This window comes from Streptomyces sp. NRRL WC-3742 (assembly GCF_000720635.1).
Lineage (GTDB): Bacteria > Actinomycetota > Actinomycetes > Streptomycetales > Streptomycetaceae > Kitasatospora.
Genome location: NZ_JOCF01000021.1, coordinates 1 through 91,579 on the forward strand (window position 1 = coordinate 1; position 91,579 = coordinate 91,579).

A 91,579-nucleotide genomic window follows, 5' to 3' on the forward strand; every position below is an offset into this window, starting at 1 on the left:
CCACCACACCCCAGCCCCCGGCCGACACCACCCCCGAGGACGTCGAACTCGCCACCGGCACCGGCTGACCCCGCCCACAGCCCGCCGAGGGGAGACCGTGCATCCGGCGCGGTCTCCCCTCGGGGGTTCATCCGGGCGCGGAGCACGGTGTGGGGCTGGCTACCCTTGTGGGGTGAGCGATCAGAGCCTTGTTCCCGCGACCGACGACCTTCCCGAGCAGATGCGCGTCCGGCGCGAGAAGCTCGACCGACTCCGGGCGGCCGGTGTCGACCCGTACCCGGTCGGTTTCCCCCGCACCAGCACCATCGCGGACCTCCGCGCCAAGCACCCGGACCTCGAGCCCGACACCGCCACCGGCGAGCGGGCCGGGATCACCGGCCGGGTGATCCTCTCCCGTACGGGCGGCAAGCTGTGCTTCGCCACCCTGCGCGACGGCAGCGGCGACCTCCAGGTGATGCTCTCCCTGGACAAGCTGGGCGCCGAGCGGCTGGCGGCGTGGAAGACCGACATCGACCTGGGCGACCAGGTGGGCGTCGAGGGCGAGGTCATCACCTCCAAGCGCGGCGAGCTGTCCGTGATGGTGGACCGCTGGGAGCTCACCGCCAAGTGCCTGCGGCCGCTGCCGGACAAGCACAAGGGCCTGACCGACCCGGAGGCCCGGGTCCGCCAGCGCTACGTCGACCTGATCGTGAACCCCGAGGCGCGCGAGATCCTCCACCTGCGCAGCAAGGTCGTCCGCTCGATCCGCCGCACCTACGAGGACCGCGGCTACATCGAGGTCGAGACCCCGATGCTGCAGCCGGTGCACGGCGGCGCCAACGCCCGCCCGTTCAGGACGCACATCAACGCGTACGACATCGACCTCTACCTGCGCATCGCCCCCGAGCTGTACCTCAAGCGGCTCGTGGTCGGCGGCGCGGAGAAGGTCTTCGAGATCAACCGCAACTTCCGCAACGAGGGCGCGGACTCCACGCACAACCCGGAGTTCACCTCGCTGGAGTCGTACGAGGCGTACGGCGACTACGACACCCAGGCCGAGCTGATCCGGGCGACGATCGTCAACGCGGCCCGGGACGCCCTGGGCACCACCGTGATCACGGGCGTGGACGCGCACGGCGTGGAGCACGAGATCGACCTGGCCGAGCCGTGGGAGGAGGTCTCCGTCTACCCGGGCATCTCCGCCCACCTGGGCGTCGAGGTCACCCCGGACACGACGGTCGAGGAGCTGCGCAAGCTCGCCACCGCCCACGGCATCCCCTTCGAGAAGGAGTGGGGCCACGGGCAGATCGTGCTGGAGATGGTCGAGCGCCTGCTGGAGGAGAACGCCGTCCGGCCGACCTTCATCAAGGACTACCCGACCGAGGTCTCCCCGCTGACCCGCCAGCACCGCTCGGTCCCGGGCGTGGCCGAGAAGTGGGACCTGGTCATCTTCGGCACCGAGATCGGCACCGCCTACTCGGAGCTGGTCGACCCGGTCGAGCAGCGCGCCCGCCTCACCGCGCAGTCCCTGCTGGCGGCCGGCGGCGACGTCGAGGCGATGCAGGTGGACGAGGACTTCCTGCGCGCCCTGGAGTACGCGATGCCCCCGACCGGTGGCCTGGGCCTCGGCGTGGACCGCCTGATCATGCTGCTGACCGGCAAGAACATCCGGGAGACCGTGCTCTTCCCGCTGGTGAAGCCGGAGCCGAAGGCTTCCGCCGCGTCGGCGGAGAAGACCGAGGAGGAGTGACCTGATGGACTACGTCAGCGCGATCGTGCCGCCGCTGGTCATGGCGATCGGCTTCGGATTCCTGGTGCGGGCCATCATCCGCAGCCAGGGTGGGGCCCAGAAGGCCAAGGAAGACGTCGACTGATCCGACTGACGTCCGTCAGCCGCTCCCGTACGACCCCCGCGCCGCCATTCCCGATTACCGGGGGTGGCGGCGCGCCGGTTTGGCGCACTTCACAAGATTTGCCCCATTCACTCCCTATCCTGGCCGCACTATGGTCCGGCAACTCGGCGAACTTGAGAACGCCATCATGACCCGGGTGTGGCGGTGGAACCGACCGGTGACGGTTCGCGAGGTTCTCCTGGATCTGCAGTCGGAACGCGAAATCGCGTACACGACGGTGATGACCGTCCTGGACAAGCTCCACAGAAAGGGCTGGCTCCGGCGCGAGCGGGTCGGCCGGGCCTATCGATATGAACCCGTCTCGTCAAGAGAGTCCTACACGGCGGCCCTGATGAACGACGCCTGGGCCACCAGTGACAATCCGGCGGCGGCCCTGGTGCACTTCTTCGGCCTGATGTCGCCCGAGCAGCGTGAGGCCCTGCGCGACGCCTTGCGGGTGGCCGCTCTGGATACCGGGGAGACCGAGCCGGGCGCGACGCGATAACGTCCCGCCCATGGAGGTCACCATCCGCCGTGCGCGGACCACCGACGTACGGGCCGTGCGCAGCCTCATCGACACCTATGCCCGCGGCGGCATTCTGCTGGACAAGCCCACAGTCACACTGTTCGAATCCGTTCAGGAGTTCTGGGTCGCGGAACGCGACGACGACGGAACCGTGGTGGCCTGTGGAGCACTCCATGTGATGTGGGAGGACCTCGCGGAGGTCCGCACGCTCGCGGTCGATCCGTCCTGCCGCGGAACGGGCGTCGGGCACCTGTTGCTGGAGAAGCTGTTGCAGACGGCGCGCTGGCTCGGTGTCCGTCGGATTTTCTGCTTGACGTTCGAGGTGTCCTTCTTCGCGAAACACGGTTTCGTCGAGATCGGCGAGCTTCACGAAGCGGAAGAGACTACCGCTGACCCGGCGGCCATCGCTACGGACGTCTATGAAGAACTTCTCCGCTCGTACGATGAAGGTGTCGCCGAGTTCCTGGACCTGGAGCGGGTGAAGCCCAACACGTTGGGCAACTCGCGCATGCTGCTGCACCTCTGAGGGGCTCCGCGCCGGTCAAGGGTTTGTGTTTTCCGGAGAAAGGCGCTTTCCTTTCCTTAGGCAATGCGTCGTTTAGCGGAAAGGGAAGCCCGTGGCACAGAGGGTGCAGGTCATTCTTGAAGACGATCTCGACGGCGGCTCGGCGGACGAGACGGTCACGTTCGCGCTCGACGGCGTTGCCTACGAGATCGATCTGAAGAGCGCCAACGCGGACAAGCTCCGCGGTCTGCTGGCGCCGTACGTGGAGAAGGGCCGCAAGCAGAGCGGTCGGCTGGCCGGCGCCCGCCGTCCGGGCCGCAACGCCGTGCAGCGCCCCGCCGCGGGCAGCGCGCCGGACACCGCGAAGGTGCGCGCGTGGGCCAAGGAGCAGGGCATGGAGGTCAACGACCGCGGCCGTGTGCCGAGTCTGGTGCGCGAGGCTTACGACAAGGCCAACGCGTCCTGACCCCGGCGCCGCGGGCCGGCCGGAGCGGGTGCGGGGCTCCGGAGGCCGTGAGCGGCGCCCATGACAGACGTGCGGGGCGCGGAGGGACCTCCTCCGCGCCCTGCGGCGTGCGCGGGCCCGGGCGCTGGGGCGAAGCCGGTCGCGGGCACCGTCCCGGGGGCGGTCACGAGGCCGGTCCCGGGGGCGGTCCCGGAGCCGGTCTCGGGCGGCGGAACAATCACGAGCTGTGCAACGCTGTAGGGGCGAAGCGGTAACGCGGGCACCCCCGGGATGGCGTACGGACCGTTCCGGAGAGGTTGAACGGCCGTGATCGCGGCCCGACTTCTCGCCAGGCGAACACCGCCACCCCGGAAACTGCGCGAGAACCGCCCCGATACCGGGTATGAATGCAGGTGGACGGGTTCTCGGAGCCGTCCAGGGGCAGTATGGGCGACCGGCCGCGGCCGGACCGGCTCCGCCCCGGCGGCTCTTGTTCGCCGATGGCGTAGCGGATTCCGGTGCATCCGGCCCACCTGTGGGAACACCGATTCCCAGCATCAGGTTGGGATTGGTGTCGGCTGGTCGCGCAGCATCTCGCTCCTCTACCGGGGAGTGAATCCGTGGGCCGCGCCGCTGAGCGGGACTAGCATGCGGAAGGACAGGGCGGGGACGGACCCCGAACTGCCCGACCGCTCTGAGGAGCGATAAACGATGTTCGAGAGGTTCACCGACCGCGCGCGGCGGGTTGTCGTCCTGGCTCAGGAAGAAGCCCGGATGCTCAACCACAACTACATCGGCACCGAGCACATCCTCCTGGGTCTGATCCACGAGGGCGAGGGCGTCGCCGCCAAGGCCCTGGAGAGCCTCGGGATTTCCCTTGAGGCCGTGCGCCAGCAGGTCGAGGAGATCATCGGCCAGGGCCAGCAGGCCCCGTCCGGTCACATTCCCTTCACCCCCCGGGCGAAGAAGGTCCTGGAGCTCTCGCTCCGGGAGGCCCTGCAGCTCGGCCACAACTACATCGGCACCGAGCACATCCTGCTCGGCCTGATCCGCGAGGGCGAGGGCGTCGCCGCCCAGGTCCTGGTGAAGCTGGGCGCCGACCTCAACCGGGTGCGCCAGCAGGTCATCCAGCTGCTCTCCGGTTACCAGACCAGCGGCGGCAAGGAGTCGGCCACGGCCGGCGGGCCCGCCGAGGGCACCCCGTCGACCTCGCTGGTCCTGGACCAGTTCGGCCGCAACCTCACCCAGGCCGCCCGCGAGGCCAAGCTCGACCCGGTGATCGGGCGCGAGAAGGAGATCGAGCGGGTCATGCAGGTGCTGTCCCGCCGCACCAAGAACAACCCGGTGCTGATCGGTGAGCCCGGCGTCGGCAAGACCGCCGTGGTCGAGGGCCTGGCCCAGGCGATCGTCAAGGGCGAGGTCCCGGAGACGCTCAAGGACAAGCAGCTCTACACGCTGGACCTGGGCGCCCTGGTGGCCGGCTCGCGCTACCGCGGTGACTTCGAGGAGCGCCTGAAGAAGGTCCTCAAGGAGATCCGCACCCGCGGCGACATCATCCTGTTCATCGACGAGCTGCACACCCTGGTCGGCGCGGGCGCCGCCGAGGGCGCCATCGACGCCGCCAGCATCCTCAAGCCGATGCTGGCCCGCGGCGAGCTGCAGACCATCGGTGCCACCACGCTGGACGAGTACCGCAAGCACCTGGAGAAGGACGCCGCGCTGGAGCGCCGCTTCCAGCCGATCCAGGTCGCCGAGCCCTCGCTGCCGCACACCATCGAGATCCTCAAGGGTCTGCGCGACCGCTACGAGGCCCACCACCGGGTCTCCATCACGGACGCCGCCCTGGTCGCCGCCGCGACGCTGGCCGACCGGTACATCTCGGACCGCTTCCTGCCGGACAAGGCGATCGACCTGATCGACGAGGCCGGTTCGCGAATGCGCATCCGCCGGATGACCGCGCCGCCGGACCTGCGCGAGTTCGACGAGAAGATCGCCGACGTGCGCCGCGAGAAGGAGAGCGCGATCGACGCGCAGGACTTCGAGAAGGCCGCGTCCCTGCGCGACGACGAGAAGCAGCTCCTGCAGGCCAAGGCCAAGCGCGAGAAGGAGTGGAAGGCCGGCGACATGGACGTCGTCGCGGAGGTCAACGAGGAGCTCATCGCCGAGGTCCTGGCCACCGCCACCGGCATCCCGGTCTTCAAGCTGACCGAGGAGGAGACGTCCCGTCTCCTGCGCATGGAGGACGAGCTGCACAAGCGCGTCATCGGCCAGAAGGACGCCATCAAGGCGCTCTCCCAGGCCATCCGGCGCACCCGTGCGGGCCTCAAGGACCCGAAGCGCCCCGGCGGTTCGTTCATCTTCGCCGGCCCGTCCGGCGTCGGTAAGACCGAACTGTCCAAGACGCTGGCGGAGTTCCTCTTCGGCGACGAGGACGCGCTGATCGCGCTCGACATGTCCGAGTTCTCCGAGAAGCACACCGTCTCCCGGCTGTTCGGCTCCCCGCCCGGATACGTGGGCTACGAGGAGGGCGGCCAGCTGACCGAGAAGGTCCGCCGCAAGCCGTTCTCCGTCGTCCTCTTCGACGAGGTCGAGAAGGCCCACCCGGACATCTTCAACTCGCTGCTGCAGATCCTGGAGGACGGTCGACTGACCGACTCCCAGGGCCGCGTGGTCGACTTCAAGAACACCGTCATCATCATGACGACCAACCTCGGCACCCGGGACATCTCCAAGGGCTTCAACCTGGGCTTCGCGGCCACGGGTGACACCCAGAGCGGGTACGAGCGGATGAAGGCGAAGGTCGGCGAGGAGCTCAAGCAGCACTTCCGCCCCGAGTTCCTGAACCGCGTCGACGACATCGTGGTGTTCCACCAGCTGTCCGAGGAAGACATCATCAAGATCGTCGACCTGATGATCGACAAGGTGGACGAGCGGCTCAAGGACAAGGACATGGGCCTGGAGCTCAGCGTCGAGGCCAAGAAGCTGCTGGCCAAGCGCGGCTACGACCCGCTGCTGGGTGCCCGTCCGCTGCGCCGCACCATCCAGCGCGAGATCGAGGACCACCTCTCCGAGAAGATCCTCTTCGGCGAGCTGCGGGCCGGCCACATCGTCGTCGTGGACGTCGAGGGCGAGGGCAAGGAAGCCAAGTTCACCTTCCGCGGCGAGGAGAAGTCGGCCGTCGCGGACACCCCCGCCGAGGTCGCCTCGTCAGGTCCGGACCTGACGAAGTAGACCAACTTTTAACAGACAACTTCACAAACACCGAGCCCCCGGCCTGAACGCCGGGGGCTCGGTGTTTTCCGTGCCCGGACCGCGAGGAACGTCGCGTGCCCGACCGGGTGCCGCCAGGGGCAGTTGGTACGGATGCGTCCCATTTCTCAGACAGCTTTTAGGTCTATACGGTTGACACTTGGTCAGATGATGGGAAGTCGGGGAGGATAGCGCTGTGACCATGTCACGGTCAAGATCTATCTTTTCCCTGCACGCTTGGATCAAATGACGTCCACCTGTCTTTCATTTTGGTTTGCCGGGCTTTGGCCAAGAGCTGGCCCCGGTCGGGGAGGACGTCACAACGTTGAACAACACCAGGAGAACCGCTGCGATCGCCACGGCGGCAGCGGTCATAGTCACGCTCGGCGCGGGGCTCTTCCCGAGCAGCGCCGTCGCCTCCGGCTCGGCCCCGGTGCCGAACGACCCGGCTGACGCCGTTCAGGCCGTCAACACCGAGCACAACATCCCGGGCCCGCTGACCGCGAAGGTGGAGGCCGAGCAGAAGGCCGCCACCGAGAAGCTGCTCGACGGGTCCGCGCAGGTCGAGGAGCACAACGGCTCGACCAGCGTGAAGCTCGGCAAGGACAAGTACGTCGAGCTCAAGCGCGAGCGCACCGACAAGATCTTCACGATCCTCGTCGACTTCGGCGACCAGGTGGACAACACCACCAAGACGCCCGACGGCAAGGTCAAGTACGGCGGCGAGGCCGGTCCGAAGCACAACGAGATCGCGCAGCCGGACCGCGCGACCAACAACTCGACCGCCTGGCAGGCCGACTACAACCAGGCGCACTACCAGGACCTGTACTTCGCCAAGGACAAGCCCTCGCTGAAGACCTACTACGAGAAGCAGTCCTCGGGCCGCTACTCGGTCGACGGCGTGGTCTCGGACTGGGTGCGGGTTCCGTGGAACGAGGCCCGGTACGGCTCGGACTACTGCGGTTCCAACGTCTGCCCCAGCGCGCAGGACCTGATCCGCGACGCCGTCGACATCTGGTACAAGGACCAGCAGGCGAAGGGTCAGACCGACGCCCAGATCAAGGCGACCCTGGCGCAGTACGACCAGTGGGACCGCTACGGTTCGCACCACGACGGCAACTTCAACCAGCCCGACGGGTACATCGACCACTTCCAGATCGTGCACGCCGGCGAGGACAAGTCGGCCGGTGGCGGCAAGCAGGGCAACAAGGCCCTGTGGGCGCACCGTTCGTACGTCTACGGCAACCTGACGGGCCAGGCCGGTCCCGAGGGCAACAAGCTGGGCGGCGTCCAGGTCGGCAACTCCGGCCTCTGGATCGGCGACTACACGATGCAGCCGGAGAACGGCGGCCTCGGCGTCTTCGCCCACGAGTACGGCCACGACCTCGGTCTGCCGGACCTCTACGACACCGCCGGCAAGGGCATCGACAACTCGGTCGGCTTCTGGTCCATCATGTCCTCCGGCTCCTGGCTCGGTGAGGGCAAGGACAGCATCGGCGACATGCCGAACGACTTCGACGCCTGGAGCAAGTTCAAGCTCGGGTGGCTGAACGCCGACCACGCCAAGGCCGGCACCGAGTCGACGCACCACATCGGCCCGGCGGAGTACAACTCCAAGCTCCCGCAGGCGCTGATCGTCGACCTGCCGAAGAAGAGCATCACCACCGAGATCAACAAGCCGTTCGGCGGCAGCAACGAGTGGTGGAGCGGCAGCGCCGACAACCTCAACGTCTCGCTGACCCGTGACGTCGACCTGACCGGCAAGACCAAGGCCAGCGTCAACGCCAAGGCTTGGTACGAGCTGGAGCCGGACTTCGACTACGCCTTCGGCGAGGTCTCCACCGACGGTGGCAAGACCTGGACCGTCGTGGACGGCACCTGGAACGGCGCCGCGCTGCCCAAGGAGAACGGCCGTCCGGCCCTCAGCGGCCTGACCGCCGCCTGGGGTGACCTGTCGTTCAACCTGGACGCGTACGCCGGCAAGGCCGTCAAGTTCCGCTACCACAACACCACCGACGGGGGCCTGCACTACCGCGGCCTCGCGCTCGACAACATCTCGGTCGTCGCCGACGGTGCCACCGTCTTCAGTGACGACGTCGAGAACGGCGACAACGGCTGGGCGGCCGACGGCTTCAAGCGCTTCGGCGGCTCGTACACCAAGGACTACGCGCAGTACTACATCGCGGAGAACCGGCAGTACGTGTCCTTCGACCAGACGCTGAAGACCGGCCCGTACAACTTCGGCTTCGGCACCGCCAAGGCGAACTGGGTCGAGCACTACGCCTACCAGCCCGGTCTGCTGATCTGGCTCTGGGACGAGTCCCAGACCGACAACAACGTCAGCGCCCACCCGGGCCAGGGCCTGATCCTTCCGGTCGACTCGCACCCGACCCCGATCAAGTGGTCGGACGGCACCCTGATGCGTCCGCGCATGCAGGGCTTCGACTCGACCTTCGGCTCGCGCCGCGTCGGCCCGCTGACGCTGCACAAGAACGGTGTCGAGACGATCGTCCCGAAGGCCAAGGGCGTCGACGAGTTCAACGACCTCAAGTCCTGGTGGACGAAGGACAACCCGTACTCGGGTGTCGACGTGCCGAAGACCGGCACCAGCATCGAGGTCGAGAACGAGTCCTCGAACTACCTGGAGACCTGGATCCGCGTCCGTCCGGTCGACAACTACTGATCGGACCGCACTCCGGTGACCCTGTGGTGACCGGGTGCCGCTGATCACCTTCCGTCCGGCCCGTCCCCGCACTCGCGGGGGCGGGCCGGACGTCTTTCCGCGCCCCGAAACCCCGGCGACGGGTGGCACTGGTCACAGCGGCGGGGCCGGGTACGAGGGGCGGTAGTAGTGGGCCCCGGGGGCCGCCGGACGGCCCAGGCCCGTGCCGACGATCGGATTTCATGATCGTTACTCCGTCGGCTTGAATCTCCGGCTCCCCGCTGACTACACGCCGTAGTAGGTCACAGCGTTTGGGAGTCCGCTCGGTGACGGTTACACCTGAGTGGTCCCCCGCTCGCTCAGCACGTGCCCCGAACGGGCCCTTCGTGCTGCCCTCGTACGACCCGTGAGGTACGGCCCATGTCCACTGTCCCGCCCGTGGGGCCGCCCCTGCGCCGCCTCGCCGCCGCGCTGCGCGCGCTCACCGCGCCGCAGCGGCACGCCCTGCTCCCGGACGGCCCGCAGCGGGCCGAGCGGGACCACACGGCGGCCTCCGCGGGGGCGGCGGCGGTGCTGCTCGCCGGCGCCCTGCTGGTGGCCTCGCCCGGCAGTGCTTCCGCGCAGACGGTGAGGCCGACCACGCCCGGCAGTTCGGCCTTCACCCTGCCCCGGGCGGCGGTGCCCAGCCCCGGGCTGGTCCAGGTCGCCGGGCCGAGCCCGTACAGGATGCCGGACGACGTGGACTCGGCGCAGCAGTTCGTGGCGGTGGCCGCCAACCTGCTGCCGGTGGAACCCGCGGCCGCTGCGGCACCGGCGCCGCAACCCGAGGCCCCGGCGGAACCCGCGCCCGCACCGGCGCCCGAGTGGTCGGCCCCGGCGCCGGACGCGCCCACCAGCAATCCGTACGGGGTGGCCAACTCCGAGTACGCGGCGGGCTATCACACCGGGGTGGACTTCGCCGTCGCCCCGGGCACGCCGCTGATGGCCGTCGGCGGGGCGACCGTGGTGTCGGCCGGCTGGGACGGCGCGTACGGCAAGGAGGTCGTGCTGCGGCTGGAGGACGGGCACTACGCGCAGTACGCGCACCTGTCCTCCGTCGCCGTGTCGGCCGGGCAGCGGGTCTCGGCGGGCGAGCGGATCGGGTACTCGGGCAGCACCGGCAACTCGACCGGGCCGCACCTGCACTTCGAGATCCGCACCAGCAACCGCTACGGCGCGGTGGTCGACCCGATCGCGTACCTGTCCGCGCACGGCGTCACGGCGTTCTGACCCGCCGTCGGGTTCAGCTGCCGGCCCGGGAGGCCGACTCGCCGATCCGGCTGCCGATCTCCATGGACACCGTCCGCGCGATGGCGACGGCCTCCTCCAGGGAGTCGACCGTGCGCGGCGGCTCGCCCCAGACGTTCTCGACCGGCTCCTCGCCGCCGTACCCCTTGCCGTCCTGCTGGAGCAGGAACAGCGAGGTGTGGATGGTGAACAGCGAGATCGCGGCCCGCAGCCGGTCGTGGAAGTCGGCGTCCGGGCCGTGCACCAGCTGCATCATGGTGATGATCCGGCTGCGGAACGCCTGGCCGGCCGGGGAGTCCCGCATCGCGGGCTGGTTCTCGTGGAAGAAGCGCAGCAGCGGCGCCCGCTCCGCCATGCCGTCCGCGAAGCGGCTGATCAGCTCGTCGCGCACCTCGGGGCTCCAGGTCTGCTCCCTGCCCCACGCGATGGTCTCGTCGATCGGCACGGACATCCGCTCGACGATGCCGAGGACGATGTCGTCCTTGGTCTTGAAGTGGTAGTAGAGCGCGGCCTTGGTGACACCCAACCGGTCGGCGATCTCCCGCAGCGAGGTCTGCTCGTAGCCCTGGTCCGAGAAGAGCTCCAGGGCGACCTCGATGATGCGCGCCCGGGTGTCGCTTCGGGGGCTGTGCGGAGTGCCCATGGCCTGCCTCTGGCTGCGTCGGTGACTGCTGCGGACTCCAGGTGGCGTCCGCCCCGGGTTCATTCTCCCTGCCCGGGAGCCCGGACGGGAAACTAACTTGACGCCCGGCTAGTAAAGAACCTACCGTACCGACGATCGATAAACTAGCCGGGCGACAAGTAAGTGAGCCGCAGCCGCGACGCTCGTCCGCCACACCTCCGGGAGACCCACCGCATGTCACAGTCCAAGACCGCCGGCACGGTTCCGGAGGACAAGGCGACCGAGGAGGAGCAGCCGCGGTCACCCCGCGAGATCCGCCTCGTGATGATCGGCCTGGTCGTCACCATGCTGCTGGCCATGCTCGACAACCTGATCGTCGGCACGGCCATGCCGACCATCGTCCACGACCTCGGCGGCGCCGAGCACCTCTCCTGGGTGGTCACCGCCTACACCCTGGCCATGGCGGCCTCCACCCCGATCTGGGGCAAGCTCGGCGACCTGTACGGCCGCAAGGGCACCTTCCTCACCTCGATCGTGATCTTCCTGGTGGGCTCGGCGCTGTCCGGCCTGTCGCAGACCATGAACGAGCTGATCGGCTTCCGCGCCCTCCAGGGCCTGGGCGCCGGCGGTCTGATGGTCGGCGTCATGTCGATCATGGGTGCGCTCGTGCCGCCGCGTGAGCGCGGCAAGTACCAGGGCCTGTTCGCCGCGGTGATGGCCCTGGCCACCATCGGCGGCCCGCTGGTCGGCGGCTTCCTCACCGACCACCTGAGCTGGCACTGGACCTTCTACATCAACCTGCCGCTCGGCGTGATCGCGCTCGCCGTCGTCGTCGTCACCCTGAAGCTGCCGAAGGTCCGCAGCACCGCCCGGATCGACTACCTGGGCGCCATCCTGCTCACCACCGGCATCACCTCGCTCGTACTGCTGACCACCTGGGGCGGCCAGCAGTACGCCTGGGGCTCCAAGCACATCATCGGCCTGGGCGTGCTCGCCGCCGCCTCGCTGATCGCCTTCTGCTACGTGGAGCAGCGGGTCGAGGAGCCGATGCTGCCGCTGAGCCTGTTCAAGAACCTGAACTTCACGATGGTCTCGATCATCGGCTTCGTCGTCGGCTTCGTGATGTTCGGCTCGACCGTCTTCCTGCCGCTCTACCAGCAGACGGTCCAGGGCGCCTCGGCGACCAACTCCGGTCTACTGCTGATGCCGATGATGCTCGGCATGCTGGTCATCTCCCTGGTGGTCGGCCAGGTCGTCACCAAGACCGGCAAGTACCGGATCTTCCCGATCATCGGCACCATCGTGATGACCGGGGGCATGTACCTGCTCTCCACCATGGGCATCGGAACCAGCAGCCTCACCTCGGCCTGCTGGATGGTCGTGCTCGGCGCCGGCATGGGCTTCCTGATGCAGATCACCATGCTGCTCGCGCAGAACAGCGTGGAGCTCAAGGACATGGGTGTGGCCAGCTCCACCGCCACCCTCTTCCGCACCATCGGCGGTTCCTTCGGTGTCGCGCTGTTCGGCGCCCTGTTCAACAACCGGGTGACGGACACCATGAAGGAGATGCTGGCCGGGAAGCCGATCCCGCAGGGCGGGTTCAAGGACCCGAGCCAGATGAGCATGGCCGACCTGCGGACGCAGCCCGAGTACCTTCAGGACGCCTACAACCACGCTGTGTCCAACGGCACCCACACCGTCTTCCTGTGGGGTGCGGGCGTGGCGATCATCGCGCTGGCCGCCGCGGTGTTCATCCGCCAGGTGCCGCTGCGCGGCTCGGCCCCCGGCGAGAAGCCGGCCGAAGCCTCGCTGGAGGCCGCGGCCGTCTGACGGCCCCCGCGTACGACGGCGCCCCCGGGAGGGACCTCCCGGGGGCGCCGTCGTACGTCAGGAAGGCAGCCGGTAGACGCCCTGTTCGACGGGCTCGACCAGGCCGTCCGCGACCAGGCCGTCCAGGGCGCGGGCCCGCTGGACGGCGTCCGGCCAGACGACGTCCAGCCTGGCCTGCGGGACGCTGCCGTGCGCCTCGCGCAGGACGGCGAGCAGCTTGCCCCGCACCTGGCGGTCCGTGCCCTCGTACGTCTGGCCGCGGCGGGCCGGGCCCTCGTACGGCGGGCGGCCGGCGCGCTGCCAGGCGCAGTGCTCGAACAGCGGGCAGTCGCCGCACTCCGGGCTCCGGGCGGTGCAGACCAGGGCGCCCAGCTCCATCACGCCCACCGCCCAGGTGGCGGCCGTCCCGGCGTCCTCGGGCAGCAGGGCGGCCGCGGTGCGGCGCTCGGCGGCGGTGGTGGCCTGGGCGGGGTACTCGACGCCCGTCACCGCGCGGGCGAAGACCCGGCGGACGTTGGTGTCCAGCACCACGTGCCGCTGGCGGAAGGCGAAGGAGGCGACGGCGGCCGCCGTGTACTCCCCCACCCCGGGCAGGGAGAGCAGGGTGGCGTGGTCGTCCGGGACCGCGCCGTCGTGTTCCTCGGTGATCGCCACGGCGGCGGCGTGCAGCCGCAGGGCGCGGCGGGGGTAGCCGAGCCGGCCCCACATCCGTACGGCCTCGCCGGAGGGTTCGGCGGCGAGGTCGGCCGGGGTGGGCCAGCGGGTCATCCACGCCTGCCAGGCGGGCAGCACCCGCTTGACGGGGGTCTGCTGGAGCATGAACTCGCTCACCATGACGGCCCAGGGCGTGGCGTCGGGCGTCCGCCAGGGGAGGTCGCGCTTGCTCGCCTCGTACCAGTCGAGGACGGTGGCGTGCAGCGCGGGCAGGGGCATGGTCAGCCCGGGGACGGCGGCGGGGGCGGTGGTGATGGCAGTCATGGCCCTTCGATCCTCCCACGGCCGCGGGGGTCGTCGGGGTGCCGCCGGAGGACCGCTGAAGTGGAATGACGAATTCCGGATGATCCTCGGAATTCACCGGAGTCCACCGTCGAAGACCTCGCTCGAACGGCTCAAATGGCGGATCATGTGAAGGAAGGAGCGACTGTGCGGTGTTGGTGAGTCAGGAGACACACACAGTCTCGTAGAGTTCGGGTGTGCCCTCTCTGCGTCAACCCGTGGGACCACTGCCGGCCTCGATCTACTGGCGCCGGCGCGTCGTCGTGCTCGCCGCCGTCGTGGCGGTCGTCGCCCTGATCGCCTGGCTGATGACCGACCAGGGCGGAGGCGGTGACGGCGCTTCACAGAAGGCCGCCCAGGCCGCGCCGACCCAGTCCCAGAACCAGACCCCCGCCCAGGCCATCACGCCCGGCGCGCCCTCCTCCGGCCCCGCGGCCCCTCCCGGGGGCGGTTCGACCGGCGGTGGCTCGACCGGCGGCGCGGGCGGCTCCGGCGGCAGTGGCGGATCGTCCGGCTCCGGCGGCGAGGTGAGCCTCAACGGCGGTGCCACGGGCGGCGGCTCCGGCGGCTCCGGGGGCGGGACCGGCTCGGCCGGCGCCTCCTCGGGCGGCGGCGCGGGCGGGACGGGCGGCGGCGCCCCGCCGGTGAACACGGCCGAGGTGATGAAGCTCCCGGTCTGCACCGCCTCGCAGGTGGCCCTGGAGCTGACGCCCACCCAGAACCCGTACCAGGCCAAGGACAAGCCGCAGCTCGTCCTCACGGTCAAGAACTCCTCCGGCACGGCCTGCCGCGTCAACCTCGGGCGGACGGCCTCGGCGATCACCGTGAGCTCGACCAGCAACGAGCGGATCTGGAGCTCCGGCGACTGCCCGGCCGACAAGAGCGACCAGTGGGTGCAGATCGCGGCCAACAGCAGCCAGGGCGAGACCTTCACCTGGGACCGGCTGCGCAGCAAGCAGGCGTGCGCCACCCCCGACCCGGCGCCGGCGGCCACCGGCACCTACCAGGTGCTCGCCGAGCTCAGCGGGGTCACGGGCGACAAGGTCGTGGCCCGGGCGTCGATCCGCCTGGACGGCTGACGGCGCACCACGGACGTACGGAGCCCCCGACCGCTGCGGCGGTCGGGGGCTCCGGTGTCTGCGGCGCCCGTCCGGTCGGACGGACAGGCGGTCGGACGGTCAAACGGTCAGACGTAGCGCTCCAGGATGGACGATTCGGCGAGGCGGGACAGGCCCTCGCGGACCGAGCGGGCCCGGGTCTCGCCGACGCCCTCGACCGTCTGCAGGTCGTCGATGCTCGCGGCGAGCAGCTTCTGCAGGCCCCCGAAGTGCTCGACCAGGCGCTCTATCACCGTGTTGGGCAGGCGCGGGATCTTCGCCAGCAGCCGGTAGCCGCGCGGCGAGACCGCGGAGTCCAGGGACTCCGGGGTGCCCGAGTAGCCGAGCGCCTTGGCGACGGTCTGGAGGTCCAGCAGCTCGGCGTGGGTCAGCGCCTCCAGGTCGCCCAGCACCTCGTTGACCGTCCGGCCCTTCTTGGCGGCCCGCTCGGGGAAGTAGTCCCGGGCGACCAGTTCGCGCTCCGGCTCCACGCCCGCGATCAGCTCGTCCAGCTGGAGCGAGAGCAGGCGGCCGTCGATGCCGAGTTCCAGCACGTAGCCGGCGATCTCGGTGGCGATCAGCCGGACCATCTCCAGCCGCTGGGCGACGGCGGTGACGTCCCGGACCGTCACCAGGTCCTCGATCTCCAGGGCGGAGAGCGTGCCGGCCACCTCGTCCAGGCGCAGCTTGTAGCGCTCCAGGGTGGCCAGCGCCTGGTTGGCGCGGGACAGGACGGTGGTCGAGTCCTCCAGCACCCGGCGGGTGCCGTTGACGTACATGGCGATCAGCCGCATCGAGTGCGAGACCGCGACCACCGGGTAGCCGGTCTGACGGTTGACCCGCTCGGCGGTGCGGTGGCGGGTGCCCGTCTCGTCGGTGGGGATGGTGGAGTCCGGCATCAGGTGGACCCCGGCCCGGACGATCTTGGTGATGTCCTTGTCGAGCACCACCGCGCCGTCGAGCTTGCACAGCTCGCGCAGGCGGGTGGCGGTGAACTCGACGTCCAGGACGAAGCCGCCGGTGCAGATCGGCTCGACGGTCTTGTCGAAGCCCAGCACGATCAGGCCGCCGGTGTTGGCCCGCAGGACCCGTTCCAGGCCGTCACGCAGGGCGGTGCCGGGCGCGATGGCGGTAAGGGAGGCCCGCAGCAGGGCCTCCTCGCGGGAAGCCTTGTCCGCCCCCCGGTCGCTGGCTGCCACGTGATTCCTCCGGTCGACCCCGTGCCGCGCGCCTCGCGCCGTGCGCCGGTCCGCGGTCTGTTGCTCTGTCGCTCAGTACCGCTCGGTACTGCCTTCTGGCCAATGAGACTGGGGAAAGTCTAACTGCGTGCGGCTTCGGCAGGGCTTGGGTCAGCGCAGTTCGTCGGAGTCGAGCGGCTCCCAGCCGTCCATCAGCTCCTCGGCGTAGGCCGCGACCCGGGGCTCGCGGGGCGCCGGCGGGGCCGACGCGGCCTCACCCCGCCCCTCACCGCGCGGCTTGGCAGCCGCGCGGCGGCGGCCCGGGATCGCCCGCAGCGCCTCGCCGATGTCCGACACCTCGACCACCTTCATACCCTGCGGGACCTTGCCCGGGTCCGGCGGGACGAGGGCGTGGGTGAAGCCCAGCCGGTGCGCCTCGGCGAGGCGGCGCTGCACACCCGTCACCCGCCGCACCTCGCCCGCCAGACCGACCTCGCCGATCGCCACCAGGTTGTTGGGCAGCGGGGTGTCGGTGGAGGAGGAGGCCACGGCGAGCGCCACCGCGAGGTCCGCGGACGGCTCCGTCAGCTTCACCCCGCCGACCGTCGCGGTGTAGATGTCCTGCTTGCCGAGCTTCACCCCGCCGTGGCGCTCGACCACGGCCAGGATCATCGCGATCCTGGGGGACTCCAGGCCCGAGGTGGTGCGGCGCGGGGAGGGGATCTGCGAATCCACCATCAGCGCCTGCACCTCGGCCACCAGCGGGCGCTTGCCCTCCAGGGTGACGGTGAGGCAGGTGCCGGGGACGGGCTTGTCACGCCTGGTCAGGAAGAGGCCGGACGGGTCGGCCAGGCCCACGATGCCCTCGTCGTGCAGCTCGAAGCAGCCCACCTCGTCGGTGGCGCCGTAGCGGTTCTTGACCCCCCGGATCAGGCGCAGCCGGGCGTGGCGGTCCCCCTCGAAGCTCAGGACCACGTCCACCAGGTGCTCCAGCAGGCGCGGGCCGGCGATCTGGCCGTCCTTGGTGACGTGGCCGACCAGCAGGGTGGCCATGCCGCGGTCCTTGGAGGCGCGGATCAGCGCGCCCGCCACCTCGCGCACCTGGGCCGGGCCGCCGGGGGCGCCGTCCAGTTCGGCGGAGGCGATGGTCTGCACCGAGTCCAGGATCAGGAGGCCGGGGTTGACGGCCTCGATGTGGCCGAGGACGGCGCCGAGGTCCTGCTCGGCGGCGAGGTAGAGGTGTTCGGAGAGGGCGTCGATCCGGTCGGCGCGCAGCCGGACCTGGCTCGCGGACTCCTCGCCGGTGACGTAGAGGGTGCGGTGCTGCGCGGTGGCCGCCTTGGCGGCGACGTCCAGCAGCAGGGTGGACTTCCCGACGCCGGGCTCGCCGGCCAGCAGCACCACCGCGCCGGGGACCAGGCCGCCGCCGAGCACGCGGTCCAGCTCCGGCACGCCCGTGGAGCGGGCCGTCGCGACCTGGCCGTCCACCTGGCCGATCGGACGGGCGGGCGCGCTGACGGGGCCCGCGGCGGTGGTGCGGATCGGGACCGCGCCGTACTCCTCGACCGTGCCCCAGGCGTTGCACTCCGGGCAGCGGCCGACCCACTTGGGCAGCTGGTTGCCGCACTCGGTGCAGCGGTAGGCCGGGCGCGGCTTGGCGGTGGTCTTGGAACGCGGTGGCATGCGGCCCACGGTAGCGCCTGGGTCCGACAGCGGCGGGGCGCCGGCGGACGCGCAGGGGGCCCGCGGTCGTCCGCGGTCATCCACACAGATGGGCGATGTTGTTACCCGAAAGAAGTACATACGCGGCGAATGGCGGGGACGAGGGGCTCGGGGTGCCTACCTTCGGACGGGTGACAACGCGTATCGAAGGGACGCCGGGGGTCGTCGCCGGGACTGCCGATCGTCCGGGCGCAGTGCGGGCCGGACACGAGGGCCGCGGCGCGGCGGTGTCGGCCGCCTACGAGCGGCAGGCGGACGGGCTGTTCACGTACTGCCTGTCGGTGCTGTGCGAGCACGACGCGGCGGCGGACGCCCTGCGGGAGGTGCGGGAGCTGGCGCGGCGGCACGGGGGGCGGCTGGCGGAGGCCGGGCTGGTGCGGGCCTGGCTGTTCGCGGTGGCCCGGTACTGCTGCCTGCGGCGGCTGGCGGACGGGGCGGCCGAGGGACACTCGGAGGCTCCGGAGGTCTCGGAGCTGGAGGCGGCCCGACGGCGGCGGGAGCTGGCCTCGCTGGCATGGCCGGAGGCGGCCGGGACCGATCCGGAGCAGCGGGAGGCGCTGGAGCTGTCGGTGCGGCACCGGCTGACGCCGCTGGAGGTCGCGGCGGTGCTGGGGCTGCCGTTCGACCGGACGCGGGCGCTGCTGGGCGGTGCGGAGGCGGAGGTGGCGCGGACGCGGGCGGCGCTGCTGGTGCTCGGCGTCGGCAGCTGCCCGGAGCTGGACCGGCTCGGCGGGGCCGGGGCGGAGTCCTGGCGGGACTGGGTGCTCGGCCCGGCGCTGCGGCGGGAGCTGGTGCAGCACGTGGTGGACTGCCCGACCTGCCGGGGGACGGCCGAGCGGGTGGCGGCCGACCAGGCGGGGGCGGAGGGGGTGTCGGGGCTGCCGCTGTTGAGCGCGCCGGTTCCGGACGCTCCGGACGCGGAGGAGGGCGCGGCCTCGTTCCTGCCGGTGGCGGGGGCGGCGCGGGTGGTGGAGCCGGGGCTGCGGTTCGACCAGGGCGGGTTCCCCCGGCACCGGGCCCCCGACGCGGGGCGCGGGCTGGCGGTGCGGCGGCGGGTGGTGACCACCGGGGTGCTCGCGGCGGTGCTGGCCGCTCCGGTGGTCGCGCTGTGGGCCGGGCACCGGGGTGGCGGCGGGGCGGGGTCGGCGGCCTCGGTCTCGGCGGTGCGGGTGGACGAGGCGGGGCAGCGGTCGGCCGGGGGCTCCCGGGACGGCGCTGCGGCCGGGGGCGCGGGGACGGCCGGGGCTTCGGTGGGGGCGGTCGCGGCGGGGGTGCCGGGGCTGGAGCTGACGGGGGTGGCCGGGCACGGTGCAGAAACGTTGCTGCCGCGTTTTCCGCGGCTGAGCTTCCAGGGGCCGCTGGTCCCCGTGCCCGGTCGGGGGGCGACGCCGATCGGCAACCCCGCGCTGGTCGCCTCCCCGGTGCCCGCCGCCCAGTCGGCCTCGGCGTCCGGGGACGGCGCGGCGGGCGGGCTGCTCACCGTCGAGGCCGGGGAGTACGGCAGCCGTACGGTCCTCACGCTCACCAACTCCGGTGGCACGGAGATCCGTTGGCGGGCCGTGACGGACGCCGGATGGCTGCGGCTCAGCCGCGACTCCGGGACGCTCGCGCCCGGGCAGCGGATCACGGTGATCGTCACGGTGGACGAGGAGCTGGCGCCCGCCGGGCACTGGACGGCGCGGATCGCGCTGCCGCCCTCGCAGGCGGTGGTCACGCTGGAGGGCGGGCCGCACAACCGGGGCGGGGAGCCGTCCTCGCCCGCCACCCCGACCACCCCGACCGCCTCGGGCTCCCCGGCGGGGCCCACGGCTGGGACTACGGCGACGCCCACGGCCGGGCCGTCCGCGAGCGCCACGGCCTCGCCGACGCCCTCGGGGACACCGTCCGGCACGCCGTCCCCGACGCACTCGCCGTCGGCGACGGCCTCGCCCTCGGGGGCGGCGACCGGCGGGACGGGCGCCGCGCGCCCGAGCGCGACGGCCACGCCGTAGGGCCGGTCAGGTGCGGCGGATCGGGGGCACCTGGTAGGTGCCGTCGAGGGCCGGGGGCTCGGGTTGGTAGAGGCGGATGATGGGGCGGAACTCGCCGGGCGGGGTGGGGAGCCAGTTGGCGGCGGCGGCCGGGTCCTCGGGGGGCTCGTGCTGGAGGGTCAGGGTGAGGGAGCCGTCCTCGGCGTGGACCAGGCCGGGGGTGCGGTCGCCGATCGAGTAGCGGTCGATCGGGTTCTCGACCAGGTGGTAGTCCGGCAGCGAGTACATGGTGACGGACCAGAACGCCCCGGCGGGCGGCGGCTGGTCGAAGCGCAGGGTGTAGGAGTTGGCGCCGCTGAGCGGGCGGCCGTCCGAGTCGTCGTAGGTCATCGCGTACGTGGCCTCGTAGGCGTGGTTGCCCCACAGGCCCGCGCGGGCGGCGGCGGCCCGGCTGAGGTAGGCGGCGCGGCGGTCGGGGATGCGCCACTCGGGGTCGTCCAGGGTGCCGGGGCCCAGGTGGTCGACGTTGTAGTCGAAGAGGTGGACGGCCGTGCGCCACTCGCCGAGCGGCTGGTCCTCGCCCGGGCGGGTGGCGTCCTCGACGCGCTCGCGGCCGGCGGCCAGGCCCTTGGCGAGGGCGAGGGTCCACTCCTCGGCGGCGGCGCGGTACGGGGAGGGGCCCTCGTCGAGCAGGCCGAGCGGGGCGAAGCGGCGCTCGTACTCGATGTCCGGGGTGGCGGGCGGGAAGGCGCGCATCCAGACCCGGAGGCGTTCGAAGAAGGCGAGGCGCTCGGGCACCTCGGGGTCGGGCTCGGGCAGGCCCGCGACCAGGCCGCCGGGCTCCAGCGGGCTGAGGGTCAGCTCGGCCTGGAGGGCGCGGACGCGGGGCAGGTCGTCCGGGCCGGTGCAGGCGAAGCGGCCGACGATCGTGCCGGTCGTGGTCGGCAGCTCGATCACCCTCCCCCGGCCTCCGGCCGGGGGGACCCCCATCGGGTCGGGCGGGGTGCCGTGCCAGGCGGGCGGGACGACCAGCCAGGTCTGCGCGCCGGTGCCGGTGGCGCGGCGGCCGAGGTAGGCGACGTTGTCCGTCCAGGCGTCGATGAACTGCAGCACGTAGTAGGCGCCGGCGGTGTCCGGGACGTGGAGCACCTGGGGGCCCTCGGAGAGGTCGAGCTGGGCGATCGAGTAGACGGTGTCGTTGTTGACGGAGACGAAGTGGTCGCCGGGCCCGGCCAGGCGGGTGGCGTGGCTGAACCGGTTGAACGGCGCCGCCGGGATGGTGCCCAGGCCGCCCCTGGTGAAGCGCTCGACCATGGTCAGGCCGGCGACGAGCGGGTAGCCGTAGACGTACGCGTCGGCGGCCAGGGCCTCCAGCTCGGGCTGGGTCATCGGGGGTCCTTCGGTCCGGGCGGATCGCCCCGGGCGGGCAGGTCGGCTGATATCCGTACGGGCTGATATCCGTACAGATCGGATGCTTCGGATGCTAGGGGGGAGCGAGAGCGGCGGCATGTCGGGCCGGGCGCTCTGCTGAGGGCGAAGTCGAGGGTGCGTACGCGGAGGGGAGGAGAGGCTGGGCGGTATGAAGATCCTCTTGCTCGGGGGCTCGTCCTTCCTCGGACGGGCCTACGCCGCCCAGGCCCTCGCCCGCGGCCACCAGGTCACCACCTTCAACCGGGGCCGCAGCGTCGGCGACCTGTCCGGCGTCGAGGTCGTCCGGGGCGACCGCGACAGCGCCGAGGACATCGCCCGGCTGGTCGAGGGCCGCAGCTGGGACGCCGTCGTCGACACCTCCGCCCAGCAGCCCGCCCAGGCCGCGCTCAGCGCCCGGCTGCTGCGCGGACGGGCCGGCCACTACACCTTCGTCTCCTCCGTGCACGCCTACGCCGACTTCGGCCCGCAGGTGATCACCGAGGACTCCGAGCTCCTCCCCTGCCCCGCCGACACCCCGCCCGGCCAGCCGTTCGGCCGGGAACTGAAGGCCGGCTGCGAGAGGGCCGTGCTGGAGGAGTTCGGGGCCGAGCGCACGCTGATCCTCAACAGCGGGCTGCTCATCGGACCGCACGAGTTCGGCGGGCGGCTGCCCTGGTGGCTGGAGCGGATGGCACGCGGCGGGCGGGTGCTCGCCCCGGGCGACCCGGACCGGACCATGCAGGTGATCGACGTCCGGGACTTCGCCGCCTTCGGGCTCGACCTGCTGACGGACGGCACCCCCGGCCGGTTCCTCACCACGACTCCGCCCGGGCAGCTCACCTTCCGGCAGTGGCTGGAGACCTGCCGGGAGCTTGCGGGCCCGGCGGGCACCGAACTGGTCTGGGTCGAGGACGGGCCGCTGCTCGCCGAAGGGCCGGACCAGGTCGCGCCCTGGACCGAACTCCCCCTCTGGGCACCGGATCTGCCGGACTGGGCGGGGATCTGGCGGGTCGACAGCAGCCGCGCCGAGGCAGCCGGGCTGCGCTGCCGCCCGTTCGCCGAGACGGCGCGGGACACCTGGGAGTGGCTGCGCACCCGCGAGCCCGTGGACGACACGGACGCCGAGGGGCGCAAGGGGCGGCCCGAGGCGGCGTTCCGGCAGGGCATCGAACCGGCCAAGGAGCAGCGGCTGCTGGCTACTTGGGGATAGATGGGCGCGGCGGGAGGAACGGGGGACCTCCCGCCGCGTCGCCTTCGCTCAGTGGCTGCGGCGGGTCACCAGTTCGGCGAGGGCGAGCAGTTCGTCGGCCGAGGAGGGCTCCGGGACGGCGACGGCCAGTTGCGCCATCGCCGCGGCCATCCGCTCGCAGGACTCGCCCTGCGCCCAACCGCGTCCGCCGGCGCCCTCGACGTCCGCCGCGCACTGCGCCAACTCCTCGGGGGTGAGGGGGCGTTCGAGGACGTAAAGCTCCGAGAGCCGGCGGCCCTCCGGGGTGTCGGAACCGAGCGCGGCGACCACCGGCAGGGACTTCTTGCGGGCGACCAGGTCCGCGCCGACCGGCTTGCCCGTCACGGCGGGATCGCCCCAGATGCCGATCAGGTCGTCGATCAGCTGGAACGCCAGGCCGATCTCGCGGCCGAAGCCGTCCATCGCCTGCGCCGCTTCCCCGGAGCCGCCGCCGTACAGGGCGCCCATCGCGCAGGCGGCACCGAGCAGTGCGCCGGTCTTGGCCTCGGCCATCGCCAGGCACTCGGCGAGCGAGACGTCGTTGCGCTGCTCGAAGGCGCAGTCGATCTGCTGGCCCTCGCAGAGCTCGACCACGCAGTCGGTGAGCCGGCGGATCGATTCGCGGGCGGCCGGGTGCGCGTCCTCGGCGAGCAGGCGCAGGGCCAGGGAGTGCATGGCGTCGCCGGCGAGGATGGCCTCGGTGGTGCCGAACACCCGCCAGGCGGTGAGGCGGTGGCGGCGGGTCTCGTCGCGATCGATGACGTCGTCGTGGAGCAGGGTGAAGTTGTGCACCAGCTCCACCGCCGCGGCGGCCGCCGTGGCCTCGGCCGGGGAGCCGCCGAGCGCCTGGGTGGCGGCGAGGACCATGGCCGGGCGGATCGCCTTGCCGGAGGGGGCCGTCGAGGGCGAGCCGTCCGCCTCCCACCAGCCGAAGTGGTAGCCGGCGACCTTGCGCATCGCGCCGGGCAACGAGTCGACGGCCTCGCGCAGGACCGGGTCGACGAGCGTGCGGGCGCGCTCGATGACGTTCGCGGCCTCGGCCCCCTCCCGGTGCTCGGGCCGCTCCTCGTGCGCTCGTTCCAGCGTGGGACTCGTCATGGGTCTTCTCTCCCCCTGTGGACGCCTGTCGGGTCGGCGTCTGGGGCCAGACGCCGTGTGGTGGGCGGCCGTGAGCCGGCCGGAACGTGCTCGATCCGGCCGGCTCACGGTTTTCTCGGCTCAGCGGTTTCCGGTTTTTCAGCGCTGCGCGACGTCCACGTTCTCCAGCACGCCGACCGCGTCCGGAACCAGGATCGCGGCGGAGTAGTACAGGCTGACCAGGTAGGAGATGATCGCCTTGTCGTCGATCCCCATGAAACGCACGGAGAGGCTCGGCTGGTACTCGTCCGGAATTCCGGCCTGGTGCAGGCCGATGACGCCCTGGTTGTCCTCGCCGATACGCATCCCGATGATCGAGGTGGTGTGCCCGCCGACGACCGGGATCTTGTTGCACGGGTAGATCGGCACCCCGCGCCAGGCGCTGATGTGCTTGCCGTCCACCTCGACCGTGCCCGGGTAGAGCCCGCGCTTGTTGCACTCGCGGCCGAAGGCGGCGATGGCCTTGGGGTGGGCGAGGAACATCCTGGTGCCGCGGCGGCGGCTGAGCAGCTCGTCCATGTCGTCCGGGGTGGGCGGGCCGGAGTGGGTCTGGATGCGCTGGTCGTACTCCGCGTTCTCCAGCAGGCCGAACTCGGGGTTGTTGATCAGCTCGTACTCCTGGCGCTCGCGCAGCGCCTCAATGGTCAGGCGGAGCTGGTGCTCGGTCTGGTTCATCGGCTGGTTGTAGAGGTCGGCGACGCGGCTGTGGACCTTGAGGATGGTCTGCGCGACGCTCAGCTCGTACTCGCGGGGCTTGAGCTCGTAGTCGACGAAGGCGCCGGGCAGCTCGTACTCGCCCGCGTGGCCGGCCGAGAGGTCGATCGCGGCCTCGCCGTGCTTGTTCTGCGCCTGCTGGAAGCCGTTCAGGTACTCCATGACCTGCAGCTGCAGCGCGTCGGAGCGGTCGTGCAGCTCCTGGAAGGACGGCCAGGAGAGCACCATCACCGTGCCGGAGGTCGCGGCGCGGACGGTGTACGGCCAGGTGCCCTCCTCCTGCTGGAGCGCCTCGTCGCCGAGGTGGTCGCCGTCCGCGAGGGTGCCGACGACCGTCTCCTCGCCGTACTTGCCGGTGCCGAGGCGGTCGAGCTTGCCGTGCGCGATGAGGAAGACCTCGCTGATCGGCGTACCGGCGGAGACCAGTACGTCGCCCGGGCCGAACTCGCGCTGGGTGAAGCGGCTCGCCAGCTCCTCCAGCACCCCCTCGTCCTCGAACCCGCGCAGCACCGGCACCTCGGCCAGCGTCTGGGGGACGATGCGCACCTCGGAACCGGTCTTGAAGAAGCTCACCCGGCCGCGGCCCACCGAGTGGCGGAGCCGGCGGTTGACCCGGTAGGTGCCGCCGGACACCTGCACCCAGGGCAGCTTCCTGAGCAGCCAACGCGGGCTGATGCCCTGCATCTGGGGCGCGGACTTGGTAGTGGTGGCGAGGGTCCGCGCGCCCGCCGTGCTCAGGGACTGCTGCTGCCGGATCTCGGCTTGCGCGTCAGGCGCGGGAATACCGGCATTGGTTTCGGTCGACATGAGGGGAGCCCTTCGCATACCCGATGAAGCGTCGCCAGGACATTCATGGTGCAGCCTCAATCGTGGGCCCGTTCGGGGGTGCCCCGCAATCACTCATTCGAGTGGTTCGGAATAACCGAACAATTAGTACGACTAGTTCACCTGACCGATATCAGTTCGATTGATCATTCGGACATATGGTCTGCAATCCGTCTGTAATCCACAGCTGCAGAAGCAATCCACAACCACAGAAGCCCTACAGCGGGCCGTTCCAGTCGAGGGTCGGCTCCAGTACCCCTTCCAGGGTGAGCAGCCAGCGCTTCACCTCGATGCCGACCCGGCCCCCGCCGAAGCCGCCGATCCCGTCCGCCGCCACCACCCGGTGGCAGGGCACCAGCAGGGGGACGGGGTTGGCGGCCATCATCTGCCCGACCGTGCGGGCCGCCAGCCCGGGCTCGGTCACGTCCTCGAACACCCCGCTGCGGGCGGCCAGTTCGCCGTAGGTGATGGTGTGGCCGAACGGCACCTCGCGCCAGAGCGTCTGCAGGACGGCGCGGTGCGGGCCGGAGCTGAGGCCCCAGTCGATCGGCAGGCCCAACTCGCGGCTGCGGCCCGCCAGATAGGCGCCGATGCGGTCGGTGACGGCGGCGGCCTTCCGCTCGTCCGTGCACGGGGGCGCCTCGCCGTCCCGCACGCTGTAGCCGGCCGCCGCCACGCCCGTCGGGGTCACCGCGATGTGCATCGGGCCGCTGGGCAGCGGGGTGTCCACCGTCAGCCAGGACATCGACCAGGACTGCGGCACGTTCGGACCCCCACCCTCAGCCGGTCCGGCCGCCCGCTGCGGCCATCCGCCCGGCGCCCGGCGGGCGTTCGTACGGTGATCGCCCCGCGCGCCATCGTACGTGGGGGCGCCGCCGTCGGGTCGGGCCATGCCTCCGGCCGTACCTCTCAGAGCCGTCCGCGCAGGTCCGAGGAGAGGGCGCGGGCCCAGCCGGACAGCTCGGCGCGGTCCGGGGCGCGGCCCTCGCAGAGGACGGCCACCTGGGCGTCGCCGATCCGGTCCGGGCCCGGGACCTCCAGGAGGTACGCCAGGTCGGCGAGGACGGTGGCGAGCCGGGCGGCGTCGGCGTGGCCCATGACCACCGCGGACTCGTGGTGGCCGATGGTGAGCGAACCGGGCATGGCGGACCTCCTCCGTGAGCCCCCGTACCTCCACCGTACGACCGGGCGGGCAGGGCCGCCCGGTCAGGCTTCGTCGGGCTCGTTCCAGGTGCGGTCCCGGACGGCGGGCAGGGCCAACACCACGGCCGTCGCGGCGACTTGCCACAGGGCGCCCGCCGAGAGGACCCGGTCGGCGCCCAGGCGGTCCGCCACCGGGCCGGCCACGGCGAGGCCCAGCGGGCCGAGGGCGAAGGCGCCGAGCGAGCCGTAGGCCGTCATCCGGCCGAGCAGCTCCTGCGGGACCCACTCCTGGGTCGTCGTGCTGAACAGCGTCCCGCAGACCGCCGAGCCGACGCCCGCCACCAGCGCGCCGGCCGCCACCCACGGCAGCGCCAGCCCGGCCCCGAAGGCCGCCGAGGGCAGCGCCCAGCCGAGCGCGGCCAGCGTCGCCACCGCGAGCGGACGGCCCGGGCGGCGGCCGAGCATCAGCAGGCCGCCCAGCACCGCGCCCGCGCCGTACACGCCCATCACCAGACCCCAGGCGCGGGCGCCGCCCAGCTCCCGCTGCGAGGTGAGCGGGCCGAGGACAAGGAACGGCGCCCAGACCAGCAGGTTGAACAGGCCCATCTGCGCGGTGGTGATCCAGAACCAGGGGCGGGCGGTGAACTCCGCCCAGCCCTCGCGCAGTTCGCGAACCATGGAGGTGCCGGGCCCGGCGCCCGGGGCCTTCCGCTCCGGCAGGCGCAGGCGGGCCAGGGCGAGGGCCCCTACGCCGTACGTCAGCGCGTCGACCAGCAGCACCGCCGCCGGACCGCGGGCCGCCGTGACCACGCCCGCCAGCGCCGGACCGGCCACCGTGGAGACCGAACGTGCCAGCCCCAGCAGGGTGTTGGCGTCCCCGAGGAGCTCCTTGCGGCGCACCAGGTCCGGGACGATCGCGCCGAACGCGGGCATGAACAGCGCCTCGCCCACGCCCCAGACCGCCACCAGCACCACCATCGCCCACACCGGCGCGTGCCCGGCGGCCAGCAAGGCCGCGAACACCGCCTGCACCAGGCCGCGCGACGCCTCCGAGCCCAGCATCACCCGTCGGCCGCCCAGCCGGTCGGCGATCACCCCGCCGGCCAGCAGCATCAGCACCACGGGGAGGATGCGCGCCGCCATCACCCACCCGAGGGCGGTGCCGCCACCGCCGCCGTCGAGCACCGCGAAGGCCACGGCGACCGGGGCCATCGAGGAGCCGAGGAGGGAGGTCGCGTATCCGACGAAGAACAACCTGAAGTCGCGCTCGCGCAGCACGGCGAGCCGGTCTCCCAGCCGCCGGGGGCGGGCCGGAATCCGTTCTGTTTCCACTGCCATGGGCAGTCAGTCTGCGTTCGGGAGGGAGCGGGGTTCAAGGGGTTCCGGGGGAAAAGTTGAGTGTTTCGGCATCAATTTTCGCGAGCTGGGGAGTTGCCGCAGTAAACAGGAGCATCTGGGGCTCTTCACCTGCGGTTTACTGCGATTCACGGATAGGCTGGGAGTGCTTGGGAAAAGCGATTTACTGCGGAAAGGTGATTCATCGTGGGGGAAGTCGAGCCGGTCGAGTACGGCGTCGCTGTCGAGCGCTACCTCGGCGATTCCGGGCTCTCCGAGGGCTCCCGGCGGATCTACCGGATCGCCCTGAACACCTGGGCCTGGGCACTCGCCGACCGCCCCGCGCCCACCGGGCCCGAGCGGCGGCGCGCCCGGCCGCCCGTCCTGCCGCTCGCGCTGCTCGACCACCCGGACGCCGCCGGGCGACTGCGCGCCGCACTCGACCGCCGCGCCGCCGGCACCGACCCGCGCACCCTCAACCGCGAACTCTCCACCCTGCGGGCGGCAGTGGCCTGGTGGCGCACCCGCGGCTGGATCGACACCGACCCGGCCGCCGACCTGCGGCCCACGGCTCAACCCGCCACCGCCGCAGAGCCGTTGGACCCCGACCAGCTGCGCGCCCTCTTCGCCCTCCGCGCCCCGCTGCGCGAACAGGCCCTGTGGCACCTGCTGCACGAGTCGAACGCCGCCATCGAGACCGTCCTCGCCCTCGACACCGACGACCTCGACCCGACGCTGCGCCACACCCGGCCGCATCCCCAACGCCCCACGCTCCGCTGGCAGTCGGGCACGGCGCGGCTGCTGCTCATGCTCACCGCCGGCCGCCCCAGCGGCCCCCTCTTCCTCACCGACCGCCGCGCCCCCGCGGGCACCCCCGCCGCCGACCGCTGCCCGCACACCGGCCGTGCCCGCCTCTCGTACCGCCGCGCCGCCGAACTCTTCACCGACCGCACCCGCCCGCTCGGCGAGGGCTGGACCCTCCGCAGACTGCGGCAGGGAGGGTGACGGGAGGTCCGTTACAGAGTCGACGGGTGGCCGTGACACGACCGGCCGGTGGCCGCGACACGGCGCTCCTACCGTCACTGTCGACGCCGCGGGCCGCACCGGGCAATACAGGCCGGTACGGGCCGCAGGGCGTCCGCGATCGCGTGTGACACGACCCGTTGACGCTGCACCCACGAGGAGAACCACCGCATGAGCACGAGCAGGAGCCGTACCGACCGCTCCCCCGCCCGCCGCGTCCTGGCGGTCTGCGCCCTGACCGGGGCCGCACTGCTGACCACCCTCACCGGCGGACAGGCGTGGGCCGACGGCGCCCCGGCGCCCACCGCCACCGCCCCCTCGGCCGCCCCCTCGGCCGCCCCGTCGGCCGGCGTCGTCCCCGCCCCCGCCGCCCCGTCGGCCGGCCCCGTGAGGACCGCCACCCCCACGCCGCCGGCCCCGGGCAAGCCGCAGGTGCGCGAGGTGCCCAAGGGCGCCGCGGCGGCCGGTGACGGCTCCACCGCCTCCGACGGCACCTCCGGCGTGATGCTGGTGGGCGGCGGCGCCGTCGCCGCCGTCGGCGCCGGCGCGCTGGGCTTCGCCGTCCTGCGCCGCCGCTCCGGTGCGCGAGGCTGACACCGGTCCCGAGCCCGCCGGGCACCCCGGCGCCCTTCCCCCGTACCCGGCCGGTGGGGGAAGCGGCGCCGGGGCCCCGCCGGCGGCAGGGACCACGAGACGGCGCGGCGCCGGGCGGCGCCGCGCCGCGCGGCCCGGCCCGGGCGCCGCACGCCGTACAGCCTTCGGTGCGGCGGGCCTCCTCTGCCTGGTGCTGGGCGCCTCGCTGGCGCTGTCCGGCCACGAGAGCCCGGTGGTCCGCATCGAGACCTCCGGACACGACGGCACGGGCGGCACGGGCGCGGGCGCGGGCGCGGGCAACACGGATGGCACCCCTCCCCCGGCCCGGACCACCGCGTCGAAGCCCGGCACGCCCTCGCCGCCGACCCGGCTGCTGATCCCCGCACTCGGGGTGGACGCGCCGGTGACGGGCCTCGGCCTGAACGCCGACCTGACGGTCGAGGTGCCCTCCGCCGACCACGGCGACGAGGTCGGCTGGTACCGCAACGGCCCCACCCCCGGCGAGACCGGCCCGGCCGTCCTCATCGGGCACTACGACACCGTGCACGGCCCGGCGGTCTTCAAGAACCTGCCGAGGCTCAAGCCCGGCGACCTGATCAGGATCCGGCGCACGGACGGCGGCACCGTGGACTTCAAGGTCCGCACGCTCGTCCAGGCGGCCAAGGACGCCTTCCCCACCGACCAGGTGTACGGCGACACGCCCGGGCCCGCGCTGCGCCTGATCACCTGCGGCGGGCGGATCGGCAAGAACGGCCACTGGACTGACAACATCATCGTCCTGGCGGACCCGGCCTGACCCGCGCCCGCCCGTCCGCGCCGGAACCGCCGACCGCCCCCCGCGCGACGTACCACCAGGAGAGGCGGAACCCGCAGACCAGGAGGAACGAGCACTGACCGTGGCAGCAGAACCCCGCCCCCGCCGCAGGCCGGGCACCGCACTCGTGACCGCCGCGGCCACCCTGACCGGCCTCGTGGCCCTCGCCGCCGTGCTCCTGGGCCGGGAGGCCCCCGGCGGCCTGCGGGACGACGGCCCCGCCACGGCCGTCGCCCCGCCCGCCGTGGAGAAACCGCTCTGGCCCCAGCTGGCGACCGCCCCGCCGCCGACCCCCGCCGCCGTGTCCGCGTCCCAGGCGCCGCCTCAGCCGATCCCCGGCCTCACCGTTCCGGGGCGCGACCTCACCGCCGTCGACGTCCGCGCCCTCCTCGGCAAGGACCCGGCCCTGAGCCCCGAGGAACGGGCGGCACTCGACTCCTGCCCCGGGTGCGGGGTCCGCAGCCCGGAGTTCCGCGACCTCACCGGGGACGGCCGGCCGGAGCTGATCACCGCCGTCACCCCCACCGTCGGGCTGGTCGTCCTGCACGTCTACGCTCTCGACGGCGAACACGTCCTGCCCGTTCTGCGGGTACAGGTCCTGAGCGGTTTCAGCGCCGCCACCGTCGACTCCGACCTGGTCCTGCGCGAGCCGACCAGCACCACCTCCCAGACCACCAGCCGCTACCACTGGGACGGCGCCAGGCTCGTCCCGGTGGAGCAGCGGGTGGAAGGGATCGGCCTGCTCCCGCACGCCGGCCCGTCCGACGAGCCCTCGGGCGGCGCCGTCCCCGTCCCCACGGCCGTACCCGCCCCCGGGCGGCCCGGCGTCGCCACGGTGCCCGCACGCCCCAGCCGCCCGCCCGCCGCCACCGCCCCGCCACCCGCCGCCACCTCGACCCCGGAAGCCCGACGATGACCGCCACCCCCACCCCGCACATCCTCCTGGTCGAGGACGACGAGGTCATCCGCGAGGCGACCCGCATGGCCCTGGAGCGCTACGGCTTCCCGGTCACCACGGCCGCGGACGGCCTGGAGGGCCTGGAAGCCTTCCACGCCGTCAACCCCGACCTGCTCCTGCTGGACGTCATGCTGCCGCTGCTCGACGGGGTCGGCCTCTGCCGCCGCATCCGCGAGGAGAGCCAGCTGCCGATCCTGATGATGTCGGCGCGCACCGACCCGGTGGACGTGGTCTCCGGCCTCGAGGCCGGGGCGGACGACTACGTCGTCAAGCCCTTCGAGAGCGCCGTCCTCGTCGCCCGCATCCGTACGGTGCTGCGCCGGATCCGCGTCGTTCCGTCGGCCCCCGCTTCCGCCGCCGCCCCCGCTGCCGCCGTTTCCGCCGCCGTTTCCGCCGCCGAGGCCGTGGGGACCGCCCCCGCCGTCGCGCCCTCCACCGTCCGCAGCTTCGACGGACTGGAGGTGGACACCGACAGCATGGAGGTGCGGGTTCACGGCCGCCTCGTCCCGCTCACCCCCACCGAGCTGCGCCTGCTGCTCGAACTCACCGCCTCCCCCGGCATCGTGCTGGAGCGCACCACCCTGCTCGAGCGCGTCTGGGACTACGAGTGGGGCGCCGACACCCGCGTCGTGGACGTCCACGTGCAGCGGCTGCGCGCCAAGATCGGCTCCGACCGGATCGAGACCGTCCGCGGGTTCGGCTACAAGCTGCGGCGCCCGGCATGACCCTGCGCCGCCAGATCGCCACCGCCGTCGCCGCCATCTCCGTACTGGTCGCGGTGGCCGTGGGCCTGCTGGTCCACCGGGCGATGATCCGTCAGCACGTCGACCAGGCGCGGACCGCCTCCCTCACCGCCCTCGACTCCGCCTCGGCCGCCTACAGCCGCGGCGAGGAGCCCGCCAGGACGGGCGGCGGCGTCAACGACCCGGCCCTGCCCGGACGGCTGCGCACCCTCGCCGCCTCCGGCCACCGGGGCAGCCTGCTGGCCGCGGACGGGCCGGGCGAGTCGATGTGGGCGGCCGGCCCCGTCCGCGACGGCGTGCTCTCCGTCCGGGTGGACTTCACCCAGGACCGCCGGGCCATCGCCGACCTGGACCGGATCATCCTGATCACCGTGGTCGCCGCGGTCTTCACCACCGTGCTCGCCGGCGTCCTCGTCGCCGACCGGATCAGCCGCCGGCTGCGCACCGCCGCCACCGCCGCCCGGAGCATCGCCGCCGGGGGGACGGACACCGGGATCGGCGAACTCGTCGACGGCAAGGACGAGGTGGCCGACCTCGCCGCCGCCGTCGACCTGATGTCCCGCACCCTGCACCGGCGCCTCGCCGACGAGCAGCGCTTCACCGCCGACGTCGCCCACGAGCTGCGCACCCCGCTCACCGGACTGGTCACCGCCGCCGAACTCCTGCCGCCAGGACGCCCCACCGAGCTCGTCCGCAACCGGGTCCAGGCCCTGCGCGGCCTGGTCGAGGACCTGCTGGAGGTCTCCCGCCTGGACGCCGACGTCGAGTCCCCCGACCTCTCCGCCGTCCCCCTGGAACGCGCCGTGCGCCGCACCGTCGCCCTCACCGGACTGGACGTCACCGTCGAGGTGGCCGACGACCGGGAGGTCCGCACCGACCTGCGCCGCCTCGACCGCATCCTCGGCAACCTGCTCGTCAACGCCCACCGCCACGGCGCCGCCCCCGTGCTGCTCCGCGTCGACGGCCACCGCATCACCGTCCGCGACCACGGCCCCGGCTACCCCGGTGACCTCCTCGACCACGGCCCCCAGCGCTTCCGCACCAACGCCCCCGAACGCGGCCGCGGCCACGGCCTCGGCCTCACCATCGCCACCGGCCACACCCGCGTCATCGGCGCCACCCTCGCCTTCGCCAACCACCCCGCCGGCGGCGCCCTCGCCACCCTCACCCTCCCCGCGCACACGCGGGACGCACAGGACGGGCCGGACACGCAGGAAGGGCCGGCCCGATGACGACCGGGCCGACCCTTCCGAATCCGCGGAGCCCCCTGTCGGGTTCGAACCGACGACCCCCGCTTTACAAGAGCGGTGCTCTGGCCAGCTGAGCTAAGGAGGCACGGTGGCCGTCCGCGAACGGATCACGGCGGCACCGGGGGTGAGTCTACCGGGCCGGGGTGGCGGGTTGGGGGGATATCCGGGGGGCGAGGGTGTGATGGAACCGTTGTGGCCCGGGGGCTGACAGGGGGCGGGGGTGCGGGTAGCGTCGCCGGTAGCCGGGCCTGGCAAGTGGTTCAGACCAATTGCGGGGCCGGCACAAGTGAACAGGGAAGAACCCCTTTACTCGGATCGTCCGGCACGTTCCTGCCGGTGAAGGAGAGAACCACCATGGCTTCTGTCACGTACGACAAGGCGACCCGCGTCTACCCCGGCGCCGACAAGCCCTCGGTCGACCAGCTGGAGCTGGAGATCGCCGACGGCGAGTTCCTCGTCCTGGTCGGCCCGTCCGGCTGCGGCAAGTCGACCAGCCTGCGCATGCTGGCCGGCCTGGAGGACGTCAACTCGGGTGCGATCCGCATCGGCGACCGCGACGTCACGCACCTGCCGCCGAAGGACCGGGACATCGCGATGGTGTTCCAGAACTACGCGCTGTACCCCCACATGACCGTCGCCGAGAACATGGGCTTCGCGCTCAAGATCGCCGGCGTGAACAAGGCCGAGATCCGCACCAAGGTCGAGGAGGCCGCGAAGATCCTCGACCTCACCGAGTACCTGGACCGCAAGCCGAAGGCGCTCTCCGGCGGTCAGCGCCAGCGCGTGGCGATGGGCCGCGCGATCGTGCGCCAGCCGCAGGTCTTCCTGATGGACGAGCCGCTGTCGAACCTGGACGCCAAGCTCCGCGTCTCGACCCGTACGCAGATCGCGGGCCTGCAGCGCCGCCTGGGCATCACCACGGTGTACGTCACCCACGACCAGACCGAGGCGCTCACCATGGGCGACCGCGTCGCGGTGCTCAAGGACGGTCTGCTGCAGCAGGTCGACACCCCGCGCACCATGTACGACAAGCCCGCCAACCTGTTCGTGGCCGGCTTCATCGGCTCCCCGGCGATGAACCTGGTCGACGTTCCGCTGGTGGACGGCGGGGTGAAGTTCGGCGGCTCGGTGGTCAACATCTCCCGCGAGGACCTGAACGGCGCCGGCACGGACAAGTCGGTGACCGTCGGCATCCGCCCCGAGCACTTCCAGATCGTCCCGGCGGGCGGCATCGAGGGCGTCGCGGTGACGGTGAACGTGGTCGAGGAGCTCGGCTCGGACGGCTTCGTCTACGGCACCGCGCAGATCGGCGGCATGGACAAGGACCTGGTCGTGCGCGTGCCCGGCCGCCAGATCCCGGCCCGCGGCGAGACGGTCCACGTCGTGCCGACCTCCGACGAGACCCACGTCTTCTCGACCAGCAGCGGCGAGCGCCTCAGCCGCTGACGGCGCGCCCGGCAAGCAGCCACGCGGAGCCCGTCCGGCCGTTCCCGGTCGGACGGGCTCCGTCCGTACACCCCCACGTCAACACGACGTGGGGATAAACCCGGACATGCATCACTCGATGGTGTGACGGAGGGCGATCCTGGCGCTACCCACCGCTACTCTCCTGAGGGTGAAGCAGCTAGTGCGCCGTATCGGCCAGACCGTCGCCCTGACCCTGCCGGTCGTCCTGGTGACCACCGGCACCCTCGCCGTGACCCGGGTCCCGTGGGCCCCGCCGACCGGCCTCGACCAGCAGGTCGTGGCCGCGTCCAGCGGGGACGGCGCCGGGATCGGACGTTCCTCCACCGCCGCCTCGACCAGTGCGGCCAAGCCGCAGGACGGCCTCGCCCCGCAGGAGTCGCTGCGGGTGGCGCTGCTCGACGAGCTGCGCGCCAAGAACCCCTCCGCCGCGCTGGACCTGCTGGAGCGCTCGATGCGCGAACAGCCGTCCCTGACGCCGTACTGCACCTCGCTGGCCACGGAGCTGGGCAAGGCGGCGGTGCGCAAGTACCAGGGCGACGTCCAGCGGGCCCGCTCCTTCGCCCGCCCGGTCTGCGACGGGGCGTTCGCGGCCGGCGTCGTCGGCTGAGGCCACACGCCCGACAACTCGGGCCCGCCGACGCGCGGTTGAGCCCTCCGCGGCGGCGGGCGCGCCTATTGTTCAGGCATGAGCCCTGACTCCGGCCCCGCCGCCGTCCACGAGCCCCGCGAGCCCCGCCAGCCCCACGAGCCCCGGCCGACCAGCACACCGGTCACCCAAGCGGTGATCCTGGCCGGCGGCCAGGGCTCCCGGCTGCGGCCCTACACCGACGACCGCCCCAAGCCGCTCGTCGAGATCCCGGGGACGGGCAAGCCGATCCTCGGCCACCAGCTGGCCTGGCTGGCCGAGGAGGGCGTCACCGACGTGGTGGTGTCCTGCGGCCACCTCGCCGAGGTGCTGGAGGAGTGGCTCGACAAGGCGGACCTGCCGCTGCGGGTGCGCACGGTGATCGAGGCCGAACCGCTCGGGCGCGGCGGCGGGCTCAAGTACGCGGCGAAGGCGCTGCCCCGCCCGGACGAGCCCTGGTACGCCACCAACGGCGACATCTGGACCAGGTTCAGCCTCCGCGACATGGCCTCCTTCCACCACGAGCGCGGCGCCGTCGCGACGCTCGCCCTGGCCCGGCCCCGGATCCCCTGGGGCGCCGTGGAGACCGACCAGTTCGGCAACGTGCTGGACTTCATCGAGGCGCCGCCCTCCCCGTTCCTGATCAACGCGGGCCTGTACGTCTTCAGCCCGGAGTTCGCCGAGCTGCTGCCGGACGTGGGCGACCACGAGCGCACCACCTTCCCCCAACTCGCCCGCGGCAAGCGCCTGGCCGGCTACCAGCTGCCGCAGGGCGTCTACTGGCGCGCCATCGACACCGCCAAGGACCTCACGGAGGCGGCCAAGGAGCTCGCCTCCGGCGCGGGCCGCAGGCCCAGCTAGAACCGCCCGGGAGGACACGACGATCGGCCGGGTGCTCCCCCACGGAGCACCCGGCCGATCGTCGTCCAGGGGAAGCCTCAGGTCGCGGTGGCCTCCGGACGGGAGGAGCGGGCGCCGCCCGACAGATCGGCCAGCGGGCCGCTGCCGAGCACCCCGCCGAGCAGGCCCGGGCCGTTGGACGGGCTCTGCTTGGGCGCCGTCCCCGAGCCGCTGCCGGGGGCCGGGGTGCCCCGCTGCGCGGGGGCCGAGCCGGGGGTGACGGCGGCCGGGCTCTGGCCCGTGCCGGTGCCCTCCCCGGGCTTGCCGGAGTGCTTGCCGCTGGGCGTGGCGGTCGCCTTGCCGGAGGGGGCGCTGGGCGACGGCGCCGGGGTGGTCGGGTGCGGGGCGGCGGGCGAGGGCGAGGTGGACGGGCCCTGACCGCCGGGGGTGCCGGACGGGGTGCCGTTCGGCCAGACCGGGTTGCCGTAGTCGTCGGCCGGGCGGGGCGGCGCCTGGTGCGTCAGGGCACCGGTGCGGACGGCGGCGCCGAGCATCGAGCCGAGCAGCAGGGTCAGGCCGACGACGACGGTGGTGACCACCGCGCCCCGGCGCAGGACCCGCCGCCGCAGCGCCCCGGGCGCGCCGGAGCCGATGCGCCGCCACGCCTCCAGGCTGAGCCGCCCGTCCAGCGAGGCGAACGGCGCTCCGGCGATCAGCAGCGGGCTCCAGGCCGCCAGGAAGATCAGGTCGGGCGTGTCGTAGACCGGCACGGCCCGCCAGCTGACGGTGAACAGCAGGGCGGCGGAGAGCAGCATCGCCGCGCCGGCCGCGAGCCGCTGCCACAGGCCCAGGAGGGTCAGCACGCCGACGACGATCTGGGTGAAGGAGACGACCAGGCCCGCGCCCACCGGGTGCGCCATGGCGAAGGCCAGCAGCGGTTCGGCGACCTTCCACGGGTGCAGCGAGGAGAGCCAGCGCATCATCGAGCCGCGCTCGCCGCCGTCGAAGTACACCGGGTCGCAGAGCTTGCTGAACCCGGCGTAGACGGCGAGCGAGCCGAGGACGGCGCGCAGCGGCAGCAGCACCAGGCCCAGGTCGACGCGGCGGCCGGGGTACCAGGGCTGCTTCCCGTCGGCGTCGGCGGCGGAGACCTCGGGCAGTTCGCCGCTGGGCGTCCAGCCGTGGGGCTCGCCGATCGGGCCGACGCCCGCGTCGGTGGCGGTGCCGGAGCCCTCGCGGGGCTGGCGGGGGACGGTGCGGGCACCGGCGAGGGAGGGGATCACCTCGGTGTCCGCCTCGGAGCCGGAGCCCCGTCCGCCGAAGGACTGGACGGCTTCCAGCAGCTGCGTGGCCGCGAGGTCCCCGGGGGCCGCCTGGCCGGTCCAGGTGACGGCGGTGACCCGGCCCTTGCGGCGCGGGGCGCCGCCGGCCGTGACCCCGGCCCCGGCGAGCGCCGGGACGGCGGAGGCGGGCACGACGACCTGCGGGGTGACCAGCGGACGGCGGATCAGGCCCTGGCTCGCGTACGGGTCGCCGAAGGCGGCGCCGGTGGACAGCAGTCCGGCCGGTGCCTCGATCAGCGGAGCCACGTGGGCGCCGAGCCGGAGCTTGAAGCTCGCCTGGGTGCTGCTGATGCGCCCGGGGTCGGAGTCCACCTTGACGGTGTTGAGGCCGAGGCCCGCGTCTATCCCGGTGCTGCCGCCGCCGAACAGGGGGCGCCGAGGTGTTCTGGTGTCCACGCCCGTCTAACCGGGTGACGGCCGCTTTGGACACTCTCCCGGGTGGATGTGCGGCGCACACTTGAAGTGATCATGAAAAAAACGATCGGGCCCTGTCGGACCCGATCGTTTTCCACGCGGATTGCGGGCAATTCGGAAAACCGCCTGCGCCGCCTACCGGAGCTGTGCTCAGCGCTTGGAGCGCAGCCGCGCGGCCTCGTACAGCACGATGCCCGCCGCGACACCGGCGTTCAGCGACTCCGTCAGCCCGGACATCGGAATCCGCACCCGCATGTCGCAGGTCTCCGAGACCAGCCGGGACAGGCCCTTGCCCTCACTGCCCGCGACGACCACCACGGGGCCGGTCAGCAGCTCCAGGTCGCTCAGCTCGGCCTCGCCGTCCGCCGCCAGGCCGACGACCATCAGACCGGCCTTCTGGTACGCCTCCAGCGTGCGGGTCATGTTGGTGGCCCGGGCGACGGGCAGCCGGGCGGCGGCGCCGGAGGAGGTCTTCCAGGCACCGGCGGTCATGCCGGCCGCGCGGCGCTCGGGGATGACCACGCCGTGCGCGCCGAAGGCGGCGGCCGAGCGGACCACGGCGCCCAGGTTGCGCGAGTCGGTGACGCCGTCCAGCGCGACGATCAGCGCGTCCTGGCCGGCGTCGGAGGCCGCCTCCAGGAGCTCGTCGGGGTGCGCGTACTCGTACGGCGGCACCTGGAGGACCATGCCCTGGTGGTTCATCCCGCCGGTCATCTGGTCCAGCTGGGGGCGCGGGGCCTCCATCAGCGGGATGCCGCGGTCGTTGGCGGCCTGGAAGGCGTCGCGCACGCGGTCGTCGGTGTCGATGAACTGCTGGACGTACAGCGCGGTGGCCGGGACGCCGCCCTGCAGGGCCTCGACCACGGAGTTGCGGCCGAAGACCAGCTCGGCGCTGCCCGCGCCGCCGCGGCCACCGCGGCCGCCGGCCCCGGCGCGGCGCATGCCGGCGCGGGCCTTGGCGTCGCGCTCACGCTTGATCGCCGCGTTGGCGGCGCGCTGCTTGGGGTGGCCCTTGCGCTCCGCGCCGGGCGGCGTCGGGCCCTTGCCCTCCAGCGCCCTCCGGCTGTGCCCGCCGGTACCGACAGACGCACCCTTCTTGGATCCGGGGTTGCGGCGGTTCCTGCGCTGGCTGTTGCCGGCCATGGCTGTACTTCCTGTCTGTCCGGCATGCCCGGCCTCCCCCGCTCGCTGCGGCGGACGCCTGCGACATGCGCTACGTCATGAGGGAGGGCCGCACCGGTGCGGTACGGCCCACCCATCACCCCGATCGTCAGATGGGGTTACTGGCTGTTGATCGTCCAGCGCGGGCCGGACGGGGTGTCCTCGATCACCAGCCCGGCCAGGCCGAGCTGGTCGCGGATGGCGTCCGCGGTGGCGAAGTCCTTGCGCTGGCGCGCCGCCTGCCGCTGGTCCAGGACCAGGCGGACCAGCGAATCGACCACGCCGTGGAGGTCCTCGCCGCGCTCCGCACCGGCCCAGTGCGGGTCGAGCGGGTCGAGGCCCAGTACACCGAGCATCGCACGGACCTCGGCCAGTCGCGCCACCACGCTCTCCTTGTCGTCCGCGTTCAGGGCGCTGTTGCCCTGGCGGACGGCGGTGTGCACGACGGCCAGCGCCTGCGGCACGCCCAGGTCGTCGTCCATCGCCTCGGCGAACGCCGGCGGCACCTCGGGCGCCGCGTCGACCTTGCCGCAGCGCTCGACGGCCCGCTGGATGAAGCCCTCGATCCGGCCGAAACCGGCCTCGGCCTCGCGCAGCGCGTCCTCGCTGTACTCGATCATCGAGCGGTAGTGCGCGGCGCCCAGGTAGTAGCGGAGCACGATCGGACGCCAGACGCGGACCATCTCGGAGACCAGCACCGAGTTGCCGAGCGACTTGCTCATCTTCTCGCCGGCCATGGTGACCCAGGCGTTGTGCGCCCAGAAGGTGGCGAAGTCGTCCCCGTACGCCTTGGACTGGGCGATCTCGTTCTCGTGGTGCGGGAAGATCAGGTCGAGCCCGCCGCCGTGGATGTCGAAGGCCGGGCCCAGGTACTTGTGGGCCATCGCCGAGCACTCCAGGTGCCAGCCGGGCCGGCCGCGGCCCCACGGGGTCTCCCAGCTGGGCTCGCCCGGCTTGGCGGCCTTCCACATCGCGAAGTCGCGGGAGTCGCGCTTGCCGGTCTCCCCCTCGCTCTCGGGCTGGAGCAGGTTCTCGAGCTTCTGGTTGGAAAGCGCGAGGTAGTCCGGGTAGGACTTCACGTCGAAGTAGACGTTGCCCTCGGCCTCGTACGCGTGGCCCTTGGCGATGAGCCCCTGCATCATCTCGATCATCTCGGGGATGTGCCCGGTGGCCCTGGGCTCGACAGTGGGCGGCAGGCAACCGAGCGCGGTGTAGCCGTCGTTGAACGCGCGCTCGTTCTCGTAGGCGATCTGCCACCACGGCACGCCCTGCTCGCGCTCCTTGGCGATCACCTTGTCGTCGATGTCGGTGACGTTGCGGGCGAAGGTCACCTGGTAGCCGCGGTAGGCGAACCACCGCTGCATGATGTCGAAGTTGAGGCCGGACCGGATGTGCCCGATGTGAGGCGCCGACTGGACGGTAGCGCCGCACAGGTAGATCGAGACACAACCCGGTACGAGCGGGACGAAGTCGCGTACCTGTCGGGTGCTGGTGTCGTACAGACGAATGCTCACAGCGTCAAGCGTAGTGGGCGGCGGAGGGTGCCCCGCCACATTCCCGGGGAATGGCGGTCCCCGCCACACCCGGGAACGGCGCGCGCCCGGCGGTCAGATGCCCCCGACCACCTTGCGCGGGGTGAGGCGCACGACCACCCGCACGGCCTCCGGGGTGTCCCAGGTGTAGGAGTCCACGCCCCGGTACTTGGCGGCCAGCTCGTCGATCAGCTCCCGCCCGCCCTCGGTGGTCATCGTCACCGAACCGCGCACCTCCAGGTACTCGTACGGGCTCTCCGGCGGGTTGACGAGCAGCGAGACGCGCGGGTCGCGGGCCAGGTTGAGGTGCTTGCGGCGGCCCTCCACGGTGGAGAACAGGATGTCCTCGCCGTCCCGGCGGACCCAGACCACCGAGGACTGCGGGCTGCCGTCCGGCTGGATCGTGGAGACCACGGCGAAGCACTTGCCGTCGATCAACGCCTTGGCCCGGTCGGAGAGTTGGACGTCGCTCATCGGAGAAACCCTTCACGTCGGCGGTGGTGTCCGGGCCCACGGGCGGAGACCGGCGAGGGGCCCGCGCCGAACACTACCGACGCGGGCCCCTCGAGGACCGTCGACTTCCCGACGTTCCCACCGACTTCACCGGTGAACACTCAACGCCGTTCGTACACCAGGGCGGTGGCGATCGCGGCCAGCCCCTCGGCACGGCCGGTCAGCCCCAGCCCGTCCGTGGTGGTGCCGGAGACGGACACCGGGGCGCCGACAGCCTCCGACAGCGCGGCCTGTGCCTCGGCGCGGCGCTTGCCGACCTTCGGCCGCACGCCGATCACCTGCACGGAGACGTTGCCGATCTCGAAGCCCGCCTCGCGGACCAGCCGGGCGGCCTCCCCGAGCAGCTTCACCCCGGAGGCGCCGGCCCACTCGGGCCGGTCGGTGCCGAAGTGGGCGCCCAGGTCGCCGATCCCGGCGGCCGAGAACAGCGCGTCGCAGGCGGCGTGCGCGGCCACGTCGGCGTCCGAGTGCCCGGAGAGCCCGAACTCGGCGTCCGGCCACTCCAGTCCGGCGACCCACAGCGGGCGGCCGGCCTCGAAGGCGTGCACGTCGGTGCCGATCCCCACGCGGGGAAGGACGGGAATCGAGGCGTCAGTAGGCATCGGCGGCCCTCCGGCGGGCGAGTACGGCCTCGGCGAGCACGAGGTCCAGGGGACGGGTGACCTTGAACGCCTCCTCGTGGCCGGGCACCACGACGACCTGGCCGCCGTAGCGCTCCACCAGGCCCGCGTCGTCGGTGACGGGCGGCGCGTCGGCGGTGCCGGACGCCTCCTCGGCCAGCGCCTTGGTGTGCACCTCGACGAGGACGGCCCGGTCGAAGCCCTGCGGGGTCTGCACCGCGCGCAGGGTGGACCGGTCGGGCGTGTCGACGACCGGCTCGGGACGGCCCGGGTTCGGCTCGACCCGCTTCACGGTGTCGGCCAGCGGCACCGCCGGCACCACCGCGACGGCCCCGGCCCGGACGGCGGCCGCGACGGCGTCCACCACCTCGACCGGCACCAGCGGGCGGGCCGCGTCGTGCACCAGGACGATCGGGACGTCCTCCGGGATCGCCGCCAGGCCCAGCCGGACGGACTCCTGGCGGGTCGAGCCGCCGGCCACCACCCGGACGTCCTTGCCGTCCAGCCCGTGGCTGTCCAGCAGGGCGACCACCTCGGCCACCCCGTCCGCGGGCGCGGCGACCACGACCAGGCCCACGGCCCGGCTGCGCGCGAGCGCCCGTACGGCGTGGACCAGGAGCGGCACACCGCCCAGTTCCCGCAGGGCCTTCGGGGCCCCGGGGCCCAGTCGCTCACCGCGTCCGGCGGCGGGCACCACTGCTGCTGCGACTGCTGCTGAGGCGTTCAGGTTTCACTCCTTCGGCGAAGTGGGTATGGCCTTGGCGTGCCCGACGGGCTCCGGGCCCCTTCCGAAGAACCACGGTCCAACCGCCCGCCGCACAACCCGCAGAAACGGTCATGCAAGGCAGCACCGGCCCGGGCCGGAGGCGTCGTCCGGACACGCCTCAGCGCCCGGAGTGCCACTGCACCACTGCCGGACACTTCGTCCGAGCAGTGGCGCGCCGGCACCGGGCGCTGTGAGCGGTGGGCTGCTGCCCGACTGCACTACGGCTACGCGCGCACTACGAGGCGAGAACCTCGTCGAGCAGCGTCTCCGCCTTGTCCTCGTTGGTGTTCTCCGCCAGCGCGAGCTCGCTGACGAGGATCTGGCGTGCCTTCGCGAGCATCCGCTTCTCGCCGGCCGAGAGGCCGCGCTCGCGCTCGCGACGCCAGAGGTCGCGCACGACCTCGGCAACCTTGATGACATCGCCCGAGGCGAGCTTCTCCAGGTTCGCCTTGTAGCGACGGGACCAGTTGGTGGGCTCTTCGGTGTACGGCGCGCGCAGCACCTCGAAGACCCGGTCCAGACCCTCCTGGCCGACCACGTCGCGAACGCCGACGAACTCCGCGTTCTCGGCGGGCACGCGGAGCGTCAGGTCTCCCTGCTGCACCTTGAGCACCAGGTAGGTCTTGTCCACACCCTTGATCTGGCGAGTTTCGATGGCCTCGATCAATGCGGCCCCGTGATGGGGGTAGACCACCGTGTCGCCAACCTTGAACGTCATGTGACAGGACCCCTTCCGTGGCTTTCCAGAATAACACGCTTCGCGCCCCACCCGAAGGGCGTTTTCGCAGGTCAGGACCGGTCTCGGGGCTTGACAAGCGGCCCCCTGGCGTGCTGCGACCGATGTTCGAGAACGGCTTCCCGCAGGTCGGAGGCGGTACAGACCTCTGACGAAACCCTTGCGCAACACCCCCGGCGTCATGATTGGATCTTGAGTTTTCGTCGCGCTCCGGGCCGCGCCCGCATCGTTATTCGATCTTGGTCGAAGTGTATCCGGTCCGTGATGCTCCGCTGATGACCCCGCGACGGCCCGGACGCCCCGGGATGCGTCCGGACGGCCCCCCGGTGGACCCGGAAGTGCGACACGGGGACCTCCCCGTGAAGGCCGCATAAGTGAGGTCGATAATCTGAGACCTGACCTACCGACAAGTGACCAAGGAGAAGCCGCCGCCGTGAGCCGCAGCCTTCGACGCGGCAGCATCGCCGCCGTCGCCGCCATCGCCATCGCCTCGCTCTCGTCCTGTGCCGCCGGCAACGCACCGGACACCCTGCAGATCAAGCCGGACAACGCGGCAGCGACGATCGGCACGAACCTCCGCCTGAACAACATCGTGGTCGTGACCCCGGGCAAGGCCACCGGCGACTACACGGGCCCCGCCAGCGTCATCGTGAACATCGCGAACACCGGCACCGGTGCGGCTGAGCTCAAGACCGTCGTGCTCGGCGGCGGCAACGCCACCTTCACCGACGCCTCGGGCGCCTCCGTGCCCTCCATCGTCATCCCGGCCGGCGGCTCGGTGGCCATCGGCGGCAAGGGCAACCCGTCCGCCACGGTCTCCTCGGCCAACGTCAAGGTCGGTGGCTTCGCCAAGACCGCCTTCGGCATCCAGGAGGGCAAGGACGGCCAGATCCAGACCGTCACCGCCGAGGCCGGCGTGACCCCGGACTCGGACCTCAGGAACAAGGACATCTACTCGGGCTACGGCCCCAGCCCGAGCGCCTCCCCCGCCGCGGTGCCCACCAAGGCCGCCTCCCCGGCCGCGGGCGCCACCACCGGCACGCCGACCGCGGGCGCCACCACGGGCACGCAGACCGCCGGTGCCACCAGCGGTGCGGCCACCCCGGCGGCGGGCACCACGCCGACCGCCCACTGACGCGGGCGGGACAACGCGCGACGGGCCCCCTCCGGCAGCTGCCGGAGGGGGCCCGTCGCGTTCACCCGTACGGGCGGACCCGCCGCTCTCTTTACGGCTCGAACTTGTAGCCGAGGCCGCGGACGGTCACCAGGTAGCGCGGCGCGCCCGGGTCGGGCTCGATCTTGGCCCGCAGGCGCTTCACGTGGACGTCCAGGGTCTTGGTGTCGCCGACGTAGTCGGCGCCCCAGACCCGGTCGATCAGCTGCATGCGGGTGAGCACGCGGCCCGCGTTGCGCAGCAGCATCTCCAGCAGGTCGAACTCCTTGAGCGGCAGGTCGACCTTGGCGCCGTCCACGGTCACCACGTGCCGGTCGACGTCCATACGGACCGGGCCCGCCTCCAGGGCGCCCGGGCCGCCGCCGTTGTCGCCCGCGCCGCCGTCCTCGCCGCGGCGGCGCAGCACCGCGCGGATCCGGGCGACGAGCTCACGGGTGGAGTAGGGCTTGGTGACGTAGTCGTCGGCACCTATCTCCAGCCCGACGACCTTGTCGATCTCGCTGTCCTTGGCGGTCACCATGATCACGGGGACGTTGGAGCGCACCCGGAGCTGGCGGCAGACCTCGGTGCCCGGCAGGCCCGGCAGCATCAGGTCGAGCAGGACGAGGTCGGCGCCGTTGCGTTCGAACTGCTCCAGGGCGTCGGGGCCGGTGGCGGCCACGGCCACCTCGAAGCCCTCCTTGCGGAGCATGTACGAGAGGGCGTCGCTGAACGACTCCTCGTCCTCGACCACCAGTACTCGGGTCACGATCAAGCCTCCGGGGCAAGCTGGGGGGTTGTGCCTGACAGGGGGTGTTCCCGCTCCCCGGCGGGGAGCGAACGGGCCGTGCCGTCGGAACGGCCCGTGGTGAGGGTTCGGGGCGCCGGGGCGGCCTTGGCGGCCGAACCGGCGGTGCTCTGTGACGTACCCGGTTCGGCGCCGGATCCGTCCTCGTCCGCGTCCTGGGTGGGCGCCTGGCCGGCGGGCAGCCGGATGGTGAAGGTCGAGCCCTGGCCCTCCACGCTCCAGACCGAGACCGTGCCTCCGTGGGAGGCGGCGACGTGCTTGACGATGGACAGGCCCAGACCCGTGCCGCCGGTCTGGCGGGAGCGGGCCGGGTCGACCCGGTAGAAGCGCTCGAAGACCCGCTCGCGGTCCTTCTCCGAGATGCCGATGCCCTGGTCGGTGACCGAGATCTCGATCAGCTCGCCGTCCGCCTCGCCGAGCGCGGCGGCGCTGGAGATGCGGCGGGTGGCGATGGCCACCCGGGTGCGCGGCGGGCTGTAGTTGACCGCGTTCTCGACCAGGTTGCCCAGGGCCGCGGCGAGCTGGCCGCGGTTGCCGTGCAGGTAGAGGCCCGCGATGCCGCCGGCCGCGATGAGGATCTGTTTGGCGGCGGCCTGCTGGCGGCAGCGGTCGATCGCCTCGGCGATCAGCTCGTCCACCGCGACCGGCTCCGCGTCGACCATCAGGCGGTCGTCCTGGACCCGGGAGAGGTCGATGATCTCCTGGACCAGGCTGGCCAGGCGGGTCGCCTCGATCTGCATCCGGCCGGCGAAGCGCTGCACGGCCTCCGGGTCGTCGGCCGCGTCGGCGACGGCCTCGGAGAGCAGCGACAGGGCGCCGACCGGGGTCTTGAGCTCGTGGCTGACGTTGGCGACGAAGTCGCGGCGGACGGCCTCCACGCGGCGGCGCTCGGTCTGGTCCTCGACCAGCACCAGCACCAGGCGGGAGCCCAGCGGGGCGACCCGGACGGAGACGGCGAGCGGCTCGGCCGCGCGGGCCGCGCCGGGGCGCGGCACCTCCAGCTCGACCTGGCGGATCTCGCCGTCCCGGCGGGTGGCGCGGGCCAGTGCGAGCATCTGGTCCACGGCGACCGCGCCGCCGCGGACCAGGCCCATCGCGTACGCCGCGGAGCTGGCCTTCACCACCTCGTCGCCCTCGCCCAGCACGATCGCGCAGGAGCGCAGCACGGAGAGCACGGTGTCGACCCCGGGGGGCAACGGTGCTTCGGGGTGGCCGGCGCCCAGGGGCTGGTGCCGACCGTGATGCCTGCCGCCGGTGCCGTTGTACCTGCCCCGGGCCTGCTCGCGTTCGCTCCAGCGGAAGGCGATGGAGGCGGTGAGGCCGACGCCGAGCCCGGCTATGGCGCAGGCAGCGGCGGCGGCCACGTTCACGTCCATGTGGCCAGCGTAAGCGCACGGCGCGGCCGCTCCCCAAGGGCTGGATCAAGGCATCGGCCGCGCGTTGCCGAGAATTCACCTCCACGTGGCTGTCGATTCACTGAACTGGCTGTGCCAGGTCGCCGGAACGACTGAGAGTTGGCCGTGCAGCCCGTGTGGGTCGAACGGTGCGCCGAACCGCGGGCACCGTCTCGGGGGTGCGCGTACCATGCGCGCACACCAGCAGCGGCCACCCGACCGATCCGACGACGATCGGACGGGCTGACCGGTCGGCACCGCCACCGACACAGCCACTGAGGAGAGATCATGCGCGACGCGTACCACGAGGAACTCGATGCGATCGGCGACAGCCTGGTCGAGATGGCCCGGCTCGTCGGCTCGGCCCTCGGCAGGGCCACCACCGCGCTCCTCGACGCGGACCTGGCGCTGGCGGAGAGCGTGATCGCCGCCGACGAGAAGGTCAACGAGCTGCACCACGACCTCGAGAACCGGGCCATCGACCTGCTGGCCCGCCAGCAGCCGGTCGCCACCGACCTGCGGATCGTCGTCACCTCGCTGCGGATGAGCGCCGACCTGGAGCGGTGCGGCGACCTCGCCCGGCACGTCGCCAAGATCGCCCGGATGCGCTACCCGGAGACGGCCGTCCCCGGCGACCTGCAGTCGACCGTCCTGGAGATGGGCCAGCTCGCCCAGCGCCTCGTCGCCAAGGCCGGCCTGGTCATCGCGACCAAGGACGTCGACAAGGCCCTGGAGATGGAGCAGGACGACGACGCCATCGACTCGCTGCACCGGGAGCTGCTCTCCCACCTGATCGACGAGCGGTGGCACCACGGCATCGAGACCGCCGTGGACATCACCCTGGTCGGCCGCTACTACGAGCGCTTCGCGGACCACGCGGTCTCCGTCGCCAAGCGGGTCGTCTACCTGGTGACCGGCGAGCACGTGGCCGAGTTCGTGGCCGGGGCCGAGGCCGAGGCGGCGGCGCCCTCGGCGTGAGCCGGGCGGGCTGGGCTGGGCCTGGGCTGGGTGGGCCGGCTCGCACCTCGGAGGGTGAGTAAACCTGGGCCGGGGGGTGGTGCGGATGCACGGTGCCTCACGGGTTCCGCACCTGCGCGCCCGTTGACGCCCCTCCGATCGGCGGTTTCACTCGGAAAGCAGGCACCGAAGTGTGCCCGCCACGAGGAGGGAACAGTTCGATGAAGGCCCACCCCACCCGTCCTGCACCCGCCGCCGACCCCGTCGAGCCGCTCCCGCCGAAACTGCTCCCCGTCCTCGCCGCCGGTTGCGGCTGCGGCCCGGGCTGCGGCTGCGGCTGCCAGTCCGGCGCGCCCTGCCAGTGCGGCGGCGCCGACGGAGGCTGCTGCGGCGGCCACTGAGGAGTCCTGTGCCGGGTGCCCGGCCGTCCCTGCGGGCGGCCGGGCACCGGTGCGCGTGGCGGGAGGCGTGGACCGTCAGAACTGGACGTCGGAGCAGGAGTAGAAGGCGTTGGCGGTGTCGGAGATCGTCCAGACCGCGACGATCACCTGGTGGCCGGTCCGCCCGCTCGGGAGAGTCGCGGCGTGGCTGAGCGTGCTGGGCACCTGGACGCCGCCGTACGGCGCGATCAGGAACGGCGTCAGGTCCAGGTTGGCCCGGGTGATCGGCTGGCCGGCGTCGTAGCCGGGCTTGGTCATGTAGTAGCGGAAGTCCGTGGTGGCGTGCCGGGCGGTGAAGCGCCAGGTGAAGGTGACCTGCTGGCCCGCCGTCACCTGGGTGGTCGGCCAGGCGCCGTTGTGCGGGTCGTCCAGCTCGGCGAAGCGGGCGTTGCCCCCGGCGCAGATGGTGCCGTCCGAGGGGCCGAGGCTCGGGAAGCCCTTGGGGCCCTCGACGCTCTGCGGCTCCCACTGGATGTCACCGCAGTCCCAGGGGACGCCCTGGACGTGCTCGTCGCAGAGCGCGGCTCGGCTCGGCGGCGTGGTGATGTACCCGTGGGCCTGCGCCGGGAAGGCGAGGGCCAACGGGACCGCCAGGGCGGCGACGACCGCCCCGACGACATGACGCTTGCGCATGGTGCTCCTCCGTGGGGGTGGATGGAGTGTGCGCCGGGCGGCGTCCGCGCGCGTGGGGGTGCGCGACGGGAGGCGGCCCCGATCATTGGCATGCCTGTGCCAGCCCGGTGCCCCCAAGGTAGGAGTCCGGCCTTCCGCCGTCAATGGTCTGAACCATTTTGCGGAGCCCAACTCGCCTCCCCATCAGGGAAGTTGACGGCCCACGAACGGCCCGGAAACGAACAACGGCCCCCGATCCGCGCACCGGGCGCAGGTCGGGGGCCGTGTCGGCGAGCGGGTTACTTCTTGCCCTGGTTCTTGACCGCCTCGATGGCGGAGGCGGCGGCCTCCGGGTCGAGGTAGCGGCCGCCCGGGGTGAGGGGCTTGAAGTCGGCGTCCAGCTCGTAGACGAGGGGGATGCCGGTGGGGATGTTCAGGCCGGCGATGGCCTCGTCGGAGATGCCGTCGAGGTGCTTGACCAGGGCGCGCAGGCTGTTGCCGTGGGCGGTGACCAGGACGGTCCTGCCGGCGGCGAGGTCGGGGACGATGGCGTCGTACCAGTACGGGAGCATCCGCTCGACGACGTCCTTGAGGCACTCGGTGCGCGGGCGCATCTCGCTCGGGAGCTCGGCGTAGCGCGCGTCGTGGGCCTGGGAGAACTCGGAGTCGTCGCCCAGGACCGGCGGCGGGGTGTCGTAGGAGCGGCGCCACAGCTGGAACTGCTCCTCGCCGAACTCGGCCAGGGTCTGGGCCTTGTCCTTGCCCTGGAGGGCGCCGTAGTGGCGCTCGTTCAGGCGCCAGCTGCGGGAGACCGGGATCCAGTGGCGGTCGGCCTTGTCCAGGGCGATCTGCGAGGTGCGGATGGCGCGGCGCAGCAGGGAGGTGTGCAGCACGTCGGGAAGCAGGTTCTCGGCGGCGAGCAGCTCGCCGCCGCGGGCCGCCTCCTTCTCACCCTTCTCGTTGAGGTCGACGTCGACCCAACCGGTGAACAGGTTCTTCTGGTTCCACTGGCTCTCGCCGTGACGGAGCAGGATGAGTCGGTACGTCGTGTCAGCCATGGCGCCCAGCTTAGTGGAGGGCGAAAAAACACTGGTGGGCGTCTCACCTCGGCGAGTAATGTGTGCGCCGCGCCTCTGCCACTTACATTCTGGAGCCCCCACATGCTCGCCGCCCTCGCCTCCAATCCCCGTGTCCGAAGACTGGTCCGGGAGACGGTGGGCGGGCTGCCGCGCGAGTTCTGGTGGCTCTGGGTGAGCACGCTGGTGAACAAGCTCGGCGCGTTCGTGGTGACGTTCCTGGCGCTGTACCTGACCGTCGAGCGCGGGTACTCGGCCTCGTACGCGGGCCTGGTGGCCGCGCTGTTCGGGCTCGGCTCGGCGATCGCGGCGCTCGGCGCCGGCGTGCTGGCCGACCGGATCGGGCGCCGGCCCACGCTGGTCGCCGCCCAGCTCGGCACCGCGCTGTTCACGGTCGTGCTGGGCTTCACCGACGGTCAGGTGGCGATCGCCGCGGTGGCCTTCCTGGTGGGCCTGTGCAACAACGCGACCAGGCCGCCCACTTCGGCGATCATCGCCGACCTCGTCCCGGCCGAGGACCGCGTCCGGGCGTACTCGCTGAACTACTGGGCGATCAACATCGGCTTCGGCCTCTCCGCCGCCGTCGCCGGGCTGATCGCCACCCACGGCTACCTCACGCTCTTCGTGCTGGACGCGCTGACCACGCTGATCTGCGCGGTGGTGATCTTCATCCGCATCCCGGAGACCAGGCCGGAGCCCGTCCCCGGGGCGGAGCGGGACGGCCCGGCCGAGCCGAAGGTCAGCCTGCTCACCGTGTTCCGGGACGCGCCGTTCATGGCGGTCGTCGGGCTCAACCTGCTGCTCGCCCTGATCTACCAGCAGGGCAGCACCACCCTGGCCGTCGACATGGGCGCCTCGGGCATCACCTCGACCGAGTACGGGCTGGTCATCGGCCTGAACGGGCTGCTGATCGTGGTGCTGCAGATCCCGCTCACGCGGTGGATGGAGGGCCGCTCGCGCACCGCGCTCCTGATCGCCAGCTGCCTGGTCACCGGATGGGGCTTCGGGCTGGCGGCGCTGGCCGGCTCCTCGGCCTGGCTGTTCGCGCTCTCGGTGGCGGTCTGGACGGTCGGCGAGGTGCTGAACGCCCCGACCATGATGGGCCTGGTCTCCGAACTGGCGCCGACCCAGGCGCGCGGGCGCTACCAGGGCGTCTACTCGCTCTCCTGGTCGCTCGCCTCGTTCATCGGCCCGGCGGCCGGCGGGCTGGTGCTGGACCACGCCGGGCCGGGGGCGCTGTGGCTGGTGTGCGGGATCTGCGGCACCGTCGCGGCGCTCGGGCACGTGGCGCTGGGCCGCCGTACCAAGGCTGCGGCGGCGGCGCGGACCGGGTCGGTGACCGAGGTGGAGGCGACCGAGGTGGAGGCGACCGGGGTAGAGGCGACCGGGGTGGAGGCGCTCGAGGTGGAGGCGCCTGCGGCGGGGCCCGCGAAGGCCCGCGCCTGAGTCACTCCCCCGCGGGGGCGGCGAGGTGGGAGAAGGCGGCCAGGTTGCGGGTGGACTCCCCGCGCTTGGTGCGCCACTCCCACTCGCGGCGGATCGCGGTGGCGAAGCCCAGCTCCAGCAGGGTGTTGAACGGCTCGTCGGCGTTCTCCAGCACCGCCCCGAGCAGCCGGTCCACGGCGTCCGGGGCGAGCGCCTCCAGCGGCAGGCGGCCCGCCAGGTAGACGTCGCCGAGCGGGTCGATCGCGTACGCGACGCCGTACATCCGGGTGTTGCGCTCCAGCAGCCAGCGGTAGACGGCCTCGTGGTTCTCGTCCGGGCGGCGGATCACGAAGGCGTTCACCGAGAGGCTGTGGTCTCCGACCCTCAGGGCGCAGGCGGTGTTCAGCTTGCGGGTGCCCGGGAGGGTCGCCACCAGGGTGTACGGGTCGGCGGCGGCCGGCTCCCAGGCCACCCCGGCCTCGTCCAGGGCGGTGCGCAGGAGGGTCAGGGCCTCGTCCTTGGTGCGGATTGCCATGGGGGTGACGCTACTCGCCGGTACCGGCCCCGCGCACGGCGGCTCGGACGAGTCGGTGGCTGGGACGAGACGGCGGCTCAGACGAGTCGGCGGCGGGCGACGGCCAGGCGGCCCGCCGGGCGGGCCAGGCTGCCGGCGTACACCTCGGCGGTGGTCGCCGCGGCCGCCCCCCAGCCGAAGCCCGCCGCGTGCCGGGCCGCCGCCGCGCCGCGCCGGGCCACCAGCTCGGGGTCGGTGACGTACGGCTCCAGCGCGTACGACCAGGCGTGCGGGTCGTGGCCGCCCACCAGCGTGCCGGACTCGCCGTCGCGCACCGCGACCGGCAGGCCCCCGACCGCCGCCGCGACCACCGGGGTGCCGCACGCCTGCGCCTCCAGCGCCACCAGCCCGAAGGACTCGCTGTACGAGGGCATCACCAGGGCCGTCGCCGCGCGGTACCAGTCCGCGAGCCGGGTCTGGCCGACCGGCGGGTGGAAGCGCACCACGTCGCCGATGCCCAGCTGGGCGGCGAGCTTGTGCAGGCTCTCCGGCCGGGCCAGCCCCGTACCGGACGGGCCGCCCACCACCGGCACCACCAGGCGCTCGCGCAGCTCCGGGCGGCGCTCCAGCAGCGCCGCCACCGCGCGCAGCAGCACGTCCGGCGCCTTCAGCGGCTGGATGCGGCCGGCGAACAGCAGCACCGCGGCGTGCTGCGGCAGGCCCAGCCGGTCGCGGGCGGCGGCCCGGGCCTGCGGGCCACCGGGACGGAAGACGTCCAGGTTGACGCCCGGGTGCACGACGGCCAGCTGGTCCGGCCGGGCGGAGTAGTGCAGGGCCAGCTCGGCGGCCTCCTCGGTGGTGTTGGCGATCAGCCGGTCGGCCGCCTCCACCACCTGGGTCTCGCCGATCACCCGGGCCGCGGGCTCGGGCGTGTCCCCCTCGGCCAGGGCGGCGTTCTTGACCTTCGCCATGGTGTGCATGGTGTGCACCAGCGGCACGCCCCAGCGCTGGGCGGCCAGCCAGCCGACCTGCCCGGAGAGCCAGTAGTGGGAGTGCACCAGGTCGTAGTGGCCGGGACGGTGGCCGGCCTCGGTGCGCAGCACCCCGTGGGTGAAGGCGCACAGCTGGGCGGGGAGGTCCTCCTTGAGGAGGCCCTCGTACGGCCCGGCGGTGACGTGCCGCACCAGGACGCCGGGGGCCAGCTCGACGGTGGGGGCGTCATCGGAGCAGATCGAGCGGGTGAAGACCTCGACCTCGATGTTCAGCTCGGCGAGGCGCTTGGCCAGCTCGACGATGTAGACGTTCATCCCGCCCGCGTCCCCGGTGCCGGGCTGGTGCAGCGGCGAGGTGTGGACGCTCAGCATGGCTATGCGGCGCGGACGGCGGCGGCCCGGGACGAGCGACTGCAGCCGGGCACGGGCGGGCGTGCCGGGCGGCTGCGCGCGGCGTGCCGAACGGACGGGGTGCTGGATCACCTGGCTGAATCCTCCTCGGGTGCGGCCCGTCTCGGCGCCCCGCGGACGGGGCCGGTGTGCGCTGCCCGTCCGGGCACACATCACCACCAGTGTGCCAACCACGTGCACGGCGTCCGGAATTCCCGGGGCGGGGGAGGAACTGCCGGGGTGGGGGAGGAACTGCCGGGGAGTGCGCGGGGCGGCCGGCCGAGGGACACGCCGTAGGCTGCTGGTCATGGCCGCCACCTTCGATCCCGCTTCCGCCGTGCCCGCCCGGGGCCGGAGCGGGCGTCCGGTGGGGACGGTCACCAGGGGGACCACCAACACCAACCGGCTGCGGCGGATGGACCGCTGGATCGCGTACACCCTGGGCCGTACGCTGCGCGCCGCCGAGCGGCCGCCGGTGGCGGTGGACCTCGGGTACGGGGCCGCGCCCTGGACGGCCGTGGAGCTGGCCGCGCGGCTGCGGGCGGTGCGGCCGGACGTGCGGGTGGTCGGGATCGAGATCGAGCCGGAGCGGGTCGCGGCGGCGCTGCCGTACGCCGAGCCGCCGCTGCTGACGTTCCGGCGCGGCGGGTTCGAGGTGCCGCTGGACGGCGGGGCGCCGGCGCAGCTGATCCGGGCGGCCAACGTGCTGCGGCAGTACGAGGAGTCGGCGGTGGCCGGGGTGTGGGAGCGGCTCTGTTCCCGGCTCGCGCCCGGCGGGCTGCTGGTGGAGGGCACCTGCGACGAGATCGGGCGGCGGCACGTGTGGGTCGCGCTCGGGCCGGAGGGGCCCCGGACGGTGACCTTCGCGGCGCGGCTCGGCGGCCTGGTCCAGCCCTCCGACCTGGCCGAACGGCTGCCGAAGGCCCTGATCCACCACAACGTCCCGGGCCGCCCGGTACACGCCTTCCTGACGGACTTCGACCGGGCCTGGGCGGCGGCCGCGCCGTACGGGGCGTTCGGCGCCCGGCAGCGGTGGGTGGCTGCCTGCGTGGCGCTGGCGGGCAGCTGGCCGCTGGTGGACGCGCGGGGCCGGTGGCGCCAGGGCGAGGTCACCGTCCCCTGGTCGGCGCTGGCGCCGTAGCCCGGCGGCGCGTTTCACTCGAACGAGTTATCGAATATCTCTGGCGCGTTGACGCCCCGGCGCGCCACCATGGACGCCACCGGGCGCGGCACAACCGCCGCTCGACGCTCGCCCTGCCCAGCCGCCCCACCGGTCACAGCCGCCACACCCGTGCGCCCGCCGACACCGCCGGGCACCGGCGTGGCGATGACCACAACGGCGCGGTCGGCCAGAAGAATCCCCGGAGATCACGTTATGGTCGCGAGAAGTTCCCCGCCGCAGGGTGCCAGCCGGGCACTGCGGACGGACGCCGACCGTTACGCAGGCGGGGAAAGGGAGGAACCACCGATGCCCGCAACGGGAGACGGGCGGGCACCTGGTGCCACGGGCCTGCCGGGCGCCCACGACGGTGCCCGCAGCGGCCGTGCCCGCAACCACCCGATCGCGACCGGCCCGACGACGGCCTCACCGATACCTCATCCCCGCTCCCGGGCCTCCCGCCTCGGCGACGCCCCGGCGGCCCCGGCCGAGGCACCGCTCGAGGCCCCGCTCGAGGGCGGCGCCGCTCCGCTGCGGCTGCTGGTCATCGAGGACGACCTCTCCGACGCCCAGCTGATCAAGGCAGCCGCCGCCGACAGCGGCACCTCCATCGAGCTCCACTGGGCCCGGGGCCTCGACCAGGCCGCCGCCCTGCTCGCCGCGCCCGCCTCCGCCGCCAGGCGCGGCCGCGGCCGCGGCGCCGAGTTCGACTGCGTGCTGCTCGACCTCGCCTCCCCCGCCGACCTGGCGCACCCCTCCGACGCCTCGGACGGCCTCGAGGGCCTGCACGAACTGCTCCGCCGGGCCCCGCACACCCCCGTCGTGGTGCTCACCGACGCCGCCGGGGCCGAACTCGGCGCCGCCGCCGTCGCCGCCGGCGCCCAGGACTTCCTGATCAAGCACGAGACGGACGGCCCGCTGCTGGCCCGCGCCCTGCGCTACGCCGTCGAGCGCAAGCGCGCCGACGAGTCGCAGCGCCGGCTCGTCGAGGCCGAACTGCGCGGCCAGGAGAACGCCCGCCTCCAGCGCCACCTGCTGCCCACCCCGCTGCTCGACGGCGCCGGGCTCTCCTTCACCCGCCGCTACCGCCCCGGCCGCCGCCGCGCCCTGCTCGGCGGCGACTTCTACGACGCCGTGCGCACCGACGACGGCACCGTGCACGTGGTGATCGGCGACGTCTGCGGCCACGGCCCGGACGAGGCGGCCCTCGGCGTCGCGCTCCGGATAGCGTGGCGCACCCTCGTCTTCGCGGGCCTCACCGGCGAAACCCTGCTCACCACCCTCCAGCACGTGCTGGAGCACGAGCGGCGCAGCGACGAGATCTTCGCGACGCTCTGCATGCTGGTGATCGAACCCGGCGGCTCCGACGCCGGCCTCGACTCGCTCGGCGCCCGCGAATTCGCCCGGCTCTACCTCGCCGGGCACCCGGCGCCGCTGCTGCTCGGCCGCGACCACCGCCCGCTCACCCTGCCCGCCGACTTCGCCGGGCCCGCACTCGGGCTGCTGCCCTGCCACGACGGAGGGGCCGCCTGGCCCGCCCACGAGGTCGAACTCCAGCCCGGCTGGCGGCTGTTGCTCTACACCGACGGGCTGATCGAGGGCCGCGTCGGGGCCGGGTCCCGGCGCCTCGGGCAGGACGGCCTGGCGGACCTGATCGCCGACCACCAGACGGCGGGGCTGACCAGGGGCCGGCTCATCGACAGCGCCATCGCCGAGGTCGAGGAGCTCAACGGCGGCGCGCTCACGGACGACGTGGCGGTGCTGCTGCTGGAGCGCAACCCGGTGCAGCTGATCCTGGGCTGAGGCTTCCGACTTCCGGGCTTCCGAGGTTTCCGGGTTTCCGGCACAACACTGCGGCCCGGTCGGGGAGGGTTCCCCGACCGGGCCGCAGTGCTGTGTGCGCGTGGCCCCGCGCTCTACCAGGGGCCGTACGGGCCGGAGTTGCTCCGGCCGCCGCCCCCGCCCGTCAGCTGCCGGATCGCCGGGCGGACGTCCACCCAGTAGGCGATCGTCGCGGCCAGCCCGGCCAGGGTCAGGATGCTGTAGAGCGGGTTCACCCCGAACAGCAGGTCGAAGCCGAAGGCGAGGCCGAGGATGACCAGCCAGAACGTCTTGGTCTTCTTGTCCGCGGCGCGGTAGGCGTCCTCCCGGCGGCTCCCCGCGTCAACCAGTGCGACCAGCTTGAACCCCAGGATGGCCACGGCCACCCACCAGAAGGGGTTCAGGTAGTCCAGGGCGAGGACCTGGAAAACTCCGCCCATCGTGGCCTCCTCCGTCGTCTCGCCTAGCGGTCCGCGTTCTTCTTCGTGGCCCGGGCCGACGGCTTCCGGGGCGCCGGCTCGTCCTCGACCAGCTCGGCCTCGACGAGCTCGGGCTCCCCGACGGAATCGGCGGGCTCGGGCTCCACGCTGACCACCGTAACCGCCGGGGCGGCCGGACGGGCCTTCTCCACCGCGACCTTGCCGCGTTCGGCCAGATCGTCGTACGTCTCCTTGGCCTTCACGGCCAGCTCGACCGCGCGGCCCACCTGCTGGAGGGCGAAGCCCTGGGCCCGCTCCTGCAGCGCCTTGAGGTCGGTGGGCAGGGCGCTGACGGCCTCGGTGACCTTGGCGGGCGCCCCGACCAGCAGCTCCTGCGCCTCGTGCAGCCGGGCCGTGGCCTTCTCCTGCGCGCCCTTGCGGTCCGCCGCCAGCGCCTCGACCCGGCCCGGCACCTCGCGCAGCTTCTCGTAGGCGAGGTCCCCGGCGCCGGCGAGGGCATAGAGGGGGGTCGGGTCGGTGAGGGTCTTCTTGATGTCGTCGGTGATGGGCATGGTTACCGGTCCTCCCGGTGGATGTGCGGGGTGGCTGGGCCGTCGGTCGTCGAACCGTCCGAAGCAGGGTCCGGAACAGGGGCCGAAGCGGGGTCCGAGACGGCGTTCTCCTTGAGGAAGGCGTCGTAGACCGCGAGCAGCGCCTGCTTCTGCCGCTCGGTGATCAGCGGATCGGCCAGGATCGAGGCCCGCAGCTCGCGGCCCTCGCTCCGCCGCTCCTCCAGGATCCCGGCCTGGACGTACAGCGTCTCCGCCGAGATCCGCAGCGCCTTCGCGATCTGCTGCAGGATCTCCGCGCTCGGCTTGCGCAACCCTCGCTCGATCTGGCTGAGGTAGGGGTTGGACACGCCGGCGGCCTCCGCCAGTTGCCGCAACGAGTACTGCGCGTTGCGGCGCTGCTCGCGGATGTACTCGCCCAGCGAGCCGACGTTCAGTGAGGCCATGGGAACAGCGTGCATCAGACTGCTTGCAATTGCAAGCAGAGTGCTAGCCCGAGCAAACGCCCCCCCGCCCCTCGCCGCCCACCCGCCTCCCCGCCCCCACCGCGCGGCTTTCGGGGCGACCGGAGTTCGCTGGAAGGATGCTGGGAGTTCGGCCAACGGCGGGCCGGGTGGGGGGCAAGCGGGGCGCATGGTGCGGGCAATGCGCCCGGAATGCCCGGATTCCGCCGGTCAGGCAACTCTCAGCCGCCGTCCAGGACTCCGAAAGAGCCCCCCGGGAAGCTGTCCGCCATGAAGGTGCTACCACGGCGGCGAGGCGCCGTCCTCGTCAACTCCGCGCTCGGCGTGGCCCTGTTGGGCGGCGCCGCCCTGGCGTTCACGACGGTGAACGGAAGCGGCGGTAAAGCCGAGGCGCGGCCCACCGCCCGTACCGCGACGGTGGCCAAGGGCACGGTCCTGGCCACCGTGTCCGGAACCGGTTCGCTGGTCTCGCCGACCGACGCGGCCCAGGACTTCACCACCGGCGGGCGGCTCACCTCGGTGAAGGTCGCGGTGGGGGACGCCGTGAAGAAGGGGCAGGTGCTCGCCACCGTCGACACCACGGCGGCCCAGCAGCAGGTCGACTCCGCGCGGTCCGCGCTCGCCACCGCGAACGCCAACCTGACCAAGGCGCAGGCCGGGGTCACGACGACGACCGTCGTACCGGGGGCGAGCTCGGGCTCGGGGTCGGGCTCGAACTCGGGCTCGGGCTCGGGTAATACCGGCGGCACCGGTGGCACCGGCGGCACCGGTGGCGGACGGGGGTCGGGGGCGAGCAGCGCTCCCGAGCCGCAGGCCACCACGGTCACCACCACCAAGGTCGACGACGCCGCCGTCGCCCAGGCCGAACAGCAGGTGGCCACCGCGCAGACCAACCTCACCAACGCCCAGGCGGCGCTGGCCGGGACGACGCTCACCGCCTCGATGGACGGGACGGTGGCCTCGGTGGCCGGAAAGGTCGGCGACACGGTCGGCTCCACCTCGGGCGCCTCCAACGGATCCTCCTCGGGGGCCTCCGGCTCCTCGGCCAAGAGCGGTTCGTCGAGCGGGGGTTCGGGCGGCCTGAGCGGATTCGTCGTGCTGACCAACCCGACCGGGATGCAGGTCACCGCGAACTTCTCCGAACTGGACTCGCTCAAGCTGAAGAAGGGCGAGGCGGCCACCGTCACCCTGAACGCGCAGTCCGACACCAAGCTCAACGCGACCGTCCTGTCCGTCAGTTCGCTGCCGAGCACCGGCGGATCGGGCGGCGCGGCCGGCTCCTCCGCCGTGCAGTACGCGGCGACGCTCCAGCTCACCGGAGACACCAGCACCCTGCGCACCGGCCTGAGCGCCACCGTCCAGGTGATCACCGGCGAGGCGGACGGCGCGCTGTCGCTGCCCACCTCGGCGCTCTCCGGCACCGGCGCCGGCCGCACCGCCACCCTGGTCCACCCGGACGGCAGCACCGAGCGGGTGGACGTCACCGTCGGTGTGGAGGGCGACAGCACCGTGCAGGTGGCGTCCGGGCTCAAGGAGGGCGACAAGGTCGCGCTCCCCACCACCAGTGGCGGCAACGGCTTCCCGAACGCCTCCTTCCCCGGCCTGGGCGGCGGCAACGGCGGCGGTCGCGGCGGCAACGGCGGCAACGGCGGCACTGCGGGAATCCCCGCGACCGGTGCCGGTCGCGGCGGCAAGGGCTGAGTGGATGCGTCACGTCATCGACAAGCGACCCCCGGCGGCGCCCGTCCCGGTGATCCGGATCAGCCGGCTCACCAAGGCGTACGGGCACGGCGACGCCACCGTGCACGCGCTGCGCGGCCCCGTCGACCCGGCCACCGGCGCCCCGCTGGGCGTCAGCCTGGACATCGCCGAGGGCGACTACGTCGCCGTGATGGGCAGTTCGGGGTCCGGCAAGTCCACCCTGATGAACATCCTCGGCTGCCTCGACGTACCGACCGCCGGCCGCTACCTGCTGGACGGCATCGACGTCGGCCACCTGGACGAACGGCAGCTCTCGCTGGTGCGTAACCGCAAGATCGGCTTCGTTTTCCAGTCCTTCAACCTGGTGCCGCGCACCACCGCGCTCGCCCAGGTCGAGCTGCCGCTCGCCTACGCGGGCGTGCGCACCGCCGAGCGCCGTCGGCGGGCGCTGGCCGCGCTGGCGCTGGTCGGCCTCGCCGAGCGGGCCGGGCACAAGCCCAACGAGCTGTCCGGCGGGCAGCAGCAGCGCGTCGCGGTCGCCCGGGCGCTGGTCACCGCGCCGGCCATGCTGCTCGCGGACGAGCCCACCGGCAACCTCGACAGCCGTTCCACCGAGGAGGTGCTGGCCCTGATCGACGGCCTCAACGCCACCGGCCGCACCGTCGTGGTGATCACCCACGAGGACGAGGTGGCCCGGCACGCCAAGCGGGTGCTGCGGCTGGTCGACGGCGCGATCGTCGACGACGTCCGGCAGGCGCCCGTGGACGGGCCGCCGCCCGCGCTGGTGGAGGTGTCCGCGTGATCCTCTGGCAGACACTGCGGTTCGCGGTCGGCGGGCTGATGGCCAACAAGGTGCGCTCGGCCCTGACCATGCTGGGGGTGATGATCGGCGTCGCCTCGGTCATCCTGCTGCTGGCGGTCGGCAACGGCTCCTCGGTGGCGGTGAAGAACTCGATCACCTCGCTCGGCACCAACTCGCTGACGGTCAGCGCCGGTTCGGCGTACGGCGGGGCGCGGGGCGGAGCCTCGTCGGGAAAGCGGCTGACCGTCGCGGACGCCAAGGCGCTGGCCGGCGACGCGGACTCGTCGGCGATCCGGTCCGTCGCGCCCGTGGTCACGACCACCGGGACGGCGCTGTACGGCAACATCTCGTACAACCCGGGGTCGATCGTCGGGACGTACCCCTCGTACTTCGAGACCGCCAACCAGAAGGTGGCGCACGGCGACTACTTCACGGACGACGACGTGCTCGGCTCGCGGAAGGTCGCGGTGCTCGGGGCGACGACGGCCAAGCAGTTGTTCGACACCGAGGACGCGATCGGCAAGCGGATCGTGCTCGGCGGAACGCCGTTCACCGTGGTCGGGGTGCTCCAGGCCAAGGGCGGGACGGGCTTCACCGACCCGGACGACGTGGTGATCGCGCCGCTGCCGACCGTGCAGAACGCGTTCACCGGCTTCGGTCCGGTCAGCCAGATCCTGGTGCAGGCGTCCTCGGCGGACACCACGACGGCCGCGCAGTCCGAGATCACCCGGGTGCTGCTCGGGACGCACGCGATCGCCGACCCGAGCAAGCCCGACTTCCGGATCACCAACCAGGCGTCGCTGCTCACGGCGCGGGAGAGCACCACCAGGACGTTCACCGTGCTGCTGGGGGCGGTGGCCGCGATCTCGCTGCTGGTCGGCGGGATCGGGATCACCAACATCATGCTGGTCACGGTGACCGAGCGGACCAGGGAGATCGGCATCCGCAAGGCGCTGGGCGCTCCGCGCGCCGTGATCCTGGGGCAGTTCCTCACCGAGTCGACGCTGCTGTCCGTGATCGGGGCGGGGCTGGGGGTGCTGGCCGGGATGGTCGGGTCGCACTTCAGCATCGTCGGGATCGAACCGGTGGTGATCCCCGAGTCCGTGCTCGGCGCGTTCGGGATCGCCGTCGCGATCGGACTGTTCTTCGGCAGCTACCCCGCCAACCGGGCCGCCTCGCTGCGGCCGATCGACGCCCTTCGGCACGAGTAGGAGCGATGGTTCGTTGACATCCTCCCCGCGCTGGGGCGCGGGGATTCCGGCCGCGACTGCGGCACGGGGTCTGCGCCCTGTGCGGCCGGCGTTCCGGTGGGTTCCTGTTTCAACGGGCCGTGCCCGGCGTGGGATTGCCACTCCGGGTCCTACCGGCCCTCCGCAGGCGCTTAGCCTGTCCGCCCGTCCGGCGGCCAGGCTGTTCCGAGCAGCATTGAGGTCACGGTCATGGAGGACACCGCACGCCCCGCAGGTCCACTCGCGGAACGCGAGCGGCTTGGGTCCGTCGCGATGCCCGCACTGCGAGCAGAGCTGGGAGGACACCGAGGCCAGCCACGACCGGGCATCCGTCTTCTTCGCCTCCGTGATCACCGACCTGGCCAGGGCACCCGTCGGGATCCTCGACCTGTCCGCCTTCCACGCCGCCTTCCGCAGGGAAAGCGCATCGTTGTACACCACCCGCGCACACCCGAACGTACGGGCCAGCGCCTGCCGCTGACCCTCCGTCGGATAGAGGCGATAGGAGTATCTGAGATGCACCACATCAACGCACCGGCAGGCACTGACAATCGGACGCCGCCATCGGCACGGCGGTCCGCAGACAGTCCGCTTCCTTTCCCGGCCAAGGCCGGGGGTATCCACGGAGGTCCCCGATGAGTCAGGCCGAAGAGCGGCGGACGGAACAGGCCGAGCAGGCCGAGCGGTTGGAGCTGCTGGCGACGCCGCCGGACACGCGGGACGTGAGCGGGGAGCTGGCGGCCCCGCCGCGACGGAAGCTGCCCTGGCTGAGCCTGGTGCTGGCCGGCGGTGTGATCGCGACCTGCGCGTTCGCGGGCGGGGTCTGGTACCAGAAGGACCAGGCGCCCTCCTCGTCGTCGACGCCCCGCGCCGCCGCCGGTGGCGGCCAGACGGGCGGCGGCGGGTACGGCGGGTACGGCGCGCAGGGCGGCACCGGGCGCCGTAGCGGGCAGGGTCAGGGCCAAGGTCAGGGCCAGGGCCAGGGCCAGAGGCAGGGTGGTGGACAGGCGGGGTTCACCCGGGGGACGGTGAAGGCCGTCGACGGGAGCACCGTCTACCTGACGGACGCCGGCGGGAACACCGTGAAGGTGACCACGGGCGACTCGACGAAGATCCAGCTCAACAAGGAGGGCAAGGTCGCCGACCTCCTGCCCGGGCAGAGCGTGACGGTGGTCGGCACCCCCGACGCCAACGGCGGCTACGCGGCCTCCCAACTGGTCGAGGGCGCCGGCGGGTTCGCCGGTGGCGCGGGTGGCCCCGGCCGGGGTGGCACGACCGGCGGCTGATCACGCGTGGACCGCCGGCCGCAGGCCCCCGCCCGGACTCCCCGGGCGGGGGCCTGCGCCGTGTGGCCGGTCAGCCGGCGAGGCCCGGGGCGGGGAGGCGGACGGGCATGAGCAGGGAGAACGGGTCGGCGGGGTCGGCCGAGCGGATGGCGAGGGGGGAGATGGGGGTGTCGAGTTCCAGGAGGAGCTGACCGGGACGGGCGGCGGCGAGGGCGTCCACGGCGTCGAGGAGGAAGCCGCGGTTGACGGCCACCGTGAGGCCCTCCGGGGCCGGGTCGGCGGTGACGGTGAGGCGGCCGTCCGGGGTGAGCGCGAGCAGGGTGACCTCGCAGTCGGTGCCGTCCGGGCCCGAGGGGACGGTGCGGGTGGCGCCGGTCTCGACGGCGCTGCGCAGGTCGGCGGCGGGCAGGGCGATCCGGTGGCGCGGCTCCAGCCGGGTGAGGGTGCGGTGGTCGGGGTACTCGAGGGCCGGGGCGACGCCCTCGATCCGGTGGCCGCCGACCTCGGCGCGAACGCTCTCCCCGGCGAGGGTGAGCACGGCCTCGCCGTCGGACGGGCCCAGCAGGGCGCGCAGCGCGTCCACCAGCGGGGTGGGGACGACGGTGCCGGCCACCGGCTCCTCCGGCCCGCCGGTGACGGGCACCTCGGCGAGCGCCATCCGGTAGCGGTCGGTGGCGACCAGGCGCAGCAGCGGGCCGTCCGGTTCGAACAACACCCCGGCGAGGGAGGGGAGTTCGGGGTCACTGCCGACCGCGAAGCGGACCGCGTCGAGGGCGGCGGCCAGCTCGGCGGCGGGGAGGACGAGGCGGAGTTCGGCGGGGGTGGTGGTCATCGGATGCTCCCTCTGGTCGATCATCGCGCGGATCAGGGAGAGCTCGCGGCGGGCGTCGGCGAGGCCGTCCTCCAGGCGGCGCAGGTGGGTGTCGAGCACCCGTTGGGCGTCGCCGCTGCCGGGGGCGGCGGCGAGCACGTCGCGGACGGCCGCCAGCGGCAGGCCCACGCGGCGCAGCCGGGCCAGCAGGCGGGCGTCCGCGAGCTGGTCGGGGCGGTACCAGCGGTAGCCGGTCTGCGGGTCGACCCAGGCGGGGGTGAGCACCTCGGCGCCATCGTAGTAGCGCAGGGTGCCGACGCCCAGGCCGCTGGCGCGGGCCAGCTCGCCGATGCTGTGCAGCTCGCTCTCCATGCGGGGGACTCTGGGGGCTCGACCGGGTCGAGGGTCAAGGCCGACGGTCACGCGGGACCGGTGGGACCGGCGGGACCGGTGTGACCGGCGGGACCGACCAGGTGGGCGAGCTTCTCCGGGTTGCGGACGACGCGGATCGCGGAGATCCGGGCGAGGCCCTCCGACCCCTGCGCAGCCTCCGGCCCCTGCGGGCCCTCGGCCTCGTCCAGGTCGAGGACGACCACGGAGTCGAGCACGCCGTCGAGGGTGATCAGCAGGCCCGGCTGGCCGTTGACCAGGACCGGGCGGGCTGCGGCGTTCGCCGCGTAGCGGCTCATCAGGCCGAGGATGAAGCGGGCGGTCTTGTCGGCGCCGACGACCGGGCGCAGCGCGGCGCGGACGATCCCGCCGCCGTCGCTCCAGGTGGTGACCTCGGGGGCGAGCAGTTCGAGCACCCGGTTGAGGTCGCCGCCGACGCAGGCCGCGAGGAACTCGTCGGTGGCGCGGCGGCGCAGCTCCGGCGGGGCGTCGTAGCGGGGGCGGCGGGCGCGTACGTGCGCCTTGGCGCGGCTGCCGATCTGACGGCAGGCGGCCTCCGTGCGGTCGAGGGCCTCGGCGATCTCCTGGTAGGTGTAGCCGAACGCCTCCTTGAGCACGAACACCGCCCGCTCCAGCGGGGAGAGGCTCTCCATGACGACGAGCAGGGCCATGGAGACGGACTCGGCGCGTTCGACGCCCTCGGTGGCGTCGGGCTCGTCGACCAGCGGTTCGGGCAGCCAGGGGCCGACGTAGGACTCGCGGCGGGCGGTGGCCGAGGTCAGCTTGTTGAGGGCGAGGTTGGTGACCGTACGGGTGAGGTAGGCGCCGGGGCTGGCGACCGGGTCGGTGACGCCGTTCCAGCGCAGCCAGGTGTCCTGGACGAGGTCCTCGGCGTCGGCGACGCTGCCGAGCATGCGGTAGGCGATGCCGAAGACCGTCCGCCGGTTCCGCTCGAAGGCGGCGAGGTGGGGGTCGAGGATGTCGGTCACGGCGGCGACGCTACCTCAAGACCTCAGGACCTCAGGGCTTCGTAGGCCGGGAGGAGGAGGGTGGCGAGGTCGCGGCCGTGGACGGTGATGCCGGAGCGGCCGAGGCGGCGGGGGGCGGGGGTGTCGTCCTCCGTTTCCGACGGGGACTCGGCGGGGGTCAGGGTGAAGTCGCCGCGCCAGTAGGCGGCGACGTTGACCGTCTCCGGCCTGGGTTCCGTGCTCATGCGTCCTCCTCGGCGACGGCGTCCTCGCGGGTGAGGGCGACGAGTTCGCGCAGGTCGTCCACCGGCAGGTCGGTGAGCCAGCGCTCGCCCTCCCCCACCACGGTCTCGGCCAACGAGCGCTTGGCGGCGAGGAGTTCGTCGATCCGCTCCTCGACGGTGCCGACGCAGACCAGGCGGCGGACCTGGACGTCCCGGCGCTGGCCGATCCTGAACGCCCGGTCGGTGGCCTGCTGTTCGACGGCGGGGTTCCACCAGCGGTCCAGGTGGATCACCTGGTTGGCGGCGGTCAGGTTGAGGCCCGTGCCGCCTGCGCGCAGCGAGAGCAGGAACACCCGTGGCCCGTCCGGGGACTGGAAGCGATCGACCAGTTCCTCGCGCCGGGCGCGCGGGACGCCGCCGTGCAGGTACAGCACCTCCTCGCCGAGCCGGCGTTCCAGGTAGGGGCGCAGCATGGTGCCGAACTCGGCGTACTGGGTGAAGACCAGGGTGCGGTCGCCCTCGGCCAGCGCCTCCTCCAGCAGCTCGGCCAGCCGGGCGACCTTTCCCGAGCGCTCCCCCAACGCCGAGCCGTCGTGCAGGAGTTGGGCCGGGTGGTTGCAGACCTGCTTGAGCTTGCCGATGGCGGCCAGCACCGTGCCGCGCCGCTCCACGCCCTTGATGCCCTCGACCCGGCGCAGCAGGTCGGCCACCACCGCCTGGTAGAGGCCCGCCTGTTCGGCGGTGAGGTTGCAGAGGACGGTGATCTCCTGCTTGGAGGGCAGCTCGGCGGCCACCGCCGGGTCGGTCTTGAGCCTCCGGAGGACGAACGGGGCGGTGCGGCGCCGGAGTTCGGCGGTGCGGTCGGGACTGCGGTGCAGTTCGACCGGGATCGCGTAGCGCTCCTTGAAGCGTTCGGCCGGGCCGAGCAGGCCGGGGTTGGCGAAGTCCAGGACGGCGTGGAGTTCGGAGAGCCGGTTCTCCACCGGGGTGCCGGTCAGCGCGATGCGGTGCCGGGTGACGGGCAGGGCGCGGATCGCCCGGGACTGCGCGGTGCCGGAGTTCTTGATGTGCTGGGCCTCGTCGGCGACCACCCGGCGCCAGCGGATCGCACGCAGGGCGGCGAGGTCGCGCTGCACCAGGCCGTAGGTAGTGATGACCAGGTCCGACTCCCGTACGGTTTCGGCGAGTTGCTCGGCGTCGAGGCGGCCGGCGCCGTGGTGGACGTGGCGGCGCAGGGCGGGGGCGAAGCGCTCGGCCTCGCGCTGCCAGTTGCCGACCAGGGACATCGGGCAGACCAGCAGAGTGGGCCCGGTGGCGCCGTCCGCCTTCTCGGCGGCGAGCAGGGCGAGGGTCTGGACGGTCTTGCCGAGGCCCATGTCGTCGGCCAGCACGGCGCCGAGGCCGAGGCCGGACATCGCCTGCAGCCAGGCCAACCCCCGTTCCTGGTACGGGCGCAGGACGGCCCGGAAGTCCGCCGGGAGCGCGGCGGGGGCGGGCGGGGCGGCCCTGCGGCCCTCGAGGAGGTCGCCGAGCGGGCCGTCCGCCCGGACGGAGGTGACGGGCAGCCCGGCGACGCCGGCTTGTGGGTCGAAGGCGAGGCGCAGCAGGTCGGCGGTGGCGAGCACGCCCTCGCGGCGGTCGGCGAGGAAGGCGAGGGCGGCGGCGATCTGCGCCGGGTCGGCCTCCAGCCAGGTGCCGCGCACCCGGACCAACTCCTGCTTGGCAGCTGCAAGTTCGGCCAGTTCCTGGTCGGTGAGTGGTGGGGCGTCGGGGCCGAGGGATGCCTGCCAGCGGAAGGCGACCACGGCATCCCGGTCGACCTGGCTGGCGACCGCGAGCGTTCCCGGCGCGGGCGGGGTGGTGACCCGCAGGGCGAGGCCCAGCCGGGGGCGGCGGCGCCACCAGGCGGGCAGCAGCACGCCGAAGCCCGCCTCGGCCAGGGCGGGGCCGGCGGTGCGCAGGAAGTCCAGGGCGCCGGCCCGGTCGAGCGGCAGGGCGGAGGGGCGGGCGCGGTGGCGCAGCACGTCCAGGGCGGGCCAGCGATGGGCGGCGCGGGCGAGTTCGGCGACCAGGACGGCGTCGGGGTCGGGGCTCTTGCGGGCGAGGGTGGCGTGGGCGGCGCCGCCTTCGTGCAGGTCGACGGCGCGGACCAGCAGGGAGGGCTCGTCGACGGCCTGGAGCAGGAACTCCAGCCGCCAGGCGTCCTCGGAGGGGCGGCCCTCGGGGTCGTCGGCGGCGGGGCCGAGCGGTTCGACGAGGCGGAAGCAGAGGCGAAGGGCGGGGTCGGCGGGGGTCGCGGTGGCGTACCAGGCGTCGAGGCGGCGGCGCAGGTCGGTGAGATCGGTGAGGTCGGTGAGGTCGGTGAGGTCCTCGGTGCTCGGGAGGGTTCCGGAGGGGGTGGTGAGGGCGTGCAGCCAGCGTTCGGCGGCGGTCTCGCCCGGGGGGAAGGGAGTGTCGGCGAGGGCGGTGCGGACCTCGGCGTCGACGAGGGCTCCGAGGGCGGCGTCGAGCAGCTCGCGGCCGGTGGCGATGCCGGTGGGCCGCTCCCCCAGCAGGACGGGCGGGCACCCGGCGGCGAGGGCGGCCGCCTCGCGGAGCCCGTCCGGGGTGAGGTCGGGGCGCCAGCGGGCCTGGGAAGGGGTGCCCGGCAGGACGTGCGGGAGCACCCGACCCCGGCCGACCGCGCGCCAGGCGAGGTCGTGGACGCCGGTGAGCCAGCGCAGGGAGGGGCCGTGGACGACCTCGGTCCGCCCCGCGTCGGGCAGGTCGGTGACGGCGACGGACCAGTGGGGGTCGAAGACCTCGCCGAGCAGCTGGGCGGCTGCGCCCGCGTCGAAGAGGAGGGCGGGCACCCGCCAGGGGCTGAGGACGGCGCCGCCGCGCGGCGGGGAGACCGGCAGGTCGGGCGAGGGGGCGGGCAGGGCGCCGACGGTGGGCAGCAGCAGTCCGGCCCAGCGTTCGGGTGCCTGGCCCGCGAGCCAGCCGAGGCCCGGGCCGATGCCCGCGAGCACGGCGGCCAGGGCCTCGGCGGTGCAGGCGTAGGGGTGGGCGGCGCCCGTGGCCCCGGGAGTGCCGGGGGTACCGGGGTAGGCGCGGGCGTCCTCGGCCCAGAGCGCGAGGTGCCCGTCCGGCCGCCAGAGTGCGTGCAGGACGAACATCAGGGCCTCTCGGGGGTGCGCGGAACCGGTTTCCTCGCAGCGTAGCCGGGCGGTCCGACAGGCTCGCGTCATCCGTTCGGGGGTATTGGTTGAAACTTGAACCAGATGGGGTTATGGTGGAGCCATCAAGTTGAAGCCTAAACAAATGGCTTCGGACCCGAGGAGGAGCCATGGGCCTGTTCAACCGCAGCAAGACCACCACCGCCACCGTCACCGCCGTGCAGACCCCGGCGGGCCCCGACCTCGGGCACCTGACCGGTGACTGGGCCGTCGACACCACCCACAGTGAGGTCGGCTTCTCGGTGCGGCACGCGATGGTCACCAACGTGAAGGGCCGCTTCACCGAGTACGACGGCAAGCTGCACCTGGACGGCACCACGCCGGGCAACTCCTCGGCGGAGCTGGTGATCAAGGTCGCCAGCATCGACACCAACCAGGCCCAGCGCGACGAGCACCTGCGCACCGGCGACTTCTTCGCCGCCGACACCTACCCGGAGATCCGCTTCCGCAGCACCTCCACCGAGCGGGTGAACGACGACACGTACCGGATGCACGGCGACCTCACCATCAAGGACACCACCCGTCCCGTCGTCCTCGACCTCGAGTACACCGGCAGCGCCACCGACGCGTACGGCGCCGAGCGGGTCGGCTTCGAGGGCAAGGCCGTCGTCGACCGCACCGAGTTCGGGCTGACGTACAACGCCGCGCTGGAGACGGGCGGCGTGCTGATCGGCGAGAAGGTCAAGCTCAGCTTCGACATCTCCGCCGTGAAGGCCGCCTGACGCCTGGCCCTCGGCGCTCGGCACTTGGCGCTCGACGCCTGATGCCCGGCGCCCCATGAACCGCACCGCCCCTGCCGCTCCCCCCTCGGCAGGGGCGGTGCCATGTCCGGACTACGCCAGCAGCGCCGCGTCGGCCGCCGGGAGCCAGCTGCCCGGCGGGCGGTGCAGCCAGTGCTCGGCCGCGCCGAGGGCGGTGGCCGCCGAGGCGAGGGCGCGCAGGCCGGGGTGGCGGTCGCCGGGGCGGTGGACGAGGCTGACCAGGCTGAGCGGGACGGGCTCGACCAGCGGCAGGTTGACCGCGCCCGGGAAGTCCGGGCCGCCGACCGTGGTGAGCACCGGCTCGCCGTGGCGGAGCAGGTAGTGGGCCATCTCGTCCTCGCCCACCGGCGGCACGTGCGGCGCCGCAGCCGTCAGCCCGTGCTCGCGCAGCAGGCGCAGGCCCAGGTCCGTCCACTCCGTGGTGGCCGGGTTGCCCGCGCAGACGTCCACCGGGTGGCCGACGAGGTCGGCCGGGCGCAGGACCGTACGGTCGGCCAGCGGGTGGGCGGCCGCCACCATCACCGCCATCCGCTCCAACCGCACCGGCACCTGGGCGAGTTGGCCGCGCACCTCGGCCGGGAGCCCGGCGAAGCGGCCGAAGGCGGCGTCCAGCCGGTGGGCGAGCAGTTCGGCGACGGCCGCCGCGAGGCCCCCGTGGAAGCGGGCGAGCAGGTCGCCCTCCGGCCAGTCGGCGCGGGCCCGTTCGAGGACCCGGCCGGGGGTGACGTCCGGCCCGGTGACGTCGCTGTTGAGGTCCAGCAGCAGCGGCCGGCCCGCCGCCCCGGCGATGATCTCGTCGTGCAGGGCGAGCAGGCGGCGCGCCTGGGGCAGCAACCGCAGCCCGGCCGGGGTGAGTTCGACGCTGCGGGTGGTGCGGCTGAACAGCGCGTCGCCGAGCAGCGCCTCCAGCGCCCTGACGTCGCGGCTGAGCGCCTGTTGCGCGACGTGCAGCAGGCCCGCCGCCCGGCCGAAGTGCAGGGTCTCGGCGGTCGCGACGAAGCCGCGCAGCAGGCGGGGGTGCAGGTCACGGGGCATGGGCGGCAGACTAACAACGCGCTGTTGTGAATGCGGCGGATTAAGTGTTGGACCACGGAGCACCCCCGCCGCCAGGCTGTCGGGCGTCCCCGCCCACCTCCGGCCCAGGAGCCCCATGCCCCCGCGCGCCCTCCTCCCCTCCTACCGCCGCCTCTTCTCCGCGCCCGGCGCCACCGCCTTCACCCTGGCCGGGCTGCTCGGCCGGCTCGCCCTGTCGATGAGCGGCGTCTCGCTGGTGGTGCTGCTCACCGAGCGGCGCGGCTCGTACGCACTGGCGGGGACGGTCGCCGCCGCCGGGCTGGTCAGCGCCTCGATCGGCATCCCGCTGGTCGGGCGGCTGGTGGACCGGTACGGGCAGGCGCGGGTGACCGTACCGACGACGCTCTACCTGCTCGTGCCGCTCACCGCGCTGCTGCTGTGCGTACGGCTCGGGGCGCCCGACTGGACGCTGTACCTCTGCTGGGCCTCGGGCGCCGCCGGGCCCAACCTCGGCGGAATGGCCCGGGCCCGCTGGGCGCACCTGTACCGGGACGACCCGGGCGCCCGGCACCTCGCCAACTCGCTGGAACAGTCGCTGGACGAGCTCTGCTTCATGAGCGGCCCGGTGCTCGGGATGCTGCTGTGCACCACCTTCGCCCCGGAGGCCGGGCTGATCACCGCCGCCGTGCTCGGCAGCACCGGCGGCCTGCTGTTCGCCGCCCAGCGGCGCACCGAACCGCCGCTTCCCGAGGCGCCCTCGCGGGAGGAGCGGCGCTCGGGCTCCCCGCTGCGGGTGCCGGGGCTGCGGGTGCTGGTGCTGACCTTCCTGGCCACAGGGATGATCTTCGGCGCGACCGACATCACCACGGTCGCCTACGCCGAGGCCCTCGGGCACAAGCCCGCCGCCGGGCTGCTGCTGGGCCTGATCGCGGGCGGATCGTGCGTGGCGGGCCTGGCCTTCGGCCTGCTGACGCCGCGTCGGGCACCCTCCGTACGGTTCCTGACCGGGGCCGCCTCGATGGCGGCGGTGCTGCTGCTGCCGCTCGCCGCCGGGCTGGGCCGGGTCGGCCTGGTGCCGCTCGGGGCGGCCCTGTTCGCGGCCGGGACCGCCACCGCGCCGACCATGGTGACGGGCATGTCCCTCATTCAGGAGCTGGTGCCGCAGCGCCAGTTGAACGAGGCGATGGCCGTGGCCGTCTCCGGCATCGTGGTCGGCATCTCGGCCGGCGCCGCCCTCGCCGGCACCATCACCGAACACACCGCCCCGGGCACCGGCTACACCCTCCCCGCCTGCGCCGCCGCCCTCGCCCTCCTGGTCGCCCTCACCGGCCGCCGCCACCTGCGCACCCCCGGCCGGCGGGAAACACCCGAGCCGATTGTCAGTGCCTCGGTCTAGCGTTCGGTGCATGACGAACGGCATCACCTACATCAGGGGCCCGGCACCTCCGTTGGTGACGGCGCGGCTGGTGGGTCGGGGGGTGGTGGTGACGGTGTACGACTACGAGTGAGGGGGCCAGGTGTAGACGTACTCGGGGAGGGTGAAGCCGCCGGGGAAGACGCCCTGTTGGTGGGCGGTGCGGTGGCCGCCCTCGCGTTCGTAGAAGGCGATCGCGCGGGTGTTGGCGCAGAGGACTTCGAGGTAGAGCTCGGCCTCCGGGTGGTGCTCGGTGACGTGGCTGCGGGCGGCGGTCAGGAGGGTGTGGCCGATGCCGGCGCCGGTGTGGTGGGGGTGGACGTGGAGGTTGTCGAGCAGGACGCGGCCGTCCGGTTCGGGGACGAGGTAGGCGAATCCGACGGTCTCGCCGTCGTGTTCGGCGATCAGCAGTTCGGGGGTTGCAGCCGGCTCGCCGTAGTCGGCGGTCAGCCGCAGCTCCCAGATCGCGCCGCGTTCTTCGGCCAGTCCGTCGCCCAGGGCTTCCGCCGGGACGAAGTCCCGGTAGGCGGTGCGCCAGCTGAGCGCGTGCAGCTCGGCGACGCGGTGGGCGTCCGCCGCGTCGCCGTGGCGGACGGTGATCCGGGCGGGGTCGGAAGCATTCATGTGACGATCCTCCTACGGATTGAAGTTGAACACGTTCAGCTGTTCGCCCTAGAGTGCTCTCAGCGATCTTTTGAACGCGTTCGAAAGAACGGGGGGCGCGTTCTCCACCCCGGGGGGAGGTGGTCGCGGCACCGGATGCGGAGGGGGCTTCCGGTGCCGTGGCCACCGACAACGGCCGAAGGCCCGGCTCCGGTTAGGCTCGTCCCCGTGGACGACCTGGCAGCGACGAACAGTACGGGCGACGACCGCGCCGATGGGCAGCGCGGCGCGGACGGCGGCCTGATGGCCGGCGGCCGGGCACAGCCGAAGACCGACAAGAGCGAGGCGACCCGGGCGCTGATCCTGGAGACGGCCATGCGGCTGTTCCAGGAGCGGGGCTACGAGAAGACCACGATGCGCGCCATCGCCTCCGAGGCGGGCGTCTCCGTCGGCAACGCCTACTACTACTTCTCGGCGAAGGAATTCCTGATCCAGGGGTTCTACGACCGGATGACCCACGACCACGCGGCCGACGCCCGCCGCCGCATGGCGCACACCCGGGACTTCTCCGAGCGGCTGGAGATCGCGCTGACCTCCTGGCTCGACACGGCCGATCCGTACCACGAGTTCTCCGCGCAGTTCTTCCGCACCGCCGCCGACCCGACCAGCTCGCTGAGCCCGTTCTCGAACGAGTCGCACCCGGCGCGCGCCACCGCCGTCGAGCTGTTCCGGGACGTCCTGGTCGGCTCCGACCTGGCGCCGAAGCTGGACGCCGAACTGGTCGAGCTGCTGCCCGACGTGCTCTGGCTCTACCTGATGGTCGTGGTGCTGTACTGGGTCTTCGACCGCACCCCGGACACCGAGCGCACCAGGGAGTTCGTCCGCCGCTCGACGCCGATGACGTCCCGGGTGATCAACCTGTCGCGCTACCGGGTCTTCCGCCCGATCGTGCGCGACGCCAAGGGCCTCATCCAGGACTTCATCCTGCCGACCATCGGCAAGACGGTCGTCAAGTAACCGGAGAGTCACCGGACTTGGACAGCCCGGAGGCCGGACCGCCCGTACGGCGGTCCGGCCCCGGAAGGCGCGCGGGATCAGAAGACGTCCGGCGTCCACGCCGCCAGCGGGGCACGCAGCAGCAGGTCGGCGGCGGCCGCCGCGCCGGGGCGCAGCTCCTTCACCAGAGCGGCCGCGGCCAGACGCGACAGCGTCTCCGATCCGAGGTAGATCGAGCCCAACTCGCCGGCGCCCAGGGCGAGATCGGCCTCGTCGACCGTCCGGGCGCAGCGGCCGACGCCGCCCTCCCCCACCTCGATCGCCCAGCGGCCGGCGGCGTAGCCGAGATCGTCCTCGACCTCCAGCACGATCCGGCCCGGCGCCCCGTACGTCCGGGCGCTGAACGCCTTCTCGACGTCGAGCACCCGCAGCCAGGTGAAGTCGCAGTTGTCCTCGTGCGGGGTGGCGCCGCGCGGGTCCTTGAGCAGCAGCGGCAGCGGGTTGTCCGGGCTGAGGTTGTCCACGACGACCTTGCGGACCCAGTCGACGGAGAGGACCAGGCGCCACAGCGCGACGGCCGTGGGCAGGTCGAGGGCGAGGAAGCTGGCCAGGGTGAGGGTGCAGTTGGGGTAGCTGCCGTCCCAGTTGTCGTCGACCCGGTAGGCCACCAGGCCCGTGACCGCGCCCTCGCCGTCGCGGTGGACGGCGGCGAAGGGCTCCTTCCAGGCGCGGTCGGGGTACCTGACCACGCCGGTGGCGTGCTTCCACCACGACTCGCTGCGGGTGATCGCCCCGGGCTGGCCCACCCGCCAGCGGTCGTACAACTTCGGGCCGATCTCGCGCAGTTCGTCCATCGAGACGAAGTCGATCCGGCCGCCGGGGACGGTCGGCAGTCCGTCGCGCAGGCCGCCGACCCGGTTGAGGTCGATGTTCCAGCCGTGGCCGCGGGTGGCGGGCCCGAAGCCGTAGCGGCCGTAGATGCCGTACTCGGCGGCGATCAGGATCGCGACCTCGGTGCCGCGCTCCGCGGCCGCGGCCAGGTCGCGGCGCATCATCGTGCCGAGCAGGCCCCGGCGGCGGTGGGTGGACAGGACCGACACGTTGGTGATCGCGTCGGCCGTGACGGTGGAGCCGCCGGGCACCGTCAGCTCCACGTCGAAGCTGCGGAAGGTGGCGACCATCCGGTCGCCGTCGAAGCCTGCCGTCCAGCGGCCGGGCTTGAAGTCCGGGCGGCGGATGTCGGCCTGGCCGCCGGCGTGGGGGCGGAGGAAGCCCTGGACCAGTGCGTGGCACCAGGCTTCCACCTCGTCCTCGGCAATCGCCCGTACCTGGAGCCCGCTCACGGTGTCGACGGTCGCGTCATCGATGCTCTTGCCCATGAGGTCACCGTAGGCGCGGGCCCCGGGACACGGCATCCGATTTATTCGGACTGCTGCGTACACGATCCGGTGTGCTCGCCCGGCACGACCACCCAGTGGTTGGTGCGCAGCAGGCGGTCCGCGAAGGTCAGCTCCCGCTCGCCGCGCAGCCGGAAGCCCGTCGACCGGCAGATCCCGTTGGACGGACCGTTGGTCACCCCGGGATTGGCCTCCACCTCTCCCCAGCGGCCGTCCTCGGCGGCCTCGTCCAGCAGCTGCCGCACGGCCGCCTTGGCCAGGCCCTTGCCCTGGAACTCGGGGAGCACGGCCCAGCCGATCTCGGAGACGGTGACGCCGTCCTCCTCCATGGACCAGAGCATCACGCCGCCGGCCGTCTCGCCCTCGTCGGTGACGATCATCCGCGCCCAGATGTCGTCTCCCCCCTCGACGTCCTTGGCGTGCCTGGCCACCACCTTCTCGCGGGGCAGGGGGCCGCCCAGCTCGGCCATCATCCCGGGATCGCACCGCATCCGCACGTAGGTCTCGACGTCCCCCGCCTCGACAGCACGCAGCCGCATTTCGTCCTCCTCGTTCGGCATCCGAAGTGATCCACGCTAGCCGCGGCCTCTGACAACGGCGGCGCACCGGGCATACGAGCTGACGTTCTCGGCGCGGCCACCGTTCCCGCCGCCCGGCTTCGAGGGCGCATTAGCCTGTCGGCAGCCGACGAACCGGGGGGACGCACCAGGGAGGCCGGACGACCGTGCCGAAGTACGTGATCACCCCGGAGGTCGCCCTCCGTCTCGTCCGGGAGGGGAGCCCGCTCCCGGACGGGCGGCAGCTGCTGGCACCGACCCTGCTGCGCTCGCAGCTGCTGGCGCTGCTCTACGCGGCCGTCCGGCGGGGCGAGCTGACGGCGAAGGAGGCCGAGCGCGTGCTCGACGGGGTGCGGGGGCTGCGCATCCGGCTGCTCGGTGACCGGGTCCTGCAGTCCACGGCCTGGCGCATCGCCGAGCAGCTCGACCTTCCCGACACCCTGGCGGCCGAGTACCTCGCCCTCACCCGGCTGCAGGCCGACGCCCTGGTCACCCTCGATCCGGCGCTGGCGGCCGCCGCCCGGGGTGTGGTCCCGGTGGTCGGCTTCGGGGAGCTGGCATGATCTCCTACGGGCGGGCGTAGAAGTCCGGGGTCCCCATGATCCAGAGGCTGGCCTGCTTGATGGGCATGCCTGCTCGGGGGGCCTCGATCATCTGGTCGTCGCCGATGTAGAGGCCCACGTGGTGGATGTCGGCGGCGCGGCCGGTGTCCGTCCAGAAGACCAGGTCGCCGGGCCTCAGCTGGCGGTAGGTGACCGGGGTGCTCTGGGCGTACTGGTCGGCGGCGAAGTGGTTGAGCTGCCGGCCGCCGACGCGCCAGGCCATCATCGTCAGGCCGGAGCAGTCGTAGCCGGCCGGGCCCTCGCCGCCCCAGATGTAGGGCAGTCCGATCTTGGACCTGGCGAAGGCGACGGCCGCGGCCGCGCCCTCGGCGGACCAGGGGCGGGCGGCGGCGGGCGGGGGCGCGGAAGCCTTGGCGGCCTCGGCGGCCTCGGCCTCGCGGGCCGCCCGTTCGGCGGCCTCCCGCGCCGCGGCCTCCGCCTCCCGGGCGGCGATCGCCTCCAGGGCTTCGCGGCGGCGGCGCTCCAGCTCGACGGTGGTGTTGCGGGCGGCGGCGAGTTCGGCGAGGAGCTGCTCGCGGCGCCGGCCCGAGGCGGTGACCTCGCTCTGCTGGGCGGAGAGCCGCTGCTCCGCCCTGGCCCTGGCGGCGCCCACCTCGGTGGCGGCCCGCTCGGACGCCTCGGTGGCGGTGTGGGCGGCGGCGGAGGCGCGGGAAGCCTCGGCGGCGGTGGAGGTGGCGTTGTCGAGGATCTCCCGGGTGCGCCGGCTGGCGATGCCGACCACGGTGGCCCGGTCCCCGGCCTCGCGGGGGCCGCGGGCGGCGAGCAGGGCGTTGAGCGCGGAGAGTTCGGCGCCGGCGCCCTGGCGGTACGTTTCGGCCGCGAGCCGGGCGGCGTCCTCGACGGCGGCGGCGCGGGCGGCTTCGGCGGTGGTGGCGCGCCCGGCGGCGGCGCTCTCCTCGGCGCGGGCGCGGGTGAGGGCGAGCTGGGCGCCGTTGTACGCCTCGACGGCCTGTTCGGCGCTGCGGGCGGCCCGGTCGAGTTCGGCCCTGGACTCGGTGAGCGCCGCCTCCAGTGCGGTGACCGAGGACGCCTTGCCCTCGGCCTCGGCGCGGGCGTGGTCGATCTCCTCGGTGGTCGGGTACGGGCCCTCGCCCCGGGCCTGCCCGGCCGCCGGTCCCGGATCGGCCGGGGCCGCCTGGGCGGCGGGCAGCAGCCCGAGCAGGGCGGTGAGGGACAACAGGAGGGTCGGCAGGAGCCTGCGTGCCACGCGACATCCCTTCTGACGGGTCACGTGGATGCGGGGCCGGCACCGAGTGGGCGGGGGCGAATCGGGAGGACCCGACGAATCATCGCATCACGTGACAGAACGGTCACACGACGCTCATGTTCTCAACCCGGACGCGTTTCACACCTCGAACGCGCGCCGCCGGGCGGGTGACCATCGGATGATCCGATCGGGACTCGACCAGGGGCTCAACTCCGGCCGGGTGTACAGGGTATACGAACCAGTTCCTGACGCGGCACTAGCGGCGCATCCTGCGGGTCCGCGTCCGCAGGTGCGGGTGTCGCTCCGGGCGGCGCTCCAGGCCCGTCGGGCGGACGGCGTGGGTGCGGCTGCGCCCGGCCCGGACCGTACGGCGGGACTGCTGCGCCCGGCCGGTGCGGGCCGGGGCACCGCCGGAGCCGCCGTGCGCCGGGCCCCCGGCCGGGCCCGGGTGGGTGCCGGACCCGCCGGAGGTGGCCGCAGCGGCCGCGGCGGTGCGACGGTCGGCGAGACGGGCCTGACGGCGGGCCAGGGCCCGGGCGGCGTGGGCGTCGAGGTGGGCGGTGGCCCGGGCGGACATCCGCTCGGCGACCCGGTGGGCGGCCGGGTGGTTGGCGGAGACCTTGTCGGGGGCGCCGGCGATCAGGTCGAAGAGCCAGGTGCGGGCCCGGTCCGCACGCCGGTGCAGCAGGCGCTCGCGCCGGAGCGCACGCGCCCGGCGCCGGGGGCGGTCGGCGTAGCGCCAGCGGGCCCACGGGCTGCTCGGGCGGGCCAGCCGGACGGCGCCGATCCAGGAGAGGCCGGGGACCATGATGCCCAGCAGGCCCGTCCACACCTTGCCCTTGAGCAGGGTGATCACCGAGGCCAGCGAGTTCACCGAGATCACCGTGATCAGGCCCCACCTGGTCTCCTCGCCCGGCACCACGCCGAGCGGGACGTAGCCGACCAGCAGCAGGGCGGTGAACAGGATGCCGAAGATCACCGCGTCCACCGACTTGCGGCCCTGCTCGCTCCAGTACACGTCGTCCAGGTGCAGGATCAGCGCGAACTCGTCCAGCACCAGACCGCAGCCGATGCCGAAGACCAGGCCGAACACGTCGATCCACGGGTGCCCGCCGTAGGTGGCGAACACGCCGATGCCGCCGACCAGCAGGAAGCCCAGGCCGAACACCATGTGGTGGATGTGCAGCCCGCCGGGCGTCACGTTGCCCGGCCACCAGCGCACCTGGGCGCGGATCATCCGGACGCTGAAGCGGATGAAGACGAAGGAGACGATGAAGCCGACCAGCAGCAGGAACAGCGGCTGTTTGTGCGTGGCGACGATGTGCTCGCGGTAGCCGTCCAGCAGTGTGGTCATGCGTCTTACCTTCGTTCCTGGTCCTGCGTCCTGCCTGCGGCGACATGGCCCGGAGCCCAACTCGGGTCCAACACCGCTCGCGCCCCGTCGTCGTCGCCCCCGTTCCCGGGGTCAGAAGCCCCGGGTGCGCTTGGCCGCCCGGCGCGGCATCAGCGTCTGCAGCGACGGGCGCTCCACTCCGACCGGCAGCTTCATGAACAGCCGGGCGATCTCCCCACCGAGGTTCACCCCGATCGCCAGCGCCATCGCGATGGCCGCCGCGCGGGAGATCGAGACCAGGCCGGCGCTGGAGTGGCCCTGGGCGAAGGCCAGCATCCCGAGGTAGAGGGCCGAACCCGGCATCAGCGGACCGATCGCCGCCGTCACGTAGGGCAGCGCCGAGTCGTTGCGGTAGCGGGCCATCAGCTGGCCGAAGAGGCCGACCAGCCCGGCCGCCACCCCGGTGGCCACGATCGGGGACAGGCCCGCGTTGTACGCCAGCACGCCGTACGAGGCCCAGCCGATGCCGCTGTTCAGGGTGACCAGGGCGAGCGTGCGGCGGTCGGTCTGCAGCAGCGTCGCGAAGGCGAGGGTCAGCGCCATCGCCGCCACCATCTGCACCGGCGGGTAGCTGATGCCGACCAGGCTCTCGTCCGGCCGCAGCCTCGCCTCGAAGCCGACGCCGAGGTAGAGGATCAGCATCACGCCGATCACGATGCCCGCGACGAGGTAGATGACCTCCAGCAGACGGGCCGCCGCCGTGATGTAGAAGCCCGTCAGGCCGTCCTGGACGGCGGCGACCAGGGCCCGCCCGGGCAGCAGGGCGAACAGACCGCCGGTGATCACCACCGAGCCGCGCAGGCCCCAGTCGTTGAAGGAGAGCACGATGCCGGAGGCGGCGGCCGGCATCGCGGCCGCGACGAACTGGTAGAACTCCGGCAGCCGCCGGTGGGCCAGCGCCGAGGCCAGCCGGTCGCCGAGCACGGCCGCGACGAAGGCGCTGGCGAAGACCAGCCACGCCTTGTCGTCGAGCCGGCCGCCGACGAGGAAGGTGGCCGCGCCGGCCAGCAGACCGGTGGTGACCGCGAGCAGCCAGGTCGGGTACGGGTGCCGGTTGCGGCGGATCTCGGCGAGGCGGCGGTAGGCGTCGTTGACGGACACCCGCTCCGCGGTGATGTCGGCGACCAGCTCGTACACCGAGTTGAGGCGGGTGTAGTCGGAGGTGCGGCGGCGCACCACGCGGTCGGCGGTGATCGGCGGCTCGACCAGCGAGGGCTGGTGGGAGATGCCGATCAGGGTGAACGTCACCTGCGGCTCGCAGCGGTCCAGCCGGTAGGCGTGGGCGATGCCGAGCATCGCCGCCTCGACGTCCTCGGCGGCCTCGCCGCTGGCCAGCAGCAGTTCGCCGATGCGCAGCGTCAGGTCGAGGATGCGCGGGACGTTGCGGGTGACGGCGGCCGCCGGGTGCAGCTCACGGGCCGTCCGCTCGAAGGACGGGCGCTCGGACATCGGGGTGCGCAGCAGGGTGCGCATCCGGTCCGGCCAGGGGACCTCGCCGGGGGCGCCGCCGGTCAGATCGGGGATGGGGATGCCGGTGGGCGGGGTGTAGCCGGCGGCGCGCCACTCCTCGGGGGTGAGGGTGTCCTCGGCCACGGAGCGGCGGGGGGCCGGACGGGCGCCGACGGGCGTGGTGAGCTCGGGGTGGGGGCCGGGTCGCGCCTCGGGCCCGGGCTGCGCTTCGGGCCGCCACTCGGGCTCGGGCTCGGGCTGCCGCTCGGGCGCCGCTTCGGGCTCCGGGGCCAGGAGGCCCTTGGTCTCGAGGACGGGCGGGACCAGCGGGACGACGGTGACGGGATCGGCGGCCGGGGCCGGGTGGCCGAGCAGGCCCTCGGTGGGCGGCGCCTCGGCGGGGTGCAGCGGCTTCGGCGGCGCCTGCCGCGCCTGACGGGCCGCCCGGCCTCCCCTCGCCCGCTTGCCCGAACCCGGTCGGCCCCGCTTAGGCACGTCCACTCCTCGCCGCCCCTGGTGGCCGCCCGGGCCACCGCTCGATCTCTGATGACACCTTGCCCGATCGAGCAGCCGGGTGCACATGTCCGGATCGTCGGGTGGCCCCGGCGGCGGGTGCCTACCCGGCGCGATGGGCGTCGGCGGACGCCCTGCCGGGGCGTCGGGCCCGCAGCAGCTCGATCGCCACCGGGACCACCGAGACCAGCACGATGGCGATCAGGATGGCCTCGATGTTGTCCCGGACGAAGGCGATCTGCCCCAGGAAGTAGCCGAGCACGGTGACGCCGGCACCCCAGAGCACGCCGCCGACCAGGTTGAAGACCACGAAGAGGCGGTAGTTCATCCTGCTCACCCCGGCGACGATCGGGGTGAAGGTGCGCACGATCGGCACGAAGCGGGCCAGCACCATCGCCTTGGGGCCGTGGCGGTCGAAGAAGGCGGCGGCCTTCTCCACGTTCTCCTGCTTGAAGAGGCGGGAGTCCTCGCGGCGGAACAGGCTCGGGCCGACCTTGCGGCCGAACAGGTAGCCGACCTGGTCCCCGGCCACGGCGGCGGCCACGATCAGGGCGCAGACCAGCCAGAGCGGCTGGTGCAGGTAAGTGCCGCCGGCCACCAGCAGGCCCGTGGTGAAGAGCAGCGAGTCGCCCGGCAGGAAGAAGCCGATCAGTAGGCCGGACTCGGCGAAGACGATGGCCAGGATGCCGATCAGCCCGAAGGTGGAGATCAGGTGGGTGGGATCGAGCCAGGACGGGCCGAGGGCGAGGCTGGTCACGTGGGGCACTCCTGCGGTCGGGTCTCGGCAATGGAATGGTAAAGCATTGACCAAGACTCGGCTGGGGAGCGGAAGGTTCCCGTGCGCACGAGGAGGACGCGGGGAGGGCACGGGGAGGGCACGGGGAGGAAATCGGGGGAGGAGGCGCCGAAGCCCCGGCGGGCCGCCGGGGCTTCGGGTCGGTGCCGGGCTTGCTCGGGGTCAGAGGCCGTAGCGCTCGACGATGTCCTCGTGCCGGGCGAGGTCCGTGCCCGCGGCCCTGGCGAGGTCGAGCCAGGCGAGCGGGTGCGGCCAGTCGCCGGTGAGCCGGTGCAGCAGCGCGTCGGCCTCGACGGCGGAGACGGTGGGCGGGGCACCGACCGCCGCGTAGACGCCGGGCAGGGTGGCGTCCTCGTCGGCCGGGTCGGTGATCCGGTACTGGTCGCCGCTGTAGACCCAGACCGCGTGGCCGGCGGCGTTCAGCTCCTCGCGCAGGGTCGACCAGGTCTCGTCGCCGGGCCAGCCGCCGTCGATCCAGTAGGTGGTGTAGCCGGCCGGGTCGAGCAACGTCAGCAGCTCGAAGACCGGGCGCCAGCGCTCCTTCTCCTCCTCGGGAGCGTCCTCGGCCGGCGGACGCTCCAGCAGGGCCGGGGCGAAGACCACCGTGTCGCCGTGGTTGAACGCCAGGTCCTCGCCGAGCACCGGCAGCACGCGGGCCGTGGCCGGGCCGGTGCGCAGCGCGGGCAGGTCGGCGCGGGCGCCGTTCGTCCGGGTGGCCCGCAGGGTGATCAGCTGCCACTCCTCCTCGACGGGGCCCTCCGGTTCGTCGAACTCGATGCCTATCAGCGCGCCGGTGGAGCGGACGACCTCCCAGTCCCGGTTGGCGGTGGCCGCGGTGATCAGCTGCCAGAGGTCGGACTCCTGGACGACGCGGTGCTCCTCGCCCTCCGGGGCGCCCTCGGCGGGCAGGGCATGCTCCAGCAGTTCCAGGTAGAGCCGCTGGGCGGTGGCGTGGTCGCCGAGCCGGGTGGCGGCCGAGGCGGCCAGCCGGCGGGTGTTGATCCGCTCCGGCACCAGGACCAGGGCGGCCTCGCACTGCTCCAGCACCTCGGCCCAGCGGCCCTCGGCGGCGGCCCAGCGGGCGCGCGTCCAGTGCGCGTCGGGCGCGTTCCCGGCCTGCGCCAGCCGGTCGGCGAGGCGGCGCACGCCCTCGCCGTCCCCGGCCTCGATCAGGGTGCTGCCGAGCGCGAGGGCGAGGCGCTGGTTGCCCGGGTCGGCGTCCAGCTGCTGCCAGAGCCGGTCGGCGGCGGCCCGGGCGTGCCCGAGCGAGGAGAGCACGCCGGAGAGCGCCCGGACCAGTTCGGAGGCGCCGTCCGCCTCACCCCGGTACCGCTCCAGGGCGACGGAGAGCAGGTCGGCGCCGGTCTCGTAGGACGCCCCGGCCTCGGCCAGGTGCGCCAGCAGTTCGGCGGGAGGCACGGGCAGCTCGGGCTGCGGCAGCGCCTCGGCGGCGGCGCGCAGCGCGGCGACCTCCTCGGCCACGCCGGCGGTGCTCTGCAGCTGGCCGAGCTTGCGCTCCCCCGTCGCCGCGAGCGTCAGCGCGACCGTACGGGCGCCGCGGGCGAGGGCGAGCCGGCCGGCCGCCAGCAGCAGGTCGACGCAGGGGCGGTGCGAGCCGGTGCCGTCCAGGTACCCGACCCAGCGGGCCAGGGCGGCGCCCAGCTCGAGGTCGTTGTCCCAGGCGTCGGCCGCGACCAGCGCCTCGATCGTGTAGGTCCACGTCTGCCGCAGGTCGACGTGGCGCTCGGCCGCCTCCAGGGAGGGCAGCAGGGCGAGGGACTCCTCGGTGCGGCCCAGGGAGGCGAGGGCGCGGGCGCGCAGCAGGGCGCCCCAGCGCACGTCGCTCTCGTCCAGTTCGCGGCCCCGGGCGCGCTCGGCCCGCTCGGCGGTGTCGAGCACCTCCAGCACCTCCTGGTACCGGCCGAGCAGCTGGAGCGCGCTGGCCCGGCGGTGGTGGAAGTGCAGGGAGAGCCGCTCGCCGGCGGCCTGGATGCGGGCGGCGGCCGTGTCCAGGTGGGCGAGGGCCTCGGCCGGTCGGCCGCCGTCCTCGAGCGCGTCTGCGTACTCGCGGGAGAGGCAGTCGAAGCAGGCCCGGCCGGGCTCGATCCGGGCGAGCGTCTCGTCCAGCACCTCGAGCCGCTGCGGCACGAAGCCGGGGCCGTCGACCCGGGCGTAGCAGATGGCCAGGTCCTGCACCACGCAGACCGACTGCGGACAGCCGGCCGTCTCCTCGCGGTGGGCGAACTCCAGCAGGTCGACCGCCTCGGGCAGGGCCTGCTCGCCCTGGTGGCGGCGGTTCAGCAGGTTCTGCATCCGCCAGTGCCGCAGGTAGACCTCGACCCAGGGCAGGCCCAGCGCGCGGGAGGCGGCCAGGGCTTCGGGGAAGACGGCGTCCAGCTGGTCGTTGCGGCCCTCGTTGGCGTGGCCGGGCAGCTCGTAGACGGCCTCGGCCAGTCGGTGGTGGCCGGCCTCGGAGAGCTGTCGGTGTGCGTCGTGGACCCAGGCCCAGATGTCGGTGGTCATGTCGTCTCCCCCTGCGCGGTGCTGATGGATGGTCTACCAGGGACCACTGACAGTCCGTTCGTGTCCGGACGGGGCCCGGCTGCCGTCACAGCCCCTCCGGCAGACTGTCCGGGACCTCCGGCAGGCCCGGCGGGACGGCGGCGGTCAGCGCCGAGACCGCGGTGCCGACGCCGGCGAGCGCGGCGCCCAGGTCCCCCTCGGACGGGCCGGAGGAGGCGGCGGCCATGATCACCTTGAGCGAGCGCAGCAGCCCGGCGGCGGTGGCGCTGCCGGTGTGCCCGCTGCGGTAGGCGGCGAGCAGGTCGCGCACCGCCGGGCAGTCCAGGTTGAGGTAGAGCCGGGCCCTGACCTCGCCGTCGGTGCGGGCGGTGAAGGCCCGGGCCAGCCGCAGGGCGGCGGAGGGGATGCGGGCGTCGGCCTGGTCGTCCTCGATCCGGGCCTTGAGCTCGGCCTCGCGGTCGGGCACCAGCACCAGCGGCAGGCCCGGCGGGTCGAACCGGGCCGGGACGAGCTGCTCGCCCCGGTCGGTGAGGGCGGCGGACAGCCAGGCCGACTCCTCGGCGGCCAGCGGGCGTTCGGGGTCGCGGAACAGTTCGCGGTTGCCGTCCTCGCTGCCCAGCTCGACCAGCCGGCAGCCGCGCAGCTGCGCGTAGCGGCGCAGGAACGGCAGGACGGCGTAGCGGTCGCCGCGGGCGATCGGCACCCGCATCGCGCGGTAGAGCATCTCCTCGAAGCCGCCGCCGCTGCCGAGCGCCACGTGCACCGCTCCCCCGCCGGCCGCGCGCAGCGCGCCCGCCGTGAGGTCGCCCTGCGAGGTGGGCACGGGGACGTCGTCGGCGAGCAGGGTGAAGAGCCGGTCGTCGCAGAGCGCGGCGCCGAGCAGGTCCTGCCCGTGGCGGGTGAGGATGCGGCGCCAGGCGGCGGGGCGCAGCCGGGCGGTCTCGTACAGGCCGTCCACGATGGCGTCGGTGAGGACGCGCCGGAGCGCGCGGTAGTGGTCGTCGCGCTGGAGGTCCTCGCGGCTGGCCGTCGGGGTGAGGCGGTTGGACTCGACCACGCCGCCGATGAACCCGGCCCAGCTGGGCAGCAGGTCGCGGGCGTCCTCGGTGAGCAGCATGCCGCGCAGGTAGACGGCGAGGTCTCGGTTGTCGCTGCTGCCGTAGGTGCCGCCGTCCTGGACCCAGAGCAGCCCGACCGCGTCGGTGCTGCCCTCGACGGGGGCGACCGGGAAGGCGGCGAGCGGCTCGAAGCGGCGGCCGAAGGAGGTGGCGAAGCGCATCCTCGCCTCGTACGGATCGCCGGGGACCTGCCGGCGCCACGGGACCTGAACGCCGTTCACCGGCTGGACGTCGTCTCCGACGTGCACGGGGATCGGGAGCAGCACGCAGTAGCGTCCGAGCACCTCGCGCAGTGCCTGTTCGTCGGCGAGGTGGCCGTGCTCGGCCTTGAGGGACAGCTCGACGACGGTGCCGGGCTGCGGCCTCGCGGGCACCGGCTCGACCTGGTACTGCTCGCCGCCGCGGCTGCGGTAGCGGTGGCCGAGGTGCGGCTCGCGGTGCGAGGTGGTGGTGACGGTGACCTCGTCGGCCACGGAGAAGGCGGACAGGAAGCCGAGGCCGAAGGCGCCGATCAGCTCCTGGTTCCCGGTCAGCTCGCGCAGCATGCGGGTGTATCCGGTGCCGACGGTGGCCAGGTAGGCGTGGATCTCGGGCTCGGTGAGGCCCGCGCCGGTGTCCTCGACGGCGACCGTCCGCCGGGCGCCGTCCGCGCGCACCCGGATCAGGGGGCGGTGGCCGCCGTCCGGGTCCTCCAGGAAGCGGCGGGTGTGCGAGTCGTGGGCGTTCTGGACGAGTTCGCGCAGGGCGACCAGCGGGGTGGAGTAGAGGTGGCTGGCGAGGACGGTCACCAGGCCGCCGAGGTCGACCTCGGTCGTGCGCAGATCGTCGGTGGGCATGGGCTCGGACGGGGCACCATCAGACATGGGTCCCCAGTGTGCCAGTGCGACAATCCGGCGACCATTTCTTTACGGAGCACCGCGCCGCGCCTGCTCTCCCGCCGGTCGTTCCCCGCCCCCGACGGATCGTGGTCAATCCGGAATTGACCGATCCCCCACCATCGGGGGAATTGCCACCCGTTCGGTGGAGTTCGTCCGCAGCGCTGGTGAATGCTGGGCGTGCGACGTCAGACCCCCGGCGCTTCGGAGCGGCCACTCCGCAAGTCGCCATCCTCGCAACCCAGTTCAGGGAGACCATCGTGTCCCGTATCCGCGCAGCCGCCGTCACCGCCCTCGGGGCCTTCCTCCTGGTCGGCGTCGGCGCCGCCACCGCGCACGCCGACAACGGCGCCGGTGCCATCGACCACTCCAACAGCAGCGTCGTGAGCAACGTCGGCTCCGGCAACGTGCTGGGCACCGTCAACGGCAACGTGGTCAACACCCAGCAGACGGCCACCGGTTCGGGCGCCGGCAACCAGAACAACGGCCTGGCCGTCGCCGGAAACTCCGGCAACGTCGGCGCCCTGCAGGGCAACGGCAACTTCGACGCCCGGGTGTACCCGCACGCCCTCTCCTAGCCCTGTCCGACGCCCCCCCACGGCGTTGTCCTGCCAAGGGGCCGGGCGCCCACTCCCACGCCGGTGGGGCGGGCGTCCGGCCGTTCGGCGTTCGTGCCGACGGTTACGCCACCCCGAGGACGGCGCGCCCCAGGCGGAGCAGGCAGTCGCCGAGGTCGGGGCGGTCGCTGTGCGGGCGGTTGCGGACACCGTCGTTGACCAGGGCGAACAGCGCGTGCACCCGGATGCGGGCGGCCGCGGCGTCCTGCTCCGGGCGGACGCCGCGCAGCAACTCGACCCAGGTGCGCAGGAAGTCGCGGCGGAAGTCCACGGCCGCACGGCGGTCCGGAGGGGCGAGCCGCTCCGTCTCGCTGAGCATCGCGCCCAGGTAGTCGCCGTTGCGCAGCGCGAAGCCGACGTAGCCGCGCAGCCCGGCCGCCAGCGCCCGCTCGGGCCCCTCCGCGGCCGCGATCGCGCCGTCCACCTCGTGCCAGAGCCGTTCGCGGCTGCGCACCAGGGAGGCGGCCAGCAGGTGGGCCTTGCTGTCGAAGTGCCGGTACACGCTGGGGCCGGATATGCCGACGGCGGCGCCGAGCCGGTCGGTGCTGACGTTGTCGAAGCCGTGCCGGTGGAAGAGCCGGACGGCGGCCGCGAGGAGTTCCTCGCGGCGGGCCCGGGAGCGGGGCTCGGGCGGCTCGGGCAGGGCGTCGGGGGCCGTGCCGTCCAGCCGTACCGCGAGGACGGCCGCGACCAGTTCGCGCAGCAGGGCTTCGGCCCGCCGGGGCTGGGGCGCGGCCGACTGGTAGGAGAGGCCGGCGCAGGCGGAGAGCGCCGACCAGCAGAGCAACTGGGCGTCAGGCTCGTCGAGTTCGGGCCGCTCGGCGCGCAGGACGGCGGTCATCAGCGCGATGTCCGCCCGCAGTTCGCGGCGCAGCGCCGCCCGCCGGGCCGACGGCAGCAACCTCGCGTCGCGCTGCACCAGGGTGCCGAGCGGGCGGTGGGCGACCGCGACGGCGGCCAGCGCGGCGCCGACCTCGGCGGTGGAACGGGCTCCGCGCAGTCCGTCCGCGAGCGCGTCCAGGCCCAACCGGAGGGTGCGGTCCAGGAGTTCGGGCTTGCCGCGGAAGTGCCGGTAGAGGGCGGGCGCGGTGATGCCGACCCCGGCGGCGACCTCGGTCATGGAGACCTGGTGGTACCCGCTGCGGTGGAATCGGTCGGCGGCCACGGCGAGGATCTGGGCACGCCGCCCGGGCGGGCGTCGGACCACCATGGCGAGCCTCCCCTCCGCACGGTCGCACACGTCGCGGACGGAAGGCTAGCAAGGATTCACCCAGCGTGGCCGCCTACCGTGATCAAGGGGCTCCGACCGGTGGTTCGACCCTGGACAGCCGAAGCTACCCCGGATTAACTTGTGGGGCCATCACCAGGCCCGTTCCGCCCCGGCCGGCCCCCGCGGCCGGCCCAGCCGAAGGGAGCGCCGCCGTGCGCCGCACCGTGTTCAACGAGGACCACGAAGCCTTCCGGGAGACCATCCGGGACTTCATCGCGCACGAGGTCGTCCCCGTCTACGAGAGCTGGGAGGCGGACGGCCACCCGCCGCGCGACTTCTACCGGCAGCTCGGCGAGCTGGGCGTCTACGGCATCGAGGTGCCGGAGGAGTACGGCGGCGCGGGCGAGAGCGGGTTCAAGTACCAGGCGGTGATCGCCGAGGAGACCGCCCGGGCGGGCGTGAGCTTCGGCTCCTCCGGCGTGCACACGGGCCTGGTGCTGCCCTACCTGCTGGAGTACGCGAACGAGGAGCAGAAGCGGCGCTGGCTGCCCGGGTTCGTCTCCGGCGACATCATGACCGCCATCGCGATGACCGAGCCCGGCGCGGGCTCCGACCTGGCCGGCATCACCACCACCGCGAAGCTCTCCGAGGACGGCACCCACTACGTCCTCAACGGCGCCAAGACCTTCATCACCGGCGGCGTGCTCGCCGACCTCGTCCTGGTGGTCTGCCGCACCTCGCCGTACGACCCGGAGAACCGGCGCGCCGGGCTGTCCATCCTGTGCGTGGACACCACCTCCCCCGGCTACACCGTCGGCCGCAAGCTGCAGAAGATCGGCCTGCGGACCTCCGACACCGCCGAGTTGGCGTTCAGCGACGTCAAGGTGCCGGTGGAGGACCTGCTCGGCGAGGAGGGGAAGGCGTTCGGGTACCTGACCCACAACCTGGTGCAGGAGCGGCTGGCCATCGCGGTGGGCGCGTACGCGGCGGCCGCGGCGGCGGTGCGGTTCGCGGTGCAGTACGTGAAGGACCGCAAGGTGTTCGGCAAGGCGGTGGCCGAGTTCCAGAACACCAAGTTCACCCTGGCGGACTGCGAGGCCCAGGTCGTGGCGCAGCAGTCGATGGTCGACCGCTCCCTGGAGCTCTACCAGCAGGGCGAGTTGACGGTGGCGGACGCGGCGGCGGTGAAGCTGTTCTGCACCGAGTCGGCCTCCACCGTGATCGACAAGTGCCTTCAGCTGCACGGCGGTTACGGGTACATCCTGGAGTACCCGATCGCCCGGCTCTACACGGACAACCGGGTGTTCCGCATCTACGGCGGGACCAGCGAGGTGATGCGCGGCATCATCGCCAAGTCGATGGGCCTGTGAGGCCCTTCGGCCCGTGAACCGCGGCGGGCCGCACCCCCATGGCGGCCCGCCGCACCCGCCCGTCCGGCCTCAGTTCGCTGAGCCGTGCTCCGCGCGCCATGCTTCCCAGCCGGCGGTGGAGGCCACCCGGGCCTCGTGCAGCGCCCGTTGGGCGTAAGTGGTGGGCCGGGTCTCCAGACTGCGCATCCAGTCACGGCCGGCCGTCACCACGGCCGCGCAGAGCATCGCCGCCCCGGCCGCGCCGAGCAGCGAGCCGATGCCCGTGAGCACCGCGCCGCCGGCCAGCAGCCCGCGGTTGACCCGGACGCCCGGGAGGACTCTCTCGTTGGTCGCCATGCCTCCACGATGCGGGCAGTCGGCGGGGGCTGCACCTCGAGGCCCGATTCGGGGTGCGGGTCGCGGGCCGGTCCGCGACCCTGGGCAGACGGGGCGGCCCAGCGGAGGCGGCGCAGGAGGAGGCGGTGAGATGCCGGATCTCGAACGGCTCGCCGTGGAGCACGCCGCCCGGGCGGCCGAGAGCCCGCACGGGCGCAGCGCCCATCTGGTGCTGCACGACGGTGTGCTCCGGCAGACCGTGATCGCGCTGACCGCCGGGACGGCGCTGGACGAGCACACCCCGCCGACCGCGGGCAGCGTCCAGGTGCTGCGCGGACGGGTCTCGCTCACCATCGCCGGCCGGCTGCTGGAGCTGTCGGCCGGGCACCTCGAGCCCGTGCCCCAGGAGCGGCACGGGCTGCTGGCGCACGTGGACTCCGTGGTGCTGCTGACGGCCGTGACGGCCTAGTTTTCGGGACTCCCCAGCACGCTGCCGCTGACCAGCCGCAGGCCGCGCAGGAACTCCTGGCCGCTGGGCGCCAGTTCGGGCGCCGCCAGCCATTGGGCGCAGTACCCGGCCAGCAGGATCTGGTAGAAGGTGCCGCGCGCGATCTCCTCCTCGGTGTCCGGCACCTCGGGCAGCCCCTGGAACAGCGCCGCGAGGCCCAGGCGGCCTTCCTTCTGCGCCCCGGCGAACGCGGCCGCCAGCTCGGGTGAGTGCCCGGCCTGCGCGAGCGCCTCGAACTGGGCCGCCCAGAGCCCCCGGTGTTCGACGAAGACGCCCTTGAGCCCCTCCCAGGCGGCGGCGAAGCGCTCCTCCGGATCGTCGGAGGTCCGGTTGGCGGCCACGACCACCGCGCCCATGCTCGCGCCCAGCTCGCCGATCGCCTCGATCATCGCGGCGTTGAGCAGGGCCTCCTTGGAGCCGAAGTGGTAGCCGATCGCGGCCAGGCTGACGTCGGAGGCGTTCGCGATGTCGCGGGCCGTGGTGCGGCCGTAGCCCTTCTCGTACAGGCAGCGCTTGGCGCCGGCCATCAGGTCTTCGCGGTTTCCCATGCCCCCGATCCTACGGAAGGACTGGACGGATGTCTTGCACGGATGTCTTGCACGAGCGATTTACACATTCGTACTAGACAAGCGTCTGACACGCCCGTACCGTCTTCCTCATGACCGCAACCACCGGCCGCGCAGGCCGTCGCGAATGGATCGGCCTGGCCGTCCTCCTGCTCCCGACCCTCGTCCTCTCCATGGACATGGGCGTGCTGTTCTTCGCCGTCCCGTACATCTCCACCACGCTCGCGCCCAGCGGCACCCAGCAGCTGTGGATCATGGACATGTACTCGTTCCTGCTGGCCGGACTGCTCATCACCATGGGCGCCCTCGGCGACCGCATCGGCCGCCGCCGGCTGCTGATGATCGGCGCGGCCGGCTTCATCGGAGCCTCACTGCTCGCCGCCTGGTCGCAGGACGCGGGGCAGCTCATCGCCGCCCGGGCGCTGCTCGGCGCCGCCGGGGCCACCGTGATGCCCTCGACGCTGGCGCTGATCCGCAACATGTTCCACGACCCCAAGCAGCGCCAGGGCGCCCTCGGCGCCTGGGGCGCCGTCCTCACCTCCGGCGCCACCCTCGGGCCCGTCGCCGGGGGCCTGCTGCTCGACCACTTCTGGTGGGGCGCGGTGTTCCTGATCGCCGTCCCGGTGATGGCCCTGGTGCTGCTGACCGCCCCCGTCCTGCTCCCCGAGTACCGGGCCCCCGCCCGTAGCGGCCGCTTCGACCTGGCCGGTGCCGCGCTCTCGATGGCCGCGATCCTGCCGGTCGTCTACGGGATCAAGACCCTCGCCGTGGACGGCTGGAGCCTGCTGCCCGGCCTCGCCCTGCCCGTCGGACTCGTGCTCGCCCTCGCCTTCTACCGGCGCCAGCGCACCGCGGCCTCGCCGCTGATCGACCTCGGGCTGTTCCGCATCCGCACCTTCAGCGGGGCGATCAGCGTCAACAGCCTCGCGATGTTCGCGATGATGGGCTTCGCCCTCTTCACCTCGCAGTACCTGCAGCTGGTCAAGGGCATGAGCCCGTTCACCGCCTCGCTGTGGTCGCTGGCGCCCAGCGTGGGCGTCGGCGCGGCGATCGGCCTCACCTCGGCGCTGGCCGGCAAGGTGCGGCCGGCGGTCCTGATGGCCGGCGGGTTCGTGGTCGGCGCGGCGGGCTTCGCGATGATGACCACGGTCGGCGCCCACTCGCCGCTGGCGCTCATCCTCACGGCGGCGGGCGTGCTGGCCGCCGGCACGGTCGGGACGATGACGATGACCGCCGAGATGGTCGTCTCCGCGGCCCCCGCGGAGCAGGCCGGCGCTGCCTCCGCCACCTCCGAGACGGCCGTCGAGCTCGGCAGCTCCCTCGGCATCGCCCTCCTCGGCGCGGCCGGCGCGGCGGTCTACCGGCACCAGCTGGACGGCGCGCTGCCGGCCGGTGTGGACGGCTCGGCGGCGGGCGCGGCGCAGGACACCCTCGGCGGTGCGGTCACCGTCGCCGCCCACCTGCCGGGTCAGGTCGGGGCGGACCTGCTGGAGACGGCCCGGGTCGCGTTCACCGACGGACTGCACGTGGCGGCCGTGGTCGGCCTCGTCTTCGCCCTCGGCGCGGCCCTGCTCGCCCACCGCCTGCTGGGCCACCTGCCGGTGCCGGCGGCTCCGGAGAAGACGGAGAACGAGAAGGCGGAGAAGGAGCCCGTCGCCGCCTGACCCAGCACGGCACGACCGATCCCCGCGAGTCATCGAGAGCCCCCGCCCACCCGGGCGGGGGCTCTCCGCCGTCGGGGGCATGGAGGAGGGCATTGTCGGGGGCGGGGCGTCGGGGGG

Annotated in this window: 81 protein-coding genes, 1 tRNA gene and 1 pseudogene; 38 read left to right on the top strand and 45 right to left on the bottom strand. The window is 73.2% G+C overall.

Annotation, left to right across the window (positions count from 1 at the left end; all coding sequences use genetic code 11):
- Positions 1–172: 172 nt before the first annotated feature.
- The 7 genes from lysX (at position 173) to IH61_RS48480 (ending at position 10,527) form a co-directional block, all read left to right on the top strand.
- Positions 173–1,729, top strand: coding sequence for a bifunctional lysylphosphatidylglycerol synthetase/lysine--tRNA ligase LysX (gene lysX / locus IH61_RS0113850; RefSeq protein WP_078911078.1), 1,557 nt, complete (start codon positions 173–175; stop codon positions 1,727–1,729).
- Positions 1,730–1,983: 254 nt separating this feature from the next.
- On the top strand, positions 1,984–2,376 hold the full coding sequence (locus tag IH61_RS0113860) for a BlaI/MecI/CopY family transcriptional regulator (RefSeq protein ID WP_031069340.1): 393 nt from the start codon (positions 1,984–1,986) through the stop codon (positions 2,374–2,376).
- A 10-nt stretch (positions 2,377–2,386) separates the two neighbouring features.
- A complete protein-coding gene (locus IH61_RS0113865; RefSeq protein ID WP_031069341.1) occupies positions 2,387–2,923 on the top strand; it encodes an amino-acid N-acetyltransferase in 537 nt (178 codons plus the stop codon).
- A gap of 91 nt (positions 2,924–3,014) precedes the next feature.
- A complete protein-coding gene (locus IH61_RS0113870; protein WP_031069343.1) occupies positions 3,015–3,368 on the top strand; it encodes a histone-like nucleoid-structuring protein Lsr2 in 354 nt (117 codons plus the stop codon).
- A gap of 690 nt (positions 3,369–4,058) precedes the next feature.
- On the top strand, positions 4,059–6,578 hold the full coding sequence (locus IH61_RS0113875) for an ATP-dependent Clp protease ATP-binding subunit (protein WP_031069344.1): 2,520 nt from the start codon (positions 4,059–4,061) through the stop codon (positions 6,576–6,578).
- A gap of 343 nt (positions 6,579–6,921) precedes the next feature.
- Positions 6,922–9,279 carry an immune inhibitor A domain-containing protein gene (locus IH61_RS0113880; RefSeq protein WP_037972604.1) on the top strand — a complete coding sequence of 786 codons (2,358 nt, stop codon included), beginning with the start codon at positions 6,922–6,924 and terminating at the stop codon, positions 9,277–9,279.
- Between the two features lie 399 nt (positions 9,280–9,678).
- Entirely contained in the window at positions 9,679–10,527 is an 849-nt protein-coding gene (locus IH61_RS48480; protein WP_051836998.1) for a M23 family metallopeptidase, read from the top strand.
- Positions 10,528–10,540: 13 nt separating this feature from the next.
- Here the strand turns inward: IH61_RS48480 and IH61_RS40865 are convergent, their stop codons facing one another.
- A complete protein-coding gene (locus IH61_RS40865; protein WP_051836999.1) occupies positions 10,541–11,188 on the bottom strand; it encodes a TetR/AcrR family transcriptional regulator in 648 nt (215 codons plus the stop codon).
- 213 nt (positions 11,189–11,401) lie between these two features.
- On the opposite strand from IH61_RS40865, the gene IH61_RS0113895 reads away from it, so the two are divergent.
- Positions 11,402–12,997, top strand: a complete 1,596-nt coding sequence (locus tag IH61_RS0113895; protein ID WP_031069349.1) for an MDR family MFS transporter — start codon at positions 11,402–11,404, stop codon at positions 12,995–12,997.
- A 57-nt stretch (positions 12,998–13,054) separates the two neighbouring features.
- On the opposite strand, the gene IH61_RS0113900 is transcribed toward IH61_RS0113895, so the two are convergent.
- Positions 13,055–13,975 (bottom strand): A/G-specific adenine glycosylase, encoded by a 921-nt coding sequence (locus IH61_RS0113900; protein ID WP_031069350.1) that lies wholly within the window; start codon positions 13,973–13,975, stop codon positions 13,055–13,057.
- Positions 13,976–14,211: 236 nt separating this feature from the next.
- Here IH61_RS0113900 and IH61_RS0113905 point away from each other — a divergent pair, with 236 nt between their 5' ends.
- Positions 14,212–15,072: a hypothetical protein gene (locus IH61_RS0113905; protein ID WP_051837000.1), complete on the top strand. Its 861-nt coding sequence runs from the start codon at positions 14,212–14,214 to the stop codon at positions 15,070–15,072.
- 107 nt (positions 15,073–15,179) lie between these two features.
- Here the strand turns inward: IH61_RS0113905 and disA are convergent, their stop codons facing one another.
- Together disA and radA are read right to left on the bottom strand one after the other, a co-directional pair.
- Complete coding sequence (gene disA / locus IH61_RS0113910; RefSeq protein WP_031069352.1) at positions 15,180–16,238, bottom strand: DNA integrity scanning diadenylate cyclase DisA; 1,059 nt, start codon at positions 16,236–16,238, stop codon at positions 15,180–15,182.
- A gap of 201 nt (positions 16,239–16,439) precedes the next feature.
- A complete protein-coding gene (radA, locus tag IH61_RS0113915; RefSeq protein ID WP_031069353.1) occupies positions 16,440–17,951 on the bottom strand; it encodes a DNA repair protein RadA in 1,512 nt (503 codons plus the stop codon).
- Positions 17,952–18,121: 170 nt separating this feature from the next.
- Between radA and IH61_RS0113920 the strand changes: the two genes are divergently transcribed.
- Positions 18,122–19,981: a BACON domain-containing protein gene (locus tag IH61_RS0113920; protein ID WP_158844960.1), complete on the top strand. Its 1,860-nt coding sequence runs from the start codon at positions 18,122–18,124 to the stop codon at positions 19,979–19,981.
- A gap of 6 nt (positions 19,982–19,987) precedes the next feature.
- Here IH61_RS0113920 and IH61_RS0113925 read toward each other — a convergent pair whose 3' ends face one another.
- Positions 19,988–21,349, bottom strand: a complete 1,362-nt coding sequence (locus tag IH61_RS0113925) for a DUF1254 domain-containing protein (protein WP_031069355.1) — start codon at positions 21,347–21,349, stop codon at positions 19,988–19,990.
- A 190-nt stretch (positions 21,350–21,539) separates the two neighbouring features.
- Between IH61_RS0113925 and IH61_RS0113930 the strand changes: the two genes are divergently transcribed.
- Entirely contained in the window at positions 21,540–22,580 is a 1,041-nt protein-coding gene (locus IH61_RS0113930; protein ID WP_031069356.1) for an NAD-dependent epimerase/dehydratase family protein, read from the top strand.
- Positions 22,581–22,628: 48 nt separating this feature from the next.
- Here IH61_RS0113930 and IH61_RS0113935 read toward each other — a convergent pair whose 3' ends face one another.
- The 5 genes from IH61_RS0113935 to IH61_RS0113955 all read right to left on the bottom strand — a co-directional run bounded on the left by IH61_RS0113935 (position 22,629) and on the right by IH61_RS0113955 (position 27,755).
- The gene (locus tag IH61_RS0113935) at positions 22,629–23,696 is read right to left on the bottom strand and encodes a family 2 encapsulin nanocompartment cargo protein polyprenyl transferase (protein WP_051837001.1); all 1,068 of its coding nucleotides are present in this window, start codon (positions 23,694–23,696) and stop codon (positions 22,629–22,631) included.
- 138 nt (positions 23,697–23,834) lie between these two features.
- Complete coding sequence (locus tag IH61_RS0113940) at positions 23,835–25,256, bottom strand: family 2B encapsulin nanocompartment shell protein (protein WP_031069358.1); 1,422 nt, start codon at positions 25,254–25,256, stop codon at positions 23,835–23,837.
- A gap of 235 nt (positions 25,257–25,491) precedes the next feature.
- Complete coding sequence (locus tag IH61_RS0113945) at positions 25,492–26,037, bottom strand: methylated-DNA--[protein]-cysteine S-methyltransferase (protein ID WP_234327175.1); 546 nt, start codon at positions 26,035–26,037, stop codon at positions 25,492–25,494.
- Positions 26,038–26,183: 146 nt separating this feature from the next.
- The gene (locus IH61_RS0113950; RefSeq protein WP_031069360.1) at positions 26,184–26,417 is read right to left on the bottom strand and encodes a hypothetical protein; all 234 of its coding nucleotides are present in this window, start codon (positions 26,415–26,417) and stop codon (positions 26,184–26,186) included.
- Positions 26,418–26,480: 63 nt separating this feature from the next.
- Positions 26,481–27,755 carry an MFS transporter gene (locus IH61_RS0113955; RefSeq protein WP_051837002.1) on the bottom strand — a complete coding sequence of 425 codons (1,275 nt, stop codon included), beginning with the start codon at positions 27,753–27,755 and terminating at the stop codon, positions 26,481–26,483.
- A gap of 204 nt (positions 27,756–27,959) precedes the next feature.
- Here IH61_RS0113955 and IH61_RS0113960 point away from each other — a divergent pair, with 204 nt between their 5' ends.
- The 6 genes from IH61_RS0113960 to IH61_RS0113985 all read left to right on the top strand — a co-directional run bounded on the left by IH61_RS0113960 (position 27,960) and on the right by IH61_RS0113985 (position 33,116).
- Positions 27,960–28,757: a hypothetical protein gene (locus tag IH61_RS0113960; protein ID WP_031069363.1), complete on the top strand. Its 798-nt coding sequence runs from the start codon at positions 27,960–27,962 to the stop codon at positions 28,755–28,757.
- Between the two features lie 189 nt (positions 28,758–28,946).
- On the top strand, positions 28,947–29,369 hold the full coding sequence (locus IH61_RS0113965) for a hypothetical protein (RefSeq protein ID WP_051837003.1): 423 nt from the start codon (positions 28,947–28,949) through the stop codon (positions 29,367–29,369).
- Between the two features lie 190 nt (positions 29,370–29,559).
- A complete protein-coding gene (locus IH61_RS0113970; RefSeq protein ID WP_051837004.1) occupies positions 29,560–30,165 on the top strand; it encodes a class F sortase in 606 nt (201 codons plus the stop codon).
- A 100-nt stretch (positions 30,166–30,265) separates the two neighbouring features.
- Entirely contained in the window at positions 30,266–31,099 is an 834-nt protein-coding gene (locus IH61_RS42860) for a hypothetical protein (protein ID WP_158844963.1), read from the top strand.
- A complete protein-coding gene (gene cseB / locus IH61_RS0113980; protein WP_031069369.1) occupies positions 31,096–31,866 on the top strand; it encodes a two-component system response regulator CseB in 771 nt (256 codons plus the stop codon). Before IH61_RS42860 ends, cseB begins: the two co-directional genes overlap by 4 nt.
- Positions 31,863–33,116 (top strand): sensor histidine kinase, encoded by a 1,254-nt coding sequence (locus IH61_RS0113985; protein ID WP_051837006.1) that lies wholly within the window; start codon positions 31,863–31,865, stop codon positions 33,114–33,116. The genes cseB and IH61_RS0113985 overlap by 4 nt, the downstream gene beginning before the upstream one ends.
- 29 nt (positions 33,117–33,145) lie before the next feature.
- On the opposite strand, the gene IH61_RS0113990 is transcribed toward IH61_RS0113985, so the two are convergent.
- Positions 33,146–33,219 (bottom strand) — tRNA-Thr (locus tag IH61_RS0113990).
- Positions 33,220–33,488: 269 nt separating this feature from the next.
- Here IH61_RS0113990 and IH61_RS0113995 point away from each other — a divergent pair.
- From IH61_RS0113995 to IH61_RS0114005, 3 genes are all read left to right on the top strand, one after another.
- The gene (locus tag IH61_RS0113995; RefSeq protein WP_031069371.1) at positions 33,489–34,580 is read left to right on the top strand and encodes an ABC transporter ATP-binding protein; all 1,092 of its coding nucleotides are present in this window, start codon (positions 33,489–33,491) and stop codon (positions 34,578–34,580) included.
- 169 nt (positions 34,581–34,749) lie between these two features.
- Positions 34,750–35,208: a hypothetical protein gene (locus IH61_RS0114000; protein ID WP_031069372.1), complete on the top strand. Its 459-nt coding sequence runs from the start codon at positions 34,750–34,752 to the stop codon at positions 35,206–35,208.
- Between the two features lie 78 nt (positions 35,209–35,286).
- Positions 35,287–36,087: a nucleotidyltransferase family protein gene (locus IH61_RS0114005; RefSeq protein ID WP_078911080.1), complete on the top strand. Its 801-nt coding sequence runs from the start codon at positions 35,287–35,289 to the stop codon at positions 36,085–36,087.
- A gap of 77 nt (positions 36,088–36,164) precedes the next feature.
- Here IH61_RS0114005 and IH61_RS48485 read toward each other — a convergent pair whose 3' ends face one another.
- From IH61_RS48485 to IH61_RS0114040, 7 genes are all read right to left on the bottom strand, one after another.
- Complete coding sequence (locus IH61_RS48485; protein ID WP_063763196.1) at positions 36,165–37,805, bottom strand: DoxX family membrane protein; 1,641 nt, start codon at positions 37,803–37,805, stop codon at positions 36,165–36,167.
- Between the two features lie 168 nt (positions 37,806–37,973).
- Complete coding sequence (gene rlmB, locus IH61_RS0114015) at positions 37,974–38,966, bottom strand: 23S rRNA (guanosine(2251)-2'-O)-methyltransferase RlmB (RefSeq protein ID WP_031069375.1); 993 nt, start codon at positions 38,964–38,966, stop codon at positions 37,974–37,976.
- Positions 38,967–39,103: 137 nt separating this feature from the next.
- Positions 39,104–40,498, bottom strand: coding sequence for a cysteine--tRNA ligase (gene cysS, locus IH61_RS0114020; protein WP_031069376.1), 1,395 nt, complete (start codon positions 40,496–40,498; stop codon positions 39,104–39,106).
- A 93-nt stretch (positions 40,499–40,591) separates the two neighbouring features.
- Positions 40,592–40,990 (bottom strand): PPOX class F420-dependent oxidoreductase, encoded by a 399-nt coding sequence (locus IH61_RS0114025; protein ID WP_031069377.1) that lies wholly within the window; start codon positions 40,988–40,990, stop codon positions 40,592–40,594.
- A gap of 140 nt (positions 40,991–41,130) precedes the next feature.
- The gene (gene ispF / locus IH61_RS0114030) at positions 41,131–41,631 is read right to left on the bottom strand and encodes a 2-C-methyl-D-erythritol 2,4-cyclodiphosphate synthase (RefSeq protein WP_031069379.1); all 501 of its coding nucleotides are present in this window, start codon (positions 41,629–41,631) and stop codon (positions 41,131–41,133) included.
- Entirely contained in the window at positions 41,621–42,376 is a 756-nt protein-coding gene (ispD, locus tag IH61_RS0114035) for a 2-C-methyl-D-erythritol 4-phosphate cytidylyltransferase (RefSeq protein ID WP_037972617.1), read from the bottom strand. Before ispD ends, ispF begins: the two co-directional genes overlap by 11 nt.
- A 274-nt stretch (positions 42,377–42,650) precedes the next feature.
- Positions 42,651–43,133, bottom strand: coding sequence for a CarD family transcriptional regulator (locus tag IH61_RS0114040; RefSeq protein WP_014136563.1), 483 nt, complete (start codon positions 43,131–43,133; stop codon positions 42,651–42,653).
- A 451-nt stretch (positions 43,134–43,584) separates the two neighbouring features.
- Here IH61_RS0114040 and IH61_RS45910 point away from each other — a divergent pair, with 451 nt between their 5' ends.
- Complete coding sequence (locus IH61_RS45910; RefSeq protein ID WP_031069383.1) at positions 43,585–44,286, top strand: hypothetical protein; 702 nt, start codon at positions 43,585–43,587, stop codon at positions 44,284–44,286.
- Positions 44,287–44,377: 91 nt separating this feature from the next.
- Here the strand turns inward: IH61_RS45910 and IH61_RS0114050 are convergent, their stop codons facing one another.
- Positions 44,378–45,073, bottom strand: coding sequence for a response regulator transcription factor (locus IH61_RS0114050; protein WP_031069385.1), 696 nt, complete (start codon positions 45,071–45,073; stop codon positions 44,378–44,380).
- A 2-nt stretch (positions 45,074–45,075) separates the two neighbouring features.
- Positions 45,076–46,488: a sensor histidine kinase gene (locus IH61_RS0114055; protein WP_078911081.1), complete on the bottom strand. Its 1,413-nt coding sequence runs from the start codon at positions 46,486–46,488 to the stop codon at positions 45,076–45,078.
- A gap of 306 nt (positions 46,489–46,794) precedes the next feature.
- On the opposite strand from IH61_RS0114055, the gene phoU reads away from it, so the two are divergent.
- Positions 46,795–47,484, top strand: a complete 690-nt coding sequence (gene phoU / locus IH61_RS0114060; RefSeq protein ID WP_031069389.1) for a phosphate signaling complex protein PhoU — start codon at positions 46,795–46,797, stop codon at positions 47,482–47,484.
- Between the two features lie 200 nt (positions 47,485–47,684).
- Positions 47,685–47,864 carry a hypothetical protein gene (locus IH61_RS0114065; protein WP_031069391.1) on the top strand — a complete coding sequence of 60 codons (180 nt, stop codon included), beginning with the start codon at positions 47,685–47,687 and terminating at the stop codon, positions 47,862–47,864.
- 75 nt (positions 47,865–47,939) lie between these two features.
- Here IH61_RS0114065 and IH61_RS0114070 read toward each other — a convergent pair whose 3' ends face one another.
- Both IH61_RS0114070 and IH61_RS0114075 read right to left on the bottom strand, forming a co-directional pair.
- Positions 47,940–48,536 (bottom strand): lytic polysaccharide monooxygenase auxiliary activity family 9 protein, encoded by a 597-nt coding sequence (locus IH61_RS0114070; RefSeq protein ID WP_031069393.1) that lies wholly within the window; start codon positions 48,534–48,536, stop codon positions 47,940–47,942.
- A 278-nt stretch (positions 48,537–48,814) separates the two neighbouring features.
- Complete coding sequence (locus tag IH61_RS0114075; protein ID WP_031069394.1) at positions 48,815–49,573, bottom strand: phosphoglyceromutase; 759 nt, start codon at positions 49,571–49,573, stop codon at positions 48,815–48,817.
- A 102-nt stretch (positions 49,574–49,675) separates the two neighbouring features.
- Between IH61_RS0114075 and IH61_RS0114080 the strand changes: the two genes are divergently transcribed.
- Positions 49,676–51,037, top strand: coding sequence for an MDR family MFS transporter (locus IH61_RS0114080; protein ID WP_037972621.1), 1,362 nt, complete (start codon positions 49,676–49,678; stop codon positions 51,035–51,037).
- Between the two features lies 1 nt (position 51,038).
- Here the strand turns inward: IH61_RS0114080 and IH61_RS0114085 are convergent, their stop codons facing one another.
- Positions 51,039–51,551 carry a YbjN domain-containing protein gene (locus tag IH61_RS0114085; protein WP_031069398.1) on the bottom strand — a complete coding sequence of 171 codons (513 nt, stop codon included), beginning with the start codon at positions 51,549–51,551 and terminating at the stop codon, positions 51,039–51,041.
- A 77-nt stretch (positions 51,552–51,628) separates the two neighbouring features.
- Positions 51,629–53,005, bottom strand: a complete 1,377-nt coding sequence (gene mshA / locus IH61_RS0114090; protein WP_031069400.1) for a D-inositol-3-phosphate glycosyltransferase — start codon at positions 53,003–53,005, stop codon at positions 51,629–51,631.
- 214 nt (positions 53,006–53,219) lie between these two features.
- Between mshA and IH61_RS0114095 the strand changes: the two genes are divergently transcribed.
- On the top strand, positions 53,220–54,053 hold the full coding sequence (locus IH61_RS0114095) for a methylase (protein ID WP_051837008.1): 834 nt from the start codon (positions 53,220–53,222) through the stop codon (positions 54,051–54,053).
- Positions 54,054–54,380: 327 nt separating this feature from the next.
- Positions 54,381–55,874, top strand: a complete 1,494-nt coding sequence (locus IH61_RS0114100; protein WP_031069405.1) for a PP2C family protein-serine/threonine phosphatase — start codon at positions 54,381–54,383, stop codon at positions 55,872–55,874.
- 113 nt (positions 55,875–55,987) lie between these two features.
- Here IH61_RS0114100 and IH61_RS0114105 read toward each other — a convergent pair whose 3' ends face one another.
- The 3 genes from IH61_RS0114105 to IH61_RS0114115 are packed head-to-tail and all read right to left on the bottom strand — an operon-like array spanning position 55,988 to position 57,326.
- Positions 55,988–56,332, bottom strand: a complete 345-nt coding sequence (locus IH61_RS0114105) for a DUF2516 family protein (protein ID WP_031069408.1) — start codon at positions 56,330–56,332, stop codon at positions 55,988–55,990.
- Between the two features lie 23 nt (positions 56,333–56,355).
- Positions 56,356–56,883 carry a hypothetical protein gene (locus IH61_RS0114110; protein ID WP_031069410.1) on the bottom strand — a complete coding sequence of 176 codons (528 nt, stop codon included), beginning with the start codon at positions 56,881–56,883 and terminating at the stop codon, positions 56,356–56,358.
- 2 nt (positions 56,884–56,885) lie between these two features.
- Positions 56,886–57,326, bottom strand: a complete 441-nt coding sequence (locus tag IH61_RS0114115; protein ID WP_031069412.1) for a helix-turn-helix domain-containing protein — start codon at positions 57,324–57,326, stop codon at positions 56,886–56,888.
- 288 nt (positions 57,327–57,614) lie between these two features.
- On the opposite strand from IH61_RS0114115, the gene IH61_RS40870 reads away from it, so the two are divergent.
- From IH61_RS40870 to IH61_RS0114130, 3 genes are read left to right on the top strand one after another with little or no spacing between them, the layout of a single operon-like run.
- Positions 57,615–59,045: an efflux RND transporter periplasmic adaptor subunit gene (locus tag IH61_RS40870; RefSeq protein ID WP_037972624.1), complete on the top strand. Its 1,431-nt coding sequence runs from the start codon at positions 57,615–57,617 to the stop codon at positions 59,043–59,045.
- Between the two features lie 4 nt (positions 59,046–59,049).
- The gene (locus IH61_RS0114125; RefSeq protein ID WP_051837018.1) at positions 59,050–59,847 is read left to right on the top strand and encodes an ABC transporter ATP-binding protein; all 798 of its coding nucleotides are present in this window, start codon (positions 59,050–59,052) and stop codon (positions 59,845–59,847) included.
- A complete protein-coding gene (locus IH61_RS0114130) occupies positions 59,844–61,058 on the top strand; it encodes an ABC transporter permease (RefSeq protein ID WP_031069423.1) in 1,215 nt (404 codons plus the stop codon). Before IH61_RS0114125 ends, IH61_RS0114130 begins: the two co-directional genes overlap by 4 nt.
- Positions 61,059–61,307: 249 nt before the next feature.
- Here IH61_RS0114130 and IH61_RS50270 read toward each other — a convergent pair.
- Positions 61,308–61,700: pseudogene (locus tag IH61_RS50270) on the bottom strand (helix-turn-helix domain-containing protein); the annotation flags it as partial.
- An 11-nt stretch (positions 61,701–61,711) separates the two neighbouring features.
- Between IH61_RS50270 and IH61_RS0114140 the strand changes: the two are divergent.
- Complete coding sequence (locus tag IH61_RS0114140) at positions 61,712–62,362, top strand: DUF5666 domain-containing protein (RefSeq protein ID WP_051837010.1); 651 nt, start codon at positions 61,712–61,714, stop codon at positions 62,360–62,362.
- A 70-nt stretch (positions 62,363–62,432) separates the two neighbouring features.
- On the opposite strand, the gene IH61_RS0114145 is transcribed toward IH61_RS0114140, so the two are convergent.
- The 4 genes from IH61_RS0114145 to IH61_RS0114160 all read right to left on the bottom strand — a co-directional run bounded on the left by IH61_RS0114145 (position 62,433) and on the right by IH61_RS0114160 (position 67,913).
- A complete protein-coding gene (locus IH61_RS0114145) occupies positions 62,433–63,545 on the bottom strand; it encodes a MerR family transcriptional regulator (protein ID WP_031069428.1) in 1,113 nt (370 codons plus the stop codon).
- Positions 63,546–63,592: 47 nt separating this feature from the next.
- On the bottom strand, positions 63,593–64,477 hold the full coding sequence (gene sigJ, locus IH61_RS0114150; RefSeq protein WP_051837020.1) for an RNA polymerase sigma factor SigJ: 885 nt from the start codon (positions 64,475–64,477) through the stop codon (positions 63,593–63,595).
- 98 nt (positions 64,478–64,575) lie between these two features.
- Positions 64,576–64,776, bottom strand: a complete 201-nt coding sequence (locus IH61_RS0114155; protein WP_031069434.1) for a hypothetical protein — start codon at positions 64,774–64,776, stop codon at positions 64,576–64,578.
- Positions 64,773–67,913: a DEAD/DEAH box helicase gene (locus tag IH61_RS0114160; protein WP_031069435.1), complete on the bottom strand. Its 3,141-nt coding sequence runs from the start codon at positions 67,911–67,913 to the stop codon at positions 64,773–64,775. Before IH61_RS0114160 ends, IH61_RS0114155 begins: the two co-directional genes overlap by 4 nt.
- Before the next feature lie 170 nt (positions 67,914–68,083).
- On the opposite strand from IH61_RS0114160, the gene IH61_RS0114165 reads away from it, so the two are divergent.
- Positions 68,084–68,695 (top strand): YceI family protein, encoded by a 612-nt coding sequence (locus IH61_RS0114165; protein ID WP_031069438.1) that lies wholly within the window; start codon positions 68,084–68,086, stop codon positions 68,693–68,695.
- Between the two features lie 111 nt (positions 68,696–68,806).
- Here the strand turns inward: IH61_RS0114165 and IH61_RS0114170 are convergent, their stop codons facing one another.
- Positions 68,807–69,769, bottom strand: coding sequence for a LysR family transcriptional regulator (locus tag IH61_RS0114170; protein ID WP_107057130.1), 963 nt, complete (start codon positions 69,767–69,769; stop codon positions 68,807–68,809).
- 115 nt (positions 69,770–69,884) lie between these two features.
- Here IH61_RS0114170 and IH61_RS49560 point away from each other — a divergent pair, with 115 nt between their 5' ends.
- Complete coding sequence (locus tag IH61_RS49560; protein ID WP_063763197.1) at positions 69,885–71,144, top strand: MFS transporter; 1,260 nt, start codon at positions 69,885–69,887, stop codon at positions 71,142–71,144.
- Between the two features lie 102 nt (positions 71,145–71,246).
- Here the strand turns inward: IH61_RS49560 and IH61_RS0114180 are convergent, their stop codons facing one another.
- The gene (locus IH61_RS0114180; protein ID WP_078911084.1) at positions 71,247–71,786 is read right to left on the bottom strand and encodes a GNAT family N-acetyltransferase; all 540 of its coding nucleotides are present in this window, start codon (positions 71,784–71,786) and stop codon (positions 71,247–71,249) included.
- 207 nt (positions 71,787–71,993) lie between these two features.
- Here IH61_RS0114180 and IH61_RS0114185 point away from each other — a divergent pair, with 207 nt between their 5' ends.
- Positions 71,994–72,782 carry a TetR/AcrR family transcriptional regulator gene (locus IH61_RS0114185; RefSeq protein WP_234327177.1) on the top strand — a complete coding sequence of 263 codons (789 nt, stop codon included), beginning with the start codon at positions 71,994–71,996 and terminating at the stop codon, positions 72,780–72,782.
- 77 nt (positions 72,783–72,859) lie between these two features.
- On the opposite strand, the gene IH61_RS0114190 is transcribed toward IH61_RS0114185, so the two are convergent.
- Positions 72,860–74,140: a GNAT family N-acetyltransferase gene (locus tag IH61_RS0114190; protein ID WP_051837012.1), complete on the bottom strand. Its 1,281-nt coding sequence runs from the start codon at positions 74,138–74,140 to the stop codon at positions 72,860–72,862.
- 41 nt (positions 74,141–74,181) lie between these two features.
- Positions 74,182–74,697 carry a GNAT family N-acetyltransferase gene (locus tag IH61_RS0114195; protein ID WP_031069447.1) on the bottom strand — a complete coding sequence of 172 codons (516 nt, stop codon included), beginning with the start codon at positions 74,695–74,697 and terminating at the stop codon, positions 74,182–74,184.
- Between the two features lie 185 nt (positions 74,698–74,882).
- Between IH61_RS0114195 and IH61_RS0114200 the strand changes: the two genes are divergently transcribed.
- On the top strand, positions 74,883–75,278 hold the full coding sequence (locus IH61_RS0114200; protein WP_031069449.1) for a type II toxin-antitoxin system VapC family toxin: 396 nt from the start codon (positions 74,883–74,885) through the stop codon (positions 75,276–75,278).
- A 4-nt stretch (positions 75,279–75,282) separates the two neighbouring features.
- Here IH61_RS0114200 and IH61_RS46935 read toward each other — a convergent pair whose 3' ends face one another.
- From IH61_RS46935 to IH61_RS0114230, 6 genes are all read right to left on the bottom strand, one after another.
- The gene (locus IH61_RS46935) at positions 75,283–76,545 is read right to left on the bottom strand and encodes a C40 family peptidase (protein WP_031069451.1); all 1,263 of its coding nucleotides are present in this window, start codon (positions 76,543–76,545) and stop codon (positions 75,283–75,285) included.
- A 256-nt stretch (positions 76,546–76,801) separates the two neighbouring features.
- On the bottom strand, positions 76,802–77,899 hold the full coding sequence (locus IH61_RS40875; RefSeq protein WP_199823315.1) for a hypothetical protein: 1,098 nt from the start codon (positions 77,897–77,899) through the stop codon (positions 76,802–76,804).
- A 111-nt stretch (positions 77,900–78,010) separates the two neighbouring features.
- Positions 78,011–79,882 carry a threonine/serine ThrE exporter family protein gene (locus tag IH61_RS0114215; RefSeq protein ID WP_234327178.1) on the bottom strand — a complete coding sequence of 624 codons (1,872 nt, stop codon included), beginning with the start codon at positions 79,880–79,882 and terminating at the stop codon, positions 78,011–78,013.
- Between the two features lie 121 nt (positions 79,883–80,003).
- Positions 80,004–80,657 carry a DedA family protein gene (locus tag IH61_RS0114220; RefSeq protein WP_031069458.1) on the bottom strand — a complete coding sequence of 218 codons (654 nt, stop codon included), beginning with the start codon at positions 80,655–80,657 and terminating at the stop codon, positions 80,004–80,006.
- A gap of 201 nt (positions 80,658–80,858) precedes the next feature.
- The gene (locus tag IH61_RS0114225; RefSeq protein ID WP_031069460.1) at positions 80,859–83,219 is read right to left on the bottom strand and encodes a hypothetical protein; all 2,361 of its coding nucleotides are present in this window, start codon (positions 83,217–83,219) and stop codon (positions 80,859–80,861) included.
- An 85-nt stretch (positions 83,220–83,304) separates the two neighbouring features.
- On the bottom strand, positions 83,305–85,200 hold the full coding sequence (locus IH61_RS0114230; protein ID WP_051837014.1) for an ATP-binding protein: 1,896 nt from the start codon (positions 85,198–85,200) through the stop codon (positions 83,305–83,307).
- A gap of 272 nt (positions 85,201–85,472) precedes the next feature.
- Here IH61_RS0114230 and IH61_RS0114235 point away from each other — a divergent pair, with 272 nt between their 5' ends.
- A complete protein-coding gene (locus tag IH61_RS0114235) occupies positions 85,473–85,790 on the top strand; it encodes a hypothetical protein (protein ID WP_031069465.1) in 318 nt (105 codons plus the stop codon).
- 103 nt (positions 85,791–85,893) lie between these two features.
- Here IH61_RS0114235 and IH61_RS0114240 read toward each other — a convergent pair whose 3' ends face one another.
- Complete coding sequence (locus IH61_RS0114240; RefSeq protein WP_031069467.1) at positions 85,894–87,039, bottom strand: TetR/AcrR family transcriptional regulator; 1,146 nt, start codon at positions 87,037–87,039, stop codon at positions 85,894–85,896.
- A gap of 212 nt (positions 87,040–87,251) precedes the next feature.
- Between IH61_RS0114240 and IH61_RS0114245 the strand changes: the two genes are divergently transcribed.
- A complete protein-coding gene (locus tag IH61_RS0114245) occupies positions 87,252–88,409 on the top strand; it encodes an acyl-CoA dehydrogenase family protein (protein WP_031069469.1) in 1,158 nt (385 codons plus the stop codon).
- A 69-nt stretch (positions 88,410–88,478) separates the two neighbouring features.
- Here the strand turns inward: IH61_RS0114245 and IH61_RS0114250 are convergent, their stop codons facing one another.
- Entirely contained in the window at positions 88,479–88,745 is a 267-nt protein-coding gene (locus IH61_RS0114250; protein WP_031069472.1) for a hypothetical protein, read from the bottom strand.
- A gap of 130 nt (positions 88,746–88,875) precedes the next feature.
- On the opposite strand from IH61_RS0114250, the gene IH61_RS0114255 reads away from it, so the two are divergent.
- Positions 88,876–89,193, top strand: coding sequence for a hypothetical protein (locus tag IH61_RS0114255; RefSeq protein WP_031069474.1), 318 nt, complete (start codon positions 88,876–88,878; stop codon positions 89,191–89,193).
- Here the strand turns inward: IH61_RS0114255 and IH61_RS0114260 are convergent.
- Positions 89,190–89,780: a TetR/AcrR family transcriptional regulator gene (locus tag IH61_RS0114260; RefSeq protein ID WP_031069476.1), complete on the bottom strand. Its 591-nt coding sequence runs from the start codon at positions 89,778–89,780 to the stop codon at positions 89,190–89,192. The genes IH61_RS0114255 and IH61_RS0114260 overlap by 4 nt on opposite strands.
- Before the next feature lie 110 nt (positions 89,781–89,890).
- Here IH61_RS0114260 and IH61_RS0114265 point away from each other — a divergent pair, with 110 nt between their 5' ends.
- Entirely contained in the window at positions 89,891–91,462 is a 1,572-nt protein-coding gene (locus tag IH61_RS0114265) for an MFS transporter (protein ID WP_031069477.1), read from the top strand.
- Positions 91,463–91,579 lie beyond the last annotated feature (117 nt).

What these genes read in the sequence shown, in the direction of transcription:
- IH61_RS49560 (WP_063763197.1), top strand. Translation starts at nt 69,885, where the DNA reads ATGCCCCCGCGCGCCCTCCTCCCCTCCTACCGCCGCCTCTTCTCCGCG.
- IH61_RS0114170 (WP_107057130.1), bottom strand. Translation starts at nt 69,769, where the DNA reads ATGCCCCGTGACCTGCACCCCCGCCTGCTGCGCGGCTTCGTCGCGACC.
- IH61_RS48480 (WP_051836998.1), top strand. Translation starts at nt 9,679, where the DNA reads ATGTCCACTGTCCCGCCCGTGGGGCCGCCCCTGCGCCGCCTCGCCGCC.
- IH61_RS0113935 (WP_051837001.1), bottom strand. Translation starts at nt 23,696, where the DNA reads ATGACGAGTCCCACGCTGGAACGAGCGCACGAGGAGCGGCCCGAGCAC.
- IH61_RS0114265 (WP_031069477.1), top strand. Translation starts at nt 89,891, where the DNA reads ATGACCGCAACCACCGGCCGCGCAGGCCGTCGCGAATGGATCGGCCTG.
- IH61_RS0114165 (WP_031069438.1), top strand. Translation starts at nt 68,084, where the DNA reads ATGGGCCTGTTCAACCGCAGCAAGACCACCACCGCCACCGTCACCGCC.
- IH61_RS0114125 (WP_051837018.1), top strand. Translation starts at nt 59,050, where the DNA reads ATGCGTCACGTCATCGACAAGCGACCCCCGGCGGCGCCCGTCCCGGTG.
- cseB (WP_031069369.1), top strand. Translation starts at nt 31,096, where the DNA reads ATGACCGCCACCCCCACCCCGCACATCCTCCTGGTCGAGGACGACGAG.
- IH61_RS0113900 (WP_031069350.1), bottom strand. Translation starts at nt 13,975, where the DNA reads ATGACTGCCATCACCACCGCCCCCGCCGCCGTCCCCGGGCTGACCATG.
- IH61_RS0113895 (WP_031069349.1), top strand. Translation starts at nt 11,402, where the DNA reads ATGTCACAGTCCAAGACCGCCGGCACGGTTCCGGAGGACAAGGCGACC.
- IH61_RS0114075 (WP_031069394.1), bottom strand. Translation starts at nt 49,573, where the DNA reads ATGGCTGACACGACGTACCGACTCATCCTGCTCCGTCACGGCGAGAGC.
- radA (WP_031069353.1), bottom strand. Translation starts at nt 17,951, where the DNA reads ATGCCACCGCGTTCCAAGACCACCGCCAAGCCGCGCCCGGCCTACCGC.
- IH61_RS0113860 (WP_031069340.1), top strand. Translation starts at nt 1,984, where the DNA reads ATGGTCCGGCAACTCGGCGAACTTGAGAACGCCATCATGACCCGGGTG.
- sigJ (WP_051837020.1), bottom strand. Translation starts at nt 64,477, where the DNA reads ATGCTCGGCAGCGTCGCCGACGCCGAGGACCTCGTCCAGGACACCTGG.
- IH61_RS0114070 (WP_031069393.1), bottom strand. Translation starts at nt 48,536, where the DNA reads ATGCGCAAGCGTCATGTCGTCGGGGCGGTCGTCGCCGCCCTGGCGGTC.
- IH61_RS0114240 (WP_031069467.1), bottom strand. Translation starts at nt 87,039, where the DNA reads ATGGTGGTCCGACGCCCGCCCGGGCGGCGTGCCCAGATCCTCGCCGTG.
- IH61_RS0113925 (WP_031069355.1), bottom strand. Translation starts at nt 21,349, where the DNA reads ATGACCCAGCCCGAGCTGGAGGCCCTGGCCGCCGACGCGTACGTCTAC.
- IH61_RS0114005 (WP_078911080.1), top strand. Translation starts at nt 35,287, where the DNA reads ATGAGCCCTGACTCCGGCCCCGCCGCCGTCCACGAGCCCCGCGAGCCC.
- IH61_RS0114250 (WP_031069472.1), bottom strand. Translation starts at nt 88,745, where the DNA reads ATGGCGACCAACGAGAGAGTCCTCCCGGGCGTCCGGGTCAACCGCGGG.
- IH61_RS40875 (WP_199823315.1), bottom strand. Translation starts at nt 77,899, where the DNA reads ATGACCACACTGCTGGACGGCTACCGCGAGCACATCGTCGCCACGCAC.
- IH61_RS0114140 (WP_051837010.1), top strand. Translation starts at nt 61,712, where the DNA reads ATGAGTCAGGCCGAAGAGCGGCGGACGGAACAGGCCGAGCAGGCCGAG.
- rlmB (WP_031069375.1), bottom strand. Translation starts at nt 38,966, where the DNA reads ATGGCCGGCAACAGCCAGCGCAGGAACCGCCGCAACCCCGGATCCAAG.
- IH61_RS0114145 (WP_031069428.1), bottom strand. Translation starts at nt 63,545, where the DNA reads ATGGAGAGCGAGCTGCACAGCATCGGCGAGCTGGCCCGCGCCAGCGGC.
- IH61_RS0114080 (WP_037972621.1), top strand. Translation starts at nt 49,676, where the DNA reads ATGCTCGCCGCCCTCGCCTCCAATCCCCGTGTCCGAAGACTGGTCCGG.
- IH61_RS0114055 (WP_078911081.1), bottom strand. Translation starts at nt 46,488, where the DNA reads ATGGACGTGAACGTGGCCGCCGCCGCTGCCTGCGCCATAGCCGGGCTC.
- IH61_RS0114040 (WP_014136563.1), bottom strand. Translation starts at nt 43,133, where the DNA reads ATGACGTTCAAGGTTGGCGACACGGTGGTCTACCCCCATCACGGGGCC.
- IH61_RS0114255 (WP_031069474.1), top strand. Translation starts at nt 88,876, where the DNA reads ATGCCGGATCTCGAACGGCTCGCCGTGGAGCACGCCGCCCGGGCGGCC.
- IH61_RS0114190 (WP_051837012.1), bottom strand. Translation starts at nt 74,140, where the DNA reads ATGGGCAAGAGCATCGATGACGCGACCGTCGACACCGTGAGCGGGCTC.
- IH61_RS0113965 (WP_051837003.1), top strand. Translation starts at nt 28,947, where the DNA reads ATGAGCACGAGCAGGAGCCGTACCGACCGCTCCCCCGCCCGCCGCGTC.
- IH61_RS0114160 (WP_031069435.1), bottom strand. Translation starts at nt 67,913, where the DNA reads ATGTTCGTCCTGCACGCACTCTGGCGGCCGGACGGGCACCTCGCGCTC.
- IH61_RS0113995 (WP_031069371.1), top strand. Translation starts at nt 33,489, where the DNA reads ATGGCTTCTGTCACGTACGACAAGGCGACCCGCGTCTACCCCGGCGCC.
- ispF (WP_031069379.1), bottom strand. Translation starts at nt 41,631, where the DNA reads ATGCCTACTGACGCCTCGATTCCCGTCCTTCCCCGCGTGGGGATCGGC.
- IH61_RS0113955 (WP_051837002.1), bottom strand. Translation starts at nt 27,755, where the DNA reads ATGGCAGTGGAAACAGAACGGATTCCGGCCCGCCCCCGGCGGCTGGGA.
- IH61_RS0113940 (WP_031069358.1), bottom strand. Translation starts at nt 25,256, where the DNA reads ATGTCGACCGAAACCAATGCCGGTATTCCCGCGCCTGACGCGCAAGCC.
- IH61_RS0114230 (WP_051837014.1), bottom strand. Translation starts at nt 85,200, where the DNA reads ATGTCTGATGGTGCCCCGTCCGAGCCCATGCCCACCGACGATCTGCGC.
- IH61_RS0114260 (WP_031069476.1), bottom strand. Translation starts at nt 89,780, where the DNA reads ATGGGAAACCGCGAAGACCTGATGGCCGGCGCCAAGCGCTGCCTGTAC.
- IH61_RS0114085 (WP_031069398.1), bottom strand. Translation starts at nt 51,551, where the DNA reads ATGGCAATCCGCACCAAGGACGAGGCCCTGACCCTCCTGCGCACCGCC.
- IH61_RS0114100 (WP_031069405.1), top strand. Translation starts at nt 54,381, where the DNA reads ATGCCCGCAACGGGAGACGGGCGGGCACCTGGTGCCACGGGCCTGCCG.
- IH61_RS0114225 (WP_031069460.1), bottom strand. Translation starts at nt 83,219, where the DNA reads ATGACCACCGACATCTGGGCCTGGGTCCACGACGCACACCGACAGCTC.
- IH61_RS0114105 (WP_031069408.1), bottom strand. Translation starts at nt 56,332, where the DNA reads ATGGGCGGAGTTTTCCAGGTCCTCGCCCTGGACTACCTGAACCCCTTC.
- IH61_RS0114065 (WP_031069391.1), top strand. Translation starts at nt 47,685, where the DNA reads ATGAAGGCCCACCCCACCCGTCCTGCACCCGCCGCCGACCCCGTCGAG.
- IH61_RS0114025 (WP_031069377.1), bottom strand. Translation starts at nt 40,990, where the DNA reads ATGAGCGACGTCCAACTCTCCGACCGGGCCAAGGCGTTGATCGACGGC.
- IH61_RS0113950 (WP_031069360.1), bottom strand. Translation starts at nt 26,417, where the DNA reads ATGCCCGGTTCGCTCACCATCGGCCACCACGAGTCCGCGGTGGTCATG.
- IH61_RS0114155 (WP_031069434.1), bottom strand. Translation starts at nt 64,776, where the DNA reads ATGAGCACGGAACCCAGGCCGGAGACGGTCAACGTCGCCGCCTACTGG.
- IH61_RS0114115 (WP_031069412.1), bottom strand. Translation starts at nt 57,326, where the DNA reads ATGGCCTCACTGAACGTCGGCTCGCTGGGCGAGTACATCCGCGAGCAG.
- IH61_RS0113930 (WP_031069356.1), top strand. Translation starts at nt 21,540, where the DNA reads ATGAAGATCCTCTTGCTCGGGGGCTCGTCCTTCCTCGGACGGGCCTAC.
- IH61_RS0114110 (WP_031069410.1), bottom strand. Translation starts at nt 56,883, where the DNA reads ATGCCCATCACCGACGACATCAAGAAGACCCTCACCGACCCGACCCCC.
- IH61_RS0114095 (WP_051837008.1), top strand. Translation starts at nt 53,220, where the DNA reads ATGGCCGCCACCTTCGATCCCGCTTCCGCCGTGCCCGCCCGGGGCCGG.
- IH61_RS40865 (WP_051836999.1), bottom strand. Translation starts at nt 11,188, where the DNA reads ATGGGCACTCCGCACAGCCCCCGAAGCGACACCCGGGCGCGCATCATC.
- IH61_RS0113875 (WP_031069344.1), top strand. Translation starts at nt 4,059, where the DNA reads ATGTTCGAGAGGTTCACCGACCGCGCGCGGCGGGTTGTCGTCCTGGCT.
- IH61_RS0113865 (WP_031069341.1), top strand. Translation starts at nt 2,387, where the DNA reads ATGGAGGTCACCATCCGCCGTGCGCGGACCACCGACGTACGGGCCGTG.
- IH61_RS0113985 (WP_051837006.1), top strand. Translation starts at nt 31,863, where the DNA reads ATGACCCTGCGCCGCCAGATCGCCACCGCCGTCGCCGCCATCTCCGTA.
- IH61_RS0114195 (WP_031069447.1), bottom strand. Translation starts at nt 74,697, where the DNA reads ATGCGGCTGCGTGCTGTCGAGGCGGGGGACGTCGAGACCTACGTGCGG.
- phoU (WP_031069389.1), top strand. Translation starts at nt 46,795, where the DNA reads ATGCGCGACGCGTACCACGAGGAACTCGATGCGATCGGCGACAGCCTG.
- IH61_RS40870 (WP_037972624.1), top strand. Translation starts at nt 57,615, where the DNA reads ATGAAGGTGCTACCACGGCGGCGAGGCGCCGTCCTCGTCAACTCCGCG.
- IH61_RS0114180 (WP_078911084.1), bottom strand. Translation starts at nt 71,786, where the DNA reads ATGAATGCTTCCGACCCCGCCCGGATCACCGTCCGCCACGGCGACGCG.